The sequence below is a fragment of the Parasphingorhabdus sp. genome (genome assembly GCF_048267785.1).
Classification (GTDB): domain Bacteria; phylum Pseudomonadota; class Alphaproteobacteria; order Sphingomonadales; family Sphingomonadaceae; genus Parasphingorhabdus.
On sequence record NZ_JBLWWU010000005.1, the window covers coordinates 1 to 112,097 of the forward strand.

The 112,097-nt window shown below is 56.8% G+C and carries 118 protein-coding genes and 2 tRNA genes (1 of these 120 running past the window's edge); 78 read left to right on the forward strand and 42 right to left on the reverse strand.

Going from position 1 to position 112,097, the window contains the following annotated elements; all coding sequences use genetic code 11:
• Positions 1-211: 211 nt before the first annotated feature.
• Positions 212-892: an OmpA family protein gene (locus tag ACN0VD_RS05230; protein WP_417592348.1), complete on the forward strand. Its 681-nt coding sequence runs from the start codon at positions 212-214 to the stop codon at positions 890-892.
• Between the two features lie 65 nt (positions 893-957).
• The gene (locus tag ACN0VD_RS05235; RefSeq protein WP_417592350.1) at positions 958-1,725 is read left to right on the forward strand and encodes an SDR family NAD(P)-dependent oxidoreductase; all 768 of its coding nucleotides are present in this window, start codon (positions 958-960) and stop codon (positions 1,723-1,725) included.
• Here ACN0VD_RS05235 and ACN0VD_RS05240 read toward each other — a convergent pair.
• The gene (locus ACN0VD_RS05240) at positions 1,722-2,954 is read right to left on the reverse strand and encodes a UbiH/UbiF/VisC/COQ6 family ubiquinone biosynthesis hydroxylase (RefSeq protein ID WP_417592352.1); all 1,233 of its coding nucleotides are present in this window, start codon (positions 2,952-2,954) and stop codon (positions 1,722-1,724) included. The genes ACN0VD_RS05235 and ACN0VD_RS05240 overlap by 4 nt on opposite strands.
• A gap of 173 nt (positions 2,955-3,127) precedes the next feature.
• Here ACN0VD_RS05240 and ACN0VD_RS05245 point away from each other — a divergent pair, with 173 nt between their 5' ends.
• The 5 genes from ACN0VD_RS05245 to ACN0VD_RS05265 all read left to right on the forward strand — a co-directional run bounded on the left by ACN0VD_RS05245 (position 3,128) and on the right by ACN0VD_RS05265 (position 8,917).
• Positions 3,128-5,443, forward strand: coding sequence for a DNA translocase FtsK 4TM domain-containing protein (locus ACN0VD_RS05245; RefSeq protein ID WP_417592734.1), 2,316 nt, complete (start codon positions 3,128-3,130; stop codon positions 5,441-5,443).
• 91 nt (positions 5,444-5,534) lie between these two features.
• Positions 5,535-6,164 carry a LolA family protein gene (locus tag ACN0VD_RS05250; RefSeq protein ID WP_417592354.1) on the forward strand — a complete coding sequence of 210 codons (630 nt, stop codon included), beginning with the start codon at positions 5,535-5,537 and terminating at the stop codon, positions 6,162-6,164.
• Between the two features lie 290 nt (positions 6,165-6,454).
• Positions 6,455-7,249, forward strand: a complete 795-nt coding sequence (gene xth, locus ACN0VD_RS05255; RefSeq protein WP_417592356.1) for an exodeoxyribonuclease III — start codon at positions 6,455-6,457, stop codon at positions 7,247-7,249.
• Positions 7,246-8,325, forward strand: a complete 1,080-nt coding sequence (gene ribA, locus ACN0VD_RS05260) for a GTP cyclohydrolase II (protein WP_417592358.1) — start codon at positions 7,246-7,248, stop codon at positions 8,323-8,325. Before xth ends, ribA begins: the two co-directional genes overlap by 4 nt.
• 106 nt (positions 8,326-8,431) lie before the next feature.
• Positions 8,432-8,917, forward strand: coding sequence for a DUF2165 family protein (locus ACN0VD_RS05265; RefSeq protein ID WP_417592360.1), 486 nt, complete (start codon positions 8,432-8,434; stop codon positions 8,915-8,917).
• Positions 8,918-8,981: 64 nt separating this feature from the next.
• Here the strand turns inward: ACN0VD_RS05265 and ACN0VD_RS05270 are convergent, their stop codons facing one another.
• The 5 genes from ACN0VD_RS05270 to ACN0VD_RS05290 all read right to left on the reverse strand — a co-directional run bounded on the left by ACN0VD_RS05270 (position 8,982) and on the right by ACN0VD_RS05290 (position 13,752).
• Complete coding sequence (locus ACN0VD_RS05270; protein ID WP_417592362.1) at positions 8,982-10,106, reverse strand: DUF5700 domain-containing putative Zn-dependent protease; 1,125 nt, start codon at positions 10,104-10,106, stop codon at positions 8,982-8,984.
• Positions 10,107-10,250: 144 nt separating this feature from the next.
• Entirely contained in the window at positions 10,251-10,775 is a 525-nt protein-coding gene (gene ssb, locus ACN0VD_RS05275) for a single-stranded DNA-binding protein (RefSeq protein ID WP_417592364.1), read from the reverse strand.
• Positions 10,776-10,822: 47 nt separating this feature from the next.
• Positions 10,823-12,682, reverse strand: coding sequence for a ferrous iron transporter B (feoB, locus tag ACN0VD_RS05280; RefSeq protein ID WP_417592366.1), 1,860 nt, complete (start codon positions 12,680-12,682; stop codon positions 10,823-10,825).
• 3 nt (positions 12,683-12,685) lie between these two features.
• The gene (locus ACN0VD_RS05285) at positions 12,686-12,955 is read right to left on the reverse strand and encodes a FeoA family protein (protein ID WP_417592368.1); all 270 of its coding nucleotides are present in this window, start codon (positions 12,953-12,955) and stop codon (positions 12,686-12,688) included.
• 131 nt (positions 12,956-13,086) lie between these two features.
• Positions 13,087-13,752: a COQ9 family protein gene (locus tag ACN0VD_RS05290; RefSeq protein ID WP_417592370.1), complete on the reverse strand. Its 666-nt coding sequence runs from the start codon at positions 13,750-13,752 to the stop codon at positions 13,087-13,089.
• A gap of 130 nt (positions 13,753-13,882) precedes the next feature.
• On the opposite strand from ACN0VD_RS05290, the gene ACN0VD_RS05295 reads away from it, so the two are divergent.
• Positions 13,883-14,983 carry an alkene reductase gene (locus tag ACN0VD_RS05295; RefSeq protein ID WP_417592372.1) on the forward strand — a complete coding sequence of 367 codons (1,101 nt, stop codon included), beginning with the start codon at positions 13,883-13,885 and terminating at the stop codon, positions 14,981-14,983.
• Between the two features lie 15 nt (positions 14,984-14,998).
• Here ACN0VD_RS05295 and ACN0VD_RS05300 read toward each other — a convergent pair whose 3' ends face one another.
• Entirely contained in the window at positions 14,999-15,454 is a 456-nt protein-coding gene (locus tag ACN0VD_RS05300; RefSeq protein ID WP_417592374.1) for a DUF1465 family protein, read from the reverse strand.
• Positions 15,455-15,614: 160 nt separating this feature from the next.
• Complete coding sequence (locus ACN0VD_RS05305; RefSeq protein WP_417592376.1) at positions 15,615-15,812, reverse strand: YdcH family protein; 198 nt, start codon at positions 15,810-15,812, stop codon at positions 15,615-15,617.
• Between the two features lie 190 nt (positions 15,813-16,002).
• On the opposite strand from ACN0VD_RS05305, the gene ACN0VD_RS05310 reads away from it, so the two are divergent.
• The 6 genes from ACN0VD_RS05310 (at position 16,003) to ftsH (ending at position 23,622) form a co-directional block, all read left to right on the forward strand.
• Positions 16,003-16,155, forward strand: coding sequence for a YdcH family protein (locus tag ACN0VD_RS05310; RefSeq protein WP_417592378.1), 153 nt, complete (start codon positions 16,003-16,005; stop codon positions 16,153-16,155).
• A gap of 109 nt (positions 16,156-16,264) precedes the next feature.
• Positions 16,265-18,547, forward strand: coding sequence for a phosphoenolpyruvate--protein phosphotransferase (gene ptsP, locus ACN0VD_RS05315; RefSeq protein ID WP_417592380.1), 2,283 nt, complete (start codon positions 16,265-16,267; stop codon positions 18,545-18,547).
• A 177-nt stretch (positions 18,548-18,724) separates the two neighbouring features.
• Positions 18,725-19,561: a helix-turn-helix domain-containing protein gene (locus ACN0VD_RS05320; RefSeq protein WP_417592382.1), complete on the forward strand. Its 837-nt coding sequence runs from the start codon at positions 18,725-18,727 to the stop codon at positions 19,559-19,561.
• Between the two features lie 121 nt (positions 19,562-19,682).
• Positions 19,683-20,546 carry a tetratricopeptide repeat protein gene (locus tag ACN0VD_RS05325; RefSeq protein ID WP_417592384.1) on the forward strand — a complete coding sequence of 288 codons (864 nt, stop codon included), beginning with the start codon at positions 19,683-19,685 and terminating at the stop codon, positions 20,544-20,546.
• A 3-nt stretch (positions 20,547-20,549) separates the two neighbouring features.
• Positions 20,550-21,512, forward strand: a complete 963-nt coding sequence (gene tilS, locus ACN0VD_RS05330; protein ID WP_417592386.1) for a tRNA lysidine(34) synthetase TilS — start codon at positions 20,550-20,552, stop codon at positions 21,510-21,512.
• A gap of 157 nt (positions 21,513-21,669) precedes the next feature.
• Positions 21,670-23,622, forward strand: a complete 1,953-nt coding sequence (ftsH, locus tag ACN0VD_RS05335) for an ATP-dependent zinc metalloprotease FtsH (protein ID WP_417592388.1) — start codon at positions 21,670-21,672, stop codon at positions 23,620-23,622.
• Positions 23,623-23,726: 104 nt separating this feature from the next.
• On the opposite strand, the gene rpoZ is transcribed toward ftsH, so the two are convergent.
• Positions 23,727-24,074, reverse strand: coding sequence for a DNA-directed RNA polymerase subunit omega (gene rpoZ / locus ACN0VD_RS05340; protein ID WP_417592390.1), 348 nt, complete (start codon positions 24,072-24,074; stop codon positions 23,727-23,729).
• Positions 24,075-24,235: 161 nt separating this feature from the next.
• Here rpoZ and ACN0VD_RS05345 point away from each other — a divergent pair, with 161 nt between their 5' ends.
• Together ACN0VD_RS05345 and ACN0VD_RS05350 are read left to right on the forward strand one after the other, a co-directional pair.
• Complete coding sequence (locus ACN0VD_RS05345; protein ID WP_417592392.1) at positions 24,236-25,447, forward strand: phospholipase D-like domain-containing protein; 1,212 nt, start codon at positions 24,236-24,238, stop codon at positions 25,445-25,447.
• 160 nt (positions 25,448-25,607) lie between these two features.
• Complete coding sequence (locus ACN0VD_RS05350; protein WP_417592394.1) at positions 25,608-26,699, forward strand: serine hydrolase; 1,092 nt, start codon at positions 25,608-25,610, stop codon at positions 26,697-26,699.
• A gap of 3 nt (positions 26,700-26,702) precedes the next feature.
• Here the strand turns inward: ACN0VD_RS05350 and ACN0VD_RS05355 are convergent, their stop codons facing one another.
• Positions 26,703-26,897, reverse strand: coding sequence for a hypothetical protein (locus ACN0VD_RS05355; RefSeq protein ID WP_417592396.1), 195 nt, complete (start codon positions 26,895-26,897; stop codon positions 26,703-26,705).
• A gap of 90 nt (positions 26,898-26,987) precedes the next feature.
• Positions 26,988-27,341, reverse strand: a complete 354-nt coding sequence (locus ACN0VD_RS05360; protein WP_417592398.1) for a hypothetical protein — start codon at positions 27,339-27,341, stop codon at positions 26,988-26,990.
• A gap of 236 nt (positions 27,342-27,577) precedes the next feature.
• Here ACN0VD_RS05360 and ACN0VD_RS05365 point away from each other — a divergent pair, with 236 nt between their 5' ends.
• From ACN0VD_RS05365 to ACN0VD_RS05385, 5 genes are all read left to right on the forward strand, one after another.
• Positions 27,578-28,597, forward strand: coding sequence for an ArsR/SmtB family transcription factor (locus tag ACN0VD_RS05365; protein WP_417592400.1), 1,020 nt, complete (start codon positions 27,578-27,580; stop codon positions 28,595-28,597).
• A complete protein-coding gene (metF, locus tag ACN0VD_RS05370; RefSeq protein WP_417592402.1) occupies positions 28,594-29,538 on the forward strand; it encodes a methylenetetrahydrofolate reductase in 945 nt (314 codons plus the stop codon). The genes ACN0VD_RS05365 and metF overlap by 4 nt, the downstream gene beginning before the upstream one ends.
• Positions 29,535-30,584 (forward strand): homocysteine S-methyltransferase family protein, encoded by a 1,050-nt coding sequence (locus tag ACN0VD_RS05375; RefSeq protein ID WP_417592404.1) that lies wholly within the window; start codon positions 29,535-29,537, stop codon positions 30,582-30,584. Before metF ends, ACN0VD_RS05375 begins: the two co-directional genes overlap by 4 nt.
• A 103-nt stretch (positions 30,585-30,687) precedes the next feature.
• Positions 30,688-33,303, forward strand: coding sequence for a methionine synthase (gene metH / locus ACN0VD_RS05380; RefSeq protein WP_417592406.1), 2,616 nt, complete (start codon positions 30,688-30,690; stop codon positions 33,301-33,303).
• Positions 33,304-33,435: 132 nt separating this feature from the next.
• Positions 33,436-34,380, forward strand: a complete 945-nt coding sequence (locus ACN0VD_RS05385; RefSeq protein ID WP_417592408.1) for a right-handed parallel beta-helix repeat-containing protein — start codon at positions 33,436-33,438, stop codon at positions 34,378-34,380.
• 18 nt (positions 34,381-34,398) lie between these two features.
• Here the strand turns inward: ACN0VD_RS05385 and ACN0VD_RS05390 are convergent, their stop codons facing one another.
• Positions 34,399-36,072, reverse strand: a complete 1,674-nt coding sequence (locus ACN0VD_RS05390; protein ID WP_417592410.1) for an alkaline phosphatase family protein — start codon at positions 36,070-36,072, stop codon at positions 34,399-34,401.
• 85 nt (positions 36,073-36,157) lie between these two features.
• Here ACN0VD_RS05390 and ACN0VD_RS05395 point away from each other — a divergent pair, with 85 nt between their 5' ends.
• Both ACN0VD_RS05395 and ACN0VD_RS05400 read left to right on the forward strand, forming a co-directional pair.
• Positions 36,158-38,245: a protein-disulfide reductase DsbD family protein gene (locus ACN0VD_RS05395; protein ID WP_417592412.1), complete on the forward strand. Its 2,088-nt coding sequence runs from the start codon at positions 36,158-36,160 to the stop codon at positions 38,243-38,245.
• A 42-nt stretch (positions 38,246-38,287) separates the two neighbouring features.
• The gene (locus tag ACN0VD_RS05400) at positions 38,288-38,902 is read left to right on the forward strand and encodes a redoxin domain-containing protein (protein WP_417592414.1); all 615 of its coding nucleotides are present in this window, start codon (positions 38,288-38,290) and stop codon (positions 38,900-38,902) included.
• 620 nt (positions 38,903-39,522) lie between these two features.
• Here the strand turns inward: ACN0VD_RS05400 and ACN0VD_RS05405 are convergent.
• The 3 genes from ACN0VD_RS05405 to uvrB form a co-directional block, all read right to left on the reverse strand.
• Positions 39,523-40,320 (reverse strand): class I SAM-dependent methyltransferase, encoded by a 798-nt coding sequence (locus tag ACN0VD_RS05405; protein WP_417592416.1) that lies wholly within the window; start codon positions 40,318-40,320, stop codon positions 39,523-39,525.
• Between the two features lie 121 nt (positions 40,321-40,441).
• Positions 40,442-40,762 (reverse strand): HigA family addiction module antitoxin, encoded by a 321-nt coding sequence (locus ACN0VD_RS05410; RefSeq protein ID WP_417592418.1) that lies wholly within the window; start codon positions 40,760-40,762, stop codon positions 40,442-40,444.
• A gap of 65 nt (positions 40,763-40,827) precedes the next feature.
• Positions 40,828-43,005 (reverse strand): excinuclease ABC subunit UvrB, encoded by a 2,178-nt coding sequence (gene uvrB, locus ACN0VD_RS05415; protein WP_417592420.1) that lies wholly within the window; start codon positions 43,003-43,005, stop codon positions 40,828-40,830.
• A 138-nt stretch (positions 43,006-43,143) separates the two neighbouring features.
• On the opposite strand from uvrB, the gene ACN0VD_RS05420 reads away from it, so the two are divergent.
• From ACN0VD_RS05420 to pal, 13 genes are all read left to right on the forward strand, one after another.
• Complete coding sequence (locus ACN0VD_RS05420; protein ID WP_417592422.1) at positions 43,144-43,686, forward strand: DUF3617 domain-containing protein; 543 nt, start codon at positions 43,144-43,146, stop codon at positions 43,684-43,686.
• Between the two features lie 189 nt (positions 43,687-43,875).
• Complete coding sequence (locus ACN0VD_RS05425) at positions 43,876-44,097, forward strand: hypothetical protein (RefSeq protein ID WP_417592424.1); 222 nt, start codon at positions 43,876-43,878, stop codon at positions 44,095-44,097.
• Positions 44,094-44,486 carry a VOC family protein gene (locus tag ACN0VD_RS05430; protein WP_417592426.1) on the forward strand — a complete coding sequence of 131 codons (393 nt, stop codon included), beginning with the start codon at positions 44,094-44,096 and terminating at the stop codon, positions 44,484-44,486. The genes ACN0VD_RS05425 and ACN0VD_RS05430 overlap by 4 nt, the downstream gene beginning before the upstream one ends.
• Before the next feature lie 26 nt (positions 44,487-44,512).
• Positions 44,513-45,859: an amidohydrolase gene (locus ACN0VD_RS05435; RefSeq protein ID WP_417592428.1), complete on the forward strand. Its 1,347-nt coding sequence runs from the start codon at positions 44,513-44,515 to the stop codon at positions 45,857-45,859.
• 2 nt (positions 45,860-45,861) lie between these two features.
• Entirely contained in the window at positions 45,862-46,209 is a 348-nt protein-coding gene (locus ACN0VD_RS05440) for a TraR/DksA family transcriptional regulator (RefSeq protein ID WP_417592430.1), read from the forward strand.
• Positions 46,210-46,293: 84 nt separating this feature from the next.
• Positions 46,294-46,632, forward strand: a complete 339-nt coding sequence (locus ACN0VD_RS05445; RefSeq protein ID WP_417592432.1) for an ArsR/SmtB family transcription factor — start codon at positions 46,294-46,296, stop codon at positions 46,630-46,632.
• Positions 46,625-47,131, forward strand: a complete 507-nt coding sequence (locus ACN0VD_RS05450) for an SRPBCC family protein (protein ID WP_417592434.1) — start codon at positions 46,625-46,627, stop codon at positions 47,129-47,131. The genes ACN0VD_RS05445 and ACN0VD_RS05450 overlap by 8 nt, the downstream gene beginning before the upstream one ends.
• A 114-nt stretch (positions 47,132-47,245) precedes the next feature.
• Positions 47,246-47,710 carry a YbgC/FadM family acyl-CoA thioesterase gene (locus tag ACN0VD_RS05455; protein ID WP_417592436.1) on the forward strand — a complete coding sequence of 155 codons (465 nt, stop codon included), beginning with the start codon at positions 47,246-47,248 and terminating at the stop codon, positions 47,708-47,710.
• A gap of 64 nt (positions 47,711-47,774) precedes the next feature.
• On the forward strand, positions 47,775-48,422 hold the full coding sequence (tolQ, locus tag ACN0VD_RS05460; RefSeq protein WP_417592736.1) for a protein TolQ: 648 nt from the start codon (positions 47,775-47,777) through the stop codon (positions 48,420-48,422).
• A 2-nt stretch (positions 48,423-48,424) separates the two neighbouring features.
• Entirely contained in the window at positions 48,425-48,877 is a 453-nt protein-coding gene (gene tolR / locus ACN0VD_RS05465; RefSeq protein ID WP_417592438.1) for a protein TolR, read from the forward strand.
• 15 nt (positions 48,878-48,892) lie between these two features.
• On the forward strand, positions 48,893-49,687 hold the full coding sequence (locus tag ACN0VD_RS05470) for a cell envelope biogenesis protein TolA (protein WP_417592440.1): 795 nt from the start codon (positions 48,893-48,895) through the stop codon (positions 49,685-49,687).
• A gap of 10 nt (positions 49,688-49,697) precedes the next feature.
• Entirely contained in the window at positions 49,698-51,038 is a 1,341-nt protein-coding gene (gene tolB / locus ACN0VD_RS05475; RefSeq protein ID WP_417592442.1) for a Tol-Pal system beta propeller repeat protein TolB, read from the forward strand.
• 75 nt (positions 51,039-51,113) lie between these two features.
• Entirely contained in the window at positions 51,114-51,617 is a 504-nt protein-coding gene (gene pal, locus ACN0VD_RS05480) for a peptidoglycan-associated lipoprotein Pal (protein WP_417592738.1), read from the forward strand.
• 76 nt (positions 51,618-51,693) lie between these two features.
• Here pal and ACN0VD_RS05485 read toward each other — a convergent pair whose 3' ends face one another.
• The 3 genes from ACN0VD_RS05485 to ACN0VD_RS05495 form a co-directional block, all read right to left on the reverse strand.
• On the reverse strand, positions 51,694-51,990 hold the full coding sequence (locus ACN0VD_RS05485) for a hypothetical protein (protein ID WP_417592444.1): 297 nt from the start codon (positions 51,988-51,990) through the stop codon (positions 51,694-51,696).
• Between the two features lie 47 nt (positions 51,991-52,037).
• Positions 52,038-54,956 carry a M16 family metallopeptidase gene (locus ACN0VD_RS05490; RefSeq protein ID WP_417592446.1) on the reverse strand — a complete coding sequence of 973 codons (2,919 nt, stop codon included), beginning with the start codon at positions 54,954-54,956 and terminating at the stop codon, positions 52,038-52,040.
• 110 nt (positions 54,957-55,066) lie between these two features.
• Positions 55,067-55,693 carry a class I SAM-dependent methyltransferase gene (locus tag ACN0VD_RS05495; protein WP_417592448.1) on the reverse strand — a complete coding sequence of 209 codons (627 nt, stop codon included), beginning with the start codon at positions 55,691-55,693 and terminating at the stop codon, positions 55,067-55,069.
• A gap of 105 nt (positions 55,694-55,798) precedes the next feature.
• Between ACN0VD_RS05495 and ACN0VD_RS05500 the strand changes: the two genes are divergently transcribed.
• Both ACN0VD_RS05500 and ACN0VD_RS05505 read left to right on the forward strand, forming a co-directional pair.
• Positions 55,799-56,119: an antibiotic biosynthesis monooxygenase family protein gene (locus ACN0VD_RS05500; RefSeq protein ID WP_417592450.1), complete on the forward strand. Its 321-nt coding sequence runs from the start codon at positions 55,799-55,801 to the stop codon at positions 56,117-56,119.
• A gap of 17 nt (positions 56,120-56,136) precedes the next feature.
• The gene (locus ACN0VD_RS05505; protein ID WP_417592452.1) at positions 56,137-57,498 is read left to right on the forward strand and encodes an MFS transporter; all 1,362 of its coding nucleotides are present in this window, start codon (positions 56,137-56,139) and stop codon (positions 57,496-57,498) included.
• On the opposite strand, the gene ACN0VD_RS05510 is transcribed toward ACN0VD_RS05505, so the two are convergent.
• A complete protein-coding gene (locus ACN0VD_RS05510) occupies positions 57,495-59,822 on the reverse strand; it encodes a CDC48 family AAA ATPase (RefSeq protein ID WP_417592454.1) in 2,328 nt (775 codons plus the stop codon). The two genes, ACN0VD_RS05505 and ACN0VD_RS05510, sit on opposite strands and share 4 nt — an antisense overlap.
• Before the next feature lie 344 nt (positions 59,823-60,166).
• Here ACN0VD_RS05510 and ACN0VD_RS05515 point away from each other — a divergent pair, with 344 nt between their 5' ends.
• Positions 60,167-61,045 (forward strand): LysR substrate-binding domain-containing protein, encoded by an 879-nt coding sequence (locus tag ACN0VD_RS05515; RefSeq protein ID WP_417592456.1) that lies wholly within the window; start codon positions 60,167-60,169, stop codon positions 61,043-61,045.
• On the opposite strand, the gene ACN0VD_RS05520 is transcribed toward ACN0VD_RS05515, so the two are convergent.
• A complete protein-coding gene (locus tag ACN0VD_RS05520; protein WP_417592458.1) occupies positions 61,042-61,605 on the reverse strand; it encodes a carboxymuconolactone decarboxylase family protein in 564 nt (187 codons plus the stop codon). The two genes, ACN0VD_RS05515 and ACN0VD_RS05520, sit on opposite strands and share 4 nt — an antisense overlap.
• Positions 61,606-61,614: 9 nt before the next feature.
• Positions 61,615-62,064: a peptidylprolyl isomerase gene (locus ACN0VD_RS05525; protein WP_417592460.1), complete on the reverse strand. Its 450-nt coding sequence runs from the start codon at positions 62,062-62,064 to the stop codon at positions 61,615-61,617.
• Positions 62,065-62,225: 161 nt separating this feature from the next.
• Between ACN0VD_RS05525 and mgtE the strand changes: the two genes are divergently transcribed.
• Positions 62,226-63,635 (forward strand): magnesium transporter, encoded by a 1,410-nt coding sequence (gene mgtE / locus ACN0VD_RS05530; RefSeq protein ID WP_417592462.1) that lies wholly within the window; start codon positions 62,226-62,228, stop codon positions 63,633-63,635.
• Positions 63,636-63,643: 8 nt separating this feature from the next.
• The gene (locus ACN0VD_RS05535) at positions 63,644-64,168 is read left to right on the forward strand and encodes a GNAT family N-acetyltransferase (protein ID WP_417592464.1); all 525 of its coding nucleotides are present in this window, start codon (positions 63,644-63,646) and stop codon (positions 64,166-64,168) included.
• A gap of 100 nt (positions 64,169-64,268) precedes the next feature.
• On the opposite strand, the gene ACN0VD_RS05540 is transcribed toward ACN0VD_RS05535, so the two are convergent.
• On the reverse strand, positions 64,269-64,685 hold the full coding sequence (locus tag ACN0VD_RS05540) for a hypothetical protein (RefSeq protein WP_417592466.1): 417 nt from the start codon (positions 64,683-64,685) through the stop codon (positions 64,269-64,271).
• Positions 64,686-64,842: 157 nt separating this feature from the next.
• Here ACN0VD_RS05540 and ACN0VD_RS05545 point away from each other — a divergent pair, with 157 nt between their 5' ends.
• Positions 64,843-65,256 carry a DUF1489 family protein gene (locus ACN0VD_RS05545; protein WP_417592468.1) on the forward strand — a complete coding sequence of 138 codons (414 nt, stop codon included), beginning with the start codon at positions 64,843-64,845 and terminating at the stop codon, positions 65,254-65,256.
• 33 nt (positions 65,257-65,289) lie between these two features.
• On the opposite strand, the gene nudC is transcribed toward ACN0VD_RS05545, so the two are convergent.
• The 3 genes from nudC to mutY all read right to left on the reverse strand — a co-directional run bounded on the left by nudC (position 65,290) and on the right by mutY (position 68,666).
• The gene (gene nudC / locus ACN0VD_RS05550; protein WP_417592470.1) at positions 65,290-66,195 is read right to left on the reverse strand and encodes an NAD(+) diphosphatase; all 906 of its coding nucleotides are present in this window, start codon (positions 66,193-66,195) and stop codon (positions 65,290-65,292) included.
• A gap of 63 nt (positions 66,196-66,258) precedes the next feature.
• Positions 66,259-67,602 (reverse strand): serine hydrolase domain-containing protein, encoded by a 1,344-nt coding sequence (locus ACN0VD_RS05555; protein ID WP_417592472.1) that lies wholly within the window; start codon positions 67,600-67,602, stop codon positions 66,259-66,261.
• Positions 67,599-68,666, reverse strand: a complete 1,068-nt coding sequence (mutY, locus tag ACN0VD_RS05560) for an A/G-specific adenine glycosylase (protein WP_417592474.1) — start codon at positions 68,664-68,666, stop codon at positions 67,599-67,601. Before mutY ends, ACN0VD_RS05555 begins: the two co-directional genes overlap by 4 nt.
• Before the next feature lie 27 nt (positions 68,667-68,693).
• On the opposite strand from mutY, the gene ACN0VD_RS05565 reads away from it, so the two are divergent.
• The 4 genes from ACN0VD_RS05565 (at position 68,694) to ACN0VD_RS05580 (ending at position 74,344) form a co-directional block, all read left to right on the forward strand.
• On the forward strand, positions 68,694-69,377 hold the full coding sequence (locus ACN0VD_RS05565; protein ID WP_417592476.1) for a DUF721 domain-containing protein: 684 nt from the start codon (positions 68,694-68,696) through the stop codon (positions 69,375-69,377).
• Positions 69,374-70,057 carry a DsbA family protein gene (locus tag ACN0VD_RS05570; protein ID WP_417592478.1) on the forward strand — a complete coding sequence of 228 codons (684 nt, stop codon included), beginning with the start codon at positions 69,374-69,376 and terminating at the stop codon, positions 70,055-70,057. The genes ACN0VD_RS05565 and ACN0VD_RS05570 overlap by 4 nt, the downstream gene beginning before the upstream one ends.
• A 33-nt stretch (positions 70,058-70,090) precedes the next feature.
• Positions 70,091-70,834: a thioredoxin domain-containing protein gene (locus ACN0VD_RS05575; protein WP_417592480.1), complete on the forward strand. Its 744-nt coding sequence runs from the start codon at positions 70,091-70,093 to the stop codon at positions 70,832-70,834.
• 72 nt (positions 70,835-70,906) lie between these two features.
• Positions 70,907-74,344, forward strand: a complete 3,438-nt coding sequence (locus tag ACN0VD_RS05580; RefSeq protein ID WP_417592482.1) for an AAA family ATPase — start codon at positions 70,907-70,909, stop codon at positions 74,342-74,344.
• A 101-nt stretch (positions 74,345-74,445) separates the two neighbouring features.
• Here ACN0VD_RS05580 and ACN0VD_RS05585 read toward each other — a convergent pair whose 3' ends face one another.
• Positions 74,446-74,736: a GIY-YIG nuclease family protein gene (locus ACN0VD_RS05585; protein ID WP_417592484.1), complete on the reverse strand. Its 291-nt coding sequence runs from the start codon at positions 74,734-74,736 to the stop codon at positions 74,446-74,448.
• A gap of 207 nt (positions 74,737-74,943) precedes the next feature.
• Positions 74,944-75,387, reverse strand: coding sequence for a redox-sensitive transcriptional activator SoxR (gene soxR, locus ACN0VD_RS05590; protein ID WP_417592740.1), 444 nt, complete (start codon positions 75,385-75,387; stop codon positions 74,944-74,946).
• Between the two features lie 294 nt (positions 75,388-75,681).
• Here soxR and ACN0VD_RS05595 point away from each other — a divergent pair, with 294 nt between their 5' ends.
• Together ACN0VD_RS05595 and ACN0VD_RS05600 are read left to right on the forward strand one after the other, a co-directional pair.
• Positions 75,682-76,083, forward strand: a complete 402-nt coding sequence (locus ACN0VD_RS05595; protein ID WP_417592486.1) for a VOC family protein — start codon at positions 75,682-75,684, stop codon at positions 76,081-76,083.
• Positions 76,080-76,460, forward strand: coding sequence for a VOC family protein (locus ACN0VD_RS05600; RefSeq protein WP_417592488.1), 381 nt, complete (start codon positions 76,080-76,082; stop codon positions 76,458-76,460). Before ACN0VD_RS05595 ends, ACN0VD_RS05600 begins: the two co-directional genes overlap by 4 nt.
• Positions 76,461-76,755: 295 nt before the next feature.
• Here ACN0VD_RS05600 and ACN0VD_RS05605 read toward each other — a convergent pair whose 3' ends face one another.
• From ACN0VD_RS05605 to ubiA, 3 genes are all read right to left on the reverse strand, one after another.
• The gene (locus ACN0VD_RS05605; protein ID WP_417592490.1) at positions 76,756-77,889 is read right to left on the reverse strand and encodes an NADH oxidase; all 1,134 of its coding nucleotides are present in this window, start codon (positions 77,887-77,889) and stop codon (positions 76,756-76,758) included.
• Between the two features lie 141 nt (positions 77,890-78,030).
• A complete protein-coding gene (locus ACN0VD_RS05610) occupies positions 78,031-79,047 on the reverse strand; it encodes an aldo/keto reductase (RefSeq protein WP_417592492.1) in 1,017 nt (338 codons plus the stop codon).
• A gap of 95 nt (positions 79,048-79,142) precedes the next feature.
• Positions 79,143-80,051, reverse strand: coding sequence for a 4-hydroxybenzoate octaprenyltransferase (gene ubiA, locus ACN0VD_RS05615; protein ID WP_417592494.1), 909 nt, complete (start codon positions 80,049-80,051; stop codon positions 79,143-79,145).
• Positions 80,052-80,152: 101 nt separating this feature from the next.
• On the opposite strand from ubiA, the gene ACN0VD_RS05620 reads away from it, so the two are divergent.
• Positions 80,153-80,917, forward strand: coding sequence for a 16S rRNA (uracil(1498)-N(3))-methyltransferase (locus ACN0VD_RS05620; protein ID WP_417592496.1), 765 nt, complete (start codon positions 80,153-80,155; stop codon positions 80,915-80,917).
• Between the two features lie 110 nt (positions 80,918-81,027).
• The gene (locus tag ACN0VD_RS05625) at positions 81,028-82,998 is read left to right on the forward strand and encodes a proprotein convertase P-domain-containing protein (protein ID WP_417592498.1); all 1,971 of its coding nucleotides are present in this window, start codon (positions 81,028-81,030) and stop codon (positions 82,996-82,998) included.
• Here the strand turns inward: ACN0VD_RS05625 and ACN0VD_RS05630 are convergent.
• The 5 genes from ACN0VD_RS05630 to ACN0VD_RS05650 form a co-directional block, all read right to left on the reverse strand.
• Entirely contained in the window at positions 82,995-83,450 is a 456-nt protein-coding gene (locus tag ACN0VD_RS05630; RefSeq protein WP_417592742.1) for a YaiI/YqxD family protein, read from the reverse strand. The two genes, ACN0VD_RS05625 and ACN0VD_RS05630, sit on opposite strands and share 4 nt — an antisense overlap.
• A 20-nt stretch (positions 83,451-83,470) precedes the next feature.
• Complete coding sequence (locus ACN0VD_RS05635) at positions 83,471-85,432, reverse strand: DEAD/DEAH box helicase (RefSeq protein WP_417592500.1); 1,962 nt, start codon at positions 85,430-85,432, stop codon at positions 83,471-83,473.
• 99 nt (positions 85,433-85,531) lie between these two features.
• The gene (locus tag ACN0VD_RS05640; RefSeq protein WP_417592502.1) at positions 85,532-86,716 is read right to left on the reverse strand and encodes an NAD(P)/FAD-dependent oxidoreductase; all 1,185 of its coding nucleotides are present in this window, start codon (positions 86,714-86,716) and stop codon (positions 85,532-85,534) included.
• A 126-nt stretch (positions 86,717-86,842) separates the two neighbouring features.
• Positions 86,843-86,918, reverse strand: a tRNA-Ala gene (locus tag ACN0VD_RS05645).
• A gap of 50 nt (positions 86,919-86,968) precedes the next feature.
• Positions 86,969-87,295 carry a TIGR02300 family protein gene (locus ACN0VD_RS05650; RefSeq protein WP_417592504.1) on the reverse strand — a complete coding sequence of 109 codons (327 nt, stop codon included), beginning with the start codon at positions 87,293-87,295 and terminating at the stop codon, positions 86,969-86,971.
• A 183-nt stretch (positions 87,296-87,478) separates the two neighbouring features.
• Between ACN0VD_RS05650 and aroA the strand changes: the two genes are divergently transcribed.
• The 6 genes from aroA (at position 87,479) to ACN0VD_RS05680 (ending at position 92,331) form a co-directional block, all read left to right on the forward strand.
• Positions 87,479-88,825: a 3-phosphoshikimate 1-carboxyvinyltransferase gene (gene aroA, locus ACN0VD_RS05655; protein ID WP_417592506.1), complete on the forward strand. Its 1,347-nt coding sequence runs from the start codon at positions 87,479-87,481 to the stop codon at positions 88,823-88,825.
• Positions 88,825-89,085, forward strand: a complete 261-nt coding sequence (locus ACN0VD_RS05660) for a CBU_0592 family membrane protein (RefSeq protein ID WP_417592508.1) — start codon at positions 88,825-88,827, stop codon at positions 89,083-89,085. The genes aroA and ACN0VD_RS05660 overlap by 1 nt, the downstream gene beginning before the upstream one ends.
• Positions 89,082-89,726 (forward strand): (d)CMP kinase, encoded by a 645-nt coding sequence (gene cmk / locus ACN0VD_RS05665; protein WP_417592510.1) that lies wholly within the window; start codon positions 89,082-89,084, stop codon positions 89,724-89,726. Before ACN0VD_RS05660 ends, cmk begins: the two co-directional genes overlap by 4 nt.
• Positions 89,727-89,934: 208 nt before the next feature.
• Positions 89,935-91,638 carry a 30S ribosomal protein S1 gene (gene rpsA / locus ACN0VD_RS05670; protein WP_417592512.1) on the forward strand — a complete coding sequence of 568 codons (1,704 nt, stop codon included), beginning with the start codon at positions 89,935-89,937 and terminating at the stop codon, positions 91,636-91,638.
• Positions 91,639-91,866: 228 nt separating this feature from the next.
• Positions 91,867-92,148 carry an integration host factor subunit beta gene (locus ACN0VD_RS05675; protein ID WP_417592514.1) on the forward strand — a complete coding sequence of 94 codons (282 nt, stop codon included), beginning with the start codon at positions 91,867-91,869 and terminating at the stop codon, positions 92,146-92,148.
• 96 nt (positions 92,149-92,244) lie between these two features.
• Positions 92,245-92,331 (forward strand) — tRNA-Leu (locus tag ACN0VD_RS05680).
• Positions 92,332-92,340: 9 nt separating this feature from the next.
• On the opposite strand, the gene ACN0VD_RS05685 is transcribed toward ACN0VD_RS05680, so the two are convergent.
• Both ACN0VD_RS05685 and ACN0VD_RS05690 read right to left on the reverse strand, forming a co-directional pair.
• Positions 92,341-93,585, reverse strand: a complete 1,245-nt coding sequence (locus ACN0VD_RS05685; protein ID WP_417592516.1) for a tyrosine-type recombinase/integrase — start codon at positions 93,583-93,585, stop codon at positions 92,341-92,343.
• A 3-nt stretch (positions 93,586-93,588) separates the two neighbouring features.
• Positions 93,589-94,452: an Arc family DNA-binding protein gene (locus ACN0VD_RS05690; RefSeq protein ID WP_417592518.1), complete on the reverse strand. Its 864-nt coding sequence runs from the start codon at positions 94,450-94,452 to the stop codon at positions 93,589-93,591.
• 162 nt (positions 94,453-94,614) lie between these two features.
• Between ACN0VD_RS05690 and ACN0VD_RS05695 the strand changes: the two genes are divergently transcribed.
• From ACN0VD_RS05695 to ACN0VD_RS05725, 7 genes are all read left to right on the forward strand, one after another.
• Entirely contained in the window at positions 94,615-94,821 is a 207-nt protein-coding gene (locus ACN0VD_RS05695) for a DNA-binding protein (protein WP_417592520.1), read from the forward strand.
• 177 nt (positions 94,822-94,998) lie between these two features.
• Positions 94,999-95,226 (forward strand): hypothetical protein, encoded by a 228-nt coding sequence (locus ACN0VD_RS05700; protein ID WP_417592522.1) that lies wholly within the window; start codon positions 94,999-95,001, stop codon positions 95,224-95,226.
• On the forward strand, positions 95,226-95,411 hold the full coding sequence (locus ACN0VD_RS05705; protein ID WP_417592524.1) for a hypothetical protein: 186 nt from the start codon (positions 95,226-95,228) through the stop codon (positions 95,409-95,411). The genes ACN0VD_RS05700 and ACN0VD_RS05705 overlap by 1 nt, the downstream gene beginning before the upstream one ends.
• The gene (locus ACN0VD_RS05710) at positions 95,408-95,776 is read left to right on the forward strand and encodes a hypothetical protein (protein ID WP_417592526.1); all 369 of its coding nucleotides are present in this window, start codon (positions 95,408-95,410) and stop codon (positions 95,774-95,776) included. Before ACN0VD_RS05705 ends, ACN0VD_RS05710 begins: the two co-directional genes overlap by 4 nt.
• Positions 95,777-95,779: 3 nt before the next feature.
• Positions 95,780-96,787, forward strand: a complete 1,008-nt coding sequence (locus ACN0VD_RS05715) for a bifunctional DNA primase/polymerase (RefSeq protein ID WP_417592528.1) — start codon at positions 95,780-95,782, stop codon at positions 96,785-96,787.
• A gap of 178 nt (positions 96,788-96,965) precedes the next feature.
• A complete protein-coding gene (locus ACN0VD_RS05720; RefSeq protein ID WP_417592530.1) occupies positions 96,966-97,229 on the forward strand; it encodes a hypothetical protein in 264 nt (87 codons plus the stop codon).
• The gene (locus ACN0VD_RS05725) at positions 97,208-97,543 is read left to right on the forward strand and encodes a hypothetical protein (RefSeq protein WP_417592532.1); all 336 of its coding nucleotides are present in this window, start codon (positions 97,208-97,210) and stop codon (positions 97,541-97,543) included. The genes ACN0VD_RS05720 and ACN0VD_RS05725 overlap by 22 nt, the downstream gene beginning before the upstream one ends.
• A 42-nt stretch (positions 97,544-97,585) precedes the next feature.
• Here ACN0VD_RS05725 and ACN0VD_RS05730 read toward each other — a convergent pair whose 3' ends face one another.
• Positions 97,586-98,437 (reverse strand): hypothetical protein, encoded by an 852-nt coding sequence (locus ACN0VD_RS05730; protein WP_417592534.1) that lies wholly within the window; start codon positions 98,435-98,437, stop codon positions 97,586-97,588.
• 75 nt (positions 98,438-98,512) lie between these two features.
• On the opposite strand from ACN0VD_RS05730, the gene ACN0VD_RS05735 reads away from it, so the two are divergent.
• Positions 98,513-98,737 carry a helix-turn-helix domain-containing protein gene (locus ACN0VD_RS05735; RefSeq protein ID WP_417592536.1) on the forward strand — a complete coding sequence of 75 codons (225 nt, stop codon included), beginning with the start codon at positions 98,513-98,515 and terminating at the stop codon, positions 98,735-98,737.
• Here ACN0VD_RS05735 and ACN0VD_RS05740 read toward each other — a convergent pair.
• Complete coding sequence (locus ACN0VD_RS05740) at positions 98,734-98,958, reverse strand: hypothetical protein (RefSeq protein ID WP_417592538.1); 225 nt, start codon at positions 98,956-98,958, stop codon at positions 98,734-98,736. The genes ACN0VD_RS05735 and ACN0VD_RS05740 overlap by 4 nt on opposite strands.
• Positions 98,959-99,088: 130 nt before the next feature.
• Here ACN0VD_RS05740 and ACN0VD_RS05745 point away from each other — a divergent pair, with 130 nt between their 5' ends.
• The 13 genes from ACN0VD_RS05745 (at position 99,089) to ACN0VD_RS05805 (ending at position 110,056) form a co-directional block, all read left to right on the forward strand.
• On the forward strand, positions 99,089-99,238 hold the full coding sequence (locus ACN0VD_RS05745; RefSeq protein WP_417592540.1) for a ribbon-helix-helix protein, CopG family: 150 nt from the start codon (positions 99,089-99,091) through the stop codon (positions 99,236-99,238).
• A gap of 12 nt (positions 99,239-99,250) precedes the next feature.
• On the forward strand, positions 99,251-99,694 hold the full coding sequence (locus tag ACN0VD_RS05750) for a hypothetical protein (protein ID WP_417592542.1): 444 nt from the start codon (positions 99,251-99,253) through the stop codon (positions 99,692-99,694).
• Entirely contained in the window at positions 99,691-99,981 is a 291-nt protein-coding gene (locus ACN0VD_RS05755) for a hypothetical protein (protein ID WP_417592544.1), read from the forward strand. The genes ACN0VD_RS05750 and ACN0VD_RS05755 overlap by 4 nt, the downstream gene beginning before the upstream one ends.
• Before the next feature lie 13 nt (positions 99,982-99,994).
• Positions 99,995-100,402 carry a hypothetical protein gene (locus tag ACN0VD_RS05760; RefSeq protein WP_417592546.1) on the forward strand — a complete coding sequence of 136 codons (408 nt, stop codon included), beginning with the start codon at positions 99,995-99,997 and terminating at the stop codon, positions 100,400-100,402.
• Entirely contained in the window at positions 100,395-101,252 is an 858-nt protein-coding gene (locus ACN0VD_RS05765) for a hypothetical protein (RefSeq protein WP_417592548.1), read from the forward strand. Before ACN0VD_RS05760 ends, ACN0VD_RS05765 begins: the two co-directional genes overlap by 8 nt.
• A gap of 32 nt (positions 101,253-101,284) precedes the next feature.
• Positions 101,285-104,890 carry a thermonuclease family protein gene (locus tag ACN0VD_RS05770; RefSeq protein ID WP_417592550.1) on the forward strand — a complete coding sequence of 1,202 codons (3,606 nt, stop codon included), beginning with the start codon at positions 101,285-101,287 and terminating at the stop codon, positions 104,888-104,890.
• The gene (locus tag ACN0VD_RS05775) at positions 104,890-105,342 is read left to right on the forward strand and encodes a hypothetical protein (RefSeq protein ID WP_417592552.1); all 453 of its coding nucleotides are present in this window, start codon (positions 104,890-104,892) and stop codon (positions 105,340-105,342) included. Before ACN0VD_RS05770 ends, ACN0VD_RS05775 begins: the two co-directional genes overlap by 1 nt.
• The gene (locus ACN0VD_RS05780) at positions 105,329-105,532 is read left to right on the forward strand and encodes a hypothetical protein (RefSeq protein ID WP_417592554.1); all 204 of its coding nucleotides are present in this window, start codon (positions 105,329-105,331) and stop codon (positions 105,530-105,532) included. The genes ACN0VD_RS05775 and ACN0VD_RS05780 overlap by 14 nt, the downstream gene beginning before the upstream one ends.
• A complete protein-coding gene (locus ACN0VD_RS05785) occupies positions 105,529-105,744 on the forward strand; it encodes a hypothetical protein (protein WP_417592556.1) in 216 nt (71 codons plus the stop codon). The genes ACN0VD_RS05780 and ACN0VD_RS05785 overlap by 4 nt, the downstream gene beginning before the upstream one ends.
• A 285-nt stretch (positions 105,745-106,029) precedes the next feature.
• The gene (locus ACN0VD_RS05790) at positions 106,030-106,503 is read left to right on the forward strand and encodes a TspO/MBR family protein (protein ID WP_417592558.1); all 474 of its coding nucleotides are present in this window, start codon (positions 106,030-106,032) and stop codon (positions 106,501-106,503) included.
• Between the two features lie 61 nt (positions 106,504-106,564).
• Positions 106,565-108,106 carry a peptide ABC transporter substrate-binding protein gene (locus ACN0VD_RS05795; protein ID WP_417592560.1) on the forward strand — a complete coding sequence of 514 codons (1,542 nt, stop codon included), beginning with the start codon at positions 106,565-106,567 and terminating at the stop codon, positions 108,104-108,106.
• Positions 108,106-109,608 (forward strand): ABC transporter substrate-binding protein, encoded by a 1,503-nt coding sequence (locus tag ACN0VD_RS05800; RefSeq protein WP_417592744.1) that lies wholly within the window; start codon positions 108,106-108,108, stop codon positions 109,606-109,608. Before ACN0VD_RS05795 ends, ACN0VD_RS05800 begins: the two co-directional genes overlap by 1 nt.
• Before the next feature lie 25 nt (positions 109,609-109,633).
• Positions 109,634-110,056, forward strand: coding sequence for a DUF4112 domain-containing protein (locus ACN0VD_RS05805; RefSeq protein WP_417592562.1), 423 nt, complete (start codon positions 109,634-109,636; stop codon positions 110,054-110,056).
• Here the strand turns inward: ACN0VD_RS05805 and ACN0VD_RS05810 are convergent.
• Entirely contained in the window at positions 110,053-110,601 is a 549-nt protein-coding gene (locus tag ACN0VD_RS05810; RefSeq protein WP_417592564.1) for a carboxymuconolactone decarboxylase family protein, read from the reverse strand. The two genes, ACN0VD_RS05805 and ACN0VD_RS05810, sit on opposite strands and share 4 nt — an antisense overlap.
• 73 nt (positions 110,602-110,674) lie before the next feature.
• Here ACN0VD_RS05810 and ACN0VD_RS05815 point away from each other — a divergent pair, with 73 nt between their 5' ends.
• A complete protein-coding gene (locus tag ACN0VD_RS05815; RefSeq protein WP_417592566.1) occupies positions 110,675-110,980 on the forward strand; it encodes a winged helix-turn-helix transcriptional regulator in 306 nt (101 codons plus the stop codon).
• Here the strand turns inward: ACN0VD_RS05815 and ACN0VD_RS05820 are convergent.
• Positions 110,958-111,653 (reverse strand): ribonuclease T2 family protein, encoded by a 696-nt coding sequence (locus tag ACN0VD_RS05820; protein WP_417592568.1) that lies wholly within the window; start codon positions 111,651-111,653, stop codon positions 110,958-110,960. The two genes, ACN0VD_RS05815 and ACN0VD_RS05820, sit on opposite strands and share 23 nt — an antisense overlap.
• Positions 111,654-111,744: 91 nt before the next feature.
• On the reverse strand, positions 111,745-112,097 hold the 3' end of the coding sequence (gene nadC / locus ACN0VD_RS05825) for a carboxylating nicotinate-nucleotide diphosphorylase (protein WP_417592746.1). Its footprint extends 508 nt past the window's final position; 353 of the gene's 861 nt are visible here — the last part of the coding sequence; its start codon lies beyond the right edge, outside the window; its stop codon occupies positions 111,745-111,747.

A 112,097-nucleotide genomic window follows, 5' to 3' on the forward strand; every position in this document is an offset into this window, starting at 1 on the left:
ACCAACAGAATAATGATCGCGACGTCAAACCAGGGAAAGGGTGTCATATTGTCCATTGAAAGGGCGAAATGCCATAAGCCCTTTAGCAGCAAGTTTTACAAAATCTCAAGTTTGCTGTCAGTTGCTGTTCATTTATATTGCGTTAGTCGGAACCTTCTGATCGACGAGGCGTTATCGTCATCGAACAGGGTGACCTATAAGGGGAATGAAAATGCGGATCAATAAATCAATTATAACAGCGGCTTCGCTCGTTGCTCTGGCACTGACCAGCGGCTGCGTAACCAATCCGGAAACCGGAAACCGTACCATCTCAAAGGCGGCCATCGGTGGTCTCGGCGGCGTGGTCGGCGGCTATCTGCTCGGTGATATTCTGGGCGGACGAAATGACCGCACCGCCAAGATCGTTGGCGCGGGCTTGGGCGGTCTCGCCGGCGCAGGGATCGGCTATTATATGGATGAGCAGGAAAAGAAGCTGCGCGAACAGACCGCCGGTACCGGTATCGACGTGACGCGCGAAGGCGACAACCTGATCCTCAACATGCCTTCCAACGTGACTTTTGCTGTCGATAGCAGCGCGATCAGTCCCGCTTTTCAAAGCACGCTGAGCAATGTTGCCGATACATTGTCACGTTATGAGAAAAGCTATGTCGATGTCCTTGGTCACACCGACAGCACCGGCAGCGATGCCTATAATCAGGCGCTGTCCGAGCGTCGGGCAGAATCGGTTGCCAATTTCCTCGCCAACAGCGGCGTTCAGCGCGCTCGGCTCGCGACAAAAGGCTATGGTGAAAGCCAGCCGATTGCGAGCAACAGCACAGAAGAAGGCCGCGCAGCCAACCGCCGTGTCGAAATCAAGATCGTTCCGATCGCACAGGAAGATCTGAGCTACTAATATAGCGCTTGCGTTAATCCCGCATTCACGGGCATCCTCTTTAAAAATATAGAGGATGCCCGTTCATGACCCCAGTCAATTTTTCCATCGACCTCAGCGGGCACACCGCCATCGTAACCGGCGCATCTGCCGGGCTGGGCCGTCGTTTCGCCAAAATATTGGCCGCCTGTGGCGCAAAAGTTGCCTGTACGGCGCGCCGCAAGGACAAGCTGGAAAATCTGGTCGATGAAATCACCGCTGAAGGCGGCACCGCCAGAGCCTTTGCGCTCGACGTACGCGATGCAGCACAGCTTCAGGCAATCATTCCCGCCGTCGCCGAAACGCTCGGCCAACCGGACATATTGGTGAACAACGCCGGGATCGTCGATGCCGAACATGCCACCCGGATGTCGATCGACCTGATCGACGATGTTCTGGATACAAATCTGCGCAGCGTCTTCATCCTGTCGAACGAATTTGCCCGTCCGCTGATCGCCCGGAAAACGCCGGGGCGGATCGTCAACGTCGCATCCATCGCGGCTACCAGCTACAGCGGCGGCGGGGCCGCTCTCTATTCGACGACCAAAGCCGGGGTGGTTCGCATCACCGAAACCCTGGCGGTTGAATGGTCAAAATTTCATATCAATGTGAATGGCATTGCGCCCGGCCTGTTCGCCACTGACATGGCCGACGGGATGATCGAGCGTGCTGGCGATTTTTCGGTCCATTTCCCGCGCAAGCGTGTGGCTCAGCCGGAGCAGATGGACAGCACCCTGCTCTATCTGGTGTCCCCGTCTTCGGATGCGGTGACCGGAACCGTGATCAAGATCGATGACGGCCAGGGTTCGCGCTAGACCAGTTCGCCCTTGAGCAGTTTCGGCAGATCGCCGGTTTCACCCTTGGCCTCCGCCATGAATTGGGCCTTGAGCGGCGCAATGCGCTGAATCAGCCCGATGCCCATGCGCCGGATCGCCGAAGATGTTGCGCCCGGCAGGCCGAACAGGCGGGTCAGCAGGTCGGTGGCTGCCGATACCATCATATTATCGAAGCTGCGCCAACGGTCATAGCGCGCAAGAATCTGGGAATCGCCGAGATCGAGACCGGTCCGTGCACCCTCAACGAGACATTCCGTCAACGCGGCAACATCGCGCAAGCCGAGGTTGAGCCCCTGCCCCGCAATCGGATGAATACCGTGACCGGCATCGCCGATCAGCACCAGACGCTCGGCGGTCAGGTGCGAACTATGGTGAAAACCGAGCGGATAAGTCGGACGATCGGTGAGCAGTTCGATCTCACCGAGGAAACCGCCGGTTTTCTTCATCATTTCGGCGACAAAGGCGCGCTTGTTGATATTGGCATAGGCTGGCCCGTCTTTTCTCGAAACCGACCACACGATCGCCGAGCGGTGTCTGCCGTCCGCATCGTCAAGCATCGGCAGGATCGCAAAGGGTCCGGCCGGAAAAAACAATTCATAGGCGGTGTTGCCGTGCGGCTTTTCATGGGCGATTTTGCAGACGATCGCATTATGATCATATTGCCAGTGCGCCATGATGATCCCGGCTTCTTCCCGCATCCGGCTGCCCCGTCCGTCCGCCGCAATTAACAGCGGGGCGGCAAGCTGCTCGCCATTGTCGAGCGATATATCGACGCGATGCTCCTGGCAATCACAGGAAGCAACTTGTGCCGACAGGTGCATAGTGATGCGATCATCGGCCTGAACCGCTTCGAACAACAGCCGACGCAGCACAGCATTTTCGACCATGATACCCATCGGACCTTCGTCATCGCCCGGTACGAAATCCAGTGTCCCCGGCTTCAACCCGTCATTGACCAGTATTTTCTCAATCTCGCACCCATGCGGTCGCAGCTTCTCGGCCAGGCCGATAGCGTCGAACATGTTCCAGCTGGCGCTGTTGATCGCCGAAACCCGGGCATCATTTTGCGGGTTGGTCAAATCCTCCGGTGCGGCGCGGTCGATGACGGCGACGCGCAGGCCATGGGCAGCCAGCGTCAGCGCCTGGGTCAGACCAATCATGCCGGCTCCCAATATGATGATATCGCTATTCCGAGATTCAAATCCCATGGAGATCGCCTTTCCGAGCCATAATATGGAATCTAGGTAGGCAACGACGACAGGGAAAGAAAGGCAAATCCGGTAAAATAATGCCAAGAAACTTGACGGAGAGTCCCCGATTCGCGCAAAGGAGCAGATAGTTAATGCCCGCCTTCGGCTGGGGTGAGGCACGGGAGTATGTGATGGCGGGAAAAGCCAATGAAGCGAACTGGCGCGAGATCATGCGTCTCAGCCTGATGCGTAGCGGTGCCCTGATCGGGGCCATCACAATTGTGCTGGCTACCCTCTTCCTGTTCTTGGCATTGGTCAGCTATTCGCCCAGCGATCCTTCGTTCAATACCTCCGCAGGCAGTGTGGAACATAATTGGATGGGAATTTTCGGATCCTATCTGTCCGACCTGCTCCTGACTCTTATCGGACTACCCGTCATTCTGCTCCTGCCACTGCTGCTCGTCTTCGGCAACCGGCTATGGCGGGACATTCCACAGCCAGACTGGAAGAAACAACTGCTATGGTGCCTGCTCGGAATATTGCTGGTCGGGACCAGCCTGGCGCTATGGGTCCCGGACCCCGAAATGGAATTGCCATCGGGGCTTGGCGGACTCTCCAGCATGCTGATCGCCAATGGCATCACTGCCGCTCTCAACGCCGTTTCTGCCAGCTGGAGCGGTCTGGTTTCCGGTATCCTGATCGCCCTGTCCCTGGTTGGCGGCCTTGTCCTCAGCTATTATAGCCTGCGGCTCGATCGCCCCCTGTTCTCCGGCGCATCGCTAAAAATTCCGGCGGTCAAACTTCCCTTTGGCCAGAAAGATGACAGCCTGGTGATCGAACCGGATCGTTCCGGTGCCGTTCCGGCAAAAGTCAAAAAAGACCCTGCTCCGCGCAAGGAAGTCAAACCCGACAACCGGCCACCGCCGGAAATCAGCGACCGGGCATTGCCTCCGAAAAAGGCGGGTGCAAACAAGGCCAAACAGGGTGATTTCTTCGGACCATATGTCCTGCCTTCTCTCGACCTGCTGACCCCTGCCCCGGAACAGAATAACAACGTGATCGACAAGGCCGGACTCGAACGCAACGCGCGCCTGCTCGAATCGGTGCTCGACGATTTCCACGTCAAGGGCACGATCAACGCCGTCCGCCCGGGCCCCGTTGTCACCATGTATGAACTGGAGCCCGCTCCCGGCATCAAGGCCAGCCGCGTCATCCAGCTGGCCGAAGACATTGCCCGCAACATGTCGGCACTTTCGGCGCGCGTCGCCGCCATTCCGGGGCGTACCGTCATGGGTATAGAACTGCCCAACATCAATCGCGAAATGGTCGTGCTGCACGAGATGGTCGGTAGCGACAGTTTCGCAGAGCAGAATGGCAAGCTGCCGATCATTCTCGGGAAGAATATCTCCGGCGATCCGGTGATCGCCGATCTCGCACCGATGCCGCATCTGCTCGTCGCCGGCACCACCGGTTCGGGTAAGTCTGTCGGCCTGAACTGCATGATATTGTCGCTGCTCTACCGCCTGACGCCCGAAGAGTGTAAAATGATCATGATCGATCCGAAGATGCTGGAACTCAGCACCTATGACGATATTCCGCACCTGCTGTCGCCGGTGGTGACAGAGCCGACCAAGGCTATCCGCGCGCTCAAATGGGCGGTCGAGCAGATGGAGGAACGCTACCGGATGATGTCGTCGATATCGGTCCGCAATCTGGCAAACTACAACGAGAAGGTGAAGGCCGCCAAGGCCAAGGGCCAACCGCTCGGTCGGCGTGTCCAGACCGGCTATGATCCGGAAACGTCCCGCCCGATCTACGAGGAAGAGCAGCTTGATTACGAAGTGCTGCCGCAGATCGTGATCATCGTCGACGAGCTTGCCGACCTGATGATGACCGCCGGCAAGGAAGTCGAATTCCTGATCCAGCGTCTCGCGCAAAAGGCGCGTGCGGCCGGCATCCACCTCATCATGGCGACCCAGCGGCCATCGGTCGACGTCATCACAGGCGTAATCAAGGCCAACCTGCCAACCCGGATCAGCTTCCACGTCACCTCGAAAATCGATTCCCGAACGATTCTGGGCGAACAGGGCGCGGAACAGCTGCTCGGGAAAGGCGACATGCTTTATATGCCCGGCGGCAAGCAATTGACCCGCGTCCACGGCCCGTTCGTTTCCGATGACGAGGTGCGCCGGGTTGCCGATCACTGGCGCTCCCAGGGCGCACCGGATTATATCCAGGCCGTGACCGAGGAGCCCGAGGACGGCAGCTTTGCCCTCGACGGGGCCGATCTCAGCGACAACAAAGAAGACCGGCAATATACGCAGGCCTGCCAGATTGTCTTCGAGAGCCAGAAAGTATCGACCAGCTGGCTGCAACGGCAATTGCGGATCGGCTATAATACTGCGGCCCGGATCATCGACCGGATGGAGGAAGATGAATTTATCAGCGCCCCCAACCATATCGGACGCCGCGAAGTGCTACGCGATCAACATGGCCAGCCGCTTTAAAGAGATACGGTCTTTTGGCTGACGAAGTGATTAAGCCATCGTTCAATCGCCAGTGGCTAGGCGGATATCTGGATTATCTGGAGTTTTCGTAATGTTGAAATATGGTTTCGCCTTGATCGCCGCGCCCCTGGTCCTGACGGCAAGCATGCCCGTGGCAGCCCAGCAAAGCTCTACCAACAGTCTTTCCCAAATTTCGAACCATTTGCGTGCAATGACGACCATGACCGCGAATTTCACCCAGACGGATCGTAGTGGTCAATTGCTGACCGGGACGCTTACAATAAAACAACCTGGCAAGATTCGCTTTCAATATCAAAAGGATGCCAATCTGCTGATCGTCGGAGACGGAAAAGCCCTGACTCTGATCGACTATGAAGTAAACCAGGTCCAGCGCTGGCCGATCAGCAACAGCCCACTGGCCGCGCTGCTTAATCCGGAACGAGACCTGTCGAAATATGGCAAGATCGTTCCGACTCGCAATCCCAACGTTCTGAGCGTCGAAGTCAGCGACCCGAAACGTCCAGAATATGGCGTAATTACAATGGTTTTCACCAAAAAGCCGGGGGCACCGGGCGGCTTGAGCCTTGACGGATGGGTGTCCCTCGATTCGAAAAACAACCGGACATCGATCCGGCTATCCAACCAGAAATTCGGCGTGCCGGTTGCCAATAGTAGCTTCAACTGGACCGATCCACGCCGAAAAAGCCGCGGCAAGCGATGAACCGAGACGGGCTACCGATCAGCAGAATGTGATCGTGGCTTCGTTCATATTCGCGACAGAAAGACAGGACTATAACAAAACACAGGATGAGAAGAGACAGTCAGGTCTTCCCCCTGTTACCTGACCCAAATTATCTCGACTCATCTTATGCGTGACGAACGCGAGTTTGCCCCCACCTCCTTAATGCCCCCGGAGGTGGGGGTTTTACTTTCTCCACCCGTCAAAATTACTGCGCAACCCTTACGCCTTTGGGCTTGGGTTTCTATGCCAGCGTGGCTATCAGACTCCGCATGAGTGATAGTCTGAAAATCGTCAGCTGGAATATTAACAGCATCCGCGCCCGCCTCGATATCGTTGAACGCTTTCTGACAGAGGAAGCACCCGATATCCTGTGCCTGCAGGAAACCAAGGTGCGTAACGAACAATTTCCCGAAGGCATGTTCCGCCGTCTCGGCTATAATCACATGATATTGCACGGCCAGCCGATGCACCATGGCGTCGCGATCATCAGCCGCGTACCGCTGCACAAGGACGAACGGTTCGACTGGCAGAATAATGGCGAAGCCCGCCATGTTGGCGCGGTGCTGCAAAACGGCGTACGCATCGAGAATGTCTATATTCCCGCCGGTGGCGAAATTCCGGACCGGGAACTCAACCCGAAATTCGGTCAGAAGCTCGATTTCTTTGGCCGAATGACCGAATGGTCGGCCAATCTCAAAGAACCGACGATCCTGATGGGCGACTTTAACGTCGCGCCGCTCGAGTCGGACGTCTGGAGCCACAAGGCCTTGCTGAAAGTCGTCAGCCACACCCAGATCGAGATTGATCATCTCTACAAGATGCGCGACGCCCATGGCTGGGTCGATATCGGCCGCAAACTGATTCCCGATCCGGAACGGCTGTTCACCTGGTGGAGCTACCGTGCCAAGGACTGGCGCGCATCGGACAAGGGCCGGCGACTCGACCATGTATGGGTCAGCCCCGAACTGGAAAACCAAGCGGTAAGCCACGTCGTTCTGGAAGACGCGCGTAGCTGGGGCAAGCCATCGGATCACGCGCCGTTGATCACGGAATTCGAATTTTGAACCCAACGCCTCTGGACGAGGCCGGCAAGGCAGCGGCCCGCGGGGCGGCCCGCGCGATCGCCGCGCTTCGCCGGGGCTGGCCGATCAGCGTGGAAGCCGACGGCAGACGGCTGAATCTGCTACCGGTCGAGACCGGTGATCTGGAAGAAATCCTGCCCTCGACCGGGACCATCTCGCTGCTGATTTCCGCAAGCCGTGCAGAGACACTGAAACTGCTCAACCAGTTCGCCGCAGCCGACCCCAGTCTGCCCATACAGATCAGCCTGCCCGCGCCGGTCACCGCAGCAGAGATTATCGCCATCGTCGATCCGGTGCTCGACATGCAATATCCGATGAAAGGCCCGTTTCGGAGCGAAACGCTGACCAATGCGCGAGCTGCCACCGCCGCGATGGATATGGCCCGCCATGGCGGTCTGCTTCCGGCCTTCGTAATAGTCGATAACGCCGAAGATATTGTCGAGGCGGAAGATGTTACCGCCTATGCCGATTCTGCGGCTCTCACGATCAGCGCCCATGCCCGCCTTCCGGTAGCCGCCAATAGTGAGGCGCATATCTACGGTTTCCGCAGTGATGCCGATGCCACCGACCATATCGCGCTGATTGTCGGCAAGCGCGACAGCAGCACGCCGGTCGTGCGTCTGCATAGCGAATGCCTGACCGGCGATGTTCTCGGCAGCCTGAAATGCGACTGCGGCCCGCAACTCCACGCCGCGCTGCATCAGATGAGCGAAGCGACCTGGGGGGTTCTTCTCTACCTGAGACAGGAAGGACGCGGGATCGGCCTGATCAACAAATTGCGCGCCTATGCATTGCAGGATCAGGGCTTTGACACGGTCGACGCCAACCAACGGCTCGGCTTTGCGATCGACGCCCGGGACTTTTCGATTGCTGCGCGGATGCTCGAATTGCTCAACGTGCCAAAGATCAAATTGATGACCAACAATCCGGAAAAAGTGGAAGGTCTGGAAGCATGTGGCGTGACCGTGGAAGAACGCCTGCCGGTCAAGATCGCTGCCAACCCGCACAATGAATTTTACCTCGATACCAAGCGGGACCGGACCGGGCATAAATTATAGCTTCTGTAAACATGCAGACGATGGTGGTGGCCAATCGATCTGGAAATAATGGCTTCGAATTCCGCCCCAGATAGATTATTGACAGCATCGGGAGGGGAAGAAAATCATGTTACGCATCTTGAAAATCTTGCTTGTTTTGAGCGTCGCCACCTGGGCGGTCCTGGGCGTCTTCGGGAATATTCACGACTGGAGCGGAACCACAGGAGCCGTGGCTGCTACCACTTCGATGTCGACATTTGACGGATGGGCCGACGATTGGCGCGCCACATCCAATCCTGCGATAATCCTGGCCGGGGCCCTGGCGATCATCTTGCTCAAGTCTGCCAGTGCGATTTTATGCCTGACCGGAGCATGGCAGATGTGGACCGCACGTGCGGCTGACGCCGCCGCCTTCTCACAGGCAAAAACATACGCGCTCGCCGGCTGTGCGGTCGCGATATTGATGCTGTTTTCCGGATGGATTGTCATTGCCGAAACATGGTTTGAACTCTGGCGATCCGAGGTCCTGCGCGAAGCGGCGCTCGACGCCGCCTTCCGCTATTGCGGGATGATCGGATTGATCGCTCTGTTTGTCGGGATGCGCGACGAATAGGTCAGCCGCTGTCACCAGACGATAGCCAAAGGCAATTGTGTTGCAAACCGGGATATTGCTGACGTCAGATTGCTTCGCCGAGACAAACATCAATGTCCGTCGCGGTCGTCCGTTCTTTCGAAAGCCGGCCGGCGATTTCAACGATGGAAGCCGGGAGATTTTCCGATTTCTCGAGGTTATCGCCGTCCGCAAGCGCCTCATGATAAGCCAATGCAAAATTTTCTGGCGGTTGCGCCAACAGGCACGGAAGGGATCGCGCCGCGAAACTATGAACGATTTCGGCCGTCATCTGGTGACCGGTAAAATATGATAGTTCACCAAAACTGCCATCAAATGCCAGTCCGTAAATCTCAGGAAAACGTGCTTTGACGCTCGCCGGATCATTGCCAATCGCTTCCATCAAAATGCCCAGCAACCGAAAATTATACGACAGATGCCGGAAGCTGCGTTGCGCCACGTCGCGCGAATATTTTGCATAGCGACCGTCGCCTTTGATATTCCGCATATCTCCGACGAACGATGCGCTGCCCTCGATAGCGAGGCGATGAAACATATAGTCCCATGCCTGAATATCGGTTGACACGTCTTCCTTGGACACCATCGGTCTGGAAGCGAACTGGCTTTGGATCGCATGATAGGTTTCATGCGTGATCAGCTGGGCTATAGCTTCATATTCCCCTTCGATATCCGGTGCCAGACACGGCAAATCGATGAAGAACATTCCGCGGTTGGAGAAGCCACCGCAAGAAAAACTGGCAGCAGCAATGATGGCCTTTCCCTCAAACTCCATATCTGCGGGGACATAGGGCACAAGATTGTCGTGAACCCGTTTGATCAGGTCGTCACGATTGAGGGCAAGATGGTTGATCGCCTTTTCCATCAACGCCCGCTTTTCCACCAGCGACTTGAAACGGAAGATATCGGATTCAGGGGTTTTACACTCGGCCATCGCGCGCAGCCCGCTGAGATAGTTCTCCATCGAGAAGCGCGCGCCGAATTCCTGATGATGGTCTATCTGACTCTGCACTACGGGGGATGCGGTAAATTCTGAATCGACAATTTCTGCACCGGAGCAAGCAATCTCGAGCAGCCTTTGTGCTTTCGAAATATCGATATCCACATTGATCAATTGCGCCGATGCGGGTGTCGAGAGCGACAGCACCGCCAATATCGCCAATAATATCCGCATGAATCCTTATCCCGAACCAACAGGCCTGCCTCGACGACAGTCCATTATATTCCATTGAGTATTAGTGTATTAGGTCACTACGTCAATGAAAATAGTGTTCGATGTCAGCGGACGGGATATGATGCCGGTTGCAAATCGTATCGCCTAGAACGGCACATCGTCATCCAGATCGCTGTCAAAGGCACCGCCGCCCTGACCGCCGCCACCGGTCTGGCCCCAGCCACCACCGGAACCGCCACCGGATGGCGCACCGCCGCCCGAAGGTGCGCCGCCACCCCAGCCGTCATTGGAACCACCACCCTGGCCACCGCCGCCCTGGCGGCTGTCGAGCATTTCCATTTTCGCGTCAAAGCCCTGCAGCACAACATCGGTCGAATAGCGGTCATTGCCGGACTGGTCCTGCCATTTGCGGGTCTGCAGCTTGCCTTCGAGATAGACCTTGCTGCCCTTGCGCAGATATTTTTCGGCAACGCCGGCCAGGCCTTCGTTATAGATCGAGATATTGTGCCACTCGGTCTTTTCCTTGCGCTCGCCGGTCTGCTTGTCTTTCCAGCTTTCCGATGTCGCGACGCTGAAATTGCAGACTTTGCCGCCATTGGCGAAGGTACGCACTTCCGGATCCTTGCCCAGATTGCCTACGATGATGACTTTGTTGATGCCGCCGGCCATTTCAAATTCCCCAAAAAAATAACGTGATTAACGATTCTTGGGAGACTCTATAGACCGAGCGCGACAGCACTCCAATATGTAATACCGGCCGCGACATAGGCGAGCGCAAAAAGATAGACGAGCATGAAGGTCGGCCATTTCCAGCCGTTGGTTTCGCGGCGAGTGACAGCGATGGTCGAGATACATTGCGGCGCAAAAACAAACCAGGCGAGAAAAGCCAGCGCAGTCGGCAGCGACCAGCGGCTTTGCAGCCTTTCGGTAAGGGATTTTGCTTCCGCTTCTTCATCCGGCGCATCGATCGCATAGGTCGTGGCCAGCGCCGCCACCGCCACTTCGCGCGCGGCCATGGCGGGGATCAGGGCAAGGGCAATATCCCGGTCAAAGCCAATCGGCTTGACGATAGGAGCGATAACATTGGTGATCCGGCCTGCCACGCTATAATCGACCTGGCTCATCCCGCTGTCTTCGGGAACCTTCGGAAAAGTGAGCAGCAGCCACAATACGACCGTCGCGGCGAAAATAATCGTACCGGCGCGGCGCAGGAATATCCAGGCGCGCTGCCACAGACCGATCAATATGTCGCGCAGGCTCGGCAACTGATATTTCGGCATTTCCATCAGGAAACCGCTGTTCGGCCCCTTGGTGACCGTAGACCGTAGCACGAGCGCGACGACCATCGCCCCGACTATGCCGAAGACATAAAGCCCGAAAAGCACTAGCCCTTGCAATCCGATCCCCGGACCAACTGTGGTCGGCGGAATGAAGGCGCCGATGATGATCGCGTAAACAGGAAGCCGCGCCGAGCAGGTCATCAGCGGCGCCACCAATATGGTGGTCAACCGATCCCGCGGATCCGAGATGCTGCGTGTCGCCATGATCCCGGGAATGGCGCAGGCAAAAGACGACAGCAGCGGAATGAAACTCCGGCCGGACAGACCGACACTGGCCATCATCCGGTCCATGATGAAGGCCGCACGGGTCATATAACCACTGGCTTCGAGCAAAAGAATGAACAGGAACAGGATCAGGATCTGCGGCAGGAATACCACCACCGATCCGACACCCGCAATGGCTCCTTCAATGATGAAATCGCGAATGAATCCCGGTGCCATATTGGTTTCGACGGCCGCCGCGACCCATCCGCTGGCGCTTTCAATCCAGCCAATCGGCGCTTCGGACCAGGCAAATACGGCCTGGAACATGGTGAAGAGAACCACCAGCAGGATCAACGGTCCAGCATAAGGATGCAGGAGCAGGCTATCCGCCCGCTCCGACCAGCGCCGGCCAGCCGTTTCGGCAATGATCACCTGATTGGCAATCTGCTTGGCCTGTTTGCGCAAACCGTGATCGCGCCCTTCGACAACGATTGGCTCGCGCGGGGTCGGTTTCTGCCGAAGCCGCTTTTCCAGCGCCACGGACAAGTCCTCCAGCCCGCGCCGCCGTACCGCGACGGTAGGTACCACCGGAACCCCCAGAATCTCCTCGAGTTTCTTCGGATCCAGCGTCAATCCGTCCCGTTCCGCCAGATCCATCATGTTGAGCGCAACCACAACCGGATGACCGAGGGCGATCACTTCAAGTGCAAAGCGCAAATGATTGTCGAGATTGGCGGCATCAAGCACGATGACGATGGCGTCGGGCCTTCTCTCGCCCTTTTGCAATCCCATGATAACTCCGCGCGTCACCGCCTCGTCCGGGCTGGTCGGGTCAAGGCTGTAACTGCCTGGCAAATCGACCAGTTCTGCATGTCGGCCGTCCGCAAAGGTAAAATGACCGGATTTGCGTTCGACGGTGACACCAGGATAATTGGCAATTTTTTGCCGGGCACCGGTCAGGGCGTTGAACAGGGCACTTTTGCCTGAATTAGGGTTGCCCGCGAGGGCAATGAGGGGAGCGATTTCCGACATCGATCAGGCCGGAATCGCAACCGAAACCGGTTGAACGGATATTACTTGGGCATGAGATTTTCGGATCGCAATCAGCATCCTTCCGACTTTCAGCGCAATCGGATCATTCAGGCCGAACATGCCCTTGTAGAGTTTTTCGACCGCAATGCCTTCATCTATGCCAAGCGCCCGCAGACGACGGCCTTCATTATCGGAAATGGCAGCCCAGTCGATGGCCACGATTTCAGCTTTGTGGTTCAGCGACAGCTGGTCAAGAGTTGTGGGTGTCTGCATATATCGCAACAAGGCCTTTCTAATTGCGATTGATTATCAATATAGATTGAAGTTGGCGAGTCTTTTTCTGTGAATTTATCGTCCACGCCAGAGACTGCTGCTCCGCTCTGGCTCGAAAGAGCTTCTGTTGCTCAGGTCCCCCGGTAACGCAACCGTCCAACAAAGCGCGCCATGCTGAACCGGTCACCGCCCCGCCCGGTAACCTTGGCCTTTACCTTCTCGAACTGCATCACATTTTCGATCCGTCGATCGAGAAACGCCCGGGTGTCGGCATAATTCTCGCTGTCATCATCCAGAAAGACACTGATGGTGCCGCCGTAAACGCCGGATAGCAGAGTCCGTTTGGTATAATGATTATAGTCGGTGGCGGTATCACCGGCGAGCCGCCACATCTTGTCGGCAGCGCGCCAACCCATTTTCGCGGCCTTGCGCAAATGTTGCGGTGCCGCCAGAATCGCCAGCGCACGGCGCAGACCTTCGCGGTCAGGACCAAGCACGTCCAGCCTCGCTTCGACCAGCGCCTTGATCCGCTGCCGTATTTTCATCGCCGCGAGTTGCTCGGCTCCAAATTTTGCCGCCATCTGCTCGTCAACCGCCAGAAACCAGGCATCGATCATATCGACCGGCCCGTCGTTGAACGCCAGTCTCGCGAGACCTAGATCAATATCAGCCAGTTGCGCCGCCGCAAGAACCGCCTTTTCGTTCCAGCCGTCAAACGCCGCCTGCGCGGCCAATGCCGGAGCCAGGAAACCACGCACTTCATCCAGGGTAGGGTCTTCGGGAAGCGATACAGACATGGGTGTTCCTTTGAAATCAGAGCTATCAATATAAACAGAAATTGCTTGGGTTCAAACCATTGCATTCACCGGAGTGGCCTCTTAACTGTCTGGTTAACAAGTCACACCTCCAGTTGCAGGGAATTTCATCTTGACCACATTGTTCGATCCGATCACCGTTGGCGCCATTGAAGCCAAGAACCGCATGTTCATGGCCCCCCTAACCCGCTGCCGCGCGACGGTCGACTTTGTCCCCACCCCGATTATGGGAGAATATTACAGCCAGCGCGCCGGTGCCGGTCTGATAATCTCGGAAGCCACCGGAATCAGCCAGCAGGGCCTTGGCACACCATTTGCCCCGGGCATCTGGAACGACGAGCAGACCGAGGCATGGAAACCGGTCATCGAACGGGTTCACAAAGCCGGTGGCAAGATCATCTGCCAGCTCTGGCACATGGGCCGCATAGTGCATCCCGATTTCCTGAATGGCGAGAAACCCGTTTCCGCCTCTGCAACGACCGCACCGGGCAGCGTCCGGACCTATCAGGGTAAGAAAGACTATGCCGAAGCGCGGCCATTGGAAATCTCCGAAATCCCGGCTCTTCTCGACGATTATCAAAATGCCGCAGAAAACGCGCAAAAAGCAGGCTTTGACGGTGTCCAGCTGCACGCGGCCAATGGCTATCTGATCGACCAGTTCATCCGTTCCGGCACCAATTTGCGGACCGATGAATATGGCGGACCGGTTGAAAACCGTATCCGCCTGCTCGGCGAAGTTACCCAACGGCTGGTCGATGTCTGGGGTGGCGACCGGGTTGCGGTTCGCCTGTCTCCCAATGGCGATTCACAGGGTGCGGATGACGCGACGCCGGTTGCAACCTTTACCGCCGCGGCAAAATTGCTCGACCAGATCGGGATCGCTTTTCTTGAACTGCGCGAGCCCCCTGCCCACGGCACCTACGGCAATACCGACGTGCCGCCGGTCAGCCCTGACATCCGTCCGGTTTTCAACCGCCCGCTCGTGCTAAACAGCGATTATTTTTATGACAATGCGACCGCAGCACTTGCCGAGAACAAGGCAGACGCGATCAGTTTCGGACGAACGTTCATGACCAATCCCGATCTGCCCGAACGGTTTCGTGCGGGCGCCGACCTCAACCCGATCGATTTCACCCCCACGTGGTATAGTCAGGGACCGGAAGGCTACATCGACTATCCGACAATGGAGCAAAAAGCGGCTGCAACGGCCTGAGCCTGCGTCGCCCTATCAGAAACTGTTCTGAAGTCGGCGGACCATGTCCTGCACAGCCGTCTCGGATGCGATTTCCCTCTTTAGCTGCGCCGAAAGGCGTTGCAGCCGCTGGAACAACTCCTCGCTCGCGACAATGATCTGTCGGGCTTCCTCCGGAAAGCGATCAACCATCGGCTGATCGGTCGCGGGCGCATAGCCGAGCGCCCGATCATGGTTCCAGGCTTCGCCTTCGGTCAACTCCCCGCTGTGCAGGGCTTTCTGATTCAGCAGCCATGCGATGCAGTGCATTAACCGTGTTGTCACTTTCAGCGACTCACAGGAAAAGGAAACGGCAAGATTGACGTCGTCGCAGGAATCCTCCTTGAATCGACCCGATTCAAAATAGGAGCGCGCTTCGTCTGCCAGCACCATTGCTTCGGTGTAAAGTGCGTCCATTAGTTTCACGGTCAAAAGGGATTCATGATCTGCCATTTTTTCTCCGTAGCAAAATCCACCCCTTCATGGACAGGGAATTTCGAGCCAGGGATTAGCCCAGAAAGCGTCTGTTTCAAACTGATACGGGGTGAATCCCGGGGTTAACTGGTGGATAATGATAGTTAACGAATCGCAAGCCCGCATTAAAGCTTGGGGGTCATGCGATAATGTCGGGAATGAGCTGATTCTCGATCATTATGATGCGGTCGCGCAACTGCAATTTTCTTTTCTTGAGTCGGGCCAGCCTGAGCTGATCGGCATTTCCTGCCTCGACCAGCGCAGTGATGGCCTCGTCGAGATCGCGATGTTCAATTTTCAGCAGTTCGAGCCGCATTTGCAACTCTTCATCGCTCATCCCCATTCTGGTTCAATCTCCCCCCTTGCGTCAGCACAGCAATTTTGTAATCTAATCCTATTCATGGTTCATGTCCAAACCAAGACAATTTAACCATGATGCCAGATTAGCACCGCAATTTGGCAACACAGCAAGAAAGGAAACTTCGCCCTCTTTTCATTTCAAAAACTACTTTTTTGAGGAGAATTAAATGATTCAGAATCACATGTCAGCATTGCGCGAAAAACACGAAGCGCTCGAACGCCAGATCAATGAAGAAGAAACCCGGCCACGCCCCGACACGATTCGAATCCATAGTCTCAAAAAAGAAAAGCTGCGGCTGAAAGAGGAACTGCTGAATTGAACGTCGGTCCGGGGCACGGCTCAGGCTGGACAGGTGACCAAAGTCCGTTTTAGCGGATAGGTCGTTTTTCGATATCGCACTCACTTGGCCTTTCTGCTAGGCGAACGTCATGCCCGCAACAGATCCCGCCAGTACCAAGACCGCCCGCAACATCCTGACCGGCCTGCGAGCGATCATGGCGACGCGCGGCAACGCCGAGATCAAGCTGAATCAGGTGGTCGAAACGATCGCCGAAGCTGTGAACAGCGAGGTCTGTTCGATCTACTTGCGTCGGGAAGGCGTCCTGGAACTGTTTGCCACGCACGGTCTCAACCCGGAAGCGGTGCACGTCACCAAGCTCGCGATGGGCGAAGGCCTTACCGGCTATATCGCCAAAAATGTCGAAACGCTGAATCTGGACGAAGCTGCCAGCCACCCCGATTTCCAGTATCGTCCGGAAACGGGCGAAGAAAAATTCCACAGCTTTGCCGGCGTGCCGATCATCCGCAACCAGCAGGCGATTGGTGTTTTATGTGCCCAGCATGTCGAGCCGCGCCGCTATTCCGAAGTCGAAATTGAAGCCTTTGAGACGGCGGCGATGGTGTTGTCGGAGCTGATCACCAGCGCCGATTTTGTCGATGACAATTTCGCCGATGAATCAGCAAATTTCGACAATGGTTCCAGCCGCCTTAGCGGGTTACAGCTGGTCAAGGGCAAAGCCAGCGGTCATGCGGTATTCCATCAGCCGCGGGTAAAAATCGAACATATGGTGGCAGAAGATATCGAGGCTGAGCGTCACCGCCTCTATTCTGCATTCGACAAGATGCGCGCCCAGATTGACCAGATGACCAGCCAGGCTGAATTTGGTGTCGGCGGCGAGCATGAGGAAGTGCTCGAGACCTACAAGATGTTTGCCTATGATGAAGGCTGGAGCCGTCGCATCAACGAAGCGATTGACAGCGGCCTGACTGCCGAAGCGGCAATCGAGAGGGTACAGCAACATACAAGAATGCGCATGCGGCAGATTGATGATCCGCTTCTGGCAGAACGCATGCACGATCTGGAGGATCTCGCCAACCGTCTGTTGCGCATCGTGTCCGGCCAGATGAATACAGCGGCAAAAATGGGCCTGCGGCAGGACACAATCCTGATTGCCCGCAATCTCGGCCCCGCAGAATTGCTCGAATATGACCGCCGCAGGCTGAAAGGCGTTATCCTTGAGGAAGGTTCGCTGACCGCCCATGTCACGATCATTGCGCGCGCAATGGGCATCCCTATCCTGGGCCAGGTCAAGAATATCCGCCAGGTCGTCCGCGAAGACGATCATCTTTTGCTCAATGTTGATGAAAATGTCGTGTTCGTGCGGCCCGGGCCCTCGGTCGAGGAGGCATTTGAAGCACAGCTGGAACTGAGCCAGAAAAAACGCACCGCTTATTCCGAACTGCGCGACAAGGAAGCCGTGTCAAAAGACGGCGTCCGGATCACCGTCAATATCAACGCGGGCCTGCGGGATGACCTGGCTCTGCTCAACCTGACCGGCGCAGACGGTATCGGATTGTTCCGGACCGAATTTCAGTTTCTGGTGGCGGCCACCATGCCGGGTCGCGCCGGGCAGACCCGCTTTTACCGCGACGTACTGGATGCGGCCGGCGAAAAACCGGTCATATTCCGCACAATCGATATCGGCGGTGACAAGCCGCTGCCCTATTTTCAGGCCAGCGAGTTCAAGGAAGACAATCCGGCCATGGGATGGCGGGCGATTCGCATTGGACTGGAGCGGGATGCCCTGATGAAGGTCCAGGCTCGAGCCTTGATCGAAGCATCGGCAGGCCGGCGGCTTAACGTCATGTTCCCGATGATCGCAGAACCCTGGGAATTTGATGAAGCCAAGGCGGTATTCGAAAATCAACTCGCCTATCTGAAAGGTCAGAAAAAAAGGCTGCCAACACAGATCCGCTATGGTGCCATGCTGGAGGTCCCGGCCTTGGCAGAATGCCTGGACCTGATGGCAGATCGACTCGATTTCCTGTCGATCGGGACCAATGATCTGACCCAGTTTCTTTTCGCCGCAGACCGGAGCAACCCAAAACTGGCGGAGCGCTTTGACTGGATGAGTTCGGCAATATTGCGATTTATACGCCGCGCATCGGAAAATGCAGAACGGTTCAAGATTCCTCTCGGTATATGCGGAGAAATGGGGGGGCGTCCGCTGGATGCGCTCGCACTTCTGGGATTGGGCATTCGCAATCTGTCGATCACTCCTGCTTCGGTTGGCCCGATCAAGGCGATGGTGCGGTCGCTCGACATCGGCGAGGCTAAACTGGAAATTGAAGCGATATTGAAAGAAGGGCCGCCGCAACCGCGGAAGCGGCTCGAACAATGGGCAATTCAACACAACATCGATCTGGATTGATCGACATATTCAGGCATGCAATCGGCAAATCAGTGACCGAAATCTCAAAAATGGTAAAATGCGCCAAATCGACCACGATAGTCATTGACTTTTGCCGCCCAAACTGGCTTTTTTCGTCAAATTATCCGGGGGTGTGCGAAAAGGGTCGCAGAATTATCCGGCCAAATGGAGTGTGGAGTGGCCGAAGAAACTAATGACGACGAGAATGTCGAAATGCATTTGCACAGCACAGGTGCATTGCTGCGCCAGGCGCGCGAGCAGAAAAATCTTTCGCTGGAAGAAATCGCAAAAAAAACCCGTATTCCGCAACGCCATCTGGCGTCTATCGAAAGCGGTGACTTTGAAGCGCTTCCGGGACGAACTTATGCAATCGGCTTTGCCAAATCTTTTGCCCGGACGGTCGGGCTGAGCGACGCGTCCATCGGCAGCCAGTTGCGCGACGAAATGGAAGAACAGGGTCTCGGGACCTACCAGCCCGAAATGAGCGAATATGATCCGGCCAATCCTTCAAGTATCCCGCCCCGCTATCTGGCATGGGCTGCTGCCGGCATCGGTGCCCTGGTGCTGGTCGGATATCTGGTTTGGCGTACCCTGGTCCTCAATCCGGATCAGCCGACCCAGACCGGAGATGGCGAATCTGCAACCGAAATGGCGACTGCTTCGGAAAATACCAATCCCCAGAATATCGAGAACAGCGGCTCGACCCCATCAAGCGACGGAACCGTGGTCTTGACCGCTACCCAGAATGTCTGGTTGAAAATCTATGATGCCGAGGGCAAGCGCCTGTTCGAAAACGAGATGGCAGCCGGAGACACGTTCACCGTTCCCGCCGATGCCGACAATCCTCAAATCCTGACCGGACGCCCCGATGCACTGACCGTTACGATAGACGGCCAGGTCGTCCCGCAACTGGGCACGGCGGAACGGACAATCAAGGATGTCGGAGTCAGCGCTGCAGCCTTGCTGGCCCGTGGAGAAGCAAGCGATCCGGCGGCCGATATAACGGCTGATTGAGGACCGAACACGCAGAACAAAAGAAGGAGACCGAGAGAAATCATCGGATTTCCGGGTATAATTTTCTTTACTTTTCAGACCTGTATATGGTTAATATGCGCCAAATTCAGCGGAGACTTCGATGAAGATATTCGGTACCACAATCCTGCTCGCCAGCGTGCTCATCAGCAATCCGGTATCGGCGCAGGATAGCAATACGGACAAGCGTGTAGAACGGCTCGAACAAGAGATGCGTGCGATCCAGCGCAAGGTTTTTCCCGGTGGTTCAACCCGCTATTTCGAACCCGAAATCACGGATAATACCGGCCCTGCTTCGTCCGGGACGACAAACACCACTTCGGCCGTCACCGACCTCATTGCCCGTGTTGACGCGCTGGAATCCAGTCTCGCAAATATCACCGGACGAGTGGAAGAAAACGGATTCCGGCTGAAAAAAATTGAAGATCAACTCGCCGCCTCTGCAGCGCCAGTGGCTGGCACAACAAGTAGCAGCACCAGTGGATCAACCGCCGCAACTTCGACAAATGCGCCAGAGGTCGAACCCGATCCGAAGCGGGTTGCCGGCGTCGCCGCCATCGTCATGCCGAATACCGGGGATGCCGCGGAAGATGCCTATATCTATGGGTATCGATTGTGGGAGGCCAAATTCTATCCCGAAGCGCAGGTGCAACTGAAGAAAGCGGCTGAAGAACATTCCGGCCATCGCCGCGCCAGCTTTGCCCAGAATTTACTTGGGCGTGCCTATCTTGATGACGGCAAGCCCGCACTGGCATCGGTTGCGCTGTATGAAAATTACCAGAAACGGCCCCGGGGTGAACGCGCTCCGGATAGCCTCTATTTTCTGAGCACCGCACTGGTGCAACTGGGCAAGAAAGACGATGCCTGCCGGGTTCTGGCAGAAATGCAAGATGTCTATCCAGACGTTGCCAGTGGCCGTCTGGCGAGCCGGGTCGCATCGGGCAAGGCAGCTGCCAACTGTAAATAGCTCATGGACACTGCTACAGCCTCGCTACAGAAAAATTTTGTCGAGGCGCTGTGTCGGCTGATTCCCGCGTTTGAATCGAATGACCAGAAACTGGGTCTCGCCGTTTCCGGCGGTCCCGACAGTCTGGCTTTACTGTTATTGGCATTTGAGGTCTATCCGGACAGGATTGTCGCTGCGACCGTCGATCACGGCTTGCGCCCCGCCGCACGGACGGAAGCGGAATTTGTCGCATCGATATGTAACCAGCGGGCCATCCCGCATGCGATTCTGCGCCCCGTCGTTCCGATCCGTGGCAGCATTCAGAGCGCGGCACGACGCGCGCGCTACGGATTGCTCCATGGCTGGATGAAGGATAACCATATCGATTGGCTGGCGACCGCCCATCATGCCGATGATCAGCTGGAAACCATGATCATGCGCATATTGCGTGGCAGCGGAATTGACGGGATGTCGGGCATCAGAGAGAAACGAAACAATATTGTCCGGCCCCTGCTCCATTTTCAAAAATCGGTGCTGATCTCCTATGTCGCCAGTCAGGGCATCGATGCGGTCGATGACCCGTCCAACACCGATCAGGGCTATGATCGCGTCCGCGTGCGCAATGCGCTCAAAAATCTTGAAGGGTTTGACACCAGTCTTGCCAGCCAGAGCGCCAGCGCGCTCGGCTCTGCCCGTGAAGCTATCGAGTGGCATGTCGACCAACTTGCTGCGGAACATGTCGAAAGCGCGCACGGCGGTTGCACACTGTCCAAAACCGGTTTTCCCCACGAGATCGAGCGGCGCCTGTTGCTCAAATGCCTGCATATCTGCGATCCAGCTCTTTCTCCGCGCGGTAACCAGATTGACCAGACGATCCGGGCCCTGCAACGCGGCGAAACCGTCACACTCGGTAATATTCTATGCCGGGGTGGAGAGAAATGGACATTCGGGACGGCGCCGAAGCGCCGGAACAGCCAAATTCTCTGATCCTCACGCAGTCCGTGGCACCCCCGATCACACTGATCGGTAAAAACATTGGCGTTCATATTGTCATCCGCGGCAAAAGGACTATCTTTAGTCTAAGGAATATAGCGGCCTTATACCCATTATCCGCCGCACCAACGATTACAGGACAATATGCGTAATGAATGACGAACAGGATCCCAAAGAAAACCCGTGGATGAAAAGCATGTTCATCTGGGCCGGTGTCATTGTAGCGCTGCTGCTGACGGTTTCGATGTTTGGTGCTGGCACCGCAACAGACGCGGGAACGGGAATCAGCTATTCTTCATTCCGCAACAAGGTGGAAGAAGGCAGCGTGAAAAGCGTTTCTATCGCGCCGGACAAGATCACCGGCGAACTCACCAATGGCGACACGTTTTCGACCACGCCGGTTGGCAGCGATCCTACGCTGGTCAATCTGCTGGATGAAAAAGGTGTTGAATATAGCGGCAAGGCACAAGAACAGGCCAGTATCTGGCAGATTATTCTTGTCCAATCCCTGCCCTTCCTGCTGATCCTCGGCATCGCCTTTTTCGTGCTGCGCCAGATGCAGAAGGGCAGCGGCTCCGGTGCCATGGGCTTCGGCAAGTCGAAGGCGAAACTGCTGACCGAGAAACAAGGCAAAGTCACCTTTGCCGATGTTGCCGGCATTGATGAAGCCCGGGAAGAGCTGGAAGAGATTGTTGAATTCCTGAAAAATCCCGGTCGTTTTGCCAAACTTGGCGGACAAATTCCGAAGGGTGCACTGCTCGTTGGTTCACCCGGTACGGGTAAAACGCTGCTCGCCCGCGCAATCGCCGGCGAAGCGGGCGTCCCCTTCTTCTCCATTTCCGGTTCGGACTTTGTCGAAATGTTTGTCGGTGTCGGTGCGAGCCGTGTCCGTGACATGTTCGAACAGGCGAAGAAAAACGCGCCCTGCATCGTCTTCATCGACGAAATCGACGCGGTCGGTCGCCATCGTGGTGCCGGACTTGGCAATGGCAATGACGAACGCGAGCAGACACTGAACCAGTTACTGGTCGAAATGGACGGCTTCGAGGCGAATGAAGGCATCATCATCATCGCCGCAACCAACCGCCCCGACGTGCTTGACCCTGCTCTGCTGCGTCCCGGTCGCTTTGACCGGCAGGTGGTTGTGCCTCGTCCCGATATCGAAGGACGCGAAAAGATTCTCGCTGTCCACATGAAGAAAGTGCCGCTGGCACCGGACGTCGATCCGCGCACCATTGCGCGCGGAACGCCCGGTTTCTCCGGTGCGGATCTGGCCAACCTGGTCAACGAGGCTGCCCTGATGGCGGCTCGCCGTGGCAAACGGATGGTCGCGATGAGCGAGTTCGAGGATGCCAAGGACAAGGTCATGATGGGCACCGAACGCAAATCGATGGTGATGACCGAAGACGAGAAGAAGATGACGGCCTATCACGAAGCCGGCCATGCGCTGGTCTCCGTGCACGAACCGGCGTCTGATCCGATCCACAAGGCTACCATCATCCCGCGCGGTCGTGCGCTTGGCATGGTCATGCGTCTACCCGAACGCGACAATTACAGCTATCACCGCGACAAGATGCACGCCAATCTGGCGGTTTCCATGGGCGGCCGCGTCGCCGAGGAAATCATCTTCGGCTACGACAAGGTCTCGTCCGGCGCTTCCGGTGATATCCAGTACGCGACGAAACTCGCTCGCGACATGGTCACCCAGTGGGGCATGTCGGACCTGATGGGGCCGTTGCAATATGAAGAGGAACAGGGTGAAACCTTCCTCGGCTATTCGCAATCCCAGCGCGTCCACATGTCGGATGAGACCGCGAAGAAGATCGATCTGGAAATCCGCAAACTGATCGACGACAGCTATGATCGGGCAAAACAGGTGCTGACCGAAAACGAGAAACAGCTCCACGCTCTGGCCAATGCACTGCTCGAATATGAAACCCTGTCGGGAGAGGAAATCGACGAGATCATCAAGAAGGGCAAGTTGAAACGTCCCGCTGGTGATGTCGCCAAACCGACCGTTGTCCCGTCGGTTGGCGGGTCCATTCCGAAAGCGGGCCGGAAGAAGAAAGGCCCGTTTGGCGATCCCAAACCGCAAGGCGCCTAGTCCGGTTCTTCGAAATAGAACAGAAACAAGAAAAGGCCGCTCGGAAGATATTCCGGCGGCCTTTTCTTTTGTCCCGAATATAATTGCGCGGTTACGCAGATAACCTAGCGGCGACCATAGTCTCCGGTCACACCGGCACTGCGCGGTGGTGCGGCAGCCGTAAGACGCAGCGCCTCTGCCGACTGGCTGATCGAACCGATTTCATCGGGTGTATCATCATCATCGATGAGCACCTTCTGCAGCGACTGGATCAGGCTTTCTTCAAGATCCTTCGGCTTGACCGTTTCTTCTGCGATTTCGCGCAGCGCCACAACCGGGTTTTTATCGCGATCGCGGTCGACAGTCAGCTCTTCACCGCCTGAAATCTCACGTGCGCGCTGGGCAGCGAACAACACCAGATCAAACCGGTTTGGGACTTTATCAACGCAATCTTCAACCGTAACGCGAGCCATAAGCCGCTCCTGATTCTGCAAAGTTTTGGAAAAGAAGCCTGTATCTAGGGATATGGGCGGGATTTGTCAACAAATCCGGAAGCCTGCAATCGTTCCCCCGCCCGCCAAGGGGTAATCTAATGGTTTGTCCGTGCGCCGGTGATAATCTATGCCCTCCACCCATGGAACGCCCCACCGCCAAAAACCCGAAATTTCAACATGATCCAGCGCAATGGTTTGATGTCGGCGAGAACCGGTTGCGGCTTGTTCGTGCCGCGGCGGTGCGCCTTTCGGCGCTGGTGGAGGTACTCGAAGCGGCGGAAAAAAACCTCAAGCTGTTCTTCTATATGTATGAGGATGATCATACCGGACGGCGAATCCTGGATATATTGATCGCGGCATGCAAACGCGGTGTGACGGTCGAAATGATGGTCGACAGCTTCGGGTCCAACGGTGCCCCCCGCAGCTTTTTCGATCCGCTGATCGAGGCCGGTGGAAAGTTCAAGATTTTCAGCCCCCGCTTCTCCACCAGCTATTTTATCCGCAATCACCAGAAGATGATCATCGCCGATGATTGCTGCGCCCTGATTGGTGGCTTCAACATCGCCGACGATTATTTTAATGTGCCGCGGCCGGATGAGGACAGCAGCACGATCAAAGATAGTTGGGAAGATCTCGGCCTTCAGATCAAAGGACCTGAAGTTGCCAATCTGGCCAGCTATTATCGTCTTTTGTCCAACTGGGTTTATCGCGACAATGGCAATATGCGCTCACTGCGAAAAATGGTGCGCCAATGGGAAGCGGGCGATGGCCAGTTTCGCTGGCTACTCGGCGGGCCCAGCAACCGCCTGAGCCGCTGGGCGTCAGCGATCAAGAAAGATCTAGAACAAGGCAGCAGACTCGATCTGGTGACCGCCTATTTTTCTCCGGGACAAGGGCTCTTGCGACGCATCGGCGGATTGTCCAAGCGGGGCGGACACAGCCGGATCATATTGCCGGGCAAAACCGACAATCCCGCCACGATCGGGGCCAGCAGGCTGCTGTACGGATATCTTCTGAAACGCCATGCCCGTCTTTTCGAATATCAGCCCAGACGCCTGCATACCAAACTGGTGATTGTTGATGATGCAGTTTACGCGGGTTCCGCCAATTTTGATTTGCGCAGCCTTTTTATCAATGTGGAAATGATGTTGCGGATCGAAGATGCCGATTTTGCGAATCATGCACGCTCCATGGTGGACATTTTGCATGAACAGGCAGAAGCGATCACACCGGAATTGCACAAATCGCGGCAAACATTTCTCAATCGGATACGTTGGACGATATCCTATTTTGTCGTGAATACGCTCGACTATAGCGTTACCCGCAGACTTAATTTTGGAATCAAGAAATAGGTTCGCCTTGCTGAAATTGGCTAAATTCCAGCCCGGCATCAACATTCTGTCGCAGAGAGAGAATCGTTCACCGCAATCCGCGATTATGGCTCTGTTAAGACTGGGTTACATAGCTAGGAAGGACAATGAACTTTCTAACATCAGATGATCGGCAGCGCCCATGATCCAGTTTCGCTATATATTAATGTTGCTGCTCGCCACCATGTTGAGCGCATGCGCGTCCACATCCAGCCGGCCAGCGATTGAACAGTCGAATAACCCACCCCCAATCTATCAAAATCCCGCACCGTCGGAACCTGCACGCACAAATACGTCTCGCAAGCAGCCCGATCCCGCACTGGTCCGCGAAATTGCAGACTTGTGGCGCAGCTTTCCGGGAAAAACCGGGATTGCGGTCAAGCGGATCGATGGAGAATGGGAGTTCGGTCACCGGATGGATCAATATTTTCCCCAGCAAAGTGTTTCCAAGCTTTGGGTCGCCCTGACCATGCTCGACAAGATCGACCGGGGCCAGGCCTCGCTGTCGGACCCCATTCGTATCGGCAAAGAGGATCTGACGGTATTCCACCAGCCTATGGCGGTTGAAGTGGAACGGGAAGGCGCCGTTGTAAAAACCGTCTATACATTGCTGGAAAAGGCGCTCGCGAGCAGCGACAATACCGCAAATGATTCTCTGCTTCGTCATGCCGGCGGTCCCGAAGCCGTACGTAAATTCATTGCAAAAAACGATCTCGGGAAGATTCGCTTTGGTCCCGGCGAACGACTTCTGCAAAGCGGTATTGCCGGAATGGAATGGAAACAGAATCTGTCCTACCGACGCAGCTTTTATACGGCCCGCGCCAAGGTACCAGTGGAACGCCGACGGCAAGCACTCGACGCCTATCTCGCCGACCCGGTTGATGGGGCGAGCCCTCAAGCCATTGTGCGCGCGCTCGACAAACTGGCCCGCGGCAAACTGCTCTCCGAAAATTCAACACGATTGGTGCAATCCATATTGAAACGCACCCGAAGCGGACCAAACCGGCTGAAGGCCGGCGTGCCGGCTGGCTGGGAATTTTTGCATAAAACCGGCACCGGACAGGTTCTGGGACCGGTAGCAACCGGCTATAATGACATTGGGATCATGACCGCTCCCGATGGAACGCGCTATGCGGTGGCTGTCTTGCTCGGCGATACAACCGCATCCATTCCCGAACGTATGCGGCTGATGCAGGCGGTGGCCCGGGCGGTCGCCCGCTATCATCGCAGCTAGCGCCTAATTGGAATCGGCGGGAGCCGTCTCCATATTGTCGATTGTTTCGGGAGGGGCGTTGCGTTCGTCGAGCATTTTCGCCGCCTCATCCAGTGCTTTCGCTTCGCCAACGGTTACACCGCCGGGGCCGGGGTCATTCTGAGCCGGGCCGCAGGCGATCAGAGCGGACAAGATCATGATAGGAAAAATGCTTTTCATCGCGTCTCCATAAAAGCAATATCAGCTGAACCAAAGACAAAAAAAGGGCCGCCCTCAGGCAGCCCTTTTTCCTAAAATGTAAGCGAAAGCTTAGTTGACTGCTTTTTTCGCAGCGTCAGCAGCTTTGTCTACTGCGCTATTGGCAGCATCTTTAGCAGCTTCGCCAGCAGCTTTTGCAGCTTCGCCAGCGGCATCTGCAGCTTCGCCAGCAGCTTCCGCAGCTTCACCAGCTTCACCAGCTTCTGCAGTTGCGTCAGCAGCTGCTTCGCCCATGGCGTCGGCTGCGCCTTCAGCGGCATCCATTGCATCATCAGCAGCTTCTTCAGCGGTTGCTTCCGTGCCTTCTACTGCTTCATCCGCACCAGCTTCAGCATTGTCTGCGCCTGAGCATGCAGCCAGGCCGAGTGCAGCGGCCAGAACGATTGATGTTGTAACTTTTTTCATTGGGGTAAACCTCTGTTATATTCCTCAAAAAACCACGCGAAACAGGAGGGTCTATACCTCCAATGTTCCGCGGTCCGTATAACTAGCGTTTTGACGGAATTAACGCAATGAAGAACCGTTTGTGGCATTTTCGTTACCTGTAAAATTTGGTCTGTTTGGGGAACCAATCAAATCGCAACCCTATAAAATCAAGTCGATTGACCAGATATAAAGATTTCTTTATATACCCTTCCGCAATGGATCATATTTTAAACATATTCCGGGCACTGGCTGACCCTACGCGGTTGCGAATCGTTTTATTGCTGCAAAAAATGGAGCTGGCGGTTGGTGAACTGGCGCAGATACTGAACCAGAGTCAGCCGCGGATTTCGCGCCACATTAAGATTCTGGATGAAGCGGGGCTGGCAGAACGGCGAAAGGAAGGCAGCTGGGTTTTCCTGAAACCGGGACCAGCGGCGGAACTCGCCATTTGGGGACGCATCTTCCGTTCGGACAAGGTCGCGAAGTCCGATCAGGCTCTGGAGGATCAAGCGCAACTCTCATTGGTCCGCAAAGCGCGCGCCGAGATGGCGGAGCAGTATTTTTCCGCGCATGCCGAAGAATGGGATGCGATCCGGTCGCTGCATCTACCCGAAGCAGATGTTGAACGGGCGATGCTCGCCTTGCTGCGCGACGCGCAACTCGGCAAGATGTTGGATATCGGGACCGGGACGGGACGGATGGTTGAACTGTTCGGACCATCGGCCCAGTCGGTCATTGCGCTTGATAAAAGCCCTGAGATGCTGCGGCTCGCTCGCGCAAAATTGCTGGAAAGCGAGACCGATAGAGGGTCCGATCTGGTACAGAAAACGGAGTTGAAACAAGGTGACTTCAACCAGTTGCCCGTGGATAGTGGAGCGGTAAATACCGTCATCCTCCATCAGGTATTGCATTATGCTCAGCATCCCGAAGCGGTACTGGTCGAAGTGTCTCGTGTGTTGAAATCCAACGGTATCGTCCTGATCGCGGATTTTGCCGCGCATGACCGGGAAGATTTGCGCACCGAACATGCCCACGCGCGCCTCGGCTTCAGCGATGATAGCATGAAACGCTGGCTCACTGCGTCCAAGCTCGAACTGGTGCAAACCCGGACGCTGGACGGAGGTGAACTGACGGTAAAAATATGGGTTGCGAGAAAACCGGTTATTTCCAGTCTGCATCCCGAGTCCGACAAATTGATATCCCAATCCGAGAATATGAAAAGAGCCACAGCATGAGCAATCTGACCCTGAGCGAGCTGGAAGAAGCCAAGCGCGCGCTTGATGTTCCGCTGTTTGCTGGATTGAGCGGAGATGCAGATGTCTCGTTCGAGTTTTTCCCGCCCAAATCGGCGAAGATGGAACAGACTTTGTGGGACAGCGTGTTAACCCTCGAACCGCTCAATCCCCGTTTCGTTTCGGTGACATATGGCGCTGGTGGCACGACACGCGAGCGCACCCATGCAACGGTCGCCAGAATCGCCAAGGAAACCAATATCCCCGCCGCCGCACATTTAACCTGCATTGATGCGAGCAGAGAAGAGATTGCGGAGGTCGCGAGAGCCTATTGGGAGGCGGGCATTCGGCACATTGTGGCGTTGCGCGGAGATCCGCCGGCAGAAGGCCGTGCTTTCGAACCGCATCCACAGGGCTATGCCAGCGCCGCCGAACTGGTGAAGGGCCTCAGTGATATCGCGCCTTTCGAAATATCGGTTGCGGCCTATCCGGAAACCCATCCGGAAGCAGATTGCCCGCAAAGCGACATCGACAATCTCAAGCGCAAGCTGGACGCAGGAGCAACCCGCGCGATCACCCAGTTTTTCTTCACCGCAGAAGCGTTCTTTCGTTTCCGCGATGCGGCGGCGGCAGCCGGTATCGATGCCGAGCTGGTACCGGGCATATTGCCGGTGTCGAACGTGGCCCAGACCCGCAAGTTTGCCGGCATGTGCGGCGCGGAAATTCCGATCTGGATGAACGATCTGTTCGAGGGCCTGGATGACCATCCGTCGGCCCGGCAATTGATCGCGGCGACCGTGGCAGCGGAACTCTGCCGCAAGCTATATGCCGGAGGCGTGCGACAATTCCATTTTTACACGCTCAACCGGGCGGAACTCAGCTACGCCATTTGTCACTTGCTCGGCAAGCGACGCGGCGGCGCGCAACAGGAGAAAGCGGCATGACCAGCGCCCGCGAACAATTGCAGAAACTCGCCGCAGAGCGGATATTGGTATTTGATGGCGGCTATGGCACCGCGATCCAGAATTATCGGCTCGGCGAACGGGACTATCGCGGCACGCTCGACCTGACCGATGACCAGAAGGGCAATAATGATCTGCTCAGCCTGACCCGGCCGGATATTATCGAAGCCATTCATACGTCCTATCTCGAAGCGGGCGCCGACATTATCGAAACCAACACCTTCAGCTCGACCGAGATCAGCCAGGCCGATTATGGCTGCGAGCATCTGGTCCGTGATCTGAACGTCAAGTCGGCAGAAATCGCCCGTGCGGCCTGCGACAAGGCCGAAGCCAGGGATGGCCGCCCGCGTTTCGTCGCCGGATCCGTCGGCCCGACCAACAAGACCCTGTCGCTATCGCCGGACGTCAACGACCCCGGTTTCCGCGAAATTGAATATGATTATCTGAAAGGCGTTTACCGGGCGCAATGCGATGCCCTGATCGAGGGCGGGGTCGATTTCCTGTTGATCGAAACGATCTTTGATACGCTCAATGCCAAATGCGCCGGCATGGCAGCGATGGCAGCCGCCGAAGCAAGCGGGCGGGACGTGCCGCTGATGATATCGATGACGCTGACCGACCTGTCCGGCCGCAATCTGTCGGGCCATACGGTCGAGGCTTTCTGGCACGCGGTCCGGCACCTGAAGCCGCTGACCATCGGGCTCAACTGTTCCTTTGGCGCCGACCAGCTCAGGCCGCATCTGGCGATGCTGGCGAAAGAGGCGGATTGCCTGATCATGGCCTATCCCAATGCCGGCCTGCCCAATGATCTCGGCGAATATGACGAAATGCCGCAGGAGACCGCAGAGCTGATCGGGGATTGGCTAAAGGACGGTCTGGTCAATATCGTCGGCGGCTGCTGTGGCACCACGCCCGACCATATTGCCGCCATTGCAAAGGCAGTTGCCGATCAGGAGCCGCGCAGGATACCCGATGTGACGGTCCGGACGCGGCTTTCGGGTCTCGAGCCGTTTACGATGGCGGCCTGAACAAACGGATTTGTTTTTCGTATCGCGCGGGGGCGTGGCACGGATCGCGTAAAATGAATGTCGCTCGGCTCCGGTCGGGACCAACGGATAACAATAATATATTATGACACAGTCCTCTTCCACCAATTTCGTCAATATCGGCGAACGCACCAATGTTACCGGCTCTGCCCGCTTCAAGAAGCTCATCCTCAATGATGACTATGAAGCAGCGGTCGAGGTCGCTCGCCAGCAGGTCGAGAATGGCGCGCAGGTGATCGATATCAATATGGACGAAGGGCTGCTCGACGCGCATCACGCGATGACCACTTTTCTCAAGCTGATCTCCGCCGAACCGGATATCGCGCGCGTGCCGGTGATGATCGACAGCAGCAAATGGTCGGTGATCGAGGCGGGTCTGAAATGCGTGTCCGGCAAGCCGATCGTCAATTCGATCTCGATGAAGGAAGGCGAGGAAGAATTTCTCAAACATGCCCGCAAATGCATGGCCTATGGCGCTGCCGTCGTGGTCATGGCCTTTGATGAAACCGGACAGGCCGATACCAGGGACCGCAAGGTCGAGATTTGCGAACGCGCCTACAAGCTGCTGACCGGCATCGGCTTCCCGCCGGAAGATATTATTTTCGACCCCAATGTCTTTGCCATCGCCACCGGGATTGACGAGCATCGCCGCTACGGCATCGATTTTATCGAGGCGACCCGCGAGATCAGGAAGCGCTGCCCGCATGTCCATATTTCCGGCGGCCTTTCCAACCTGTCATTCAGCTTCCGTGGCAATGAACCGGTGCGCAAGGCGATGCACAGCGTCTTTCTCTATCATGCGATTCCTGCCGGCATGGATATGGCGATCGTCAACGCCGGTCAGCTGGATATTTACGACGACATCGATCCCGAACTGCGCGAACTTTGCGAGGATGTGATATTCGACCGGCGCGACGACGCGACCGACCGGCTGATCACGCTGGCGGAAAAATTCCGCGGCACCGACGAAGTCGCCGAAAAGGCAGCGGCGGAATGGCGCGGCTATGAAGTGCACAAGCGTCTCGAACATGCGCTGGTCAAGGGCATCGACGCGCATATCATCGAAGATACCGAGGAAATGCGCCTCGCCGTCAAGGCGCGCGAAGGCCGCCCGATCGAAGTGATCGAAGGCCCGTTGATGGACGGCATGAATGTCGTCGGCGACCTGTTCGGCTCGGGCAAGATGTTTCTGCCGCAAGTCGTGAAATCCGCGCGCGTCATGAAAAAGGCTGTCGCCCATCTCTTCCCCTATATCGAGGCGGAGAAAGACGAGAATGCCAAGGGCAAGGGCAAGATCATCATGGCCACGGTCAAGGGCGATGTGCACGATATCGGCAAGAATATCGTCGGCGTCGTGCTACAATGCAATGGTTTCGAGGTCATCGATCTGGGCGTCATGGTCGCCTGGACCGACATCCTGAAAGCCGCCAGGGACAATGACGCGGATATCATCGGATTGTCCGGGCTGATCACGCCATCGCTCGATGAAATGGTAACCGTCGCCGAAGAAATGGAGCGGGCGAAAATGACAATGCCGCTGATGATCGGCGGAGCGACGACGTCAAAAACCCATACCGCATTGCGTATCGAGCCCGCCTATAGCGGCCCCACCATCTATGTGCTCGACGCCAGCCGCGCCGTCGGCGTGGCATCGCAACTGGTCAGCGACACCCAGGCCGAACCCTTCATCGCCAAGACCCGGGAAGATTACGAGCAAGTCCGCATCGCGCGAGCGGGCAAGACCGGAAAGAAGCTGACAACTCTCGAAGAAGCCCGCGCCAATGCCGCTGTGGTCGACATGAGCCTCAAGGCCGCAGCACCGGCGAAACCCGGACTGCATGTCTATGAAGACTGGGATCTTGCAGAACTGCGCGAATATATCGACTGGACCCCGTTTTTCCGCGCATGGGAACTGGCCGGTAATTATCCCGCCATTCTGACCGACGAGATCGTGGGCGAAAGCGCAAGCGACCTGTTCCGTGATGCCCAGGCCATGCTCGATCAGATTATCGACGAAAAATGGCTGACGGCAAAGGGCGTGGCCGGCATCTGGCGAGCGCGGCGGGACGGCGATGATATTCTCGTCGCTCCGCAAAATGAAGAATATACACTGCCGATGTTGCGGCAGCAGGTCGTCAAACGCGGCGGCAAACCGAACAATTGTCTCGCCGATTTCATCGATACCAGCGACGACTGGATCGGCGGCTTCGCGGTTACCGCCGGCCATGGAATCGACGAACATGTCCAGCGGTTCGAGATGGACAAGGATGACTATAACAGCATCCTGCTGAAGGCTCTTGCCGACCGGTTTGCCGAAGCCTTTGCCGAACGCATGCACGAACATGTCCGCAAGGATCTGTGGGGCTATGCGGCAGATGAAAATTTGAACAACAAGGACCTGATCCGGGAGAAATATCAGGGCATCCGCCCTGCCCCCGGCTATCCCGCCTGTCCGGACCATAGTCTGAAGCCGATATTGTTCGAGATGCTGGATGCGACGGCGAACACCGGTATCGAGCTGACCAGCGGCTTTGCAATGACTCCGACGGCTGCGGTTTCGGGATTTTATTTCGCCCACCCGCAAGCCGATTATTTCGGGGTCGCACGGATCAGTGAAGACCAGGTCGAAGAATATGCCACAAGGCGCGGCGTGTCTGTCGAACAGGCGCAACGATGGTTGCGGCCCAATCTGAACGAATAGTCCGCCCGGTTCACCGGTTAACCTCTGTCGCTCAGCCTGGATTCATATGGGACAGCCCAAGTAACACTATTGTTTGCCGTCGCGGCAGGCGATAATGAGACTGCCCTATTCTTCCGATTCAGGATGGCCGAAATGAACCTCAAGACCCCTTTGATTACCGCTGCCATATTCGCCACACTTGCCGGAACCGCCGTACAGGCACAGCGCGTTGCGCCCTTTACGGTCGTGGAAACCGGCCAGACCTACCAAAGACTGGCGGACGCGGTTGCAGCCATTGGCGGCAATAATGCGACCATCGTCATCGCACCCGGCTCCTATGGCGATTGTGCGGTTCAGACAGCGGGCCGGATCACCTACAAGGCTTCTGTCCCGGGTCAAACCATCCTCGATGGCGGTGTCTGCGAGGGCAAGGCATCGCTTGTCCTGCGCGGCAAAGCAGCAACGATTGACGGAATCATTTTCCAGAACCAGCGCGTTCCCGATGCCAACGGAGCCGGCATCCGGATTGAGCGGGGCGATCTCTACGTCTACAACGCCATGTTCCGCAACGCCGAGCAGGGCATATTGAGCGCCGATGATCCGAGCGCGGAGATTGTCATCGACCGGTCCACCTTCCAGCGGCTGGGACGCTGCGATCGCGGCCTGTCCTGCGCGCACAGCATCTATATCGGTGATTTCGGATCGCTGAAAGTAACCAACAGTCGGTTCGAGAAGGGCAATGGCGGGCATTATGTCAAAAGCCGGGCGCCCCGGGCGACGATCACCAACAACAGTTTTGACGATACGCAGGGCCGGACCACCAATTATATGATCGATCTGCCGGCTGGCGCGACCGGCGTGATCAGCGGCAATGTCTTTGTTCAGGGCCAGAACAAGGAAAACTATAGCGCCTTTATCGCCGTGGCAGCCGAAGACAAAAAACATAGCTCGACGGGACTCAATATCCATTCGAACAACGCATCACTGGCCAAGGGTGTAAAACGGAACACCTGGTTCGTCGCCGACTGGAGCGGCGACGAATTGCGGATTGCGAACAACAGCCTCGGGCAAGGCCTGACCCGCTACCAGCGGCGCTAGGGCCTCACCCCATCCGGTTCATTCGCAGCTGTTTGCAGGGCCACCGTCGATATCGAGACATTGACCGTCTGTTTGATCCGCGGTGATTTCCACACCGATCAGCGCGCCCAGAGTCGGGGCGATATCGACGGTCATTACGGACAGAGGCTGTTCAAAATGCCGGATGCCCTCGCGCCAGAACAGGATCGGTACCCGGCGGTCATAATCCCAGGGGCTGCCGTGCGTGGAAACATAGCCGCGCTGGGTTGAGGCAATCGGTGTGATCCCCTTTTTGAGCAAGACGATAAAATCGCCGGACCGGTCGGGGTGGAAAGATGCGCGCGCACGCTCGGCCAGCGTCCATTCTTCGGGCGATCCGCGCGGGATTTCGACCGACGCAATGTCGTCACGGTCCAGCACCATCTCGACCTGAGCATGGGCAGCGATCAGCGCCATGGCGCTATCCTTGACCTGTTCCCGCTGCTCTTCTGACAACTCGAGACTGACATAATAGTCGCCAAATGGTCCGTCCGCGTAGAGCACCGGCTTGTCGCCCGGAATGTTCAGCCCCGCTGCAACTTTCTTGCCGATCGTCTTTGCATTGAGATCGGGGTCGATACGCTGGGCCGTCGGCACGCCCTGCTGGCTCATCCGTTCCGGCAGGTCCAGACCGCCATGATCGGCGGTCAGCATCACGACATAATCAATGTCTTGCCCGTCCAATATGTCGAAAAATTCTCCTAGGGACCGGTCCAGTTCACCCATCTGGATGCACATTTCGAGGCCCTCGGTGCCAAAGGCGTGACCAATATAGTCGGTGGCGGACAGCCCGACAGATATCACGTCTGTCGTTTCGCCCTGACCCAGCTTCATGTCATTGATCACCGCGGTTGCGGCCGCGATTATCGAACGGTCGAAGTCGGGCGAGCCGCGGTATATGCTGGCGGCACCATCGGGACGCTGGAAGGCATAGTCGCCGACAGATTTTCCGTCCCCGTGCATGATCTTCGCGCTATGCGCGGAACAGCGGGCCGGTATCTCGAAAGCCGGGCGGGCCTTGTCAATTTTTGCGCCGATGGTCTCGTTCAGCCTGGCCACTGCAGGCATTATCTTGCGGCCCTGAAGGGTGGAAAATCCCTTGCCTTGCCACCAGTAGATCTCGTCAACATCGTGGCCGCCCATCATCAGGGCTGCCCGGTCCTTGCCCGCCACCGCGACATTGCGCGATTCTGGTGATATTTTCTTCAGTCGATCGCCCAATGTGGGGACCAGAAGGTGCCAGGCGGAAGCGACAAAATCACCCTGGGTTGCAGCCGTGATATCGCCAAAGCTGGTGCCCGCGATCCGTTCGTCCTCGGCGCAATAAACGGTCTTGTCTTCGCGCTCGATCGACAGATCGATCCAGTTATTGGCGATGATCCCGGCGCGGCCGGAATGGACGCCGGTCATGATTGTCGAATGGCCCGGGCAGGTTTCGGTTGCCGCATGGGACTGATAGCCGGACGGGAATACCACACCATTTGCCAGCCGTTTCAGGCCGCCGGTGAAACTGCTGCGATATTCGGCGAACAGATCGGCGGAGAACTGGTCAACCGAAATGGCAACGACCAATTTCGGAATGGCCCGTTCCGCGCTGTTATTATCTTCGGCATTTGCGGTTCCCGAAAATGTGATAAGCGCAGCCAAGGCTGTAACTATGTTCGATTTTTGCACGAATTGTCCCCACTGGATGAAAGCGACTATGGAAAGAGGTCTATCAATAGACTAGATGCCGATAAACAGGAAATAGTGAGTTTTTATGACATTTGATTTTCGCATTTTCTCGATAATGCTGGCGTTCATGGCGCTGGTCATTGCTCCGGCGGCCGAAGCGCAGAACCGGCTAGGCAATAGCGAATTGAACGTACCGGCCACGCTGATGGCCGAAGCGCAACAGGTCAAAGCCGGGCAAAACGTGACGCTGGCCTTCGTCATGGAGCCCAAGCCAACATGGCACGGTTATTGGGAAAATCCCGGCGACGCCGGTATAGGCATGAGCTTTGACTGGACCCTGCCCGCAGGCGTGACCGCCGGAAAGCCGAAATTTCAGGTTCCCGATACGCTGCTGATTTCCGGCATTATGAACTATATTTACAAGGGCGATTATGCTGTGCTGGTCGATCTGACTCTGGCCGATGATATCCGGCCCGGTCCATTGCCCATCACTGTAAAATCGGAATGGCTTTCCTGCACGGACGAGATTTGCGTGCCCGAACAGGATGAACTGTCGATCACGCTGCAGGTCGTCGGCAAAGACGCTCCGGTTGTGCTCGACAAGAGATTCAACGGGTTCCGCGCCGCCCTGCCCCGGCCTTTGGGCAGCGAAGCAAGCTTTGCCGTGACTGACAATCTCTTCCGACTATCGGTTCCCCTGCCGGCCAATGTCGAGATCGACAGTCCCTATTTCTTCATCCTTGAAGACGGCGTTGTCGACTATGCCGCACCACAGAAATTCACGCGCGACGGCGATCGCCTGATCCTCGAAACCGATGCGCGGGGCGACGGGTTTGACGCGATCAACGGCATTTTGAAAATCGGCGATCACACGGGTTTCCTGATATCCGCAGTCAAAGGCGATGTCGCCATGACCGGCCTGCCGCTGGCGGGAGACGGGCAGAAGACAGAAAGCAATGGGTCACTGCTTTTTTTGGCGCTGGGCGGCGCATTATTGGGCGGCCTGCTGCTCAATCTGATGCCCTGCGTCTTTCCTATACTCAGCCTGAAGGCGATCAGCCTGGCCAAGGCTGGCGGCAGTGAAGCCGTCGTCCGCCGCGACGCTCTGGCCTATACCGCCGGCGTCGTGCTGGTTGCCACGGCGCTTGGTGCAGTCCTGCTCGGCCTGCGGGCCAGCGGAGCGGCCGTCGGCTGGGCATTCCAGCTGCAAGACCCGCGGATCATCTTTGTCCTGCTCGCGCTGGTAACGGCCATCGGCCTCAATCTGGCAGGTCTGTTCGAACTGCCCAATGTCAATTTCGGCAACAAGCTGACCGGGAAAGACGGGGCTGCCGGTTCCTTCTGGACCGGCGCGCTCGCAGCCTTCGTCGCGACGCCGTGCACCGGCCCGTTCATGGCGGCCGCTCTTGGCGCGACAATCGTCCTGCCGCCGGTGGCTGCGCTGGTGATCTTTGCCGGTCTCGGCGTCGGCCTCGCCCTGCCCTTTCTGCTGATCGCCTTTGTACCGGCTATCCGCAGCCGCCTGCCCAAACCCGGGCCCTGGCTGGACAGCTTTCGCAAGATCATGGCCGTCCCGATGTTCCTCACCAGCATCGGCCTGATCTGGCTGCTTGGTCGCCAGATTGGCACCGATGCGCTGGGTTTGTCGCTGGTCTTCCTGCTTACGGTCAGCCTGATCCTGTGGTGGTTCGGCGGCGGACAGATGAAGGGCCTGTCGCGCGGCGCACTGACCAGCGCGGCCATGGTCGCTGCGGTTTTGGGCGGTATCATCGCCCTCCCCGGAGAAGAGGCGATGAATAGCCAGAAACTGGCGCACTCGTCTGCCGCAACCCTGCCGAGCGAGCCGTTCAGCGAAAGCCGCCTGTCGGAACTGCGTGCGTCCGGCCAGCCGGTTTTTGCCTATTTCACCGCCGACTGGTGCATCACCTGCAAGGCCAACGAGGCAGCCGCCATCCAGCGCACCGAAACCGCCGAAGCCTTTGAAGCCGCCAAAGTGGCCGTGCTGATGGGCGACTGGACACGGCCCGATCCGGTCATCAGCCGGTTTCTGGAAGAGCATGGCCGGGCGGGCGTGCCGCTCTATCTCTATTATGCGCCGGGCGAGGAGCCCGTCATTCTCCCGCAGATACTGACGGTGGCAACATTGGTAGATTTGGTCGATAAATCGGTGTAAACTATACCCCTTGCTTCCATCCCCAATGAACGGAGACAATTCATGAGGAATCTTTCATCCATAGCTGTGGCGGCCATCGCCACCATCGCACTGGCCAGCCCTCTGGCGGCAGCACAGAAAACAGGCGCCATTGCGCAGGATTTCAAACTCACCGATGTAAATGGCAAAACCGTTCAGCTGTCACAATTTCGCGGCAAGACCGTTGTGCTCGAATGGCATAATCCCGGCTGCCCTTTTGTGAGCAAACATTATGACAGCGGCAATATGCAGGCGACCCAGAAGGCGGCCCGGCAGCAGGGCGCGGTCTGGCTGACGATCAACAGCGGCGCCAAGGGCAAACAGGGTCATATGACCGGCGCAGAGGCAAAAGCACTGATTGCCAAGCAGAATATCCAGTCGACCAACTATCTGTTCGACACCAAAGGTCTGGTCGGCAAGGCCTATGACGCCAAGACGACGCCCCATATGTATATTATCGATGGTGCTGGAATATTGGTCTATCAGGGCGGAATTGACGACAAGCCGACCGCCAATCCGGCAGATATAAAGGTAGCGCGCAATCATGTGCTGGCGGCTCTGTCCGAGATAAAATCCGGCGACAAGGTCAGCGTGGCCCATTCGCGGCCCTACGGCTGCTCGGTCAAATATGCATCCTGACCCGTCGGACACCAGAACGGTGGAATGATTGCAGGACCGGCACGCTAACTTTACGCGCGTGCCAGTCCTGCGCCCCGGGTCTCCGGATATGATGACGGCGTACGAACCCCCGAAAGTCGCCATCGACAGGTCTCCGGACCCAATGGAAGAGCAATTTCTGCTCTTTGTTCACACCGAGGATCGGAGACAGATTCGATACACAACCCGAATCTGCCTCCGCTTCTGTTCCGACAGCGTGCGACCCTACCGAAAGGCACCGTCGGTCAAACTTCTCCGTTCCACCCGCCGGCGATCAGCGGCGGTGGAGGTAATTTTTCTAGCGTCTCGATGCCAGCCCCGCACTATTCCGGTACTCAGGAACGTGCTGCTTGAGCCACTTCTTGTCACGGCGGTCTCTATACGGGCCTTGTAGACAACCTGCTATGAACAAGAGTGTAAATAGATGTATCTTAACGCAAGGTGCTGAATTAGCCCTTTTTTATTATTAAGCGCCGGGGGCCGCGGGCGGTCTATATTCTTGCAACTCTGGCGAGGGTTCCAGCCCGGTCAAGAAATCTATGATTTTACAGATAGTTGCGGTTGTTACCGATTCGCGCGTTGTTTGATCCCTCGAAAAAGCCCTAGCCCGGCTTGCGAAACCGCATCACGAACCTGTCAGTTTTGCCACGAACCGCCGGATCGAAGACATTCTTGTCCAGATCGTCATCGGGATTGGCGAACATGTCACTTTCCCCGTCCAGCACGAAACCCGCGTTCATGAAATCGGACCGCGCGGTTGCCGGATCGATCCTGTGGGTCTTTTCCACGATCGCGCGCGTATCGCCGGATAGTCCTACATGGTCGATCACGGCCACGATACCGCCCGGCTTCATCCCCGCGTATAGATTGGCCAGCACGGTGGCCGGCTCCATTCTGTCGAACTTGAACTTTTCGCTCTGCCAGTAGAAATCATGATAGATCAGGTGGAGCATGGCAAAATCGATGCTGTTCGCTGCCGGCTTGTAATCCGGCAATTGCGAAGGAACCATGGTCACATTGGGTTGCCGCTGGGCGACGCCTGCCCATTTTTGCTTCGACTGGTCGCTGGAGACAAATTGCGGCGGATTGACCGCTATCACCGAACCTGTTGCACCGACGACACGACCCATGATCTCGCTGTAATAGCCGCCGCCAGCAAAGATATCGAGCACAGCGTCGCCGCTTTCCAACCCCATGAAGGCGAGCACTTCAGCCGGACTGCGACTCTCGTCGAGCGCGACATCCGCCTCAGTCCGCCCTGCAGCGTTCACCGCCGCCTTGAAATCAGCAGTCCTGTCTTCTGTGGCATCTGCTGTTAAGGGCGAGGCCTCTGTCGCATGAACCGGGCCGGCAATCGCCATAGCAGAGGTTGCCAATGTCAGAAATATCGAAGCACGCATGATGTCTCTCCCCATATTATCAGAAGCAGCATGCACCCGTCACGGTTTTCACACAAGCGCCAGAGATGCGTTTAGTCTATATCCGGCCGTCTTTCGTAGAAACGGCGAACAATCTCAACTGTCAAGCAGCGCGCTTACTGATCTTGTCCAGTTCGGGACCTTTCGCGCGGCGCACTTCCTCAAGGTCATAATCAATCTGAAGTCCGAGGAAAAATCCTTCCGAAATTCCGAAATAGCGTGCCAAACGAAGATCGATATTGGCATCGACCGGCCGTTGACCGGAAAGCACGGCGCTGATCTGATCCATGTCCAGGCCGGCCCCTTCAGCGACTTCCTCAACAGGTATTTCGCTGCCGATCAGATAATCCTCGCGCAGGATATCGCCCGGATGGACATTATCCAAACGGTCGTCATCCCTTGTGATAGTCCTCGATCCGGACATTGTGCGCATCTCCATTGGACTTCTTATTATTATCGCCTGATGTAATCGAAAGGCTGACAATATTCCTACATCTTCCGCTGCACCTTGCCATAGCCCATTTTCCGCGTCCCCGGTCGCCCCTCGGTCGACCGACCCTTCGGCTGGGCGACCTGCAGATCGGCGGGTAGACCCAGCTCTTCCGCCTCCAGTTTACGGATCTCATCGCGCAGGCGGCCTGCGGTCTCGAATTCCAGATCGGCCGCGGCATCGCGCATCTGCTTTTCGAGGCTTTCGATATGGGCGCGCAGATTGTGGCCGACCAGAGGCTTGCTGTCGTCATCGACCGCACCGGTGACCATATCCTTGGCCGTGGCATGGGCGACAATGTCGCCGATATTTTTCCTGATCGATTGCGGGGTGATCCCATGCGCGAGATTATATTCGACCTGCTTCTCGCGGCGGCGGTCGGTCTCGCTGATCGCGCGCTCCATCGAGCCGGTCATCCGGTCGGCGTAGAGAATGACCCGGCCATCAACATTGCGCGCGGCGCGCCCGATCGTCTGGATCAGCGATGTCTCGCTGCGCAGAAAACCTTCCTTGTCGGCGTCCAGTATCGCGACCAGCCCGCATTCCGGAATATCGAGCCCTTCGCGGAGCAGGTTGATACCGACCAGCACGTCATAGACGCCCAGCCGCAGGTCGCGGATCAGCTCGATCCGTTCCAGCGTCTCGACATCGCTGTGCATATAGCGGACCTTGATTCCCGCCTCGTGCATGAACTCGGTCAGATCTTCGGCCATCCGCTTGGTCAGCGTTGTAATCAAAGTACGATAGCCCTGCTCCGCCACCTTGCGGCATTCGTTGATCACATCGTCGACCTGATCCTCTACCGGCTTGATCTCGACCGGGGGATCAATCAGCCCGGTGGGACGGATGACCTGCTCGGAGAACACGCCGCCGGTCTGCTCCATTTCCCACGGACCGGGCGTTGCCGAGACGCTGACCGTCTGCGGCCGCATCGCGTCCCATTCGTTGAAGCGCAGCGGGCGGTTGTCGATACAGCTGGGCAAGCGGAAGCCATATTCCGCCAGATTGATCTTGCGGCGATGATCGCCCTTCGACATGGCGCCGATTTGCGGGACTGTCTGATGGCTTTCATCGACGAACAGCAGCGCATTGTCCGGCAGATATTCGAACAGGGTCGGCGGCGGTTCGCCGGGCAGGCGGCCGGTCAGAAAGCGCGAATAATTTTCAATGCCCGCGCAACTGCCGGTGGCGGCGATCATCTCGAGATCGAAATTGGTACGCTGTTCCAGCCGCTGATGCTCGATCAATTTGCCTTCCGCCTCCAGTTCCTTGAGCCGCTCGGCAAGCTCGAACTTGATCGCTTCCATCGCCTGTTTCATCGTCGGGCCCGGCGTGACATGGTGCGAATTGGCATAGACGCGCACCTTGTTCAGGCTCGCGCCCTTCTTGCCGGTCAGCGGATCAAATTCGACAATCTCTTCAATCTCGTCGCCAAAAAAGCTGATCCGCCAGGCCATATCCTCATAATGCGACGGGAAGATCTCGAGATTATCGCCCCGCACCCGGAAATTGCCGCGGGCGAACGCCTGATCGTTGCGCTTATATTGCAGCGACACCAGCTTACGGATGATATCCCGCTGATCAACCGCTTGCTCTTTCTGGAGATCGAAAATCATGGCTGAATAGGTTTCGACCGACCCGATACCGTAAAGACAGGACACCGAGGCGACGATGATCACGTCATCCCGCTCCAGCAGCGAACGCGTCGCGCTGTGCCGCATCCGGTCGATCGCCTCGTTTACCGAGCTTTCCTTCTCGATATAGGTGTCCGACCGGGCGACATAGGCTTCGGGCTGGTAATAGTCATAATAAGAGACAAAATATTCGACCGCATTTTCCGGAAAGAAATTCTTGAACTCGCCGTACAGCTGCGCCGCCAATATCTTGTTCGGCGCCAATATCAGCGCGGGCCGCTGCAGCTCTTCGATAACCTTGGCCATGGTGAAGGTCTTGCCCGACCCGGTGACACCAAGCAGCACCTGGTCGCGCTCCTGTTCGCGCATGCCTTCGACCAGTTCCCGGATCGCTTCTGGCTGGTCACCCGCCGGCTGGAAATCACTGACCAGCTTGAACGGTTTCCCGCCTTCCGACTTTTCCGGTCGGCTGGGCTTGTGCGGCACAAAATCTGCACCGGTCTCCGGCTCGTCCAAGCCTCTTCTGATTACCAATTCTGTCATCCCGTCAATATGGAACAAAAAGGGTCCAATGTCATCCCCGCAATGGAGTTTTACAAATATCAAGGCGCTAGGAAATTTACTTCCACGCCACATCGGTTTAAAGCTCTTTGCGGGGCACAATAATTGAGGGAATATCTTGTGAAAAAATTACTGATTTCGGTTGCCGCGCTGAGCCTGATAGCCGGTTGCTCGGACAAAGGTGCCGACCAGGATGGTGACGGCAAAATCACTTCGGAAGAAGTTGCAAAGGAAATGAACAAAGTCACACTCGAACCGGGCGAGTGGGAAAATACGGTCGAAATCGTGGACGTGAAAATTGACGGCCTGCCGGAAGGCATGCCAGCCGGTGTCATGGACAGCATGAAGGGCAAGGTCACGACCTCGAAGTCCTGCATCACCAAGGAACAGGCCGAGAATCCCGGCGCACAATTTTTTGCTGCGCAGGAAGAAACCAAATGCGAGGTCAAGAAATTCGAAATGAGCGGCGGCGCCGTATCTTCCGAAATGGCCTGCAACGACATGGGTGGTGCCCCCGGCAGCATGACCATGAATATGGACGGTCAATATGGACCGAGCAGCTATGACATGACGATGAATATGGTTGGCGGTGCAGCGGGCATGAAGATGAACATTTCTGCCAAGAGCAACGGCAAACGGATCGGCAGCTGTCCAAACGGATAGTTTCCAGCCATATCCTCAGAAATACAGAAAGGCAGGAGCAATACGCTTCTGCCTTTCTTGTTTCGGATAATGCGCTTTGCCCGGAATTGTCCGGAATGCCCCCGTGGGTTATTGCATCTATTTTCGCACGTGATAGGTTGCATGTCACAGTCAGGAAACGGTCCAGAAAGCATATCCGGGAGAGAATAGATGATCGCGTACACGATGGTTGGTACCGCCGCCGGCAAAGACCGGGCTTTCGCACTGTATGACAGCTTGTTCGAAGGTACCGGCATCCAACGACTGTTCAAACTACTATCCGGTTATCGGTTCAACGGCGTCTATTTTCCCTATCTGGACCTGAACGAGATTTGCGTTTGCAGAACCGGCTTTGCCACGATTCCGGTCAGGAACCAGCGAGAGGCATCATGATCGGATATGTGACCCTCGGCACCAACGATCTGGACAAGGCACGTGCTTATTATGATGCGTTGCTCGGCGAACTGGGCGCAAAGCGCTTGATGGAATTGGAAGAAAACGGCTTCACGCTTTATGGCGTTGATATGGAGACGCCATCAATCGTGATAACCGCCCCGTTCAACGGTCAACCCGCGCAACCCGGCAACGGCAATATGATTGCACTGCAAATGCAGGAGCGCGGACAGGTCGATAATTTTTATCGGAAGGGACTTGAACTCGGTGGCACCGACGAAGGAGCGCCCGGCGTTCGTGGCGATGAAGGTCCGATGGCATTTTACGCCGCCTACTTCCGCGACCCGGAAGGCAACAAGCTTTGCGCATTTCGGGTCGGTCCGGCATAAGATAATAAAAATACAGGGAAAGAAATATGAAATCTCTTTTGGCTCTGGCTGCGACAGCGGCCCTAATCTGGACCGCCCCCGTTTCGGCGCAAAACAGCGCGCCATCATCCGACCTGGCGGCGGCCATCGCGGCGGATTATGACAAGGAACTGAAGGCCCTGTTTCTCGATTTTCACCGCAATCCGGAACTATCCTATAAGGAAACCCGCACCGCAGCGATCATTGCGAAGAAATGGCGGGATGCCGGTTTCACCGTTACCGAAAAGGTCGGCGGCACCGGTGTCGTCGCGGTGATGGAAAATGGCGAAGGCCCGACCCTGATGCTGCGCGCGGACATGGACGGCCTGCCGCTCAAGGAAGACAGTGGACTGGACTATATGTCGACCGCAAAACAGGTCAGTATCGATGGCGAAGAAAAGCCGGTGATGCACGCCTGTGGCCACGATGTTCATATCACTTCGCTGATCGGAACCGCGCACCAGATGGCGGCGCATAAAGACCAATGGTCCGGCACGCTGATGCTGATCGCGCAGCCGGCCGAAGAACGTATCGGCGGTGCCAAGCTGATGATGGATGACGGGCTCTATACCCGTTTCCCCAAGCCCGATTTTGCTTTGGCCTTCCACGTTTCGGCCGACACGCCGACCGGCAAGCTGTCGGTCGGCGAAGGCATCAGCAGCAGTTCCTCGGACAGCGTCGATATCATCGTCCACGGAGTTGGAGCGCACGGCGCTTCACCGCACCGGGGCAAGGACCCGATCGTGATGGGTGCGGAGATCATCATGGCCCTGCAAACCGTTGTCAGCCGCGAAATTGCACCGCTCAAGCCCGGCGTCATAACCGTCGGCTCCTTCCACAGCGGCTTCAAGCATAATATCATTTCCGACAAGGCGACGATGCAGCTGACGGTCCGCTCGGATGACGAAGATACGCGAAAAAAGTTGCTCGAAGGGATCAAGCGGATCGCGACCAATGTCGGCCGGATGAATGGCCTGCCCGACGACAAGCTGCCCGAGGTGCTCGTGTCACATGAATCAACCCCGGCCAATTATAATGATGCCGCGCTGACCAGACGGGTGAAAGGCGTTTTCGCTGCACGCTTTGGCGAAGAAGTGTTCGACAACAAGCCGCGCGAAGGCATGGGTGCCGAAGATTTTGCCTATTTCGTAGCCCCCAACAGCGATGTCCCGGGCGTCTATTTTTCTGTCGGCGGGACGCCGCAGGCCGATTTTGACCGGGAGAAAGCAGGCGGCCCCCCGGCGCCTTCTCATCACTCACCATTTTTCAAGATTGCACCGAGGGAATCGGTCACACTGGGAACCGAGGCGATGACCGCAGCGGCGCTCGAACTGCTAGCGCCGAAAGCGCAATAATATTGGCAGACGAGCTATCCGGTCCGCAGATCAGCAGCCTGAAACAACTGCTGCTCGACCGCCAGTCGGAATTGAAGGCACTGGACGAACAAGGCGCCAGCTGGCGCAATACAGTCGAGCTTGACCAGCAAAGCGTCGGGCGTCTGTCGCGCATGGATGCGATGCAGCAGCAGGAAATGGCGCAGGCCGAGGCGCGACGCCGGACCAGCGATCTGGCGCGGATTGAAATCGCCCTGAAGCGAATGGGTGAAGGCGAATATGGCTGGTGCGCGGAATGCGGGGAGCCGATTGCCTATCGCCGGCTGGAAATCGATCCTGCCACCCATTTGTGCATAGGATGCGCGCGCTGACTGGCTTCAAAGTTCGTCAAAGTTCGGGCCAAGAAAGTCTTATCGGAGCTTGACATGCAACCATATGGTTGCATATAAGAAGACATGTCCGATGTATTTTCCGCTCTTGCCGATGAAACCCGGCGCCTATTGCTCGACCGACTGTTTGACGACGGCGGCCAAAGCCTCAGCGCGCTTTGCGCCAATCTCGATATGTCACGTCAGGCCGTCGCCAAACATCTCGGGATTCTGGAAAAAGCCAATCTCGTCTCGGTTCATCGGCAGGGGCGGGAAAAGCTGCATTATCTCAATCCCGTTCCGCTCGCCGATATCGTCCATCGCTGGGTCGGAAAGTTCGAGGATGCCCGTATCGAGGCGCTGACCGACTTCAAGGAACAGATTGAAAAGCCAAATCCAAGAACCCAGGAGAAACGCCGTGCCTGACACCAAGATTGCCGTAATTGATACCCGTAATTCAACCAGAGAGAAATGCGCTCCCGATTTTGTCTATACGATCTTCATCAAAGCTACCGTCGAACAGGTCTGGAACGGCCTTATCGAACGCGAGCTGACCAAGGCCTATTGGGGCCACTATAATGAATCAGACTGGAAGCCCGGTTCGCGCTGGGAACATGTGCGCAGTGACGGCAGCGGAACAATCGATATACGCGGTCGCATCATTGAAATGACCCCGCCGCATAAAATGGTCTGGAGCTGGGGTTCTGACGAGAACGCCGATCAACCAGAAAAATTGTCACGTGTGACATATGAACTGGTCAATCTGGGGCCGGATACCAAGCTGACGGTTACGCACAGCGAACTCGAGCCGGGATCACGGATGAATGTCGGCGTACGCGACGGCTGGCCGGCAGTACTCAGCAATCTCAAATCGATACTGGAGACCGGAACCGTGCTGTCAGAAGAGCTCTGGCCTAAAAGCTAGTGTCAGGGCCGAGGCGCGCTGCGCCGGTTCAATCGAGTCATATTTGCGCCCAGTCCAGCGTTGCGCGGCTTTTCCCCCTTTCCCGTTTGCATCAATCGCCCTAATGTGCGGGCCATGGAAGTCCCCCCCGATATCAGGCCATTTGACGGCCGCTTCGTTGACGGAAAACATTATTTCGCCTGCCGCATCTATTTCGAGGACACGGATTTTTCCGGCATCGTCTATCATGCCAATTATCTGCGCTATATGGAACGGGCCCGCTCCGACATGCTCCGCCTGCTCGATATGGATCAGGGCGCGGCTTTTGAGAGCGGTGAAGGTGTCTATGCCGTTGTTGATCTGACGATGAAATATCTGTTGCCGGCCAAGCTGAATGATGATCTTGTCGTGGTCAGCACGGTTGAAACGCTGCGCGCCGCCAGCGTGATTATCGACCAGAAGATTTTTCGTGGCGCGGACCAGATTACGTCAGCATCCGTTCACGCAGCCTTTCTTACTCCTGCCGGACGCCCGAGACGGCAACCGAAATCGTGGACAAAGGCATTCGCTGGCGTCATGGATCAGGCGAATATGAAATGAAGGATATCAAAACTTGCTAGACCAACTTTCCCTGGGGGCGACAACCGGTAATTTTTCCCCGTTCATGCTGTTTATGGAAGCCGATATTGTCGTCAAAACGGTGATGGTCGGCCTGCTTCTGGCCAGTGTGTGGACATGGACGATCATCGTCAGCTTTGGCATGAAGATCAGGCAGATCGCTCGAAAATCGGATAGATTCGAACGGGCCTTCTCGAAAGCCGAAAATATCGACCGGTTTTTTGATGAACATGGCAAGTCCAATCTGCCGAGCGCAAAAGTCATGGCAGCCGGGGTCAGGGAATGGCGCCGTTCGACCGCCAAGAGACCCGTCGACCGCGAGGGCACGAGGCAGCGGCTGGCATCGGCCATGAACTCGACCATTGCCGAGGAAGTGGACGGTATCGCAGACCGGCTTAACTTCCTCGCAACGGTCGGCAGCGTCGCCCCATTTGTCGGCCTGTTCGGTACAGTATGGGGCATCATGCGCAGCTTCTCGGCGATTGCGGCGGAACAGAACAGTTCCCTCGCCGTCGTTGCGCCCGGCATTGCCGAAGCCCTGTTCGCGACGGCCATTGGTCTGTTTGCGGCCATCCCCGCCGTGATCGCCTATAACCGCTTTTCCCACCGGCTGAACAAGCTGGAAGCTCGGATGGGCCGCTTTGCCGACAGTTTCCACGCAACGCTCAGTCGCGAACTGGAAATCGGGAGCTAGCCATGGGCATGAATATGGGATCCGGAATAGGCAGGCGCGGCAACAGCCGCGGCCGTGCGCCGATGGCCGAGATAAATGTCACGCCCTTTGTCGACGTGATGCTGGTGCTGCTGATCATCTTCATGGTTACGGCGCCATTGCTCGTCGCTGGCGTGCCCGTCGACCTGCCGGAAAGCCGCGCCAACGCGCTGGAACAGGAGCAGGAGCCGGTACAGATTTCGATCGATCAAGACGGTCGCGTATATATCGAGGACGAAGAGCTCAGCCGCAACGCGCTGGCGACACGATTGCGCGATATTGCCGCCGACCAGAATCCCGAAGATCCGCGGCAAATCATGCTGCGCGGCGACAAGACGCTCGATTATGGGCTGATTATGGGCGTGATGGGCGAACTCAACCGGGCCGGACTGAATCGCGTTTCGCTGGTCACTACAGGTTCATCTGAGAATCAATAATGGTCATCGGCTGATATGGAAAAAGCTGAAAAAATTGGCTTGGGAATAGCAGCTGCGGGGCATGTGGCGCTTTTTGGCGTGCTGTCGCTCAGCATCCTTTCCAGCACCAATGACGCCTTTCGGAACAAACCGATCGAAGTGATGATTGCCGATGAAGTGGGCCTCGAAAGCGCCGCCCCGAATCCCTCGATGGTCACGCCGGCGACCAGCGTGGCGCCGGAACTGGGCGCGCCCGAAGAGAGCAGCTTTGTCGAGCAGGAGCCGCTGCCCGAACCACCACAGGCCGAAGCGAAGCCGAAACCGGCGGTCAAGCCAGCTCCGGTATCGCGCGAGCCCCGTCGGCGACCGGACAAGCCGGCCAGCACCACTGCAAAAGCGGAACCCAAGCCAAAACCCGCGACCAAGCCGCGCGGTTCGCGATTGGGAGATGATTTCCTGAAAGGCGTCACCGATGCTTCCTCGGTCAGTCGCAACCAGAATATCACGGCGGAAAAAGCTTCTCCGGCCGCCGTCGCTTCGCTGGAGCGCGAATTATACCGGCTGGTCAAACAGAAATGGCGGCCGCCGACCGGAGCCGATGCCGAACTATTGCGCACCAAGGTGACCGCACGGCTGGACAGCAACGGCCAGATCATCGGCACCCCGACAGCGACAACGACCGGAATCACGCCGAGCAACCGGTCCCAGGTCGAAATCCATCAGGAACGCGCAATCGCGGCGGTCCGGCTTGCCGCCCCGTTCACTACATTTCCGGAAAAATTTTATGACGAATGGAAGGTTATCGAACCTGTCCTGTATCTTGGCGTCTAGGAGAACACTCATGCAACCACTCGCCTCTTATGTCCGAACATCGATCCTTGGCGTCATCGCCTGCTTCGGATTGACCGCGACCGCGCATGCCCAGCTGACCGTCGATGTCGACAACAGCGCCGGGGAAGAACTGGTCATTGCCGTGCCCGGCCTGCCGACGCCGCAAAATAACAACACCCCGGCGGGCGATACTGCCGAACTGGGTGACAAGATCAGCGATGTCATCGTGACCGACCTGCGCTCAAGCGGATTGTTCAAGCCGGTCGGTCGCAATCAGGTTCGCGGAATCAGCTTCTCCGAAGTCACCGCGCCGCAATTTCCCTATTGGAGCGGCACCAGCGCTTCTGCTCTCATTCAGGGCTTTGTGCGGACCAACGCAGATGGCAAACTGACCGTCGGCTGCTATCTCTATGATGTCGCACTGGAAACCGAACTCACCCGTCAGGGTTATGTCGTCGAGCCACGCGACTGGCGCAGGGCCGCGCATAAATGTGCCGATGCCATCTATTCCCGGCTGAGCGGTGAATCGCCCTTTTTCGACAGCCGTATCGCCTATATCGCCGAGACCGGTCCCAAGGGTAACCGGGTCAAGCGGCTGGCCATCATGGACAGCGACGGCGCCAACCACCGGTTTATCACCAACGGCCAGGCCACCGCGCTGACACCGCGCTTCTCTCCCGATTACAAGAGCATTGTCTATCTCAGCTTCCTCGACGGCAACCCGCGTATCTACATTTACGATATCGGGACCGGTCGCCAGCGGCTGATCACCCAGAGCACCAACCCGACCTTTGCCCCGCGCTGGTCGCCGGATGGCAAGTGGATCCTTTATTCCATGGCGATTGCCGGCAATACCGACATTTACAAGGTATCGGCAGCGGGCGGAGCCAATCCGCAGCGGCTCACCTTTTCGCCCGGCATCGATATCGGCGGCAGCTTCTCTCCTGACGGCAGCCGGATTGTCTTTGAAAGCGACCGTTCAGGTAGTCAGCAATTATATGTGATGGACGCCAATGGCGGCAATGAACGGCGAATCAGCTTTGGCGGCGGACGTTTTGCCACCCCGGAATGGAGTCCGCGCGGCGATCTGATCGCCTTCACCAAGATCGCTGGCAATTTCCGCATCGGCGTAATGACGCCAAGCGGCGGCGGCGAGCGGTTGCTGACCAACAGCTGGCAGGACGAAGCGCCGACATGGGCACCCAACGGTCGTGTGATCCAGTTTTTCCGGACAACAAGGGGAAGCGGCGGCACTGGAATCTGGCAAGTGGACCTGACCGGCCGCAACGAACGACAGCTGCCGACTCCCGTCAATGGATCTGATCCGGCATGGGGTCCTCTGCTGCCGTAAATTAGAAACGCGACAAGTCTTTGGAAAAAGGCTATATAAAACTGAAGGGCTACAACAAATAGGAGCAATATGATGATGAAATATGCGACCCCCCTCCTGATTACCACCAGCCTCGTGCTGGCTGGTTGTTCAAAGAAGCCACCCGAAGAACTGCCGCCAGCGCCGGTAGGAACCGCACCGACAACCCCAACGGGTCCGACCGGTCCCGGCTATGCACCCGGCTCGCAGGGCGATTTTCTGGCCAATACCATGTCCGACCGAATCCTCTTCGACACCGATCGTTTCAATGTTGATTCGCAGGATCAGGTCATTTTGCAAAGCCAGGCCCAGTGGCTGGCACAAAATCCCAATGCGCGGATCACCATCGAAGGACATGCCGACGAACGCGGCACCCGGGATTATAACCTCGCGCTTGGCGAGCGCCGGGCGAATGCGGCGAAAAACTATCTCGCATCACTGGGCGTCAGCCCTTCACGGATGACCACGGTCAGCTATGGCAAGGAACGCCCCGAAGCGCTCGGTTCCAACGAAAGCGCCTGGGCACAGAACCGCCGTGCGGTCAGCGTCGTCGTCCGCTAGATCGATCTGGACTGACACACAAAAAAGGGCCGCTACCTGCAGAGGTAGCGGCCCTTTTTTTAACGAAAAAATTCGATTATTTCTTGGTGCCGGTCATTGCCATTTCACCAAAAGCGCCCGCTTTTACCGAACCGACAAGCTCGCCGTCGGTAATGGTTGCATCGCCTTCCAGTTTCATGGGCATGGGAACGGTCATGTTCATTTCCCAGGTGATGTGGTTGCCGTCGACCTTGCCATTTTCGACGTCCATAGATCCCATCGCACCGGTATTGGTACCCGTGAATGTGTCACCATTGGTGACGATGGTAAATTCCGAAGTCTGGTCTCCCATCGGCGATTTCGTCACGCAAGTATAAGTTCCATCAATAGACATTCCGTTCTCCTTTTATATCAACGCCATGATCCGGCCCGGGTTGACGATCATTCGTCGCCCTCTGCCGAATCGTTCGAACCACTCTCACTATTAACAGCAGTGTCACTAGCTTCATAGCCGCGATATTCGATCGGCATATCAAGGGCATCGAGCTGGGTCTTGATCTTGGACACGTCACCGACGATGACCCATGTGAATTTGTCGGGGTCGATAGCATCGGCCATCGCCTTGTTCACTTCGGCTGCGGTCAGCGCCTTGTAGCGGTCGGCGACGGTTTCCGCATAGTTGGACGGCCTGCCCAGCATCACGTCACCCTGCATCTGGTTCAATATGCTCGGCGTCCGCTCGAACTGGCCGGGCAGCTCGCGGACATTGCCGTTGATCATCCGTTCCAGTTCCACTGGCGTAACACCATTTTCCCCGAGAAAATCCCGGACTTGCGCATCTATTGCGGCAACGGCCGGACCGGTCTGGTTGGTCTGGACCGGTGCACGCATGGTGTAGAGCACCCGGTCTTCACCGCGCAGCACGGTGTTGCGGGTTCCGTAGCTCCAGCCCTTGGTTTCACGCAGGTCCATGTTGATCCGCGAGAGGAAACTGCCGCCCAGGATCTCGTTGGCGGCGTTGAGCGTCAGCAAATCATCCGAGCCCTTGTAGGGTAGAACCTGGCCAGCCAAGATCATCGACTGCGGAGAATTGGGACGGTGGATGACAACGATCCTGCCCTGTCCTTCCGGAATGGCAGCGTCGAAATTCTTCGCGGGCGCGGCTTTGCCCTCGCCCTTCCACTTGCCGAAGCGCATTTCGAGCTTGTCGACCAGTTCCTGCTTGCTGATTTTGCCTGCGGCAAAAATCGTTGCTTTTTCCGGGTGCATCCATTTTTTATGAAAGCCGACCAGATCATCGCGGGTGATCGCCGATACCGATTCCTTCGTGCCGTTGCCCGACAGGCCGCGGCCATAAGGATGTTCGGAACCGAAAACCAATGGCGGAAGGATATTGCTGGCAATGCTCGCCGGATCGCTTTCCTCGCGGTCGATTGCGGTCAGCAATTGGACCCGGATGCGCTCGATATCGTCGGCGTTGAACGCCGGGTTTTTGACAATGTCCGCCATCAGGTCGAGTGAAGCATCGAGATTGGGATTGACCGCGCTCAGATCGACATCGGTGCGATCACGACCGCCGCTAATGCTGATATTGGCACCCAGCCGTTCCTGCTGCTCGGCAATCTCGACCGATGTCAGGCTGGTCGTGCCTTCTTCCAATATCCCGGTAACGAAGTTCTGCAGCCCGAGCTTGTCGTCAGAATCCGAACTGGTACCGGCGTTGAAAGACAGGGTCACCCGGGTCATCGGCACCGTATCGCGATGGGCGAAATAGACCTTGATGCCGTTCGACAGGGTCGCGGTTTCGACATCGGGGAAATCGACGTTCGGAATTTCACCTACGGGAGGCAGGTGAGACCGGTCGGGAGCGGTGACAGTCCCCATTGCCGCTTCGCCATCCTGCATATAGAAAGCCGGAGCGGTCAAAACGCCGGTCCGCGCGCCTATGCCAGCGCCCACTTCCTGATATTCGTCCCGCTCTCCCGGGACAACCGTGATGCCAAGCACCGGACGGGTCAGCCATTTCTGCATCGCGGCCTTGACGGCTTCCGGTGTCGTCGATGCCAGCCGGGCGAGTTCCTTTTTATAATATTCCGGATCGTCGGAATAGAGTTTGCCCTGTGCCAGAGCCACCGCCTTGCCGCTGAAGCCGCCGACCTGTTCGAGACCGGCGATCCGTGCCGCTGCATCGCGCGTCGCGACCCGCTGCACTTCATCCTGGGTCGGACCGTTGGCGATGAAGTCGGCGATAATCTCGTCGAGCCGTTTGGCGACGACATCAGCATCTTCACCCGGCTTCACGTCGGCCGTGATCTCGACCAGACTGCCATGCACGAACGGCAGCACATAAGCGGAAACGCTCACCGCATTTTTCTCTTCCCGCACCATGATATTGTCGAGCCGCGAACTGGCAAGACCGCCAAGCACGGTCATGCCGACATCGAGCGGCGTATAGTCGGGATCGTTCAGACCCGGGACCACCCAGTTGCGATAGATGCGCGTGGTCGCGACCTTGTCCTTCATTACCTCGTAGATCGGGGCATCAAGCGTCGGCAATTCAGGGTTGAGCTGCGGGATCGGCTTGCCACGCGGAATCGCACCGAACCATTTGTTGACCTTCGCTTTAGCGGTCGCGGCATCAATATCGCCGGCCAGAACGAGGATCGAATTATTCGGGCCGTAATGGTCGGTGAACCAGAGCTTCATATCGTCGAGCGAAGCCGCTTCGAGATCTTCCAGCGAACCGATCGTGTCATGCCCGTAGGGATGGTCGGCGGGAAACAGCAATTCGGTCTGGCGATATCCGACCAGTCCATAGGGGCGATTGTCTCCCTGGCGCTTTTCGTTCGAGACGACGCTGATCTGGTTGTCGAGCTTCTCCTGCGTCACCGCGCCGAGCAGATGGCCCATCCGGTCGCTTTCGAGGAACAGGGCAACATCCAGCGCGGAAGTCGGGACGGTCTGGAAATAATTGGTCCGGTCGAGCCAGGTCGTGCCGTTGAGATCGGTCGCACCAATCTGCCGCAGCGGTTCGAAAAAATCGCCCGGCGCATTTTCGGAGCCATTGAACATGATATGTTCGAACAGATGGGCATAACCGGTCTTGCCCTCCGGTTCGTGGGCGGAGCCGACGCCATACCAGATAGAGACCGCCACAATCGGTGCCTTGCGGTCGGTGTGCACCAGCACCTTCAGTCCGTTGTCGAGGGTGAATTCTTCATAAGGGATATCGACCGCGTCGACCAGCTCGCTGACCGGCGCGGGCTTGGCCGATTCATGATGTTTGGCCAGTGCCGGAGCGGCAACCGTCAACGCCGTGGTGGATAAAGCCAGAAACAGGGAACGGGACAAACGGGACATCAAAACTTCCTCTCATTCAAAACGCGAGTGACATGGCTTTGGACATGCCGGTAAACAGGGACTTGCAGGGCACTGGCTTCGACGAACGGCATTGGATCATCGACAAACGCCTATTTCGCCTTCCAGCCCCAGAACAGATGACAGGGCAGGATATTCCAGAAGGAATAGCCGCTGTCGATGTGGTCAAAATGCGGCGTCATGAAATCGCGCGCCTTTTTGACGAATTGATAGACAAGAAACGCTCCCCCCGGCCGGATAACCTCATAGGTCTCTTTGGCGATTTTGGGGCCGAGCTGATCGGGCAGCGTCGAGAAAGGCAGGCCGGAAAGGACATAATCGGCTTTCTCATGTCCGAGCTCGCTGATGATCTTTTGCACATCCGCTGCCGACCCGTGGATCGGATAGAAGCGGTTGTCATGAATTGTTCTGCCGAGATAATCGATAAAATCGGGATTCAAATCGATTACAACAAGCGTTGCATCCGGCTTCATCCGCTCAAGCACCGGACGGCAGAAAGTGCCCACACCCGGACCATATTCTACAAAAAGATCGCATTCATCCCATTTGACCGGTTCGAGCATCTTCTTGATCGTGATATCTGACGAGGGCATGATCGACCCCACCATCACGGGGTGCTTCAGAAAACCCTTGAAGAAAACACCCCACGGTCCGAGACGCCGTTCCAGTCCGGATTTGATACGGTCCACAATCTTCGTATTGGCAACACTGTTATTCAACTCATTCCTCCGGAGACCTATCAAACTGTCTTACTAGGGCGTTACAGCGCTGGTTACAAATATAATAGCGGTTGCCGGTGATAACGGAACGACTAAAAGCATGTGATGCAACTCCATCCAAAAGACTCCATTGCCGTTATTTTTTGCGCTACGCGTACCGCTGAGGGCGAAGAGGCCTATCAGGCCGCCGCGGCTGCGATGGCCGAACTGGCATCACAACAACCCGGCTATCTTGGCGAAGATCACGCCAGATCTGCGGACGGCTTCGGGATCACGGTCAGCTATTGGCGCGATGACGATTGCGCGCGGGCGTGGCGCGACCACCCCGACCATGCTGTCATACGAGAACGCGGACGCGGTGAATGGTATAGCGAATACAGCCTTCATGTCGCCCGTATTGAACGCGCCTATGACTGGCAGAAATAGCGTGGCATAGGGCGAGCATGGCTGATTCTCCTGACATTGAACCGCAAAACCGGAAATCTGCGGACTCTCCCGGCACCAAGCCAATAGATGGTACCCGGATGGCCCTGTTATTTTCGGTCATGCTGGTAACGGCGTCGGGCAATACCGCCATGCAATCTATATTGCCGACAATCGGGACACAGCTCGAAATCCCGGATTTCTGGGTGAGTGCGGCATTTAGCTGGTCCGCCCTGTTATGGGTTTATACCGCACCGAAATGGGCACGCCAGTCGGACCATCGCGGTCGCAAAGCCTTGATGCGCCTGGGCATGATTGGATTTACATCCTCCTTTGCGCTGGCCGGATTGTCTCTGTTTCTGGGACTTCTTGGCTGGTATAACGCAGTGTGGACCTTTGTTCTGTTTGCCGTTTTCCGCAGCCTCTATGGTGGCCTGGGATCGGCTGCCCCGCCAGCGGTGCAGGCCTATGTCGCTGCCCGAACCGCGCGCGCCGACCGGACAAAAGCTCTATCCCTGATTTCATCATCCTTCGGTCTTGGGACAATTGTAGGTCCCGCCATTGCTCCTTTGCTGATCCTTCCGGTTCTCGGACTTTCCAGCCCGATGTTCGCCTTTGCCGCAATCGGTATTTTGGTGATGATCGCCCTGGCGCTCAAACTGCCAAATGACAATCCCGGATTCAAAGCACGCGGCGTGGTGACGTCCGAACCCTATAGCTCTGCCCCATCTTCCAACAGCTTGAAAGACGACGATGAAGAGGCAGAAGAAGAAAATGCGGTACCTCCGCAATTGCGCTGGGGTGACAGCCGCATCAAGCCTTGGCTGATCACTGGCATATTGGGTGGCAATGCCCATGCTCTGATACTGGGAGTCGTCGGGTTTCTGATACTCGACCGACTGGGTTTGCGCGAAGACCCGGAAACGGGAATCCAGATGACCGGCATCGTTCTGATGTCCGGCGCCGCAGCAACATTGCTGGCGCAATGGGGCCTGATCCCGCTGCTGCAAATGGGACCGCGGGCCTCGATATTATGGGGCATGGTCCTGGGAGCATTGGGCTGCCTGATCATCGGCCTGTCCCATGATCTTCACGGCATCATCATCGGCTTCGCGGTGGCGTCACTGGGCTTTGGCCTGTTCCGTCCAGGCTTCACCGGCGGCGCTTCGCTTGCGGTACGGCGGTCGGAGCAGAACGGCGTGGCCGGCATCGTCGCATCGGTAAATGGCATGGCCTTCATTGCCTCTCCCGCGATTGGTGTCCTGCTCTACACCTATGCCGGCCCATTGCCTTTCTGGGTGGCAACAACCGTCTGCCTGTTCCTCTTTGGCTGGGGCTTCAAGACCCTCGAGCCCGACGACCGGATCATTTCCGACAACTAGTGTTTGCTGTCCCTGACCGGTGTCAACATTCCCGGTGCCACAAAGCCAATCGGTTCGACGCGCAGCGCATTCTGCTTCAGTTGCGCTTCCATTTTGGAATATTCTTCCTCCATTTCCGGCGTCACCGAAGCACGGCTGTCTTCCAGCGCCTTTTCGAAATGCTTCATCTGAACGGTTTCCACCAACCCACCAAATTCGCGCAACGCGTAAAGCCCGGCCCGACGAACCAAATCTTCCAGATCAGCGCCCGAATAGCGATCGGTGTTTTCTGCCACCTTATCGAGATCGACATCCTTGGCCAGCGGCATCTTGGACGTGTGAATGGCCAATATGCGACGGCGACCGACTTTGCCCGGAACCGGCACATAGACCAGTTCATCGAACCGGCCCGGCCTTAACAAGGCCGGATCGACCAGACCGGGGCGATTGGTCGCACCGATCAGAATCACCGACTGCATTTCTTCCAGACCATCCATTTCAGCAAGAATCGTATTGACCACCCGCTCGGTGACCTGGGGTTCGCCCATTCCGCCACCCCGTGCCGGAACCAGACTGTCAATCTCGTCGATGAACAATATCGTCGGGGCGACCTGCCTGGCCCGTGCAAACAGACGCGCAATCTGTTGCTCGCTCTCGCCATACCATTTGGAAAGCAGATCGCTTGATTTGGTGGCGATGAAATTTGCCTCGGCTTCACGGGCGACCGCCTTGGCCAGCAAGGTTTTACCGGTTCCGGGCGGACCATAGAGCAGAAAACCCTTGGCCGGACGAATGCCCAGACGGGTAAAGGCCTCCGGATTTTTCATTGGCAGTTCGATACCTTCTTTCAGCCGCATCTGCGCATCATCAAGACCACCGATATCCTCCCAGCGGACATCGGGTGCCTGAACCATCACTTCGCGCATCGCGGAAGGCTGAACCCGTTTCAGCGCCTCGACAAAATCATGCCGTTGCACAACCAGTTCATCGAGCACTTCCGGTGGCACGGTCTCCGCTTCCAGATTCAGCTTCGGCATGATCCGGCGCACGGCCTCGATCGCCGCCTCCCGCGTCAAGGCGGCCAGATCTGCTCCGACAAAACCATAAGTGGTCCGCGCAAGTTCTTTCAGGTCAACCGCCTTGTCGAGCGGCATTCCGCGGGTGTGGATGCCCAGAATTTCACGCCGACCGGCAACATCCGGCACTCCGACAATGATTTCCCGGTCAAAACGCCCGGGACGGCGCAGCGCCTCGTCAATCGCTTCGGGACGATTGGTGGCCGCAATAACGACCAGATTGACCCGCGATTCAAGGCCGTCCATCAGGGTGAGTAATTGCGCCACCAGACGTTTTTCGGCTTCGCCCTGCACCTGTCCGCGCTTCGGCGCGATCGAATCGATCTCGTCAATAAACAGAATCGATGGTGCAGCCTTGGTCGCCGCTTCAAATATTTCGCGCAGTTTCTTTTCCGACTCACCAAATGCCGAGCCCATGATTTCGGGACCGTTGATCAGGAAAAACTCTGCTTCACTTTCGTTGGCGACCGCGCGGGCGAGCCGGGTCTTGCCGGTCCCCGGAGGGCCATGCAACAACACGCCGCGTGGTGGATCGACGCCAAGCCGGGTAAATAGTTGCGGGTAACGCAACGGCAATTCTACCATTTCACGCAACTGATCGATCGTTTCATGTAAGCCGCCGATATCATCATATGTCACATCGGCACGGCGATGTTCGGTCGACTCTTCATATTCCGGACGCAGTTCAACTTCGGTCTCGTCATCTATATGGACGATCCCCTTGGGTATGGTCGTAACAACGTTGAGTCGTATTTGCGTCAATGAGAAAGCAGGAGCCGCGAGCATTTGCCGCAATTGTGGGGGCATATCGCCACGATCGACCTGCTGCTGGCCGTGGGTTGCGACGAAATCTCCGGATTTGAGCGGACGCCCCATGAAACTGCGTTTCAGGCCAGTCCCGTTGCCCTCCAGGCGCAGATCCTTCTGTGCCGGCGCGAAAACAACTTTCTTTGCCGGTTTCGATTCGACCTTGCGGATTTCGACAAAATCTCCTGCTCCGACGCCGGCATTGGCGCGCTGCAGACCATCGAGCCGGACAAAATCCAGACCCTCGTCTTCGGGATAAGGCAGGACCGCACGGGCCGGAGTCGTCTGTTTCCCGACTATTTCGACAATATCGCCCTCGATCAATCCCAGTTGGCCAAGATTATCGCGGGACAGCCGGGCCAGTCCGCGACCACTGTCTTCGGGCCTTGCATTAGCGACTTGCAGTTTTATCGACTTGCCATCACCTTCGGACTTGTCTTTAATTGGCACTGGATCGGACACGGGGGCGTATCTCCTCAATATCGTTTTGGTTGTTTCCAATAAGATAGGTATCGCGAGACCGATATGCGACCCTGATTTTCAAAAGAAGGTTCACATTGCAAAATTTAGCCAAAAAAAAGGCCAGTTCCGAAGAACTGGCCTGTAAAAGTTTTTAGGAGAGGATGCCTGAAAGGCTCATCCTAAATGCAGCGGAACCAATAATTGTGCAAGTGCGAAAAGAACATTGTAGGTTGCACATCTTGCAACTTAGCATTAATGATAGTGACAGTTTTCCGCCAATGGCGTGATTCCCTCTCTATTTTTGCGTTGCACAAAGCTGATTCAGGAACAATATCGAGAACTCTATGCGCCGCCTTCCTCCCCTTCGAGCCCTTGAAGCCTTTATTCGCGTCGCCCGCCTGGGATCATCCAAGGCTGCGGCAGCAGAACTGGCGCTGTCCGCGCCTGCTCTCAGCCGGCGAATAAAATCGCTGGAAGATCATATCGGCAAACCGCTGTTCGAACGCCGAAACCAGTCAATGGTCCTCAACGAGGATGGCGAGACATTACTAAAGGCGGTGGCCCCGGCAATGGAAACCATTGGCGAGGCAGTGGACCATATGACGGTTAGCGGCGGCGATATGCGCCTGCGTCTGGGTGTTCTTCCGTTATTCGGCGCGACGCGTCTCTTGCCACGACTCCCCGAGCTCAAGAAACTCTATCCCAAGCTGCATATTGACGTTGATACATCAGCTCATGCTGAAAATATGCTTGGAGACGCCGTCGACGCAGCCATCATCATCAGTGACCACGTTGACCCCAACCTCTACTCGGTCAAGCTTGACTCCAACAAGGTCTACGCCATTGCCTCGGCGGAACTGACCAGGGGACCCAATGCGATCAACAGTCCCGAAGATCTGAAAAATCACAATATCCTGATTCACAGCAATATGACCCGCGCCTTTGACCAGTGGAAGGAAGCGGTGGGACTGCCGGATCTTGAACCGGCCGGTATCGACCAGATCAACAGTGGTCCGCTGATGCTCGAAGCCGCGGCTCAGGGACTCGGTATCGCGATCATGCACGGCAGCCATTTTTCCGATGCGCATGATCCGCGACTGGTCCGGCTGTTCGACCATGACGTCGACAGCCCGTACAGCTACTGGTTTGTCTGCCGCAAACGCGACCGGAAGAACCGCGCGGTACGGATTTTTCATGATTGGGTAGTGAAAGCGGGACTTTAGCCGGTCAGGTCGGGGTCTAGAACCAGATCATCGTCCAGTTGAACGCCAAAACTGTTCAGCAACATCGATACCTGGCTATATTGGCCCACGGTCATGACCAGATCCATGCGCTGTTTTTCGGTCAGTTCCGCGAGCGCCGCCCAGGTAGCATCGCTAATATGCCCATTGCTGGTCAGTTCATCGGTTGCCCGCAACATGGCGCTTTCGATCGGAGACCAGCCCGGCGCATCGGGTCCGGCCTTGATCCGCTCAATCTCTTCGTCGGTCAGTCCGCAATCCTTGCCGATGCGGACATGCTGTGCCCATTCATAGCCGGATTTCCAGTTGAAGCCGGTGCGCAGGATGATGACCTCGCGTTCGCGGGCTGGCAGGTCATTGTGATCGGACAGGATGTAGCCACCCCACCACATGAAGGCCTTGTAAGCTTTGGGTGCCTTGATCAGCGTCCGGAAAATATTCAAGATCTTGCCGGAGCGAAAGCGCTCACCCAGCATCGCCCGGCTCTTGTCGTCCAATTCTGACTCGGCGAGCGGGGCGATTCTAGGTTTATCGAGACGCATTTTGGCGGATCAGCCGAGCGTGACGGACTTGATCGCGCCTGGCTTCGCTGGTGGTTCACCTTTGGGAAGCGCGTGCACCGCTTCCATGCCGGAGGTCACTTCGCCCCAAACCGTATATTGGCCATCGAGGAAGCTGGCATCATCGAGACAGATGAAAAACTGGCTGTTGGCGCTATTGGGGTCCATCGTGCGGGCCATCGAGCAAACGCCTTCCGCATGCGGCGCATCAGAAAATTCCTGCGCGATATCGGGCTTGTCGCTGCCGGACATGCCGGTACCGGTCGGGTCGCCGCCCTGTGCCATGAAACCATCGATGACGCGGTGGAACACAACGCCGTCATAAAACCCCTCGGACGCCAGTTCGGTGATCCGGGCAACATGGTTGGGCGCGAGATCGGGCCGCAACTTGATTTCTACGTCGCCGGTATCGAGGTGGAGAGTCATTTTTTCGTGCGCCATCAGCTATTTTCCTTTTCGTTCGGTGAATCGTTCTTGGGGCGCATATAGGCACCACCACCGCAAAAATCACCCTGCCTTACGATAAATGTCACAAAAGATTGCAATTGCAGGGTCGCCACGACTAGTAAGCAGCCTAACACGCACAGCAGGGGAGCATCGCGATGACCGAGAGCAACGACGCCCCGCACGCCGAAATCTTGCGCGAGGATGTTCATGACGACGACAACCGTCTAACCGACGAATTTGTCCGCTCGGTTTCCGAAGCGGTCGAGGAAAATGATTCGGCGCTGGCGCAGGAGTTGGTCAATCCGCTCCACAATGCCGATATTGCCGATCTGTTCGAACTGGTCGATGCGGATGAGCGTGCACCGCTGGCCAGCGCGCTCGGTGATCTGGTCAGCGCCGATGTGCTCGCCGAGATGAACGAACATGTTCGCGAAGATCTGATCGACGTGCTCGATGCCGGCCAGATCGCGGACCTGACCGAACAACTGGACACCGATGACGCGGTCTCGATTATCGAGGACCTCGACGAGGGCGAGCAGCAAGCGGTCCTTGCCGAGCTCGATGCCGAAGACCGCGCCGCCATTGAAAGCGCTCTCACCTACGAAGAAGAAACCGCCGGGCGGATCATGCAGCGCGAATTTGTCGCGGTGCCCGAACATATGATGGTCGGCGACCTGATCGACTATCTCCGCAAGAATGATGATCTGACGACAGAATTCTGGGAAATTTACGTGGTCGATCCGGCGTTCCGGCCAATTGGCACCTGCCAGCTTAGCTGGATTCTCCGTACCCCGCGCGACATTGCCATCGCCGATGTGATGAAACGGGAACAGACGTTGATTCCGGTAGACATGGACCAGGAAGAGGTTGCGCTGCGCTTTCAGAAATATAATCTGATTTCGGCGGCCGTGGTCAATGATGACGGGCGGCTGATCGGTATGATCACCGTCGATGATATTCTCCATATTGTCGAGGACGAGGCCAGCGAAGACGTGCTGCTGCTGTCCGGTGCCGGCGACGGCGATATCAACGAACCGATCCGCGACAGTTACAAGGCGCGTGTCCGCTGGCTGGTCACCAATCTGGCGACCGCGCTGGTCGCAAGCTTCGTCATTTCGATATTCGGAGCTGCAATTGAACAAATGGTGGCGTTGGCCATATTGATGCCGATCGTGGCATCAATCGGTGGCAATGCCGGAACCCAGACGATGGCAGTCTCGGTGCGCGCGCTGGCGATGAACGAACTGACCCGTTCGAACACCCGCCGGATTATCGGCCGGGAATTCCGTATAGCCCTGCTCAACGGTGCCACCATTGCTGTGCTTGTCGGGCTCGGCACCGGCCTGGTCTTTATCAACCCCATGCTCGGTGGCGTCATTGCAGCCGCCATGCTGATCAATATCGTGATTGCGGGATTTGCCGGGATATTCGTGCCGGTCATGCTCGACCGCCTGGATCAGGACCCGGCCCTCGCGTCATCGGTCTTTGTCACAATGATCACCGATACGATGGGCTTTCTCGCCTTCCTCAGCCTCGCGGTCGGCAGCGGGATGGTCAGCCTCTAGATTAGCCAATGATTGAAACCGAACGCCTGTTGCTCCGTCCACATATCGCCGACGATTTCGAGGCTTGCCGCGCATTGTGGCAAGACCCGGCCGTCGTGAAATATATCAGCGGCGCACCCGCCACGGAAGCCGAGGCATGGTTGCGGTTTCTGGGCTATTTCGGACGCTGGGAAATCATGGGTTACGGCCTGTTTGCGCTGATAGAGAAATCGTCCGGACGATTTCTGGGAGAAGCGGGATATAGTGATTTCCGGCGCGGACTTGGCCCCGGTTTTGATCCCTTCCACGAAGCCGCTTGGGTATTGGCGGAAGCGGGGCATGGCAAAGGCTATGCCCGGGAAGCGATGACGGCAGCGCAAAACTGGCTGGATGAAACGTTCAGTCCTGACAAGACGGTTTGCATTATTAGTCCCGAAAATATCCCGTCGATCCGCCTCGCGGAAAGGCTTGGCTATCGGCCCACCGGCGAGGCCGAATATCAGCAGAAAACGGTCAGGATGTTCGAACGGTCGCGGCCAGAATCGTCAGGGTGATGCGAGCACCATTGCCTCGTCGTTCCGTTCCGCCGATCACACCCAAGTTGCAGATCTTGGTCAGGAATCCTGAAGACAAGAAAGCCGGACAGCAAGAGGGTCAGCTTCTCGGCCCGGTATAAACAGCGACAAAATTGCGCAGGTCATTATATATACGCTCCCGTTCGCCGTCGCCGATCATGTCGCAGCAAAGCGCATCATAGCCGGGTCTGTTTTCGCATACTGCCAGCCGAATAGATGCGATCAGCCATATTTCGTCATGGGTGGTTTGCGAACAGCAGGGCCGCCCGATCTGAAAAGGCTCCGGCCAGGCCGATCCGATGGTTTCCGCCAATATCAATATCCGCGTTGCCGCCAGCCTTCCTCCCAGCCTGTCCGACAAATGATCGAAACAGTCATAAGCATTTCTTGTCGCAACCACGGCCAATCGAAAGGCAATAATCAGCCTCGCCTCGACCGACGGCAACGTCCGGATATCCGGCAATGACAACGCCAGTTTTTCTATTATCTCATCCACTAGATGTTTCTCCTCGCTGATCGACCGCACCCATAGTATGATATTGATAATCATTTGCAATAATAAATTACAATAATCTGCTATGCTCTCCTCTTTCCAGGACAATCACATCGGCAAGGAGCTTGACTAAACCGGTCGTGCCACACAGATGTTATCCATGCCACTCAACATGACCAAGATTGCCTATCGCAGCGAAAGCCCGGCAACGCTCCGAAACTGGCTCGAATCGCACAAAGACAATGCCGCCACCGGAGGTGAGGCGCGGCTAACCACCCGCTATTTGCCGAAACGCCATGAAGAAATGGTCGGCGGTTCACTATACTGGATTCATGCCAAGAAGATTGTCGGTCGCTCGCCGATTATCGGGTTCATGGAAAATGGTCAGGGACGACAGTGGATTCGGCTGGAGCCACGACTGATCGCGGTTCAGCCGCTCCCGAAGCGGGCCCATCAGGGCTGGCGCTATCTGGAGGAAAAAGATGCTCCGCCCGATCTCGGCGACGGCGCGGAAGGAGCAGAGGCAATGCCGGCAGAGATGCTCGGCGAGCTCGCCAGTCTGGGGCTGGTCTAAACGGGCCTTACTATTGGCCCGCGATCGCGCTGTTCAGCCTTTGCTCTCCACCCAGTGTTTCAGCAAATCATGAGCAATGGCAAAAGGGGGCGGAGCGACGAACAGCGCGCCCGGCTCGCCGGCCATTGCTGCTTTCACCTCGTCGAGCGAGAACCAGGCCGCTTCCTCGATCTCTTCCTCATCGAGGGTCAGCGTCGGGTCGTCGGTGACGCTGGTACAGGCGATCATCAGCGACGATGGAAAAGGCCAAGGCTGGCTCGCGACATAGCGAACATCATGCACATGGATGCCCGCTTCTTCAAACAATTCGCGTTTCACGCAGCCTTCGATACTCTCTCCCGGTTCCAGAAACCCGGCCAGCGCGGAAAAGCTTTTCGGCGGAAATCGTGGCTGACGACCGAGCAATACCTTGCCTTCGCATTCCGACAACATGATCGCGACCGGATCGGTGCGCGGGAAATGCTCTGCGCCGCAACCATCATTCTCGCGGTCACAGAGACGCGCCCATCCACCTTTGCGCGACTGGGTCGGCTGTCCGCATTGCGCGCAAAATTTGTGGCGTGCGTGCCAGTCAACCAGACTCCGCGCTGTTGCATAAATGGCGGCCTGATCGGCGGGCAATCCGCCCAGAGTCTGCCATAGCGCCCGATTGGCGGCGGGACCGGCGTCCCCTGCTCCATTCAATTCCGTGAACAAGGGCGTGTCATCGTCGATGCCAAGCAACAGCAGGTCGTTGTCCGGCGAGGCTTCATAGGCTGCGCCCCAGGCGAGCTCACCGCGATCATCAAAAACCGGGTTCAGCCCATCCAGCTTGAGCAGCTTCGCGCGCGGGTTCATCATCGCGGCACGCAGCTTGTCGGGATTCACCCGCACCTGATCGGCACGGTCGAGGGTTCCACCGGCGAACGTCGGCACTTTGCTATTTTTGGCGATCAACATCTTGTCTCCTGAACTTTTTTAGTTTTTTGCCGCTTTCCTGAACGGAGAGCGGGTTGGCGTCGATCAGGGACTGGTTTTACCGGCTCCGGCCTGCGCCGTCCCCGTCAGGTCCGCATATACATATTTCGGGAAATCCGACTGAAAAGGATAGGCATTCGAAGGAATATACTGGGTATAGCCCCCGGCCCGCAAACCACGCACAGTATCGACAAAAGCCGATGTACCAGCGGCCCCGCCCCAGCCGAATGTCCCTGCCGGACTGACTTCGGTCCCCAGACCAGAGCGGCCACCGGCACCGAAGCCGTGATTGGCGACCCAGGTACCCTTGGTGCTGGCCGTCTCGGGCAAGAGATTGGACATGCCAAGCTTCACTGTCTCCGGTTTCATAACCCGCACATTACCGAGCTTGCCGAAACCGAGAAGCATTTGCAGGAATTTGTCGTAATCGCCGGCGGTACCGACCAGCCCCGTACTGCCGAAGGCAAAGGCGGGCTTGTCGAGAAAAATGCTGGTCGCACCGGGATCAATCGGGATCAGTGCTCCGGCAAATGGCGCGTAATTATCCGCAAGATCGCCCGCCCGGTCTGCGGGAACATTATAAAACATGTTGGTCATGCCCAGCGGCCCGAACATCCGCTCCTGAAGAAACTGATCGAGCGGCTTGCCGGATACTTTCTCGATCACCGCGCTGAGAACATCATGGCTGAGCGAATAGCTCCACTGCGTGCCGGGCTGATAGACCAATGGCAGTTCCGAGAGGCGCTTGACGAAGGTCATGATGTCGGGGGTCGGCGCGCCGGGATCGATGCCGGGGATCCGGTTCCGGCTAACGCGGCCGGGGGTCAGACCGGCAGCGAGATAGGCCTTCTGAATCGGCCCTTTGGAAATGATGGTGTAGCCGAGACCGGCCGTATGGGTCTGCAACTGGCGAATGGTGATCGGCTCTTTGGCCGGTTCGACATTTTCGAGTGCGCCTTCGGGATCAAGCAGGACTTGCATATCGGCGAATTCCGGGAAGAAGTCGGACAATGGCTGGTCGAGAGAGATCAGGCCGTCTTCAACCAGCATCATCGTCGCCATGCCGGTAATCGGCTTGGTCTGCGAATACATCCGCCACAGGGTATTGGGACCAACCCGCGTATCGCCGCCAAGCTTGAGCGAGCCGGCAGAAATCACCTGAGCGGGCGCCTGGCCAAAGCCGATCATCGCCATCATGCCGGCGACCTTCTTTTCCGCGACATATTCATGGATGATCCTGGTCAGACCGGGAAAACTGGTTCCTGCTTCTTTCGCAAACGCAATGCCCGGCATGGTGGCCAGAAAGGTGCCCGTTCCGATTCCGCCGAGCACGGACCGCCGCGAGAATGAAGCACCAAGAGACGAAGTGGCAGGTTGTCCAACAGTCATTTTTCTTCCTTCAGTTTCCATTTCACGGCCTTGGCATAAAGCGTAGGCAGTCCCGCCTGCGCTATATCATCCAGCGGCCACCAGATATTGTCATCACTGTTAGTAACGATTTTCTCATCCTGATAAACGGCCAAATCCACCTCAAGCGAAAAATGGGTGAAGCTGTGCTGAACAATATTGTCGTGCACGCGCCATTCGCCCGCGATCGGCGGCGTGGCATGACCATCCTTGCCGGCCGCCCAGCCGTCGTCGGGCAGCGACCGCATCCCGCCGAGCATGCCTTTCGGCGGCCGCGTCGCCAGCAGGATTCTGTCCTGCTGCTCGATCCAGAAAAACCGCGCGCGGCGAACCGGCTTGGCTTTCTTTGGTGGCTTGACCGGATAGCGTTCCATGTCACCTGTCGCGTAGGCCGCGCATTGTTTCTGCACCGGACAGATTCCGCATTTCGGATTTTTCGATGTGCAGATGGTCGCGCCAATATCCATGCAGGCCTGGGCAAAATCCCCGGCCCCGTGGCGCGGCGTGATCGCATCCATCGCCGCCCGGATCTCGACCTTGCCTTTGGGCAGCGGCGTATCGATGGCAAAGAGCCGCGCCACCAGCCGCTCGATATTGGCATCCACGACAACCGCGCGCTCGGCAAAGGCAATCGCGGCGATGGCAGCAGCGGTATAGGCACCCACGCCGGGCAATTTGAGGAGTTCAGACTCTTTCCGAGGAAAGATTCCATTCATATTCTCAGTGACATGCACCGCGCATTTGCGAAGATTACGCGCCCGGGCATAATAGCCGAGACCCGCCCAGGCGGCCATGACATCCGCTTCATCGGCACGCGCCAGGTCCTGAACCGTCGGCCAGCGCCGGATGAATTTCTCGAAATAGCTTTTGACCGCGCCAACCGTCGTCTGCTGGAGCATGACTTCAGACAGCCAGACATGATAGGGATCGGGCAAATTGCTGCCCGGTGGCGAGCGCCAGGGCAGTTTGCGTGCCTTATCCACATAATGTGCACCGATATTGGCAGAAATTTTACCTGCTTTGGCGGGGAAGCTATCGACGGGCATGGCCGCGCCATGCCATAAAAGGACATAATGGCGAAGAAAATTGGCAATTTTGGTGACGAAAAGGCGAAAACCGTCGGAAACGGTACGGCTGCGCCCGGAAAATCGCCAAAAAAGGCCGCCAAAAAGCCGGCCGCCAAAGCATATCAGAAATATCAGCGTCCGCGCGGCGGGCCAGCGAAAAGCATCTCCGACCTGGTGCCCGAAATCGGCCGCGCCGCCTTTCGCCGCTACGGCTTCATCCAGAGTTCGGTGGTGAGCCGCTGGGCCGAGATTGTCGGCGAACGCTATGCCGCCGTCTCGCTGCCCGAATCAATCCGCTTTCCACGCGGCGAAAAAGAGGGAGGAACCCTGCATCTGCTGGTTTCAGGCGCCTATGCCACGATGATGCAGCATATCGCCCCGGATATCATCGACCGGGTAAACCGCTTCTTCGGCTATGGTGCAATCAGTCAGGTCCGATTCAGACAAGGCGCCATAACACCCAAGAAAGACAAGGAAAAAAGGGTCCCCCTGCCCGCCTCGCTCAAGCCTGCCCCGATCCAGCTGGGCGAGAATCTGAGGGATATTGGCGATGCGGAATTGAACCGGGTACTCGAATCGCTCGCATCGGCAGTTGCAAAGGCGGAAGCGGTCCCTAAGAAAGATGCGCAAACGAGCATAAAGGTTATCGGCAAGATCGGTGGCGGTGACAGGAAGAAGGACGAGAGATGAATTTTAAAGGCGCGTATCTTGCTTCGGGACTGGTGGCTGCAACCATGATCGTCGCACCGGCATCCGCAGAGCAAACCGATCGGGTCACCCTGTCTGCCATGGGCGGCCATATGATGGGCAACCCGCTCGCCCGGCACAAGCTGACGGAATATATGAGCTATACCTGCAACCACTGCGCTGCATTCGAGAAAGATTCCCATGACGCCCTCAAGACGAATTTCGTCCGGAAAGGCTATGTCAGCTTTGAAATCCGCAACCTGATCCTCAACCCGATCGATCTGACGGCTGCGATGCTCGCCCGCTGCGGTGGACGGACCAAATTCTTCGGAAATCACCACGCTTTGCTGACGAAGCAGTCGGACTGGCTGAAGAAATTTCAGTCGACCTCCCCGGAAATCATGAAAACGATGAACGATGGCACCGTACCCGAACGGCTCAAGAAAATTGCCAAGGCAGCCGGTCTCGACACATTGATGAAGGCGCGTGGCTATACCGCGGGCCAGATCGATGCCTGCCTGTCCAACAAGGTCGAGCAGGACAAGATATTGGCGATGACAAAATATGCCAGAGACACGCTCAAACTAAGCGGAACACCCAGCTTCACGCTTGCCGACAAACCGCTTGAAAATGTCCACAGTTGGGCGGCTTTGCGGCCTAAATTGCTGACACTTCCGCAATAGACACACGACCCATTGAGAAAACAGGAACAGAATATGCGCACATTCAACTATATTGCACCTTTGGCCCTTGCTCTGGCGCTGACCGCCTGTGGCGAAGCCACCGAAGGCGAGACCGGAATAAGCTCTGGCTCGGCAGTGGAAGCGGTCGAAGCTCCCGCCGGACAGAAATGGTCCGAAACGGTTTCCAAAACCGAATCTGGCGGCGTTGTCATGGGAAATCCTGACGCCCCGATCAAACTGGTAGAATATATGTCGATCACCTGCTCGCACTGTAAGGATTTTGGCGAGGAAGCCTTTGCACCGCTGCGCGATCAATATGTCGAGAGCGGTCGGGTGAGCTTTGAAATCCGCAACTTTGTGCGCGATCCATTGGATCTTTCTGCTGCCATATTGTCCCGCTGCAGCGGCGAAGCCCCGTTTTTCCCGTTGACCGAACAGGCATTGGGTTATCAGGCGACGATGTTCGAAAAAGCACAGGCCATGGGCGAAGCAACCTATAGTGACATATTGAAATCTGCACCGGAATCGCGTTTCGTTCGCCTCGCCGAACAGCTTGGCCTGATCACCTTTTTCCAACAGCGCGGTATTTCTGAAGATCAGGCAAAAGCATGTCTGGCGGATACGGCAGCGGCGGAAATGCTCATGACCAATACCCAAAAAGCGGCCGAGCAATTCGATATCGAGGGAACGCCGACATTTCTGATAAACGGGCAAAAGGTCGATGGTACCAACTGGACGATGATCGAAACCAAATTGAAGGAAGCAGGCGCCCGGTAGGCGCTGAACCAATCGCAAGAGGGGGCGCGATTTGAAACTGCTCACTGATAAAGGCTGCACGGGGGCGATCCCGTGCAAATAAAGAAGCTCAGACTTTCTGGCTTCAAAAGCTTTGTCGATCCGACAGAGCTGCGCATCGAAAAGGGGCTGACCGGGGTGGTCGGCCCCAATGGCTGCGGGAAATCGAACCTTCTGGAAGCCATCCGCTGGGTGATGGGCGAAAATTCGGCCAAGTCGATGCGCGGCGCCGGCATGGAGGATGTGATCTTCGCCGGTACCCAGGACCGGCCTGAACGGCAATTTGCAGAAGTGGCACTGTCAGCGGAACGGGAAACCAACGACGTATCATCGCTCCACGTCGGCGACAATGATAGCGAACTGGAAATTGTCCGCCGGATTGAGCGGGGTTCGGGCTCCGCCTATCGCGCCAATGGCACCGATGTCCGGGCCAAGGATATCGCGCTGATCTTCGCCGATGCCGCTACCGGCGCGCACAGCCCTGCCCTCGTCAGCCAGGGCAAGATATCCAATATCATTTCCTCCAAGCCCGAAGCGCGGCGGGAAATGCTGGAGGAAGCCGCCGGCATCTCCGGCCTGCACGTCCGGCGCAGGGATGCCGAGCAGAAATTGCGCGCGGCGGAGAAGAATCTCGCCCGTCTCGATGATATTCTCGGCGATATGGAACAGCGCGCCGCCAATCTCCGGCGGCAGGCCAAACAGGCGGAGCGCTACAAGAAACTCAGCGACGAAATCATCACTGCTGAAGGGCGTCTGATCTACGCACGCTGGAAAGAGGCCGCTGCCGCCGCCGATATCGCGAGAGCCGAAGCCGAAGCCGCCGAAGCCAAGGTCAGCGAAGCACAAAGCGAGCAGCAAGCCGCCGTATCCGCGCAGAATGAAAGCGCCAAGGCTCTCGGCATTCTCCGGGCAGAGGTTCAGCGGGCGCGGGAAGAAGCCAGCGAGTCCAGCCACCGGCTGCTGACCCTGACCAACGAACGCGACAATCTGAAATCACGGTTGCTTGATCTGCAGGCGCAGGCCCAGCGGATTCACGATGACAATGCCCGCGAAGACCAGCTCACCCGCGATGCGATGGAGGCGCTGGACCGTCTCGAACAGGACGAAAAGCGACTTTCGGCAGAATTGTCACAACTGAGCAAGGAACGACCCGATCTCGAACGCGCCGCCGAACGATCCGAGCGCGCTGCCAGCGAAGCCGAAGTAGACCTCGCCAAGGCGGTGGCCGAGGAAGCGCGGATTCAGGCTGAGATTAAAGTCGCCAATGCCGCCGTCGATGCTGCCCAGGCGCGCCATGACCGGCTGGCGGTCGAACTGGATCGCCTCAACGCCGAACGCGCCGAAATGGGCGACGAGGCAGAGCTGCAGACCGCGCTTGCCGAGGCGATCGCAACGCGGGAAGCGGCGCAGAAAAGAGCAGACGGCAGCGGCGGCAAGATTGCCTCGCTCGAGGAACAACGGGTTCAGGCCACCGCGGCGCGCGATGCCGCGCAATCCGGCCTTGCCACGCTGAAGGCGGAACTGGCCGGACTGCGCTCGGAACATCACGCGCTGGATCGCGAACTGTCGAAGGTTGAAAGCGCGCACAAGGCGATTGATCAGGTGAAACCGGCACCCGGCTATGAACGGGCATTGGCGGCGGCGCTCGGCGATGATCTGCTTGCCTCGGTCGGCGAAGACGGCGACCGCTTCTGGGGCGGCGGCGATGTCGCCTCTCCCGGCACACCACCCGCCGGAACCGAGACGCTGCTCGACCGGGTGCTGGCTCCCGGCGAATTGCACAATCGCCTGTCCCAGATTTTTGTCGCCGATAGCGATGACGGACAACCACTGTCGGTCGGCCAGAGGCTGGTCACCAAGGCTGGCGCGCTGCGCCGCTGGGACGGCTTTGTCGCCCGCGACGATGGCAACGCCAGCGCCGAGCGGCTGGTCCGCGCCAACCGTCTGCGCGCATTGCAGGAAATGCTGGTACCGGCCGAGGAGAAGGTCGCAGCGGCAGAAGCGACTCTGGTCGCGGGGCGCGAAGCAATGTCGGTGATCGAGACCCAACTCGGTGAAGCCCGCACCGCACGGCGCGATGCCGAGGAAGCGCTACGCCAGTCATTGCGCGAAGCCGATCAGGCGGAAGAAGCGCTGGCCTGGCTGCAGAAACGCACCGCCAGCCTTGCCGAACGGGATGCCGCGCTGAAAGCGGAAAATGCCACCGCGCTTGCCGAACTGGAAGCGGCGCAAAAGGAACGCGCTGGCCAGCCAGACGGCGCGGAGCAGGAACGGGCGCGGGCGGCCTTGCAGGATCAGCGCGATGCGGCTCGACAACGGGTCATGTCTGCACAAGCCGCGCTCTCCGGTATCGACCAGAGGCTTGCGCAGGTGAAAGAACAGAAGGCGGTAGCCAGCGCGCAAATCCGTTCGTGGCAGGATCGCTCGGGCGAAGCCGAAGCGCGGATGAAGGAAATGGCCAAGCGCGGCGCCATGATCGAGGCCGAGGTTGAAAATCTCGCCGACCGGCCGCGGGTGATCGAGGTCGAGGTCACAAAGCTGGAAGAACGGCAGGAAGCTCTCAACGCAAAAGTGGTCGAGAAAGACGCCGCTCTGCAGGCCGCCGAACTGGCACAGCGCGACCATGAAGACCGGCTCAACCAGGCCAGTGAAATGCTCAGCCAGGCGCGTGAATTGCGCGCCGGAGCAAAAGCCCGTGCCGAGAACCAGGATCTGCGCCGGATGGAAATGGGCCGGATTTCGGCCGAGAAATTCGAATGCCCTGCTGTCGTTCTCCCAAAGAAGCTTGAATTTGACGAAGAGACGGTTGGCGATGCATCGCAGGAGTCAGCCGAACTCGAACGCCTCTCCCTCAGCCGCGAGCGGATCGGGCCGGTCAATCTGGTCGCCGCCGACGAACTGGCGGAACTGGAAGGCGAGTGGGAAATCTCGACCAAGGAAAGCCAGGATCTCAATGAGGCGATCCATCAATTGCGTGGATCGATCGGCAGCCTGAACCGCGAAGGCCGCCAGCGCCTGCTCGCCGCATTCGAGGAAGTCGACCAGCATTTCCAGCGGCTGTTCGCGACGCTGTTCGACGGCGGCAAGGCCCATCTCGAACTGATCAACAGCGATGATCCGCTCGAAGCCGGCCTCGAAATCATGGCCCAGCCACCCGGCAAGAAGCTGACCTCGTTGACCCTGCTGTCGGGCGGCGAACAGGCCTTAACTGCTGTGGCACTTATTTTCGGACTGTTTTTGACCAATCCGGCACCCATCTGTGTCCTCGACGAGGTCGATGCCCCGCTCGACGACGCCAATATCGAGCGTTTCTGCGACCTGCTCGACAAGATGGTCGCGGAAACCAGCACCCGCTATCTGATCGTCACCCATAATGCGGTGACCATGAGCCGGATGCACCGATTGTTCGGCGTGACCATGGTCGAACGCGGGATTTCGCAGCTGGTGTCGGTCGATCTGAACGCCGCGGAAGAGTTGCTGGCGGCGGAGTGAAGGCAGCGTGCGGGCCGACAAGCGCTCTGCGACAGGCTCAGGGCTAGCGGGTCAAAAGGCCATCGGTAAAATCCGTTAGGGGTGAGCCTGTCGAACCCCGCCTAGCGTCTATCACGGTGGTTCTTGGCTAATAAAGACAGCAACTCCCAATCACCCTCGATCAACGCCTGTTTCTTGGCCCTCGTCCAGCCCTTGATCCGCTTTTCCGCCTCCAAGGCTTCGTATCGGGTAGAGAAATTCTCTGACCAGACACATTCAACCGGCCGACGTTTGTAGGTGTAACCCTTATAATAGCCATTTTGGTGCTGGCCGATACGCTGTTCCAGATTGTCTGTGTGACCGGTGTAGAAGCTACCGTCGGAGCATTTCAGAATATAGACGAAGAAGGCCATGATTGCGTTCTAACCTAGAGGCGTCCTTCGACAAGCTCAGGACTAACGGAAAGTCGCAACTGGCCGATTTTATCAACAGTACCCTTTTACCGTTAGGGGTGAGCCTGTCGAACCCCGATTAGCATCTATAGGTGCAGTACTTTTTAAGACGATAAGCGCCCTTCGACAAGCTCAGGGCTAACGGAAAGACGCGACTGACCGCTTCTATCAATCCCCCAAAACCAGCCGCGGCCCCGGCCCCTTTAGCCCCGCCCGGTCCTCCGGATTATAAAGCTTACATTTCTTCAGGCTCAGGCAGCCGCAACCGATACAGCCGTCGAGCCGGTCTCGCGTGCGTTCCAGCTCCGCGATCCGCGCGTCGATCACCCCGCGCATCGCCTTGCTGATCCGCGTCCAGTCGGCCTGCGTCGGTGTGCGGCCGTGGGGTAAGTTGGTGAGCAGGCGTTCAATCTCGCCGATGCTCAGGCCCAGTTGCTGGGCGATCAGGACGAAGCTGAGCCGGCGGATATCCGAGCGCAGGAACCGCCGCTGGCCGCCGGCCGAGCGGAAAGGTTCGACCAAACCCTTTTCCTCGTAGAAGCGGATCGCGGAAACCGAGAGACCGGTGCGGCCGGCGAGGTCGCCGATGGTCAGGGCTTTGGTTTGCGGCATCATTGGTTCCTTCGCGGTTCCTTTTCCCCGGCAAAGGCCGGGGGCCATCTCGTGATATATGGACTTGACGCACAGATAGCGTTCGCCCCCACCCTTCCGATCAGATGGTATCCCACGAGATGGACTCCCGCCTTCGCGGGAGCACAAAATAATAGCTTGACCTCAACTTAGCTTGAGATTGTACGAATCACAAGCATGGAGAATTGGCAAGTTCAAAAGGCCGCAGAAAAAAGCGGAAAACATGCTTCCAATTCTTCCAATGAAATGATGCCAATATTGCGAGGAAGAGAGCATATGAAGCTCAATCAGGTCACCGTCGGATGCGTCGACTATGACCGGTCGGCGGCATTTTACCGCCGGCTTGGCCTCACCCAGATCGTCGACTCCCCGCCCCGCTATGCCCGGTTCGAGACGCCCTCGGGCGAAACCTTCTCGATCCACGCGGTCGAGAAGACCGGAGCGCCAACGACTATGATCTACTTCGAATGCGATGATCTCGACACAAAAGTTGCGAAACTGCAATCGGCCGGCATCACCTTCGACACAGGGCCCACTGACCAGAGCTGGGGCTGGCGCGAAGCGCGGCTTCGCGATCCGGCGGGCAACCCGATCTGCCTGTTCTACGGCGGCGATAACCGCCGCTTCCCGCCCTGGCGGATCAATCATCAACCCAAGGAGAAAGGAAATGAAAAATGACCCAAGCAACTCTGGAGCACGTCAACATCACGGTCAGCGACCCGCAACGGAGCGCCGACCTGCTGCGCGATCTTTTTGGCTGGCATATCCGGTGGGAGGGGCCATCAATGTTGGATGGCCACACGATCCACGTCGGGAGTGATGAGCAGTATATCGCGCTCTACACCAACCCGGAGGTTCGCGCCGCCGATCCCAAGTTCAACAAAGGCGAGCCGCTGAACCATATCGGCGTGACCGTCGATGATCTGGACGCGGTCGAGGCGAAAGTGGTGGCAGCGGGGCTGGAGCCCTTCAACCATGGCGATTACGAACCGGGACGGCGCTTCTATTTCTTCGACTGGAACGGGATCGAGTGGGAACTGGTGAGTTACGCCTAGCGCCCTTCTCCCTCAAGGGAGAAGGATACGAAGGCTTAGCACCGAAGGCGCTTAGCCGCAGTTGGATGAGGGTGCACAGGTGTCAGATTGGCGCACCCAACAACCGCCAGAACACCCTCACCCAGCTTCCGCTAGGCTCGTTCCTCGCCAAGCTTACGCACCCCTCTCCCTCACGGGAGAGGGAATCGTCATCCTGAACTCGTTTCAGGACCCAGAGCGGCAAGCACCACATTGGCGCACTGTCGCTCTGGGCCCCGGATCAAGTCCGGGATGACGATATCATTGCCGCTAACGTCTACAGACTAGGATTGACCAGCACCTTCTCGCCGGTCGCCTTCTTGTCATAACCCTTGGCGATGTCCGGATCGATCATGTCCATCAGACTGATCTCGCTCGAATAGTCGCTGTGGAAGATGCCGTTGCGCTCCTCGACCGTGTACATGCGCATTTCCATCATCCGTTCCATGCCGACCTTTTCCAGATGCGGAGTGAGCAGCCAGCCGCCGACGCCCCAGTAAAGGCCGAGACCGCCGCCGAGGATGGTTTCGCCGGTGTCGAGACGGCCGTAGATATAGACCTGCTTGTTGACGGTGGAGCCGTAAACACTGAATTCCGCGCCACGCACCGCCGCAGCCTTTTCCATTGCGGTCAGAATATAGCTGGCCATCTTGCCGCCGCCGATGGCGTCAAACCCAAGCGTCGCGCCGGTTTCGGCCAGAGCAGCGATCAGCTGTTCCATGAAATCGTCCTTGGTGCTGTCGATCACATGGGTCAGGCCGATATCGGTGAGGATCTTCTTCTGGGCATCGGAACGCACGATGGCGACCAGCGGCACGCCTTCCTTGAGGCAAAGCTTGGCCAGCATCTGACCGAGATTGGATGCCGCAGCGGTATGGACCAGTCCGTCATGGCCTTCGGCCCGCATCGTGTTGAGAAAGCCCTGCGCGGTCATCGGGTTGACGAACAGGGAAGCGCCCTCCTTGGCCGGCGCGCCTTCGGGGAGCGGAACGCACATCATGGCGGGCATGATGCGATGGGTGCGATACATTTCGCCACCGACAATCGTGACAACCTTGCCCATCAACGCCTGTGCCGCATCGGAAGAACCGGCTGCAACCACGGTGCCCGCGCCTTCGTTACCGGCAGCCAGCTTCTTGCCGGCACGACCCTTGAAGAAAGGCTGCATGGCGGGGTCAACATCAGCGACCAAAGCCGGGTGGCCATCAACCGTTTCGCTGCGGACGGTGTCCATATTGGCCGCAGCAGTCAGCAGGCCGAGATCGGAAGGGTTGATCGGAACCGCTTCCATCTGGACGACGACTTCATGCTCTTTCGGTTCGGGCACAGCATAAGGCTCGATCGACAGGATCGATTTGCCGTCTTCGGTAACGGTGGTGCACAGTTGCTTTGCGTCGGGAAATTGGCTCATTGGATATTCCTCTCTCTTGTGTTTCTGGAAATTTTTGGTGGCGGTAGGTGCCCCAATCTTGCGGTAATCTCGAAAAAACCGGTCACCGTTTCATCGATAATCTGTTTGGCAGTTTTAACCTCGTCAATCAGACCTCTCGAATCAACCCATCGGGTACATGATTTCGCGGCTGATCTTGTAGATCCGTTTCATCATCTCGTCGCTGAGCACCAGATCGGCAGCGGCAAAAATCTCGGGAAGTTGATCAGTGTGGGTTACGCCGACAATGGTGGAAGCAACAAAATCATGCTGCTTTGACCAGGCGGTGGCCAGCGTCACCGGCGCAACGCCCAGTTCGTCGGCCATCGCCATGAAACGCTTGGTCGATTCCTCGGACTTGGGATTGACGAAGCGCTCCGCCATTTTCGCCTGACGTCCACCCATTTTCAGATAGGCCGAGAAACGCGCGCCTTCCGGCAGCGCTCCGTCATTATATTTGCCCGACAGGGCCCCGCCGGCGAGCGGCGAATAAGGGATCAGGCTGACCCCCTCCTGACGGCAGACCTGCGCCAGTTCATCCTCGAACCGGCGATTGTTCATGCTGAAATTATTCTGGATCGTGCAATAGCGGGTAACACCCAGCCGCTCGGACGCTTCCAGCGATTTCATCAGGCCCCAGCTGGTTTCATTGGAGCAGCCGATGGCGCGAATCTTGCCCTTGCGGATTTCCTCGTCGAGCACTTCCATCGTCTCGTCATAGGCAGTGCCATGATCGGGCCAGTGGGTCTGGTAGAGATCGATATAGTCGGTCTGGAGCCGTTTGAGACTGTCGTCGAGCGCCTTGACGATGTTGTGGCGATCGAGGGCAGTCATACCCGCGCGTTGCGAAGATTCTATCCAGCCATGGCTGGGACCGGAGACTTTCGTCGCGATAATCAGGCTGTCGCGATCCTTGCCCTTCATCCAGCGGCCGACAATATTCTCGGTCTCCCCTGCCCATTCCCGTTTGGGCGGCACCGGATAATTTTCCGCTGTGTCGAAAAAGTTGATCCCCGCCTCGACAGATTCGTCCATGATCCGGTGCGACATGGCTTCATCGGCAGCGCTGCCAAAAGTCATCGTCCCCATGCAGATTTCGGATACATATATCGGGCTTCGGCCCAGACGGCGTTTTTTCATGAAAATCTCTCCGGCAAATCTGACGTTGGCTTAACTGTACGGTTAAGTAGCATAACCGCCATGGGTTGCGAAACGCAATCCAATTTCGCTGATAACTAGCCAGCCTGCCCGAGAACCAGACAGGCGAGAAACATCAGCAGACCAGCAAAGCGATTGGAACGGAATTTGGCAAGCGCATCATCTCCATCACCGCTTTTCAGGGTCGCAACCTGCCAAAGGAGATGCAGTCCGACGGGGACAAGCGCCACGAGACCGAGCCATTGGGGGCGCAGCATCCAGAATGCGGCGGCCCAACTGACCAGTGCAATGATGTAAAAGGTGACCACACCGAAACGGACATTCTCGCCCAGTCGCAGCGCGCTGGAGCGAATCCCGACCAGAGCATCATCCTCGCGGTCTTGCAGCGCGTAGATCGTGTCATAGCCGATCACCCAGAAAATCGAACCGAGATAGAGCAAAACCATAGCCCAGTGGAATTGTGGGTTTATCGCCAGCCAGCCGACCAGCGCGCCCCAGCTGAATACCATCCCGAGCCAAGCCTGTGGCCACCAGGTGATCCGTTTCATGAACGGATAGGCGGCGACCAGGGCGAGACTGCCGAGCGCCACCAGTTTGGCCGTGCCGTTGATCTGCAGCCAGACCATCAACCCGATCAGGCACAATATCGCAAGCCACGCCCAAGCAGCTTTCAGCGATGTTGTTCCGCTTGCCAGCGGCCGCGAACGGGTTCGCTCCACTTGCTGGTCGAGATCACGGTCGACGATATCGTTATAGACACAGCCCGCACCGCGCATCGCGATCGATCCGACCAGCAGCCAGAGAAGCAAGTCCCAGCGCTCGATCGCGCCGCCGGCAAGCGCCACGCCCCAGGCGCAGGGCCAGAACAATAGCCACCAGCCGATCGGGCGGTCAAAACGGGCGAGCAGGGCAAAGGGCCGCGCTGCGGTGGGCAACAGGCCGATGATGCCCTTATGTTCGGAATCGGGGACGATCTGTTCGGTCATGTTATAACTCTATCCGTTCGGGCTGAGCCTGTCGAAGCCCATTTTCCGATAACCGCAAAACGCCCTTCGACAAGCTCAGGACGAACGGTTATATCCACGATATGCCAGCCACACCCGCCTATCCCCCGCACAGCGCCCCGCGCCTCTATGTCGATGTTGGGCTTTCTGACGGCGCTGAAATCCGGCTCGACGGCAGCCATGCCCATTATCTGCTGAAAGTGTTGCGGATCAAGCAAGGCGATCCGCTAAAATTATTCGACAACCGCACCGGCGAGTATCTTGCCCATGTGTCAGCGGTGGGCAAACGCGATCTGATCCTGATGATCGATGGCAAGACCCGGGAACGCGAAGCGGTTCCCGATCTCTGGCTGTGCACCGCGCCGATCAAAAAGGACCGTTTCAACTGGATCGCGGAGAAAGCGACCGAACTCGGCGTCGACAGGATCATTCCGGTACAGACCGAACGCACCCAGAGTCATAATATCAGGACGGAGAAGCTGCACGCCCATATGATCGAGGCAGCGGAACAATGCGAACGCACCGCTCTGCCCTCGCTGGATCCGCTGGTAAAATTGACCGACATGCTCGAACAATGGCCTTCCGAACGCCATCTCTTCTTCGCCGACGAGCGTATCCACCAGAGCGGTGAAGGCAGCTTCCGCAAGGCGCTGGTCGCCCATGACGGCCCGGCGGCGATCCTGATCGGGCCCGAAGGCGGTTTTTCCGACACCGAAAATGAAATGATCCGCGCCCTTCCCCAGTCGGTCCCGGTTTCGCTCGGTCCGCGCATATTGCGCGCCGATACAGCCGCGCTGGCCGCTGTCAGCCTGTGGATGGCGGGCCGCGGCGACTGGAACCCCGGATAATCGCTGAACAGCCCAAATGGCGTATTTGTGCGAATTGTAAAATCTCTTTATCCCGAAAGCGTTACCGGGGTTTTTACCATTTATTCAGTCTATTTTCCTAGAACCGGTCAATGAATTTCGGGGTATCAACATGTGATCATGAGAACGCCACCAGTCGTCTGTGGGTGGCGAAGACTGGCCTGTTTCTGCTGTCTGTCTTGATGCTCTTGACGCTTTCATCGGAAACAAGAGCCCAAACAACGACAACCTACACCAATACCACGACCGCCGCGATTAATGGGTCAACCTCCTGTACCGCTCCGCTCGTCCGCAACTTCACGGTTGGCACGAGCTATATGGTGTCGGATGTCGATCTGGGCTTCATCGCAAGCCACACCTGGCGCGGCGATATCAGCCTGACCCTGCAGTCACCTGCCGGCACCAGAGTCCAGGTGGTTACGGGAGACACTAGCAGTGGCGGAAGCGCAGACAATCTCAACGTCCGCCTGAACGATGGCGGCACCGAAGTCGTCAACGCGACGAACAGCAATCACAATACCAATAACCCGCCTTATACCAATAATTTCATCCCCAACGCCCCGCTCAACGCATTCAACGGAGAAAATTCGTTGGGCACATGGCGGCTTGAAATTTGCGATGGATTTTCAGGATCTGATAACGGCACATTCCGCCGCGCCGATTTGTTCCTGACCAGTGCGCCCGCGAATTATGCGGATCTGTCGCTGACCAAAACCTTTGGTGCGACGTCGGCCAATACCGGTCGATATACGCTGTCGGTGACCAACGCCGCCGCCTCGACATTGTCGGCCACGGGTGTGACCGTGAGTGACACGTTGCCGAGTGGTGTCACGCTGACCGGCACTGCTGGTACTGGTACATATAGTGGTGGTATCTGGACTTTGGGAACGGCCATTGCACCGGGGCAAACGCTGTCGATTGATCTCGACGTCAACATCACGGCAACATCGGGGACAATCACCAATATCGCACAAATTCGCTCGTCTTCCGCAGTGGATATTGATTCAACCCCCAATAACGGCGTGACCAGCGAAGATGACTATGCCAGCGTTAGCTTCACCGCGGGCGGGCGCATAGCCGGCTATGTGCCCTCTCTCACGTCAATATGCCCCATTTCCAACCAGTTGAATTTCAGCTGGGCCGCACCGACGACATGGTCACCATCAGGCTCGCTCAATCATAGCTATAGCGTCACCGGACTGGGCAATGTCACTTTCAGCGTCACACCACCAACCAGCGGTTTCACCACCAACACACCGGAAATAAACACGGCCAACACAGGCGGCGGACCATCGGGTACACGGGCGTTGTATTTTTACATGAGCAACGGCGATGAGACGCAATCCGGCCTCGTGACCCTCACCTTGCCGACAGCCGTCCCAGGTCTTCAGTTCAAGATATTTGATATCGACTATGCGGCCAACCAGTTCACCGATAAGGTAACCGTCACCGGCACCTATAACGGCGCAACCGTTTTTCCGACATTGTCAAACAACACGGCCAACTACGTAAGCGGTAATAGTGTTATCGGGGATGGCGCATCGGGCGCAACCGATCCGTTCGGGAATGTCGTGGTGACCTTTACGTCTCCGGTCGACTCGGTCACCGTGGAATATGGCAATCATATGCCAACCACACCGACTGCGTCGGGCAATCAGGCCATGTCGATTCACGATTTCACATTCTGTCGACCATCTACAACCATGAGTGTTACCAAGATCAGTTCGATCATCAGCGACCCGGTCAACGGCACCACAAATCCGAAACGCATTCCCGGTGCGATTGTCCAATATTGTATCCTGATCAGCAACAGCGGGGCAGCCCAGGCGGATGCCGTTGTTGCAACCGATAGTCTTAGCGGGCCTTTCACCTACACGCCGGGAACGATGAGGAGCGGCAGCAATTGTGGAGCAGCCGCTACCGTGGAAGATGACAATCCAACCGGGGCCGATGAAAGCGACCCCTATGGAGCATCATTTGCCGGTTCAACAATCACCGCCAGTGCCGCGACATTGGCACCGGCGAGCAGCTTTGCGCTTACCTTTCGGGTAACCGTAGACTAGCCGCCGCGCTTCAACCGCACCAATATTTCATCCAGTGCAGACAGAAAGCGCGAGCGATCCGTTTTGCTGAAGGGAGCCGGACCACCGATATTTTCTGTCCCCATTCCGGCACGCAGGTCAGCCATGATCGCGCGCGTCGCCACCGCCGCTCCGATAGAGTCGGCGGTAAAGGGCTTGCCGTTAGATGCAAGCACCGCCGCGCCGGCCTTCACGCAGCGATCAGCGAGCAAAATATCAGAGGTCACCACCACCGTCCGTGCGCTGGTTCGCTCCGCAATATAATCATCGGCTGCATCAAAGGCATCGCTCACGACGACCCGACTGATCAGCGGGTGGATCGGCACCCGAAACGGGCTGTTGCTGACAATCACCACCGCCACGCCGTGGCGATCCGCGACCCGATAAATTTCATCCTTCACCGGGCAGGCATCCGCATCAACCAATATCTGAATGGCGCTGGTCATCGAAAAGATCAGTCAGCTTTGGGTCTGCCGGGTTTTCCACCGTCAAACGAACGCCTTCCGCGATGCGGCTTCTTGCCGCCCCCACCGGATTTATCTTTCGAGCCGGATTTGCGATCACCCTTGTGGTCGGATTTTTTCTTGAACCCGCCACCAAAGTCACGCTTTGCTCCGCCGCCATCGGAACCGCCTTCGCCTTCCGGCTTGCGCTTCTGATAAGGTTTGCCACCACTACCCGGTTTATCGCCAAATTTGTTCTTGCCGAACTTCTTGCCGCCAAATTTCTTGCTGGCATTGCTGTAATCACGCTTGCCGCCACCATTGTCACCACGCCCGCCTTTGCGATTGCGCTTGGCTGCATCACGCGGCTTTCCCTCAAACTGGGTGATCACAATATCGTCGGTATCATCCCCTCCGAATTCTCTTTTTTCGGCAATGGCAGCGGTAAATTTGTCCACCACTCGCCGCGGGATTTCGAACAAGGTGTCGTCGCCGTTGATCCGGATCGCACCGATTTCATTCTTGGTGATATGACCCCGGCGGCACAAAACCGGCAACAGCCAGCGGGCATCTGCGCGCTGGTTATGGCCAACATTCATCTTGAACCAGACGGTATCTTCAAAACCGGGACGCGGGCCGCCCTTGGCTGGTTGGGACTGGGCGCCCCGATCAAGCATTTGTTCAGGCGCAGGCATTTTCGCGCGGTGCGATTGCACCAGCATCGCGGCGATTTCTTCCGGCGTTTTTTCTGCCATCAGACGTTTCGCCAATTCCATGTCGTCGTCATCGATTTCGACAGGCTGCAACAATGTTTCGATCAGCCGTTCAGCATCATTCTTGCGAATATCGGCACGGGTCGGTGCATCCTTCCATTCAGCGTTGATTTTGGCGCCGCGCAGCATGGATTCGACCCGCTTGCGCCGCTGGTAGGGTACGATGATAACCGCCGTACCCTTTTTACCGGCACGGCCCGTACGGCCGGACCGATGCTGCAATGTCTCTGCATCGCGCGGCATGTCGACATGCACGACGAGGCTCAACGTCGGCAGATCGAGGCCGCGGGCAGCAACGTCGGTTGCCACACAGACGCGTGCACGCTTGCTGCGCAGGGCCTGCATCGCCTGGTTGCGCTCGCTCTGCGTATGCTCGCCCGAAAGCGCCACCGCACTGAAGCCGCGATCGACAAGACTCGCGTGCAAACGGCGCACCGCCTCACGCGTGGCGCAAAACAGCATCGCCGATTCCGCTTCATGAAAACGCAGCAGATTGACCACCGCATTTTCGGTGTCGGCTGGAGCAACCGTGATTGCCTGATAGGCAATATCGCCATGACCGCGATCTTCGCCGACGGTGGAAATACGCAGCGCGTCATTCTGATAACGTTTGGCGAGCGATACAATCGGCTTTGGCATGGTTGCCGAGAACAGCAAAGTTCTCCGCTCCTCGCCGGTAGCATCCAGAATTTCCTCGAGATCTTCGCGAAAGCCCATGTCGAGCATTTCGTCCGCTTCATCGAGCACCACTGCGCGCAATTTCGACAGGTCAAGCGCGCCCCGCTCCAGATGGTCGCGCAACCGGCCGGGCGTGCCGACAATGACATGCGCGCCGCGCCGCAGGGTCCGGCGCTCTTTCGAAGCATCCATGCCGCCGACACAGGTCGCGATCTGCGCCCCGGCAGGCTGATAGAGCCAGGTCAGTTCGCGGCTTACCTGAAGTGCCAACTCCCGGGTTGGCGCGATCACCAGCGCCAGCGGCTCGACCAGAAACGGAAAACGCCCGTTGTCGTCGAGCAATTGCGGCGCCATCGCCAGACCGAAGGCAACAGTCTTGCCGGAGCCGGTCTGTGCGGACACAATTAGGTCGCGGCCATCCGCTTCCGGTTCAAGCACGGCGGCCTGTACCGGAGTGGGCTTGTCATATTCGTGCGCCGCAAGCGCCTCGGCGAGAAGCGGGGATAATTTCGAGAAAGGCATAATATTTATATTCCGTGGCAAATGTGAAAGCCGCGCGGAACTGCCAGTCGCCTGCGGTTTATGAAGAATATGTTGTTATTTGACGGACTGCGCTGGGGATCATATTGCCTTGCCGGCAGCATGGCCACTCGCCCAAGCCCATTGAAAATTATAGCCACCGAGCCAGCCGGTAACATCAACAGCTTCGCCAATAGCATAAAAACCGGGCACTTGCCTAGCTTCCATATTTTTCGATGATAGTTCGCCGGTGCTGATCCCGCCAGCCGTCACTTCTGCCTTGGCAAAACCTTCTGTACCGTTGGGCCTGAATCGCCAATGGGAGAGACGCCTTGCCGCCTCATCCAGTTTCTTGTCGGTCAGGTTGCCCAATTCCCCTTCAAGCGCGATTCGCTCGATCAGCGTTTCGGCCAGGCGCGTGGGCAAATGGGCATTGATCGCCTTTTTTAGCGATAGCCGCGGCAATTGCCTCTTCGCCTGAGTCAGCCAGTCACCCGGCAAATCGGGCATAAAATCAATTTCGACCGATTCGCCATGCTGCCAATAGGACGAAATTTGCAGAATCGCCGGCCCCGACAAGCCCCTGTGCGTAAACAGGGCAGCTTCCCGAAAGGCCGTTTTCCCACACCGTGCAATAACCGGTGCCGAGACGCCGGACAGCTCCCGAAACAGGGCTTCTTCCCCGCCCAGAGTCAGTGGCACAAGGGCTGGTCGCGGCTCAACAATTTTCAAACCGAATTGCCGCGCCAGATCATAGGCGAATCCGGTCGCCCCCATTTTCGGGATCGATGGCCCGCCTGTGGCAACCACAAGAGACCGCGCAAAAGCGGTCTCCCCGCCATATTCGACGCGATAACGACCATCACTGTGGCCGATATCGGTTATCGTCTTGCCCAGTGAAAGGCTGACCGTGTCGGCCGGGCACTCGTCCATCAGCATCGCGACAATCTGCCTGGCGGAACCGTCACAGAAGAGCTGCCCCAGCGTCTTTTCGTGCCATTCAATGCCGTAGCGATCAACCAGTGCGATAAAATCGGCGGCGGTATAGCGACTCAGCGCCGATTTCGCGAAATGCCTGTTCTGCGACAGATAGCGATCGGGCGCAGTACCGATATTGGTGAAATTACAGCGCCCGCCACCGGAAATCAGGATTTTCTTGCCCGGCTCGTCAGCGTGATCGATCAGGAGAATCTTCCGCCCACGCTGGCCGGCAACGGCAGCACACATCAGACCCGCTCCGCCAGCTCCAAGGATTATCGCGTCATAATGGGTGGGTGGTTTGCGCATGGATAAGAGCTAGCTCACAAATATGCCGGAAAACAGATTGCGAGTGCCGCCCGCTACGGGCCCTTCGCTTACGCTCGGGAATTTTTCGGTCGCCCGTCCCCCGGACGGGCTTTGTGTCCGAAAAATTGGTGGAGCCTAGCGGGATCGAACCGCTGACCTCTTCGCTGCCAGCGAAGCGCTCTCCCAGCTGAGCTAAGGCCCCATATGAAGAGCGCCTTTAATCCAAGCGCTCTTCAAAAAGCAAATCAAAAATCAGGTATCGTCGGGTTCGTCGTCACCTTTGCCCTTGCTGACACCCAGATCGTCGTCACCGCCCAGATCAACTTCATTGTCTGGCGATGGATCGTCATCGTCAATGTTGACGTCCAAATCATCATCATCCACCGTATCTTCTTCCTTCTTCGCATCCTTCTTCGGCGCGGCTTCGAAAGGCATCGGTTGTTTGGATTTCAGGACGGCTTCGGGTACAAAGCTTTCCCCGCATTCAATACAGGTCGCCGGGTCTTCTTTGCCCAGATCGTAAAAGCGCGTTCCACATTTTGGGCATGTGCGTTTTGTGCCCCATTCCGGTTTAACCATGGCTGGTGTCCAAATCCTGTCTAAATCAATTCGTTGATAGGTAAGTCCGCTATGCAGCGATTCAAGTTTTATCTAAATCAGCCGCGAAATCCGGCGCGCCTTGCCATAGCTTTGCTGCGCTGTCAAAAGCCGTTTGATATTCCTGCACGAATCATTCGTGCGTTCCGCTAACAAAGCTCTGACATGACCAGCAATACACCACAGCCAGTAACGTTCAAACCGTCTGGCCCGCTCACCGGTAAAATTTCCGTTCCCGGAGACAAATCCATATCACACCGCGCGTTGATATTATCGGCGCTCGCCGTTGGCAAGAGCCGGATTACCGGACTGCTCGAAGGCGAAGACGTCCTCGCGACTGCCGACGCATTGCGGGCGATGGGGGCAAGAATCGAAAAGGCCGGTGACGTCTGGACCGTATATGGTGTCGGCGTCGGCGGCCTGATGCAGCCGGACAATGCGATCGAGATGGGCAACAGCGGCACGTCGACGCGCTTGCTGATGGGTCTGGTCGCGTCACACGGGATCACCGCCACATTCATCGGCGATGCGAGTCTGACGAAACGGCCGATGGGCCGGGTGATCGATCCGCTCTCGGAAATGGGCGCCGACATTCAGGCACGCGAGACTTCGGACCATAAATCCTGCCTGCCGCTGACGGTGAGAGGCGTGTGCCCTGCATTGCCCATCGAATATCGATTGCCGGTCGCTTCGGCGCAGGTCAAATCGGCAATCCTGCTCGCCGGCCTCAATACGCCCGGCATTACACGTATCATCGAGCCGGTACTGACCCGCGACCATAGCGAAACCATGCTCAAGGGCTTCGGAGCGGAAATCAGCGTCGAAACAGACGCGGAAGGCAGCCGGGTCATCTCGCTGACCGGCGAAGCGGAACTGCAACCGCAAAAGATCAAGGTGCCGGGCGATCCGTCATCCGCCGCTTTTCTGGTGGTTGCAGCACTGATCGTACCCGGATCCGACATCATCATCGAAAATGTCGGCATCAATCCCACCCGTTCGGGACTGTTCGAAGTCTTGCAGAATATGGGCGGGGACATCAGTTTCAAGAAAAAGCGGACGGTCGGTGGCGAACCGGTTGCGGACATATATGTCAAACATAGCGCGCTCACCGGCATCGATGTGCCGGCCAATATCGCGCCCAGTATGATCGACGAGTTCCCCATCCTGTTTGTAGCAGCGGCCATCGCCAGCGGGCAAACAACAACCGGCGGCCTGCATGAATTGCGAGTCAAGGAATCCGACCGGCTGGCACAAATGGCAAAAGGCCTCACACTGCTCGGCGTCCAACTGACTGAACAGGAAGATGGCCTGACAATCGAGGGCAGCGGCGGAAAACCGTTACCCGGCGGCAAACCCAAACCGGTGATCGAGACCGCCCTCGACCATCGTATCGCCATGAGTTTCGCGATCGCAGGTCTCGTGACAAAATCCGGCCTTGCGGTCGATGATATCCGGCCGGTGCAAACCAGCTTCCCCGGGTTTCAGAATCTTGTGGCGAGTCTGGCATCCTGATGATTGACGGATTTTCGGCAAATGTCATCGGCATATTGGGCAGCATTCTGATCGTCTGCGCCTATGCCTATAATGTCTATGCCAAAGAGGTGAACGCATTCCTGTATAACGGCTCCAACCTGGCAGGCGCTCTTTTGCTTACCATCTCTCTGATGGTGCATTTCAATCTGGCGTCATTTCTGCTTGAAATCGTCTGGATTACCATCGCCATTGGCGGCCTTTGGAAGGCCTATCGGAACCATACGAGGCAAAAATCATGATTATCGCCGTTGATGGCCCTACTGCTTCTGGCAAAGGTACGATATCCAAACAATTGGCCAAGCATTTCGCGCTGCCCTTTCTCGACACCGGCCTGCTCTATCGTGCGGTCGGCTGGACGCTCAGGGAACGTGGCGGAGACGCGGACAATCCCGCCGATGCGCTTGCGGCCTGCCAGTTCGACAACGCCTTGCTCGACAACCCGGCCCTGCGCAGCGAAGTCGTAGGCGGTCTGGCCAGCCGTGTCTCGGTTCACCCCGAGGTCAGAATAGCACTCGACAAACGCCAAAAGGATTTTGCTCACCAACCCGGCGGTGCGGTGCTTGATGGCCGGGATATCGGAACGGTCATAGCTCCGGATGCCGATGTAAAACTGTTCGTAACGGCCTCATCCAACGCACGCGCGGTGCGCCGGTTCGAGGAAATGAAGCGCCGCGGCGAGCCCGCCAGTTTCGATGACATTCTGGCTGACATTTTGCGGCGTGACGAACGCGACCAAAATCGCGCCACGGCACCGCTCAAGGCCGCCGAAGATGCAGACTTGCTAGATACGACCGATTTGACTATAGACGCCGCCATTCAGCAGGCGATTGCCTTGGTGAATGCGAAGACAAGCGGCCGGCGCGACAAAGATCCGGCATAGCAGACAAATGGTGCGCAAGACGGGTTGGTAGGTAACCGGCTCGGTTTTGGCGCAGCTTTTGGCATTTCTGCCTGCCCTCGCATACATCAAATATTTGGCAGTTATCTGGGGATGCGGCGATCACATGAGGTGGTCGTGGCAATTTTGGTCCAAGACCGGCGGAACCAACCGCCTGGCCAGAAAAATTGACTATCAAGGATTGAACCATATGGCCTCAACGGCATTTCCAACCCGCGACGATTTCGCGGCAATGTTAAACGAATCACTCGGTGGCGAAGATCAGGGCTTTGAAGGCCGCGTCGTCAAAGGCACCGTAACCGGCATCGAAAATGACATGGCTGTCATCGATGTAGGATTGAAATCAGAAGGCCGTGTAGCGCTGCGCGAATTCGCCGCTCCCGGTCAGAAAGCCGACATTTCCATTGGTGATGAAGTCGAAGTCTATGTCGACCGCATCGAAAATGTGAACGGTGAAGCCATGCTGTCTCGCGATCGCGCACGCCGCGAAGCAAGCTGGGACAAGCTTGAAAAAGAATATGACGACGGCAATCGCGTTGAAGGCGTTATCTTCGGTCGCGTCAAAGGCGGCTTCACGGTCGACCTCGACGGTGCCGTAGCCTTCCTGCCCGGCAGCCAGGTCGATGTCCGCCCCGTGCGCGACGTGACTCCGCTGATGGACATCACCCAGCCTTTCCAGATCCTCAAGATGGATCGCAAGCGTGGCAACATCGTTGTTTCGCGTCGCGCCATCCTCGAAGAAACCCGCGCCGAACAGCGTAGCGGTCTTATCGAGTCGCTGGCTGAAGGTCAGGTTACCGAAGGCGTCGTCAAGAATATCACCGATTATGGTGCGTTCGTTGATCTCGGCGGTATCGACGGTCTGCTCCATGTCACCGATCTTTCCTACAAGCGGGTCAATCACCCGAACGAGATGATCAACATCGGCGACACGCTGAAAGTCCAGATCATCAAGATCAACAAGGACACGCAGCGTATCTCGCTTGGCATGAAGCAGCTCGAGAGCGATCCTTGGGACAGCGCGACCGAGAAATATGCGGTTGGCACGAAGCTTACCGGTTCGGTCACGAATATCACCGAATATGGCGCGTTCGTCGAACTGGAACCAGGCATCGAAGGCCTTGTCCACGTTTCGGAAATGAGCTGGACCAAGAAAAACGTCCATCCGGGCAAGATCGTTTCCACCTCGCAGGAAGTGGAAGTCATCGTTCTCGAGGTCGATACCGAGAAACGTCGTATTTCGCTTGGCCTCAAACAGGCTCAGTCCAACCCATGGACCGACTTTGCGGACACGCACCCGGTCGGCAGCACGGTTGAAGGCGAAGTCAAGAACGCAACCGAATTCGGTCTGTTCATCGGCCTTGAAGGTGACGTGGACGGCATGGTTCACATGTCTGACATCGCATGGGGCATTTCCGGCGAAGATGCGCTCAACCTCCACCATAAGGGTGAGCAGGTCAAAGCCATCGTTCTCGATATCGATGTCGAGAAGGAACGTATTTCGCTCGGCATGAAGCAGCTTGAAAAAGGTGCACCTGCCATGGGTGGTGCTGATACCGGCGGCCTCAAAAAGGGTTCGGTTGCAACCGTTACCGTTCTCGAAGTCCGCGATGGCGGCCTCGAAGTCCAGATGGGCGACGATGGCGCAACCGGCTTCATCAAGCGCAGCGATCTGGGCCGCGACCGCGACGAACAGCGTCCGGACCGTTTCCAGGTTGGTCAGAAGCTCGATGCCATGATCACCGGTTTCGACCGTTCGAAGAAACCGAACTTCTCGATCAAGGCGCATCAGCTGGCAGAAGAGAAGCAGGCTGTGGAACAATTCGGTTCAACCGATTCCGGTGCGAGCCTCGGCGACATCCTCGGCGAAGCGCTGAAAAAGAAAGAAGAATAGTTTCTTCAACCACAAGACGAAATGACAAGAAAGCCCTCCCCTTGATCGGGGCGGGCTTTTTCATTGCCAGCTCCCATTTTGGGGCAAATCTTGCGGCGCTCCCAAAGCCATTGAAAACGGACATGATTTCTGGCATCTATGGGGTGTAAATGACATCAGACTTCAAGGCTCTTAGAGTCTTTGCTGCATGAATTTTCGGGATTTCCCGGGAATCGGAAAGGTGCACCGATGATACGTTCTGAACTATTGGAAAAACTTGCCGAAGAGAATCCGGAATTGAAACCGGATGAAATCGAAAAAATCGTCGACCTGTTTTTCAATCAGATCAGCCAGAAACTGGCTGACGGTGGTCGCGTAGAACTGCGCGGTTTTGGCGCTTTCTCAACACGCCAGCGGAAACCACGCACGGGCCGTAATCCGCGCACTGGTGAATCAGTGGAAGTTCCGGCCAAGAGAGTGCCTTATTTCAAGCCTGGCAAAGAAATCCGCGAGCGGCTGAACAAAGGCTAATCCTCAAAATTTTCTGACATTATTCGTGTATGCACTTGACCGCGGACGCGCAATAATGCTTGTCGACAATATCCGACGGAAGTCGGGCCTACCGGTGCGGACGTGGCGAAATGGTAGACGCAGCAGACTTAAAATCTGCTATCCGAAATGGGTGTGCGGGTTCGAGTCCCGCCGTCCGCACCATTAGGAAAACTAGGCTTTATCACCATTTATCACAGCCAGATTAGGGCCGTCTGAATTGTCGCCAATCGTGCCTGTGTGTAATTCTGGTGTAATCGTGCCAAGTTTTCCGGTGTCAATTGCACTCATGGCCTTATCAATATGCTTGTCGTCCATGTGGGCATAACGCAAGACCATTGCCAACGTCTTATGTCCTGATATCTTCTGGATGGTCGGCAGGTCGATGCCAGCTTTGACAAGTCTGGTAATGCCGGTGTGTCTCATAACATGGGGCGTGACTTTTGCCGGGTCCAGCCCTGCCCTGATCGCGGCGCGTTCAAACTGCCGGTGCATCGTCCTCCGGTAAGGATGCTTTGCGCCTGCGGATTGGGTCGGGAACAGCCAGCCCTTTTTGTCCTCGCGCTGGTCACGCTCCTGCAATAGAATTTTGGTCAGGCTTTCGCTGATTGGTTGGGTTCGCTGCCCTGCCTTGGCTTCCTCAAGGTGGATGCGGCGCTGGTCAAAGTCTATATCATCCCATTTAATCCGCAATATCTCGCTATGTCTCATGGCGCTATTAAGCCCTATGATAACGAACAGCCACGTTGAGCCGTCCTGATCGGCAACAGCGCCGTTATACAGGGCCGCTGCGGTGTCGTCGGTCAGAACGACAATCTTTTTGCGTGGCTCCTCGCCCTTCTTTATCTTGGGCCGGTCCCCTTCTTTAATCCATTTCCATTCGACGAAATGGCTCATCATGTGTGAAAGCGTGGATAGTTCGCGGTTGACGGTCGCCTGCTTCGCTCCGCTGTCCAGCCGGTGGCGAGTGTAGTGCTGCACAAGAAAGCTGCTGATCTGGTCAGCCCTCTTCGATCCGAAATAGGGGGAAAGATACTGGCCTATATGCCTGCGCTTGTTGGGTAGGTCTTTGAAGCCCTTTTGACCCTGGCCGGTTGTCGCGGTCAATCGGTCCAGATATTCGGCTGCTGCCTTGGCAAATGTCCGATGGGTTTTCTTTCTGGTTGGCAGATCTAGTCTTTCCTCTCTGGCCTTGGTGCGAAACGACTCTATAGCGTTTTCCGCCTGCTCTCTGGTCACGCCCTCGCTCTGCCTGCCTATAACCCGGTGGATGCGCTGGCCATCAACCATGATGTTAATCGAATAGCGTAGATCGCCGGACGCTTGGCACAGGGCGGTTATCCCATGCTCTGTTAGGCTCTGGCCTTTCTCTAGGCTCCTGATAGCGGGGCGGGTCAGCTTAGCAAATTTAAGGGCCATGATTTACAAATCCTCAATGTCGGGTCGGTCTGTGACGATGGGACCTTGCAATTTATTCTTCGCCAAAGCTTTCCCTAATGCCTCAGCCTCCTGTTGCTTGGCAAAGGAGTCCGAAAAGACAATCCTAGCCTCAGTAACGTGGTTTCTAGCCTTCGGGATACTGGCCAACAGTGCGGACATTGCCGCGCCATGCGCTGGCGCTGCCTCGCTTCCGTCCTCGTCGGTTATATCCCAAGCCTCCGGGTCCTGCTCCAAATCAACGGCTAGAACATAACCGCATTGCCTAATTTCATCGCTAAGGAATTTTTCGGCCTCTCCTTCATAGACCTTGCCGCGAGATTTATTGGTCCGCGCTCGTGCCGCTCCAAAAATCCCGCCATGCGATCTTGAATTTTCAGCAAGAGTTGCAAAGGCGTTTTGCCACTCGTACTTTTTAATAACGCCGCAACGCTCCAATATTTCCAGCCGCGCATTTAGTGAGGCTTCGCGCCTGTCTAATTCATCGCCTGCGGCAAAAACTTCCTTCTGATTTTCCATCGGTGGCCGGAAGCGCAAAAGCTGCGCCTCAAGCAATGCCTTGGCCGCTGCAAAGGTGGCTGTATCTGCCTGCCACTGCTTCCCTGTCGCCTGCTCTGCATAGTCTATTTCTTTTTTCAGGTCAGACCATAGCGCTATCATTTGCGGGCCTCCTAGACCTGTTTCGGCATCGATACTGGATTGCAACCGCTCTAATATTTCTGCGTTGAGCGTGTTGCCGTTTGACTTCGCCTTGTCGGTGAGAAGTGCCTTTAGTTTTGTAGGCATCCGCAGTTTTGCAAATGTGTAATCGAGTCCACTGCCCTTCGGCCCAGCTTGTTTTTTTGTCATTTCGCCCTCCAATATGGGATTTCATGGGACGTTAAGCGAATAGATTTTCCACGTCAACCCTTTAGGTTCCAAAACAACCCCTTTTGCCCCTTGCGCCCAAGGTTAAATCATGCCAATAGAATAGGGGTCTATTTTGGAACCTATATTTGAAGGGAAAATTTAATGAATATCCAAGCAACGCCGGACGGTCGCGTATCTCGGAACGAAGCGGCAAAGTTTCTGGGCTTTAAGTCAAAGACGCTGGCCGAATGGCATCGTCTGGGAGTCGGCCCTGACAGCCTATTGGTTGGCGGTCGCCGGTTCTATCGTCTGGATGAACTGAAAGCGTACGCAAGCGGGGAAAAGCCTATCAGGCCGGAAGCTGCATGATTGCAGCCCTCGCTTCCCTCAATGAAAAAGGCCGTCCCGTGCAGGAACGACCTTTCTCGAATATCTTTGTAGACAGACGCTTTACGACAAGCACCGCTCTTATAGGGCAAATTGCCCTGAAAATCAAGTGGCGTTTAGGCCCTGTCTGCATGGATTCCATAACCAAAGGAATTTACAATGCACGACTATCAATTAACGGCCAAGCCGCAATCCACTGATAACAGGCGTCCGGTTCTCACCGTTCGGCATCCAGACGTTGAAACGCTCCTAAAGGGTATGCCTTCCACGGTGTCCGGCAATTGGGACGATGTGCGGCCATGGGCGCTCGAACTGATCCGCGCCCGCAATGCGTGGTCAATCCAAAATGCAGGAAAAAAACTCAACAGCCTCGGAAGGAAAAACTGATGAACTTTGAGCAACAACGCGCTGCGGCGCTCGCCATACTATCCAGCAATATGAAGGCCTCCCGAAAATGCGGCAGCTTTTTGGGCCAATGCGCGGTTGACGATACGCCGCTGACTGAACGGCAAGAACGATGGTTCGGCCAATTGGTCGAAAAGGCAGGGATTGAATTGGAGGCAGCACAATGACCGACGAAAACACAATGCCCGATTATCCAACCGGCCCCGGCTATCGCAAGGGCAGCGAGTCCTCAAAGGATGGGGCCAAGATGGCGGCTCCCTTCAAGCGGACGCAAGAGGAAATGATTATGCCGCTGGTGGTCGAGGCTGGCCCTGCTGGTCTGACCTATGCGGAAGCTGAACAGGCGCTCGGCGATGCAATCCGGCCTGACGTTATCCGGGCGCGTCTGTCGAGCATGAAAAAGGCGGGCAAGGTGGCAATGCTGCCAACCCGGCGCATGGGTGGCTGTAGTGTCCGTATATCGCCTTACTGCCTGCCACAGTACGCGCCAAAGCCGGATGATGGACAAGGCGAACTGGCGGGAATCGCCTGAACTATGGCGGGGGCTTTTGCGATATGGCAACCACGATATGCGGAAGCGGGAATTGCCACCTTCCCGCTTAATGCCGTGACGAAAGTCCCTGCTGTCGGAAATTACGATAAGGCGGGGCATCCTGCCTCACGTGAATGGGTTAAGAAATTTCAAGATTCTGAAGCGTTCGGCTTTCTCTGTGGGAAGCGTAGCAAGCTGTCGATCCTCGATATCGATACGCCTAGCGAAAATTTCCTAGCCGATTCACTAAAGCGGTTCGGCCCTTCGCCTATCATAGCAAGAACGCCGTCAGGTGGTTTTCATGCTTGGTATAAGCACAACGGCGAAGGCCGAAAAATCCGGCCGGAAAAGGGTAGTCCGTTTGATATTCTCGGCGGTGGTGTGGCAATCGCCCCGCCGTCTAATGCTGGCAAGGGTCAATACCAGTTTATTCAAGGCTCTCTGAACGACATAGGGCTGTTACAGCCTATGCGCCTGCCTGTGGTGGGCAATGACGCCCCATTGCCGCAAGATGGGTTATCGATGGCCCAGGCTAACGAGGGAAAGCGAAACGCTGCCCTCTTCAAGATAGCCTTGCGCCTCGCTCGTGATGCAGAAGGCATGGAAGCCCTGTTTAACCAAGTGGCCCTAGCCAATAAATCAACTATGGTTCCACCGCTCGACGATAGCGAAGTAATCACGGTGGCCGCTTCGGCATGGGATTATCAGTGCGCCGGAAAAAACTGGTCTGGTAGCGGTCGCCGGATCGTCAAGGGCTTTGATGAAATAGACGCCTTCATTCCAAAGGATGAGTTGCCTCACAAAGCTGCGCCGGATGCTGCTTTCCTATTGGATCTTCTGCGCCGTCTGCATTTCGAGCGCAATACGTTCGTTGTCGCCAATGCCATGCATGAAAAACTAGGATGGTCACGCAAACGATTTACGGCTGCGCGGTCATATCTGGAAAGCATGGGCAAGCTTCGGGTCGTCAAACCACCGGCCAAAGATGCCCCGGCCATATATGCCTTCTGAAAAATGCCAAATTTTGTCGCCGGTCAGTTTCAATTGGTTTTGCGTAATAAGGCAGGGGAGAGGGGGGAGGGTGTAAGTTATCATTACTGGTCAATATCGACCAGCCTTAATCTGACCAGCAATTCGACCTGTTCAAACAGGATAAAACAGGACCGACAATCAAACAAAGGAAAAACGGATGCACAAATTGGAAAAGAGATTGCGAAAAATTGAGGCGTGGACAACGGTTGACGTTCCTCATGCCGTGCAGTGGACTGCTGGCGAAACGTTCGAAGATGCGCTTGCTCGGTCGTATCGTCCGCACAATGCTACATCGCGGCGGCTTATCCATTTGCAGGTTGTGGAGGGTGGCCACGGCTCCCCTGTCGTCCCTGTGCCAATGAGCGCAGACCAGAAGGCGGAATATGCCAAGGCTCAATCATGGGCCGCTGGTGCAGACTAGATAGGCATATCCGGCGCTGTGCGGAATTGCTGGAAGCGCGGAAAGTTCAATCGGGACAAAATGGCCCTATTGAAAGCCGAAGAGAAGATGGCAGGAAGTGGTTTTGGACCAAAATGGCACGAAACCGAAAAGCGGCCCGCAACATAGCAAGGGCATCCCGCAACAAGCGGCAGGAGATTCAATCGCAGCAAAGTGCGCCGATTGAAAGTAAGCGCGAAGACGGCAGGACGCGTAAATTAATTTCGGTTCAAAATGACGCGAAATTAAAAAATGAACCAGAGGAAATAGGCACGAAAAAGCCCCGGCAACCATGACAGCTACCGGGGCAGTTCTCGCCGTGGCGAGTGACCAACTGGTTAGGCTATGTTTGCAAGCCTCTTTGTATCGGCAAGCAATGTCGCAATGATGGGGTCTTTGATCTGGTCGCTATAGCTGCCGCAATCATGCTCCGCGAATTTTTCCATCTTGTGGGCAAATGCCGCCATATCCTTCGCCGGATGCAACATAAGGGCCTGTACGGCCTTTAGTTGAATGTCGGCGTTGCGGTCGCAAGTCTCGTCGTCGGATGGCTGGTTGGCATTGGCCGTTGCTGTCTCAAGGGCATTACATAGGCCCTGCCAATCGTTCGGCTCCCCTGCCTCACTGTCGTCACGATTTAAAATATAGGCTTTCAGAACATCGCGGTTATTGGCCTGTTCGATTTCGGCCAACAGTTCGACGGTTCGCGGCAGGACTGTCGCTGGCTTTACAATGTTCAACTGATCGCAAGACACAGCATATCCGCCGCCGTCCTGCGTCCACAGGGCAAGCCAAAGCTTAGGGTCAAACAAAGGGCTTGCTCCACCGGTCAACAGTCGCCGCGTGTCGTCCAGAACGGATTGCAGGGCATGTTCAGGGATTAAAGAATGTGGGTGGTCGCGGCTGGCAATTTCAAGCTTTAGATGCGCTTCTGCTGTGTCGGCGGCGGGTGTCGCCCATATAGCCTCTTCGATCTGATACATGCGGGTTGCTTCGCTGTTTACTTCGGTGTCGTCGTCCAAGCAATTAACGTTGTTGAAAGCCGCCTTATACTCTGAAAATAATTCGGCGAAGGCTTTTCCATCAAATGGATTTGTTGTAGTGCTGGTCATAGTCGTTTCCAATCTTCGTTTGGTTTCGATTAGACCGGCTAACGGGACTGCAATCCTTGTTAGTCGGTCGTTAATCATCGTGATTAACTGATACAGTAAGTAACACCTTAACTTTATTGCGTCAACAGCTTTTATGCTATACGGTGTATCACTATGAACAAAACACAATGCAAAATGGCAAGAGCGGCCTTGGGCTGGCGGGCGCAAGACTTGGCAGACGCTGCGAACGTCCACCGGATAACGGTTGCGCGGTTTGAGGCTGGCGATGATATTGCCGATGATAGCGCCAAGGCCCTACAGGGGGCGCTAGAGGCGCAGGGCGTCAAATTTGGGCGTAAGGCTGGCCGGTCGTCTGTTTCGGTCCCTGACGGCGCTTAAAGCAGGAAGTAGACCAGTCCAAAGCCAATCACGAGGGAACCAATAGAGCAAGCGGCCTGAATCCAGAAGGGGGCAACAAAGGCGTTGCCTGCTGTCTGAAAGCGGCGCTCGACCGCCTGTCCTATCTTGCTGCCCACTGTCAGGCTGGCAAAGAGGATGGCCAACGATCCTACAATGATAACGATCTGGTTGCCTTCATTCATCCTGCCAGTATCGCGCAAATTGCCGCCGTGGTCAATATGCTGGCCGTTTTGCCCTCATTTCACCGCAAATTTAGGTCCTGTCCGGCCCTTTTTACTTGACTTTTCCTACCAATGTAGGTAAGGAGTGCTGACCTTTATAGGAGGTTTTATGCGCGGTCAAATACATCACACACCTGTCAGGTTTCGGGTCAATGAAGCCATTTTAGCGAAGGCTCAGGCCAAGGCGGAGCGGCAAGGCATGAGCCTGTCGGAACTGTTGCGCCATGCTCTCCGGGCTGAATTGGAAGACGCGGCCTGATTGGGGTTAGAGATGAACAAATATTACGAAGCAATCCAGACCAACGGCGGCTATGGGCCTTCACGCGCTCAAGTGCTGGATGCCAGCAACGAAGTTGTCGCGGTCTATGCTGATGACAGCGGGACACGCTTCACGGATGATGATGGCGCGGCCCTCGACTATGCGCCTTCGGACAATATTGGTATGGTAGAATTTTATTGGTCTGCCGCTGCTGGTCAAACATTGAAGATCATGGACCATCGGGGCAACTTCTGCCGCTCGATCCCTGATTTTGCAGCAAACTATATTCTGGATAATCTGGGCGGCTCCATTTCGCAATCACAGGTAACGGGCCTGTCTGACGTTCTGGGCGAACAAGGGGCCGCTGTTGCTGACGCAACGGACGCCGCAAGCGCAATCACGCAGCTAAACGCCCTGCTCGACCGATGCCGCGACCATGGGTTGATTGCGGCATGAACAGACCAGAAGCAACTCTTGGGGAAATATTGGGCGCTGCGCTTCGCTCGCCTTATGTCGGTATCTCATACGATGAGGCGCGGCTGATCGCGGCAACATCGCTTGTCAGTGATATTTGCGCGTCTGGCATAGATGCTGACTTTGAGGCGGTTTGGGACTTTCTCGTTCATCTGCCTGACAACATGCTGCCGATGCTGGAAACGCCGCAAGGCTGGTATGTCTTATCGGCAATGATCGCGGACAACTTTGGTTCAACCGGGCGCGTGGTCGTGCCGAACATTCACTAGCGGGGCAAACTGAATGAGCATTTTTCAAACTCTTTCAAAGGCCGCTGCTGGCGACAAGGACGCGCAAATTGCAATGGTTCGTTATGCTACGGACCTGATTGGCCATCCAGACACGGATGCGGTTTTCGCGTTAACTGAAGCCAGTGTCTTTGCTCGCCTCGCTGCCGCTCAAGGCGGCGATGATGAACGCTCGTTGCTTGCCTGCACCTTGTCGGACTTGGGCGTTGCCCTCCAGGCTAAAGGCCAGGGGGAATTGTCAGACGCAATGTATGGCGAAGCGGTCGCGCACGTAGACGCAATGGCTGAAAGCGGCAACGTAGATGCTGACAACAGCTTGCCCGTGATTTCCGGCAACGCAAGCAAAGCGATCATGCAAAACGCCAAGATATTCAAAGACTATTGGAGAGAAGAGAATGTTTAGCCCCCAGCAAAGACGCCCCGGCAATCTGTCGCAATTCCTCGGCCAGCTACAAAGCGGCGAACAGGGCGCAACGTTGCAGCCTGTCCCGATGGACGCACAGCAAACAGAATTGATGCAGCAACCAGCGCCGCAGGACAACAGCCGCAGGGGTCCGCAAATAGGCGGTATCTTTGGCCGCAATCGCACTTCCCAGCAACCGCCGTTGCAACGCCCTGAAAGCCTGCCCGATACGCGCTCCAAGCACATCTTCGGCAAAGGGGGTGTTGGTTGGGACGTAATGGGGACAATCGGCGATACGCTTTTGCAGCGCAACGGCAATGCTCCGGTATATGCGCCTTACATGAAGCAGAAGCTGGCGCGGCGGGCTGAACAGGAAAAGAGCATTGCCCGCCAGCAATGGGAATATGATATGGCCCAGCAACAGCGGGAATGGATGGCACAGGACAAAGATGCGGCACAACGCGCCCCGCAAGTCTTTATGTCCAATGGCGACCGCGTACAATTCGATCCTGTCAGCGGCGAATCCACCGTCCTTTATGATGGGCAGGAGCCTTTTGAAGATTACGCGCAGGGCTTGGGTTTGGAGCCGGGAACGCCGGAATATACTCGCGCATTGCAGGATTATGTTCTCAAGTCGTCCGGTCCAACTGCTAATGACTATGATGTTAAGCTTGATGGTGTCCGCACCAGCAACGACATAAGCCGGAAGCAAGCGCCAACCTATCGCCAAAGCAATCCACGGCCAAGGGCTGCGCCTCGTGGTCGCACATCGTCACGCAGACCAGCGGCAACGGGGCCGGGTGGCAAGCGGATTGAATGGGACGGAAAAGCATGGGTGGCGGCTAACTAATGCCCCTGCCTTCCCCTCCTCCGGGCTTCACTTTGGAAAACGCGCCTCGCCGTGGTGGCAAGGCTTTGCCTAAAGTGCCTCCACCGCCTCCGGGCTTCGAACTAGAGGCAACGGGTGACGTTGTGGATGGTGACACTATCCGCCTTCAAAATGGCCAGACAGCGAGGGGCTATGGCTTCGATGCGTTTGAAAGCAGGCAAACCGGGACGGTGAACGGCCAGCCGGTCGCGCTTGGCCAGTTGTCAACCAGTGCGCTTGACAGATTGGTAACGCCGCAAACATCGGTGTCCTCGACGGGCAAGGCGTCCTTCGGTCGTCCGGTCGCCTCGTTCAACAATGGCGGTGCTGACGTTGGCCGGTCACAGATTGCAAGCGGCCTCGCCCTGCCTGCTCTGGATTATCTCGGCCAAGACCCGGCGCGGGGTCAGGATTATGTTGCCGCACAACGTGAAGCAATCGGGGCTGAAAGCGGGGCCTATGCAGGTCAATATCAAGAGCCTGCGGCCTATCGCAAGCAGGGGAAGGCCGCGCCTATGGTCGGCAAGATTCCCATGGAGCCGGACGTTTATCAAGAATATTCCGGTCTGCTTCGCAATTCCAGCACAACGCCAGAACAATTGCAGCAATGGGCAGCAACCAAGGGCAAGACCATTGCGAACGCTCCTGAATTGCTTTCATTCATGCGCCGCAATCCAAGGGCAACTGTAAGCCAGTATTGGCAGCAAGAGGACGTTCAAGGCGCTCCTGTGGTCAAGGATGGCCAGAACATCGCCACAAGGCACATGGGCGCTCTGAATGAGGGTATAGTTGATACGCTCGGCGCTCCGGTCGATCTGGTCAACATGGGCCTTGATGCTGTCGGCCTGCCGGTCAGCGATAAGCCTTTGCTTGGTTCGGAAATGATACGGGACGGCTTTCACTCTATGGGCTTCGGTCAGATTGATGAAAGCACCGCGCCGCGCTCTGATCTGGAACGCTATACGCAAGCCTTCGCTCGTGGCACTGGTCAGGCTATCGTTCCCGTTGGCGGCTCTATCGGCTTTGGCAGCAAGATTGCCAATCGTGCGCCTTCACTGGTGACAAGGGCAAGTCCAACCCGGCAAGCCCTTCGCACAAGCGCGGTTGATTCTGCAAAGGCTCCTGCTGCTACTGCTCTTGCCGAATTGGGCGGCGCAACCGGCGCTAACGTGGCTGGCGAATATGCCAATGATGTTGCACCGGGCAACGTATGGGCGCAGCTTGCCGCACAAACCGTTGGTGGCCTTGGTGGTGGATATGCTGGCTTCAAAGCTACGCCGGGACGGTTTAGCCTTCCCGCCCCTTCAAAGATCGGTCAATCTGCCCCTGCTGGTGACATTCCGCCACCGCCTCCCGGTTTCACTATGGAGCGTCCTTCATCCATTGCATCGGATAGCGGTCTGGCTGATCCATCCGTCCGGCAACGTGACGTTATCGACGTAAACAAAGTTCGACCTCTCCTGCAACAGCCGACTGAAGCGCAGCTTGCCGCGTCTGCTCAACGCATTGCGCCGGATGATATTCTCCCCATGCCAAGTAACAGGATTGACGGGCCGGATGGTGCGGACGCAATTCAGGCTGGCCGCTATGCAGAAGTGAAGCCGGTCGATGAACGCTCATTACTTGAAGGCCGCGCCTTTCAGTCTCAACGCAACCCTGAAAACTATCTGACGCACAAAGGGCCTATGGACTTGGTGTCGTGGGTTCGCTCTCGTGGTGGCCTTCAGGAGCAAGTCAGCGGCGCAACGGCTGAGGCCGGTCGAGCATTGCAAGCCTTCCGTATTGCAGCGGATAGCCGGGACGCTCCGGCAAATGTCCTGCGTGGTCTGGTTGGTAGTGCTGGCGGTCCTCGCCGGATTCAGGACGCTGCGGACGCAATCATTGATCTGGCGGAAGACCCTAGCAAGCTGAATCGGTTTTCTGAAAAGGCCATGAAACCCGGCTTTAAAGATATGGCCGTTGAATTGTGGTATAACTTCCTGTTGTCCGGGCCTCAAACCCATGTCGTGAATATGACCAGCAACACGCTAACGGCTCTGGCGCAATTGCCAGAACATGCGGTTGCGGCAACAATTGGCGGCGCTCGTCGTGCGCTTAATTCCGATGCGGTGGATAGGGTGATGTTCTCTGAATTGGGCGCAAGGTCGGCTGGCCTGCTCCAAGGCACGAGAGAGGGCTTAAGGCAAATGGCGCGGACGTTCCGCACTGGTGAGCCTTCGGACGCTGTAACCAAGGTTGAGGATCTCGCACAAAAGGCAATCCCCGGCAAAGTTGGTGAAGCGTTGCGGATTCCCACAAGGGCGCTGGCTGCTGAGGATGAACTATTTAAGGCAATGGCGCGGCGTATGGAACTGTCGGGCCTTGCTGTCCGTGAAGCTGGCAAAGAGGGCTTGAAGGGCAAGGCTGCGAAAGACCGGGCAGCGGAACTGTTGGCTGATCCTACTGACGAAATGCTGCAACAGTCGTTCGACTATGGCCGCTATCTGACGTTTACAAGGCCGCTTGGTCCTGTTGGCAGCAAGATTTCAGGCGTCACACAGGACTTGCCTATCCTGAAGGCTATCCTGCCTTTCGTGCGGACTCCTACCAATCTGTTCAAGTTTTCTATCGAGCGGTCGCCATTGGCTCCGTTAATGAAAGAATGGCGCAAAGAGGTTGCCGCCGGTGGCGCTCGTCGTGATATGGCGCTGGCCCGGTCTGCTGTCGGCTCTGGTTTCGGTGCGATGATGGCAAAGGCTGCTGGTGAAGGCTATTTGACGGGTGCGCCTCCCTCTGACCAATCCAAAGAGAGATTACTTCGAGCCGATGGCTGGCAACCTTACTCAATCAAGGTTGGCGACAAATATTATTCCTATCTGCGCCTCGATCCGTTCGCCTCGACCATTGGAACGGCGGCTGATCTGGCAACCATGGGCGACGGAATGTCTGAGGCTCAACAGGCGGACGGTGCAACGCTGCTGGTTGCTTCGATTATGTCGAACATGGCAAGCAAGACTTGGCTATCCGGCATGACTGATTTTCTGTCTGCTCTGGATGACCCGGAACGCAATGCCGATTGGTTCCTAAAGCGTCTGGCTGGTTCTGCTGCTGTGCCAACTGGCGTTGCTCAAGCGGCCCGATATAATGACCCGACATTCCGCGACACGGAAACAACGGGCGAATATATCCAATCACGGATTCCCGGCATGGGTGCAAGCCTTCCGTCAAAGCGTGATTTTTGGGGGCAACCGATTGCCGGTGAAGGCGGTCTAGGGCCTGATGCCATTTCGCCAATTTGGGAATCGACCCGCAAGAATGACCCTGTAACAAATGAACTGCTCCGGGTGGGCGTTCGATCTGGTGCGCCTCAACGTGGCGATATGACCGGCCATCAATACGCAGACTTTCAAGAGAGAGCCGGGACAATGGCCAAGGCCAGCATTGGGGCGATGATTAAGACGCCGGAATATGAGGCGCTTTCAAATGACCAAAAGGTCAAACAGATAAAGGATATTATTTCAGACAGTCGGCGGGAAGCAAAAAAAGCAATGTTCGGTTCCCCTGCCAAGTCTCGCCCAGCTGCTAAACGTCAGCCTGCCGATATTCCGCCGCCGCCTCCCGGTTTCCAGTTGGTGCAATAATGAGTAAAAAGCCGATAAATAGCGGGCAAAAATCGGATGGGACATTCGCGCCGGGTAACAAGCTGGGCGGTCGTCCAAAGGGTGCGCGAAACAAAACAACGCTGGCTGTCGAGGCTTTGCTGGATGGCGAAGCGGACGCAATCACGCGGAAGGCAATTGAAATGGCCCTAGAGGGTGACGGGGCCGCAATCCGCCTGTGTCTTGAGCGGTTGCTGCCAGCCCGGAAAGATAGCCCGGTTGTGTTTGCCCTGCCTACCATTGCAACGGCGCTGGATGCTGTCACGGCTTCCACGGCGCTATTGTCGGCTGTCGCTGCTGGTGAAGTCACGCCGGAAGAGGCTGGCAAGGTGATGGGCCTGCTAACATCGCATAAGCAATTGGTCGAAATCTGCGACTTGGAAACACGGTTGCAGGCATTGGAAGAGAGGGACGGAAACAATGGGACAGCTTAACCGCCGAATTTCACGGCTCGAAATGCAAAAGCCGGTGGGCTTATCGCCTGCGCTCAAGCAATGGCTTGGCCAACCGCTATCAGACCATGAGATTGCAACGCTGGATGACAGCGCCGGGATTGACGCCGATTTTGACGATATGGACTTGTCTGGAACGTCCCCTGAATTTCGGGCGTGGATAAGCCAATGAACCGGCTGACTCGCCGGATGATGGCACTAGAGAGGCGTCTAGGCGTGGTTCCTTATGCTGATTGGTCTGATAGCCAGCTTGTCGAGCGCATGAATGACATTGCGCAGATATTCCGCAATGCTGGCTTTGCCATGCCCTCGCTCGACCCTGATTGTCCTGATCCTGAAATTCTGGATAGCTTTATATCAGAAGCCAAAACTGCCTGTGTGTAATTCTGGTGTAATCGTGCAAGGGCAATCCAAGATGTTTCGGGAATGTTCCTTTTGCCCGATTGGCCGCTTTTCCCTCTATTCCTAATGAGTCGGGGATAGTTCGGGAATTGCCAAGAATGTTGCAGGACTAGACTTAAAATCTGCTATCCGAAATGGGTGTGCGGGTTCGAGTCCCGCCGTCCGCACCAGTTTAAGACGAGCCCCTTGCCCGAACCTCATAATTGAGCAAGATATCCAGACCATAGCGACCGGTTATCCCACTAATAATATCATCGGAGCCAACCCATGCTCAGCCCGATCATCATCGCAGCCATTCTCTGGGCTATCATTCTCGCGGGTGCCAGCGGCTTGCTCACCGATATCGGCCCCTGGTATCGCGAGCTCAAAAAACCCGCATGGCAACCACCAGACTGGCTCTTCGGACCAATATGGATGATCATTCTCGGGCTCGCTGCCTGGGGGGCGATTTTGTCGTGGGATCAAACCAGTGGCCAGTCGGAACAAGCGATCCTGATTGCCATCTACGGGGCCAATTTTCTGTTCCATCTGCTCTGGTCCCCCCTGTTCTTCAAATATCAGCGACCAGACTGGGCCCTGATCGAGGTCGTGTTTCTGTGGTTATCGGTTACCGCAATGCTGGCCATGACCTGGAGCCTAGCTCCGCTGGCGGGGTTGATAGTCCTGCCCTATTTCCTCTGGGTCACATTTGCGGCGCTGCTCAATGCGAAAATCGTGCAGTTGAACGCGCCATTTGGCTGACCGCGGGAGAATCAAAAGGGTTCCGCTTTGTCACCACAGCAAAAGCATCTAGACAAGCGACATGCGATGTCTCGCCCTTCTCTTTCCATTGCTGTTGCTGATATCCTGCGCCAGCCATCCCGCGGTCGACACCGCGCCTGGGCCGGAACAGATTGTCCGGTTGTCCGATTCGGAGATCAAGGGACTCGACCCGCAAAAAGTCTCTGACCTGTCATCGCTTCGCGTGGCAGCCGACCAGTTCGAGGGGTTGACCCGTCTGGGGGCCAGAGGAGAACCGGAGCCGGGTCTCGCTGAAGACTGGAAAGTCTCTCCGGACGGACTGACATGGACCTTTGCTGTGCGAAAAAATCTGCAATTTTCCGATGGCACCGCTTTTGATGCGACGCTGTTTCCCGCCTTATTGCAGCGCCTGCGCGCGCCGGAAACGGCCGCGGCTACAAAGGTCCTGTTCGGTAATATCGTGGCAATCAAGGCCCTCGACGGCAATAGCGTGAGCGTAACCCTCGCCGCTCCTGACCCGTATCTGCCGGCCCTGTTGGCGCATCCGGCGATGGCGGCCATTCCGCTCCATCGGATCGACAAGGTCGGGAACAGATGGACTTCGGAACGACCGATGGTCACAAGCGGCCCGTATCGCTTGGCCGAGTGGAAGCTGAATGACCACGCCCGGCTGACGCGCAATCCCGAATGGCACGAGGAAGCCGCAGCGATCGCAACCGTCATCTGGAAACCGATGGATGACAGTCTTTCCGCCATGCGCCTGTTTCTGTCCAATGGCGCGGATATTGCCGCGGATTATCCGGCAAGTCGGCATCAGTGGCTGCAGGAAAACCATCCCGCCGCTGCCCATAGCGTGCCTTATCTTGGCAGCTATTATTTTGCCTTCAACACCCGGGTTCCGCCCTTTGACGACCGCCGGATCAGGGCCGCATTGTCGATGGCTGTCGAACGCGAGTGGATCGCCGGCAAGGTGATCGGTATCGGCAATATCCCCGCCTGGGGATTATTGCCACCCGGTCTGGCCGGACCGGGATCTGCCAGGCCCGATTGGGCAGACTGGCCGCGAGAGAAACGTTTGCGCAAGGCCCGCGCGTTGCTGAGCAAGGCCGGCTATGGGCCAAAGAACCCGCTGCGGTTTGAAATCCGCTTCAACAGTTCAGCGGAACATCGCAGAGTGGCTGTCGCGATGGCGGCGATGTGGAAACCGCTGGCGGTCGAGGCAAGCCTGTTCAACAGCGAAGCCGCGCTGCATTTCGCTGCGCTGCGGCGGCATGAATTCGCATTGTCGCGTTCGGGCTGGATCGCCGACCTCCCGACGCCGGAAAATTTCCTGCTTGTTCATCAGCCGGCGAATGGCGATGGTAATTATTCCGGCTATGATAATCCGGACTATGACCGGATATTGGCGCGGGCAATTGCCGAACCGGATCCGTCGCGGCGTCAAATATTGATGCGCAGCGCGGAAGCGCTGTTGATCGAGGACATGCCGATTCTGCCACTCTATTTCTACGTCACCCGCAGTCTGGTGGCCAAGCGCATTGCAGGATGGGAAGATAATATTTCCAATGTGCATCCCAGCCGGACTCTGCGTATAAAGCCGTGATGATTCCCCGTTCGGCATTCCGACTCAAAACTGTCGCAGCAGCGCTGGCAATGACATTGCTGGCGGCCTGCAGTTTTGCCGAAGACGAAGACCAGGTGCGAGTCACTGTGATTGAGGATGGCTCAACCAAGATAAATCCCATTGGGATCCGGCTGAACTTTGCCTCGGCGACGATGCGCGCGGCAATCGCCAAAGGCTTGGTCGGACTGGATGAAGAAGGTCGAGTAGTGCCCGCGCTTGCCGCCCGCTGGATCGTTTCCGACGATGGCCTCAGCTATATTTTCCGCCTGTTTGACGCGAAATGGGATGATGGTCGGCAGATTACCGCCGAGCGGGTCGCACGCTTGCTGCGCGAACGTTTTTCCGAACTTCGCAAAAGCCGATTGCAAGATGACGTCTCGGTAGTCGACGAAGTGGTGTCGATGACCGGGCGGGTGATCGAGATCAGACTGGATTCACCACATCCCAATTTCCTGCAATTGCTTGCTCAACCGGAAATGGGCCTGTTCCGTGCCGGCCATGGCGCTGGCCCCATGCGTTTGCTCAGCGAAGGCGATGACATCAAGCTTAGTCGCTTTGACGAACCTTCCCAGAAGGAAAAAGACGAAGAAGAAGATGATGATGATGATGATGACCGCTGGGTATCCTTGCGCGCCGAGCAGGCCGCTGCCGCCATCGCCCGCTATCGGGCCGGCGGCGTACAAGTGGTTCTGAATGGCAAATATCATCACCTGCCGCTGGTCGATGCGGCAAGCATCAGCAGCGGGGACCTGCGTCTCGACCCGGTCGCCGGTCTGTTCGGGTTGCGTTTCATCCGCGCCGATGGATTCTGGGCGGTTCCCGGCAATCGCGAAATTCTGGCGATGGCTATCAATCGGCCTGCGCTGCTAACCTCTTTTCCGGGCGTCAGTGCCTGGCAGAGTCGGCTGAAGATGATCCCCGAAGCGCTCGATGTCGAGGGGATTAACACCTATCCCGACTGGGCCAGCATGACCATGCAGGAGCGGGTCGCCTTCGCCAGAAACCATATCGCACGATGGAAGGCTTCGGAAGGAGCGATCACCCCGCTGACCATTGCACTGCCCGACGCGGCCGGTGCGGATATCCTGTTCAAGCGCATCCAGGCTGATATGAGAAGAGTGGGACTGGACGCGAAAAAAGTGGGTATCAACGCGGACGCCGATGTGGAGTTGCTTGACGAGATCGCACCCTATGATAGCGCGCAATGGTTTCTCAAGCAGTTCACCTGTGCAAAAACCCGGGTCTGCCTGAACGACGCCGATGCAAGAATTAGCGAAGCCGACGCAGCGACCAATTTGCAGATCAAGGCCAGGCTTTATGCCGAGGTGGAGAAAATCCTGGTCGAACATTATAATTTCATTCCGATCGCCGTTCCCATCCGCTGGTCGATAGCGAGAACCGGTCAGCGCGGCTTTGCAGTCAATGCACGCGGCTGGCATCCATTGAATACGCTGGTGGGCATACCTATATCACAACTGTAGTAGGTGCGTAAAACAGGGAGGTCCCATGGCCATTTCCGAAGAACAGTTAAAACGTCTAGCCGAACAATTGCCCGACGTCAGCCGCGATCCGCAATCTGTGCGCACTCGCGTCGAGGCGATGGAAAAAGTGCTGGAGCGGGCCTTTGTGATTCCGGGCGTCAATCGGCCGATCGGGATGGATTCCATCATCGGGCTGATTCCAGTCGTGGGTGATATCGCCACCGCGCTGATGGGCGCCTATATCGTCTGGGAAGCCCGCAATCTGGGCATGTCCAAGCTGCAACTGACCCGCATGGCGGCCAATGTCGGTATCGATACCGCCCTCGGCGCGATCCCCTTTGCTGGCGACGTGTTCGACTTTTTCTGGCGCTCGAACACAAAGAATCTGAAGATCATCCGCAAGCATCTCGACAAGCATCATCCCGGCACACGGACGATTGAAGGCTAGGCAACCGGAAAGCGGGCCGCGAAATCTTCCAGCCCGATCCGTGCGCTGTTAGCGGCAAAGCTGATCGTGTGGTAAGTTCCGCATAGCGCCATTATTTCCAGCTGCTCTTCTTTGGACCAGAGCCGCTGAAACGATGCGAGATTTTCTTGTGCCATGGTTCCCGAGCGACACAAATCATCGATTGATGCCAACAGGGCTTTTTCCTTTCCATCCCACAGCGAATCATCACATTCGGCATTTTTTGTTGCAACAATCTGCTCTTCTGTAAATCCGGCAGCCGAAGCGAATATGGCAACATGGACGCCCCATTCATACTCGCAGTCATTATTGGCGGTCGTCCGCAGAATAACAATCTCGCGCTCGCGGAGAGACAAGGGACTGCCCTTGTCCAACAGATTGGGCACCGCTTTTTTGGCGAAGCGAGCGCTGTTCGCAAACACCCGAAACAAGTTCAGCAAATAGCCGTCCTGATGGGGATATCGCTCCATTACCGCAGCCAGTTCCGGTGTATATGGCGGCATGAGAGGGGTCAGGATATTGCTCATATTTCGAATCCTTGCTATAATTTCTGTAGCATTACTATGCTACTGTTTATGTAGCGTCAAGAAAGCATCGGCCTTGAGCAATAAGAAAAGTAACCGCCCCGTCATGATCCTGCTGGATTCACTGGGAAAAAGATGGACTTTACGGATCATGTGGGAGTTGAGAAACGGGCCGTTTACGTTCCGCGCTTTGCAAGAATCCTGCGACATGCTGTCGCCGACAACGCTCAACGCCCGGCTTCGGGATTTGAAAGCCCTGGGAATTATCGAGCACCAATCTGACGGATATCAGTTGACTGCCAAAGGTCTGGAGCTGGCCAAAGTCATGATCAGTCTGACCGATTGGGCAAATAAGGAAATCAGCCCCCGCGCCAGATCTTGACCGGCACATCCGACGAGACCGACCGCATATAGGCCGGACAACGCTGCGGACGAAAACTCTTGCCGAGACAGAGCTTCACCTCCTGCAACCAGCCACGCGCATTCACCTTCAACCTGATCATATCGGGCTGAAGCCCCTCGTTCGCCGCAGCAAAGGCATTGCGAAACTGCCCCGCCGTCAGCGGTTTGCGCGAGAGCCGGTCCATGTCCGGAAAACGCACAGCATCGAACATGATCCGCGACACACGAAAATAGGTTTCCGGACGCTTGGTCATGCAGGTTCCGTGCTTCGCCCATTCATGCGCCATCATCTTGGTGGTCGGCATCATGCAGAAATTGCGTTTTATCACCGCTGGCGGCAACGCCTTTGTTGGCGCGCAATATTGCGGATAGGCGGGACCATTTGTGTCGGGCCACAGGCCGTGGAGAATGAACCCGAAGCTGCCGTCCTCGCCGCTGCACTGCGTCTTGTCGCGGCGGCTATCCTTGCGGGTGCGGCAATATTCGGGCGACCAGCTAAGCGCCAGCGTATAGCTGGTGACGGGCTTGATGCGGCGCGGTTCCGAGGTCGGCTTGCGTTCGGCGGGCGCGCTGAGGCCCGATGGCGGGCGGCATTGGTAGGATTGGGCTTGGGCGGGTGTTGCTGCCAGAGCCAGTAATAAGAATAAAGCCACTTGTCGCCCCAGCGAAGGCTGGGGCCTGACCCGAGTTTCACGTAGCTCAGACGACTGGCCTGGATCCCGGCCTTCACTGGGACGACGGTTGCTAAACCTGTTCAAAATCCAAACCTATATCCGCAGCCGGGGCCGATTGCGTCAACCTTCCCACCGAAATATAGTCCACCCCGGTCTCCGCCTTTTCGCGGATCGTCTCCAACGTCACGCCGCCGCTCGCCTCTACCGGTACGCGGCCACCGATCAGCGTTACTGCACCGCGCAGGGTCGCCGGTTCCATATTATCGAGCAGCAAATCGGTGGCTCCCGCCGCCAGCGCCGGTTCGATCTGGTCGATACGATCGACTTCGCAGATGATTTTTTCGACGCCCGCTTCCCTGGCGCGCCGGACCGCTTCACCAACCGATCCGGCAACCGCAACATGATTGTCCTTGATCATGGCTG

Excerpts from the sequence above, each read along its gene's own strand:
- ACN0VD_RS05400 (WP_417592414.1), top strand. The coding sequence starts at position 38,288 with ATGAGGAATCTTTCATCCATAGCTGTGGCGGCCATCGCCACCATCGCA.
- ACN0VD_RS05455 (WP_417592436.1), top strand. The coding sequence starts at position 47,246 with ATGGAAGTCCCCCCCGATATCAGGCCATTTGACGGCCGCTTCGTTGAC.
- ACN0VD_RS05245 (WP_417592734.1), top strand. The coding sequence starts at position 3,128 with ATGGCGGGAAAAGCCAATGAAGCGAACTGGCGCGAGATCATGCGTCTC.
- ACN0VD_RS05290 (WP_417592370.1), bottom strand. The coding sequence starts at position 13,752 with ATGTCTGTATCGCTTCCCGAAGACCCTACCCTGGATGAAGTGCGTGGT.
- ptsP (WP_417592380.1), top strand. The coding sequence starts at position 16,265 with ATGCCCGCAACAGATCCCGCCAGTACCAAGACCGCCCGCAACATCCTG.
- ACN0VD_RS05775 (WP_417592552.1), top strand. The coding sequence starts at position 104,890 with ATGAGTAAAAAGCCGATAAATAGCGGGCAAAAATCGGATGGGACATTC.
- ACN0VD_RS05485 (WP_417592444.1), bottom strand. The coding sequence starts at position 51,990 with ATGTCTATTGATGGAACTTATACTTGCGTGACGAAATCGCCGATGGGA.
- ssb (WP_417592364.1), bottom strand. The coding sequence starts at position 10,775 with ATGGCCGGCGGCATCAACAAAGTCATCATCGTAGGCAATCTGGGCAAG.
- ACN0VD_RS05780 (WP_417592554.1), top strand. The coding sequence starts at position 105,329 with ATGGGACAGCTTAACCGCCGAATTTCACGGCTCGAAATGCAAAAGCCG.
- aroA (WP_417592506.1), top strand. The coding sequence starts at position 87,479 with ATGACCAGCAATACACCACAGCCAGTAACGTTCAAACCGTCTGGCCCG.
- ACN0VD_RS05685 (WP_417592516.1), bottom strand. The coding sequence starts at position 93,585 with ATGGCCCTTAAATTTGCTAAGCTGACCCGCCCCGCTATCAGGAGCCTA.
- ACN0VD_RS05265 (WP_417592360.1), top strand. The coding sequence starts at position 8,432 with ATGTTACGCATCTTGAAAATCTTGCTTGTTTTGAGCGTCGCCACCTGG.
- ACN0VD_RS05745 (WP_417592540.1), top strand. The coding sequence starts at position 99,089 with ATGCGCGGTCAAATACATCACACACCTGTCAGGTTTCGGGTCAATGAA.
- ACN0VD_RS05735 (WP_417592536.1), top strand. The coding sequence starts at position 98,513 with ATGAACAAAACACAATGCAAAATGGCAAGAGCGGCCTTGGGCTGGCGG.
- ACN0VD_RS05675 (WP_417592514.1), top strand. The coding sequence starts at position 91,867 with ATGATACGTTCTGAACTATTGGAAAAACTTGCCGAAGAGAATCCGGAA.
- ACN0VD_RS05430 (WP_417592426.1), top strand. The coding sequence starts at position 44,094 with ATGATCGGATATGTGACCCTCGGCACCAACGATCTGGACAAGGCACGT.
- ACN0VD_RS05470 (WP_417592440.1), top strand. The coding sequence starts at position 48,893 with ATGGAAAAAGCTGAAAAAATTGGCTTGGGAATAGCAGCTGCGGGGCAT.
- ACN0VD_RS05755 (WP_417592544.1), top strand. The coding sequence starts at position 99,691 with ATGAACAGACCAGAAGCAACTCTTGGGGAAATATTGGGCGCTGCGCTT.
- ACN0VD_RS05505 (WP_417592452.1), top strand. The coding sequence starts at position 56,137 with ATGGCTGATTCTCCTGACATTGAACCGCAAAACCGGAAATCTGCGGAC.
- ACN0VD_RS05235 (WP_417592350.1), top strand. The coding sequence starts at position 958 with ATGACCCCAGTCAATTTTTCCATCGACCTCAGCGGGCACACCGCCATC.
- ACN0VD_RS05790 (WP_417592558.1), top strand. The coding sequence starts at position 106,030 with ATGCTCAGCCCGATCATCATCGCAGCCATTCTCTGGGCTATCATTCTC.
- mgtE (WP_417592462.1), top strand. The coding sequence starts at position 62,226 with ATGACCGAGAGCAACGACGCCCCGCACGCCGAAATCTTGCGCGAGGAT.
- ACN0VD_RS05385 (WP_417592408.1), top strand. The coding sequence starts at position 33,436 with ATGAACCTCAAGACCCCTTTGATTACCGCTGCCATATTCGCCACACTT.
- ACN0VD_RS05800 (WP_417592744.1), top strand. The coding sequence starts at position 108,106 with ATGATTCCCCGTTCGGCATTCCGACTCAAAACTGTCGCAGCAGCGCTG.
- ACN0VD_RS05355 (WP_417592396.1), bottom strand. The coding sequence starts at position 26,897 with ATGAAAAGCATTTTTCCTATCATGATCTTGTCCGCTCTGATCGCCTGC.
- cmk (WP_417592510.1), top strand. The coding sequence starts at position 89,082 with ATGATTATCGCCGTTGATGGCCCTACTGCTTCTGGCAAAGGTACGATA.
- ACN0VD_RS05605 (WP_417592490.1), bottom strand. The coding sequence starts at position 77,889 with ATGAGCCAATTTCCCGACGCAAAGCAACTGTGCACCACCGTTACCGAA.
- ACN0VD_RS05525 (WP_417592460.1), bottom strand. The coding sequence starts at position 62,064 with ATGGCGCACGAAAAAATGACTCTCCACCTCGATACCGGCGACGTAGAA.
- ubiA (WP_417592494.1), bottom strand. The coding sequence starts at position 80,051 with ATGACCGAACAGATCGTCCCCGATTCCGAACATAAGGGCATCATCGGC.
- ACN0VD_RS05240 (WP_417592352.1), bottom strand. The coding sequence starts at position 2,954 with ATGGGATTTGAATCTCGGAATAGCGATATCATCATATTGGGAGCCGGC.
- ACN0VD_RS05570 (WP_417592478.1), top strand. The coding sequence starts at position 69,374 with ATGAATTTTAAAGGCGCGTATCTTGCTTCGGGACTGGTGGCTGCAACC.
- ACN0VD_RS05575 (WP_417592480.1), top strand. The coding sequence starts at position 70,091 with ATGCGCACATTCAACTATATTGCACCTTTGGCCCTTGCTCTGGCGCTG.
- ACN0VD_RS05720 (WP_417592530.1), top strand. The coding sequence starts at position 96,966 with ATGCACAAATTGGAAAAGAGATTGCGAAAAATTGAGGCGTGGACAACG.
- xth (WP_417592356.1), top strand. The coding sequence starts at position 6,455 with ATGAGTGATAGTCTGAAAATCGTCAGCTGGAATATTAACAGCATCCGC.
- ACN0VD_RS05305 (WP_417592376.1), bottom strand. The coding sequence starts at position 15,812 with ATGAGCGATGAAGAGTTGCAAATGCGGCTCGAACTGCTGAAAATTGAA.
- ACN0VD_RS05750 (WP_417592542.1), top strand. The coding sequence starts at position 99,251 with ATGAACAAATATTACGAAGCAATCCAGACCAACGGCGGCTATGGGCCT.
- ACN0VD_RS05785 (WP_417592556.1), top strand. The coding sequence starts at position 105,529 with ATGAACCGGCTGACTCGCCGGATGATGGCACTAGAGAGGCGTCTAGGC.
- ACN0VD_RS05695 (WP_417592520.1), top strand. The coding sequence starts at position 94,615 with ATGAATATCCAAGCAACGCCGGACGGTCGCGTATCTCGGAACGAAGCG.
- ACN0VD_RS05765 (WP_417592548.1), top strand. The coding sequence starts at position 100,395 with ATGTTTAGCCCCCAGCAAAGACGCCCCGGCAATCTGTCGCAATTCCTC.
- ACN0VD_RS05425 (WP_417592424.1), top strand. The coding sequence starts at position 43,876 with ATGATCGCGTACACGATGGTTGGTACCGCCGCCGGCAAAGACCGGGCT.
- ACN0VD_RS05270 (WP_417592362.1), bottom strand. The coding sequence starts at position 10,106 with ATGCGGATATTATTGGCGATATTGGCGGTGCTGTCGCTCTCGACACCC.
- uvrB (WP_417592420.1), bottom strand. The coding sequence starts at position 43,005 with ATGACAGAATTGGTAATCAGAAGAGGCTTGGACGAGCCGGAGACCGGT.
- ACN0VD_RS05375 (WP_417592404.1), top strand. The coding sequence starts at position 29,535 with ATGACCAGCGCCCGCGAACAATTGCAGAAACTCGCCGCAGAGCGGATA.
- rpoZ (WP_417592390.1), bottom strand. The coding sequence starts at position 24,074 with ATGGCTCGCGTTACGGTTGAAGATTGCGTTGATAAAGTCCCAAACCGG.
- ACN0VD_RS05285 (WP_417592368.1), bottom strand. The coding sequence starts at position 12,955 with ATGCAGACACCCACAACTCTTGACCAGCTGTCGCTGAACCACAAAGCT.
- ACN0VD_RS05535 (WP_417592464.1), top strand. The coding sequence starts at position 63,644 with ATGATTGAAACCGAACGCCTGTTGCTCCGTCCACATATCGCCGACGAT.
- ACN0VD_RS05490 (WP_417592446.1), bottom strand. The coding sequence starts at position 54,956 with ATGTCCCGTTTGTCCCGTTCCCTGTTTCTGGCTTTATCCACCACGGCG.
- ACN0VD_RS05810 (WP_417592564.1), bottom strand. The coding sequence starts at position 110,601 with ATGAGCAATATCCTGACCCCTCTCATGCCGCCATATACACCGGAACTG.
- ACN0VD_RS05500 (WP_417592450.1), top strand. The coding sequence starts at position 55,799 with ATGCAACTCCATCCAAAAGACTCCATTGCCGTTATTTTTTGCGCTACG.
- ACN0VD_RS05760 (WP_417592546.1), top strand. The coding sequence starts at position 99,995 with ATGAGCATTTTTCAAACTCTTTCAAAGGCCGCTGCTGGCGACAAGGAC.
- ACN0VD_RS05725 (WP_417592532.1), top strand. The coding sequence starts at position 97,208 with ATGGGCCGCTGGTGCAGACTAGATAGGCATATCCGGCGCTGTGCGGAA.
- ACN0VD_RS05715 (WP_417592528.1), top strand. The coding sequence starts at position 95,780 with ATGGCGGGGGCTTTTGCGATATGGCAACCACGATATGCGGAAGCGGGA.
- rpsA (WP_417592512.1), top strand. The coding sequence starts at position 89,935 with ATGGCCTCAACGGCATTTCCAACCCGCGACGATTTCGCGGCAATGTTA.
- pal (WP_417592738.1), top strand. The coding sequence starts at position 51,114 with ATGAAATATGCGACCCCCCTCCTGATTACCACCAGCCTCGTGCTGGCT.
- ACN0VD_RS05515 (WP_417592456.1), top strand. The coding sequence starts at position 60,167 with ATGCGCCGCCTTCCTCCCCTTCGAGCCCTTGAAGCCTTTATTCGCGTC.
- nudC (WP_417592470.1), bottom strand. The coding sequence starts at position 66,195 with ATGTTGATCGCCAAAAATAGCAAAGTGCCGACGTTCGCCGGTGGAACC.
- ACN0VD_RS05395 (WP_417592412.1), top strand. The coding sequence starts at position 36,158 with ATGACATTTGATTTTCGCATTTTCTCGATAATGCTGGCGTTCATGGCG.
- ACN0VD_RS05230 (WP_417592348.1), top strand. The coding sequence starts at position 212 with ATGCGGATCAATAAATCAATTATAACAGCGGCTTCGCTCGTTGCTCTG.
- ACN0VD_RS05640 (WP_417592502.1), bottom strand. The coding sequence starts at position 86,716 with ATGCGCAAACCACCCACCCATTATGACGCGATAATCCTTGGAGCTGGC.
- ACN0VD_RS05360 (WP_417592398.1), bottom strand. The coding sequence starts at position 27,341 with ATGAAAAAAGTTACAACATCAATCGTTCTGGCCGCTGCACTCGGCCTG.
- tolR (WP_417592438.1), top strand. The coding sequence starts at position 48,425 with ATGGGCATGAATATGGGATCCGGAATAGGCAGGCGCGGCAACAGCCGC.
- tolB (WP_417592442.1), top strand. The coding sequence starts at position 49,698 with ATGCAACCACTCGCCTCTTATGTCCGAACATCGATCCTTGGCGTCATC.
- ACN0VD_RS05325 (WP_417592384.1), top strand. The coding sequence starts at position 19,683 with ATGAAGATATTCGGTACCACAATCCTGCTCGCCAGCGTGCTCATCAGC.
- ACN0VD_RS05405 (WP_417592416.1), bottom strand. The coding sequence starts at position 40,320 with ATGCGTGCTTCGATATTTCTGACATTGGCAACCTCTGCTATGGCGATT.
- ACN0VD_RS05710 (WP_417592526.1), top strand. The coding sequence starts at position 95,408 with ATGACCGACGAAAACACAATGCCCGATTATCCAACCGGCCCCGGCTAT.
- ACN0VD_RS05445 (WP_417592432.1), top strand. The coding sequence starts at position 46,294 with ATGTCCGATGTATTTTCCGCTCTTGCCGATGAAACCCGGCGCCTATTG.
- ACN0VD_RS05620 (WP_417592496.1), top strand. The coding sequence starts at position 80,153 with ATGCCAGCCACACCCGCCTATCCCCCGCACAGCGCCCCGCGCCTCTAT.
- ACN0VD_RS05795 (WP_417592560.1), top strand. The coding sequence starts at position 106,565 with ATGCGATGTCTCGCCCTTCTCTTTCCATTGCTGTTGCTGATATCCTGC.
- tolQ (WP_417592736.1), top strand. The coding sequence starts at position 47,775 with ATGCTGTTTATGGAAGCCGATATTGTCGTCAAAACGGTGATGGTCGGC.
- ACN0VD_RS05350 (WP_417592394.1), top strand. The coding sequence starts at position 25,608 with ATGATCCAGTTTCGCTATATATTAATGTTGCTGCTCGCCACCATGTTG.
- feoB (WP_417592366.1), bottom strand. The coding sequence starts at position 12,682 with ATGTCGGAAATCGCTCCCCTCATTGCCCTCGCGGGCAACCCTAATTCA.
- ACN0VD_RS05365 (WP_417592400.1), top strand. The coding sequence starts at position 27,578 with ATGGATCATATTTTAAACATATTCCGGGCACTGGCTGACCCTACGCGG.
- ACN0VD_RS05555 (WP_417592472.1), bottom strand. The coding sequence starts at position 67,602 with ATGACTGTTGGACAACCTGCCACTTCGTCTCTTGGTGCTTCATTCTCG.
- ACN0VD_RS05250 (WP_417592354.1), top strand. The coding sequence starts at position 5,535 with ATGTTGAAATATGGTTTCGCCTTGATCGCCGCGCCCCTGGTCCTGACG.
- ACN0VD_RS05805 (WP_417592562.1), top strand. The coding sequence starts at position 109,634 with ATGGCCATTTCCGAAGAACAGTTAAAACGTCTAGCCGAACAATTGCCC.
- ACN0VD_RS05545 (WP_417592468.1), top strand. The coding sequence starts at position 64,843 with ATGCCACTCAACATGACCAAGATTGCCTATCGCAGCGAAAGCCCGGCA.
- ACN0VD_RS05300 (WP_417592374.1), bottom strand. The coding sequence starts at position 15,454 with ATGGCAGATCATGAATCCCTTTTGACCGTGAAACTAATGGACGCACTT.
- ACN0VD_RS05595 (WP_417592486.1), top strand. The coding sequence starts at position 75,682 with ATGAAGCTCAATCAGGTCACCGTCGGATGCGTCGACTATGACCGGTCG.
- ACN0VD_RS05520 (WP_417592458.1), bottom strand. The coding sequence starts at position 61,605 with ATGCGTCTCGATAAACCTAGAATCGCCCCGCTCGCCGAGTCAGAATTG.
- ACN0VD_RS05310 (WP_417592378.1), top strand. The coding sequence starts at position 16,003 with ATGATTCAGAATCACATGTCAGCATTGCGCGAAAAACACGAAGCGCTC.
- ACN0VD_RS05690 (WP_417592518.1), bottom strand. The coding sequence starts at position 94,452 with ATGACAAAAAAACAAGCTGGGCCGAAGGGCAGTGGACTCGATTACACA.
- ACN0VD_RS05625 (WP_417592498.1), top strand. The coding sequence starts at position 81,028 with ATGAATTTCGGGGTATCAACATGTGATCATGAGAACGCCACCAGTCGT.
- ACN0VD_RS05660 (WP_417592508.1), top strand. The coding sequence starts at position 88,825 with ATGATTGACGGATTTTCGGCAAATGTCATCGGCATATTGGGCAGCATT.
- ACN0VD_RS05730 (WP_417592534.1), bottom strand. The coding sequence starts at position 98,437 with ATGATTAACGACCGACTAACAAGGATTGCAGTCCCGTTAGCCGGTCTA.
- ACN0VD_RS05610 (WP_417592492.1), bottom strand. The coding sequence starts at position 79,047 with ATGAAAAAACGCCGTCTGGGCCGAAGCCCGATATATGTATCCGAAATC.
- ACN0VD_RS05635 (WP_417592500.1), bottom strand. The coding sequence starts at position 85,432 with ATGCCTTTCTCGAAATTATCCCCGCTTCTCGCCGAGGCGCTTGCGGCG.
- ACN0VD_RS05585 (WP_417592484.1), bottom strand. The coding sequence starts at position 74,736 with ATGGCCTTCTTCGTCTATATTCTGAAATGCTCCGACGGTAGCTTCTAC.
- ACN0VD_RS05345 (WP_417592392.1), top strand. The coding sequence starts at position 24,236 with ATGGAACGCCCCACCGCCAAAAACCCGAAATTTCAACATGATCCAGCG.
- metF (WP_417592402.1), top strand. The coding sequence starts at position 28,594 with ATGAGCAATCTGACCCTGAGCGAGCTGGAAGAAGCCAAGCGCGCGCTT.
- ACN0VD_RS05565 (WP_417592476.1), top strand. The coding sequence starts at position 68,694 with ATGGCGAAGAAAATTGGCAATTTTGGTGACGAAAAGGCGAAAACCGTC.
- soxR (WP_417592740.1), bottom strand. The coding sequence starts at position 75,387 with ATGCCGCAAACCAAAGCCCTGACCATCGGCGACCTCGCCGGCCGCACC.
- ACN0VD_RS05410 (WP_417592418.1), bottom strand. The coding sequence starts at position 40,762 with ATGTCCGGATCGAGGACTATCACAAGGGATGACGACCGTTTGGATAAT.
- ACN0VD_RS05700 (WP_417592522.1), top strand. The coding sequence starts at position 94,999 with ATGCACGACTATCAATTAACGGCCAAGCCGCAATCCACTGATAACAGG.
- ACN0VD_RS05600 (WP_417592488.1), top strand. The coding sequence starts at position 76,080 with ATGACCCAAGCAACTCTGGAGCACGTCAACATCACGGTCAGCGACCCG.
- ACN0VD_RS05650 (WP_417592504.1), bottom strand. The coding sequence starts at position 87,295 with ATGGTTAAACCGGAATGGGGCACAAAACGCACATGCCCAAAATGTGGA.
- ftsH (WP_417592388.1), top strand. The coding sequence starts at position 21,670 with ATGAATGACGAACAGGATCCCAAAGAAAACCCGTGGATGAAAAGCATG.
- tilS (WP_417592386.1), top strand. The coding sequence starts at position 20,550 with ATGGACACTGCTACAGCCTCGCTACAGAAAAATTTTGTCGAGGCGCTG.
- metH (WP_417592406.1), top strand. The coding sequence starts at position 30,688 with ATGACACAGTCCTCTTCCACCAATTTCGTCAATATCGGCGAACGCACC.
- ACN0VD_RS05435 (WP_417592428.1), top strand. The coding sequence starts at position 44,513 with ATGAAATCTCTTTTGGCTCTGGCTGCGACAGCGGCCCTAATCTGGACC.
- mutY (WP_417592474.1), bottom strand. The coding sequence starts at position 68,666 with ATGCCCGTCGATAGCTTCCCCGCCAAAGCAGGTAAAATTTCTGCCAAT.
- ACN0VD_RS05705 (WP_417592524.1), top strand. The coding sequence starts at position 95,226 with ATGAACTTTGAGCAACAACGCGCTGCGGCGCTCGCCATACTATCCAGC.